This window comes from Pseudoponticoccus marisrubri, from assembly GCF_001482405.1.
GTDB lineage: Bacteria > Pseudomonadota > Alphaproteobacteria > Rhodobacterales > Rhodobacteraceae > Pseudoponticoccus > Pseudoponticoccus marisrubri.
Window position 1 is genome coordinate 665,363 of sequence record NZ_LPXO01000001.1, and the last position, 84,616, is coordinate 749,978.

The 84,616-nt window shown below is 68.6% G+C and carries 91 protein-coding genes and 2 tRNA genes (1 of these 93 only partly in view); 50 read left to right on the plus strand and 43 right to left on the minus strand.

Annotated features, from left to right (window positions below; translation table 11 throughout):
* On the minus strand, nucleotides 1–576 hold the start of the coding sequence (locus AVJ23_RS03245) for an RsmB/NOP family class I SAM-dependent RNA methyltransferase (RefSeq protein WP_058860687.1). The gene continues 672 nt to the left of window position 1, outside the view; only the first 576 of its 1,248 coding nucleotides appear in the window; the start codon lies at nucleotides 574–576; its stop codon lies beyond the left edge, outside the window.
* Between the two features lie 101 nt (nucleotides 577–677).
* Between AVJ23_RS03245 and AVJ23_RS03250 the strand changes: the two genes are divergently transcribed.
* Complete coding sequence (locus AVJ23_RS03250; RefSeq protein ID WP_058860815.1) at nucleotides 678–872, plus strand: DUF1674 domain-containing protein; 195 nt, start codon at nucleotides 678–680, stop codon at nucleotides 870–872.
* 94 nt (nucleotides 873–966) lie between these two features.
* On the opposite strand, the gene dapB is transcribed toward AVJ23_RS03250, so the two are convergent.
* Nucleotides 967–1,782 (minus strand): 4-hydroxy-tetrahydrodipicolinate reductase, encoded by an 816-nt coding sequence (gene dapB / locus AVJ23_RS03255; protein ID WP_058860688.1) that lies wholly within the window; start codon nucleotides 1,780–1,782, stop codon nucleotides 967–969.
* 87 nt (nucleotides 1,783–1,869) lie between these two features.
* Between dapB and rbfA the strand changes: the two genes are divergently transcribed.
* The 7 genes from rbfA to lpxK all read left to right on the plus strand — a co-directional run bounded on the left by rbfA (nucleotide 1,870) and on the right by lpxK (nucleotide 7,754).
* Entirely contained in the window at nucleotides 1,870–2,265 is a 396-nt protein-coding gene (gene rbfA / locus AVJ23_RS03260) for a 30S ribosome-binding factor RbfA (protein ID WP_058860689.1), read from the plus strand.
* Nucleotides 2,266–2,274: 9 nt separating this feature from the next.
* Nucleotides 2,275–3,024: a phosphodiester glycosidase family protein gene (locus AVJ23_RS03265; protein ID WP_058860816.1), complete on the plus strand. Its 750-nt coding sequence runs from the start codon at nucleotides 2,275–2,277 to the stop codon at nucleotides 3,022–3,024.
* 71 nt (nucleotides 3,025–3,095) lie between these two features.
* The gene (locus AVJ23_RS03270; RefSeq protein ID WP_058860817.1) at nucleotides 3,096–4,442 is read left to right on the plus strand and encodes a TldD/PmbA family protein; all 1,347 of its coding nucleotides are present in this window, start codon (nucleotides 3,096–3,098) and stop codon (nucleotides 4,440–4,442) included.
* Nucleotides 4,429–5,202 carry an inositol monophosphatase family protein gene (locus tag AVJ23_RS03275; protein ID WP_058860690.1) on the plus strand — a complete coding sequence of 258 codons (774 nt, stop codon included), beginning with the start codon at nucleotides 4,429–4,431 and terminating at the stop codon, nucleotides 5,200–5,202. The genes AVJ23_RS03270 and AVJ23_RS03275 overlap by 14 nt, the downstream gene beginning before the upstream one ends.
* A 111-nt stretch (nucleotides 5,203–5,313) precedes the next feature.
* Nucleotides 5,314–5,553, plus strand: a complete 240-nt coding sequence (locus AVJ23_RS03280) for a DUF4170 domain-containing protein (protein WP_058860691.1) — start codon at nucleotides 5,314–5,316, stop codon at nucleotides 5,551–5,553.
* A gap of 3 nt (nucleotides 5,554–5,556) precedes the next feature.
* Complete coding sequence (locus tag AVJ23_RS03285) at nucleotides 5,557–6,756, plus strand: 3-deoxy-D-manno-octulosonic acid transferase (RefSeq protein WP_058860692.1); 1,200 nt, start codon at nucleotides 5,557–5,559, stop codon at nucleotides 6,754–6,756.
* The gene (gene lpxK / locus AVJ23_RS03290) at nucleotides 6,756–7,754 is read left to right on the plus strand and encodes a tetraacyldisaccharide 4'-kinase (RefSeq protein WP_058860693.1); all 999 of its coding nucleotides are present in this window, start codon (nucleotides 6,756–6,758) and stop codon (nucleotides 7,752–7,754) included. Before AVJ23_RS03285 ends, lpxK begins: the two co-directional genes overlap by 1 nt.
* A gap of 7 nt (nucleotides 7,755–7,761) precedes the next feature.
* Here the strand turns inward: lpxK and AVJ23_RS03295 are convergent, their stop codons facing one another.
* Entirely contained in the window at nucleotides 7,762–8,622 is an 861-nt protein-coding gene (locus AVJ23_RS03295; RefSeq protein ID WP_058860694.1) for an N-formylglutamate amidohydrolase, read from the minus strand.
* A gap of 149 nt (nucleotides 8,623–8,771) precedes the next feature.
* On the opposite strand from AVJ23_RS03295, the gene AVJ23_RS03300 reads away from it, so the two are divergent.
* From AVJ23_RS03300 to AVJ23_RS03310, 3 genes are all read left to right on the plus strand, one after another.
* A tRNA-Val gene (locus AVJ23_RS03300) sits at nucleotides 8,772–8,846 on the plus strand.
* Between the two features lie 100 nt (nucleotides 8,847–8,946).
* Nucleotides 8,947–9,072, plus strand: coding sequence for a type B 50S ribosomal protein L36 (ykgO, locus tag AVJ23_RS03305; protein ID WP_007792261.1), 126 nt, complete (start codon nucleotides 8,947–8,949; stop codon nucleotides 9,070–9,072).
* Between the two features lie 183 nt (nucleotides 9,073–9,255).
* Nucleotides 9,256–10,788 carry a PHA/PHB synthase family protein gene (locus tag AVJ23_RS03310; RefSeq protein ID WP_240484500.1) on the plus strand — a complete coding sequence of 511 codons (1,533 nt, stop codon included), beginning with the start codon at nucleotides 9,256–9,258 and terminating at the stop codon, nucleotides 10,786–10,788.
* 317 nt (nucleotides 10,789–11,105) lie between these two features.
* On the opposite strand, the gene AVJ23_RS03315 is transcribed toward AVJ23_RS03310, so the two are convergent.
* Both AVJ23_RS03315 and AVJ23_RS03320 read right to left on the minus strand, forming a co-directional pair.
* Nucleotides 11,106–12,806, minus strand: coding sequence for a peptidoglycan-binding domain-containing protein (locus tag AVJ23_RS03315; protein WP_058860695.1), 1,701 nt, complete (start codon nucleotides 12,804–12,806; stop codon nucleotides 11,106–11,108).
* A 57-nt stretch (nucleotides 12,807–12,863) separates the two neighbouring features.
* Nucleotides 12,864–14,057 carry a phenylacetate--CoA ligase family protein gene (locus tag AVJ23_RS03320; protein WP_058860696.1) on the minus strand — a complete coding sequence of 398 codons (1,194 nt, stop codon included), beginning with the start codon at nucleotides 14,055–14,057 and terminating at the stop codon, nucleotides 12,864–12,866.
* Between the two features lie 161 nt (nucleotides 14,058–14,218).
* Between AVJ23_RS03320 and AVJ23_RS03325 the strand changes: the two genes are divergently transcribed.
* Nucleotides 14,219–15,034 (plus strand): hypothetical protein, encoded by an 816-nt coding sequence (locus tag AVJ23_RS03325; RefSeq protein WP_058860697.1) that lies wholly within the window; start codon nucleotides 14,219–14,221, stop codon nucleotides 15,032–15,034.
* On the opposite strand, the gene AVJ23_RS03330 is transcribed toward AVJ23_RS03325, so the two are convergent.
* The 11 genes from AVJ23_RS03330 to AVJ23_RS03380 form a co-directional block, all read right to left on the minus strand.
* Nucleotides 15,031–15,369 (minus strand): hypothetical protein, encoded by a 339-nt coding sequence (locus AVJ23_RS03330; RefSeq protein ID WP_058860698.1) that lies wholly within the window; start codon nucleotides 15,367–15,369, stop codon nucleotides 15,031–15,033. The two genes, AVJ23_RS03325 and AVJ23_RS03330, sit on opposite strands and share 4 nt — an antisense overlap.
* Before the next feature lie 27 nt (nucleotides 15,370–15,396).
* Nucleotides 15,397–15,807, minus strand: coding sequence for a cupin domain-containing protein (locus tag AVJ23_RS03335; protein ID WP_084794255.1), 411 nt, complete (start codon nucleotides 15,805–15,807; stop codon nucleotides 15,397–15,399).
* A 29-nt stretch (nucleotides 15,808–15,836) separates the two neighbouring features.
* Nucleotides 15,837–16,691 (minus strand): ABC transporter ATP-binding protein, encoded by an 855-nt coding sequence (locus AVJ23_RS03340; protein WP_058860700.1) that lies wholly within the window; start codon nucleotides 16,689–16,691, stop codon nucleotides 15,837–15,839.
* Between the two features lie 127 nt (nucleotides 16,692–16,818).
* Nucleotides 16,819–18,117: an ABC transporter substrate-binding protein gene (locus AVJ23_RS03345; protein WP_058860701.1), complete on the minus strand. Its 1,299-nt coding sequence runs from the start codon at nucleotides 18,115–18,117 to the stop codon at nucleotides 16,819–16,821.
* 95 nt (nucleotides 18,118–18,212) lie between these two features.
* The gene (locus tag AVJ23_RS03350) at nucleotides 18,213–19,289 is read right to left on the minus strand and encodes a branched-chain amino acid ABC transporter permease (RefSeq protein WP_058860702.1); all 1,077 of its coding nucleotides are present in this window, start codon (nucleotides 19,287–19,289) and stop codon (nucleotides 18,213–18,215) included.
* Between the two features lie 25 nt (nucleotides 19,290–19,314).
* On the minus strand, nucleotides 19,315–19,797 hold the full coding sequence (locus AVJ23_RS03355) for a hypothetical protein (protein ID WP_058860703.1): 483 nt from the start codon (nucleotides 19,795–19,797) through the stop codon (nucleotides 19,315–19,317).
* Nucleotides 19,798–19,800: 3 nt separating this feature from the next.
* A complete protein-coding gene (locus AVJ23_RS03360; protein WP_058860704.1) occupies nucleotides 19,801–20,067 on the minus strand; it encodes a hypothetical protein in 267 nt (88 codons plus the stop codon).
* A 1-nt stretch (nucleotide 20,068) separates the two neighbouring features.
* Nucleotides 20,069–20,317 carry a hypothetical protein gene (locus AVJ23_RS03365; RefSeq protein ID WP_058860705.1) on the minus strand — a complete coding sequence of 83 codons (249 nt, stop codon included), beginning with the start codon at nucleotides 20,315–20,317 and terminating at the stop codon, nucleotides 20,069–20,071.
* A gap of 99 nt (nucleotides 20,318–20,416) precedes the next feature.
* The gene (locus tag AVJ23_RS03370; protein WP_058860706.1) at nucleotides 20,417–21,370 is read right to left on the minus strand and encodes a branched-chain amino acid ABC transporter permease; all 954 of its coding nucleotides are present in this window, start codon (nucleotides 21,368–21,370) and stop codon (nucleotides 20,417–20,419) included.
* A gap of 109 nt (nucleotides 21,371–21,479) precedes the next feature.
* Nucleotides 21,480–22,235, minus strand: coding sequence for an ABC transporter ATP-binding protein (locus AVJ23_RS03375; RefSeq protein ID WP_240484506.1), 756 nt, complete (start codon nucleotides 22,233–22,235; stop codon nucleotides 21,480–21,482).
* A gap of 211 nt (nucleotides 22,236–22,446) precedes the next feature.
* Nucleotides 22,447–24,420: an AMP-binding protein gene (locus tag AVJ23_RS03380; protein ID WP_058860708.1), complete on the minus strand. Its 1,974-nt coding sequence runs from the start codon at nucleotides 24,418–24,420 to the stop codon at nucleotides 22,447–22,449.
* Nucleotides 24,421–24,763: 343 nt separating this feature from the next.
* Here AVJ23_RS03380 and AVJ23_RS03385 point away from each other — a divergent pair, with 343 nt between their 5' ends.
* A complete protein-coding gene (locus AVJ23_RS03385; protein ID WP_058860709.1) occupies nucleotides 24,764–26,677 on the plus strand; it encodes a hybrid sensor histidine kinase/response regulator in 1,914 nt (637 codons plus the stop codon).
* Between the two features lie 10 nt (nucleotides 26,678–26,687).
* Nucleotides 26,688–27,383 carry a response regulator transcription factor gene (locus tag AVJ23_RS03390; protein ID WP_058860710.1) on the plus strand — a complete coding sequence of 232 codons (696 nt, stop codon included), beginning with the start codon at nucleotides 26,688–26,690 and terminating at the stop codon, nucleotides 27,381–27,383.
* 2 nt (nucleotides 27,384–27,385) lie between these two features.
* Here the strand turns inward: AVJ23_RS03390 and AVJ23_RS03395 are convergent, their stop codons facing one another.
* Nucleotides 27,386–27,574, minus strand: a complete 189-nt coding sequence (locus AVJ23_RS03395) for a hypothetical protein (RefSeq protein WP_058860711.1) — start codon at nucleotides 27,572–27,574, stop codon at nucleotides 27,386–27,388.
* 168 nt (nucleotides 27,575–27,742) lie between these two features.
* Nucleotides 27,743–28,945: a hydantoinase/carbamoylase family amidase gene (locus AVJ23_RS03400; RefSeq protein ID WP_058860712.1), complete on the minus strand. Its 1,203-nt coding sequence runs from the start codon at nucleotides 28,943–28,945 to the stop codon at nucleotides 27,743–27,745.
* Between the two features lie 162 nt (nucleotides 28,946–29,107).
* Here AVJ23_RS03400 and AVJ23_RS03405 point away from each other — a divergent pair, with 162 nt between their 5' ends.
* From AVJ23_RS03405 to AVJ23_RS03480, 16 genes are all read left to right on the plus strand, one after another.
* Nucleotides 29,108–29,587: a VOC family protein gene (locus AVJ23_RS03405; protein WP_058860713.1), complete on the plus strand. Its 480-nt coding sequence runs from the start codon at nucleotides 29,108–29,110 to the stop codon at nucleotides 29,585–29,587.
* 71 nt (nucleotides 29,588–29,658) lie between these two features.
* Nucleotides 29,659–30,519 (plus strand): branched-chain amino acid aminotransferase, encoded by an 861-nt coding sequence (locus AVJ23_RS03410; protein WP_058860714.1) that lies wholly within the window; start codon nucleotides 29,659–29,661, stop codon nucleotides 30,517–30,519.
* Nucleotides 30,516–31,124: a hypothetical protein gene (locus tag AVJ23_RS03415; protein ID WP_058860715.1), complete on the plus strand. Its 609-nt coding sequence runs from the start codon at nucleotides 30,516–30,518 to the stop codon at nucleotides 31,122–31,124. The genes AVJ23_RS03410 and AVJ23_RS03415 overlap by 4 nt, the downstream gene beginning before the upstream one ends.
* 56 nt (nucleotides 31,125–31,180) lie before the next feature.
* Nucleotides 31,181–31,636: a universal stress protein gene (locus tag AVJ23_RS03420; protein WP_058860818.1), complete on the plus strand. Its 456-nt coding sequence runs from the start codon at nucleotides 31,181–31,183 to the stop codon at nucleotides 31,634–31,636.
* A 140-nt stretch (nucleotides 31,637–31,776) separates the two neighbouring features.
* Entirely contained in the window at nucleotides 31,777–32,280 is a 504-nt protein-coding gene (locus tag AVJ23_RS03425; RefSeq protein WP_058860716.1) for a ClbS/DfsB family four-helix bundle protein, read from the plus strand.
* An 86-nt stretch (nucleotides 32,281–32,366) separates the two neighbouring features.
* A complete protein-coding gene (locus tag AVJ23_RS03430; RefSeq protein WP_058860717.1) occupies nucleotides 32,367–32,930 on the plus strand; it encodes a NifU family protein in 564 nt (187 codons plus the stop codon).
* A gap of 7 nt (nucleotides 32,931–32,937) precedes the next feature.
* Nucleotides 32,938–33,231 carry a DUF6958 family protein gene (locus AVJ23_RS03435; RefSeq protein WP_058860718.1) on the plus strand — a complete coding sequence of 98 codons (294 nt, stop codon included), beginning with the start codon at nucleotides 32,938–32,940 and terminating at the stop codon, nucleotides 33,229–33,231.
* A complete protein-coding gene (gene tsaB / locus AVJ23_RS03440; RefSeq protein ID WP_058860719.1) occupies nucleotides 33,228–33,881 on the plus strand; it encodes a tRNA (adenosine(37)-N6)-threonylcarbamoyltransferase complex dimerization subunit type 1 TsaB in 654 nt (217 codons plus the stop codon). The genes AVJ23_RS03435 and tsaB overlap by 4 nt, the downstream gene beginning before the upstream one ends.
* Nucleotides 33,871–34,287, plus strand: coding sequence for a GNAT family N-acetyltransferase (locus AVJ23_RS03445; RefSeq protein WP_058860720.1), 417 nt, complete (start codon nucleotides 33,871–33,873; stop codon nucleotides 34,285–34,287). Before tsaB ends, AVJ23_RS03445 begins: the two co-directional genes overlap by 11 nt.
* Before the next feature lie 127 nt (nucleotides 34,288–34,414).
* Nucleotides 34,415–35,419, plus strand: a complete 1,005-nt coding sequence (locus tag AVJ23_RS03450) for a BMP family lipoprotein (protein ID WP_058860721.1) — start codon at nucleotides 34,415–34,417, stop codon at nucleotides 35,417–35,419.
* A 117-nt stretch (nucleotides 35,420–35,536) separates the two neighbouring features.
* Nucleotides 35,537–37,138 (plus strand): ABC transporter ATP-binding protein, encoded by a 1,602-nt coding sequence (locus AVJ23_RS03455; protein WP_058860722.1) that lies wholly within the window; start codon nucleotides 35,537–35,539, stop codon nucleotides 37,136–37,138.
* 92 nt (nucleotides 37,139–37,230) lie between these two features.
* On the plus strand, nucleotides 37,231–38,328 hold the full coding sequence (locus tag AVJ23_RS03460) for an ABC transporter permease (RefSeq protein ID WP_058860723.1): 1,098 nt from the start codon (nucleotides 37,231–37,233) through the stop codon (nucleotides 38,326–38,328).
* Nucleotides 38,329–38,367: 39 nt separating this feature from the next.
* Nucleotides 38,368–39,393, plus strand: coding sequence for an ABC transporter permease (locus tag AVJ23_RS03465; RefSeq protein WP_058860724.1), 1,026 nt, complete (start codon nucleotides 38,368–38,370; stop codon nucleotides 39,391–39,393).
* A gap of 84 nt (nucleotides 39,394–39,477) precedes the next feature.
* Nucleotides 39,478–40,389: a sulfite exporter TauE/SafE family protein gene (locus tag AVJ23_RS03470; protein WP_058860819.1), complete on the plus strand. Its 912-nt coding sequence runs from the start codon at nucleotides 39,478–39,480 to the stop codon at nucleotides 40,387–40,389.
* Nucleotides 40,389–41,150, plus strand: a complete 762-nt coding sequence (locus tag AVJ23_RS03475) for a TIGR02186 family protein (protein ID WP_084794257.1) — start codon at nucleotides 40,389–40,391, stop codon at nucleotides 41,148–41,150. The genes AVJ23_RS03470 and AVJ23_RS03475 overlap by 1 nt, the downstream gene beginning before the upstream one ends.
* Nucleotides 41,150–41,581, plus strand: coding sequence for an acyl-CoA thioesterase (locus AVJ23_RS03480; protein ID WP_084794259.1), 432 nt, complete (start codon nucleotides 41,150–41,152; stop codon nucleotides 41,579–41,581). The genes AVJ23_RS03475 and AVJ23_RS03480 overlap by 1 nt, the downstream gene beginning before the upstream one ends.
* Before the next feature lie 180 nt (nucleotides 41,582–41,761).
* Here AVJ23_RS03480 and uvrC read toward each other — a convergent pair whose 3' ends face one another.
* From uvrC to AVJ23_RS03510, 6 genes are all read right to left on the minus strand, one after another.
* The gene (gene uvrC / locus AVJ23_RS03485; RefSeq protein ID WP_058860726.1) at nucleotides 41,762–43,603 is read right to left on the minus strand and encodes an excinuclease ABC subunit UvrC; all 1,842 of its coding nucleotides are present in this window, start codon (nucleotides 43,601–43,603) and stop codon (nucleotides 41,762–41,764) included.
* 322 nt (nucleotides 43,604–43,925) lie between these two features.
* The gene (locus AVJ23_RS03490) at nucleotides 43,926–44,726 is read right to left on the minus strand and encodes an SDR family oxidoreductase (protein ID WP_058860727.1); all 801 of its coding nucleotides are present in this window, start codon (nucleotides 44,724–44,726) and stop codon (nucleotides 43,926–43,928) included.
* A 13-nt stretch (nucleotides 44,727–44,739) separates the two neighbouring features.
* Nucleotides 44,740–45,687 (minus strand): calcium/sodium antiporter, encoded by a 948-nt coding sequence (locus tag AVJ23_RS03495; protein ID WP_058860728.1) that lies wholly within the window; start codon nucleotides 45,685–45,687, stop codon nucleotides 44,740–44,742.
* 2 nt (nucleotides 45,688–45,689) lie between these two features.
* A complete protein-coding gene (locus AVJ23_RS03500; protein ID WP_205626826.1) occupies nucleotides 45,690–45,866 on the minus strand; it encodes a hypothetical protein in 177 nt (58 codons plus the stop codon).
* Nucleotide 45,867: 1 nt separating this feature from the next.
* Nucleotides 45,868–46,662: a S49 family peptidase gene (locus AVJ23_RS03505; protein ID WP_058860730.1), complete on the minus strand. Its 795-nt coding sequence runs from the start codon at nucleotides 46,660–46,662 to the stop codon at nucleotides 45,868–45,870.
* A 91-nt stretch (nucleotides 46,663–46,753) separates the two neighbouring features.
* On the minus strand, nucleotides 46,754–48,943 hold the full coding sequence (locus tag AVJ23_RS03510) for a primosomal protein N' (protein ID WP_058860731.1): 2,190 nt from the start codon (nucleotides 48,941–48,943) through the stop codon (nucleotides 46,754–46,756).
* 107 nt (nucleotides 48,944–49,050) lie between these two features.
* Between AVJ23_RS03510 and fsa the strand changes: the two genes are divergently transcribed.
* Nucleotides 49,051–49,704 carry a fructose-6-phosphate aldolase gene (fsa, locus tag AVJ23_RS03515; protein ID WP_058860732.1) on the plus strand — a complete coding sequence of 218 codons (654 nt, stop codon included), beginning with the start codon at nucleotides 49,051–49,053 and terminating at the stop codon, nucleotides 49,702–49,704.
* A 23-nt stretch (nucleotides 49,705–49,727) separates the two neighbouring features.
* Here fsa and AVJ23_RS03520 read toward each other — a convergent pair whose 3' ends face one another.
* On the minus strand, nucleotides 49,728–50,570 hold the full coding sequence (locus tag AVJ23_RS03520; RefSeq protein ID WP_058860733.1) for a DUF6206 family protein: 843 nt from the start codon (nucleotides 50,568–50,570) through the stop codon (nucleotides 49,728–49,730).
* Nucleotides 50,571–50,625: 55 nt separating this feature from the next.
* Nucleotides 50,626–51,267: a ParA family partition ATPase gene (parA, locus tag AVJ23_RS03525; RefSeq protein ID WP_058860734.1), complete on the minus strand. Its 642-nt coding sequence runs from the start codon at nucleotides 51,265–51,267 to the stop codon at nucleotides 50,626–50,628.
* Between the two features lie 116 nt (nucleotides 51,268–51,383).
* Here parA and AVJ23_RS03530 point away from each other — a divergent pair, with 116 nt between their 5' ends.
* On the plus strand, nucleotides 51,384–52,055 hold the full coding sequence (locus tag AVJ23_RS03530; protein WP_058860735.1) for a hypothetical protein: 672 nt from the start codon (nucleotides 51,384–51,386) through the stop codon (nucleotides 52,053–52,055).
* Between the two features lie 36 nt (nucleotides 52,056–52,091).
* Here AVJ23_RS03530 and AVJ23_RS03535 read toward each other — a convergent pair whose 3' ends face one another.
* The 3 genes from AVJ23_RS03535 to AVJ23_RS03545 form a co-directional block, all read right to left on the minus strand.
* The gene (locus AVJ23_RS03535; RefSeq protein WP_058860736.1) at nucleotides 52,092–54,383 is read right to left on the minus strand and encodes a glycosyl hydrolase family 28-related protein; all 2,292 of its coding nucleotides are present in this window, start codon (nucleotides 54,381–54,383) and stop codon (nucleotides 52,092–52,094) included.
* 123 nt (nucleotides 54,384–54,506) lie between these two features.
* Complete coding sequence (locus AVJ23_RS03540; protein WP_058860737.1) at nucleotides 54,507–54,923, minus strand: DUF4864 domain-containing protein; 417 nt, start codon at nucleotides 54,921–54,923, stop codon at nucleotides 54,507–54,509.
* A 75-nt stretch (nucleotides 54,924–54,998) separates the two neighbouring features.
* Nucleotides 54,999–56,576, minus strand: a complete 1,578-nt coding sequence (locus AVJ23_RS03545) for a lysine--tRNA ligase (RefSeq protein ID WP_058860738.1) — start codon at nucleotides 56,574–56,576, stop codon at nucleotides 54,999–55,001.
* Nucleotides 56,577–56,734: 158 nt separating this feature from the next.
* On the opposite strand from AVJ23_RS03545, the gene AVJ23_RS03550 reads away from it, so the two are divergent.
* Nucleotides 56,735–57,157 carry a tellurite resistance TerB family protein gene (locus AVJ23_RS03550; RefSeq protein WP_058860739.1) on the plus strand — a complete coding sequence of 141 codons (423 nt, stop codon included), beginning with the start codon at nucleotides 56,735–56,737 and terminating at the stop codon, nucleotides 57,155–57,157.
* 171 nt (nucleotides 57,158–57,328) lie between these two features.
* Nucleotides 57,329–57,757 (plus strand): L,D-transpeptidase, encoded by a 429-nt coding sequence (locus tag AVJ23_RS03555; RefSeq protein ID WP_058860740.1) that lies wholly within the window; start codon nucleotides 57,329–57,331, stop codon nucleotides 57,755–57,757.
* A 38-nt stretch (nucleotides 57,758–57,795) separates the two neighbouring features.
* On the opposite strand, the gene dacB is transcribed toward AVJ23_RS03555, so the two are convergent.
* Complete coding sequence (gene dacB, locus AVJ23_RS03560; protein WP_058860741.1) at nucleotides 57,796–59,301, minus strand: D-alanyl-D-alanine carboxypeptidase/D-alanyl-D-alanine endopeptidase; 1,506 nt, start codon at nucleotides 59,299–59,301, stop codon at nucleotides 57,796–57,798.
* A 109-nt stretch (nucleotides 59,302–59,410) separates the two neighbouring features.
* Nucleotides 59,411–59,995, minus strand: coding sequence for a nicotinate-nucleotide adenylyltransferase (locus tag AVJ23_RS03565; protein ID WP_058860742.1), 585 nt, complete (start codon nucleotides 59,993–59,995; stop codon nucleotides 59,411–59,413).
* Nucleotides 59,996–60,171: 176 nt separating this feature from the next.
* Here AVJ23_RS03565 and ettA point away from each other — a divergent pair, with 176 nt between their 5' ends.
* On the plus strand, nucleotides 60,172–61,827 hold the full coding sequence (gene ettA, locus AVJ23_RS03570; protein WP_058860743.1) for an energy-dependent translational throttle protein EttA: 1,656 nt from the start codon (nucleotides 60,172–60,174) through the stop codon (nucleotides 61,825–61,827).
* Nucleotides 61,828–61,961: 134 nt separating this feature from the next.
* Here ettA and AVJ23_RS03575 read toward each other — a convergent pair whose 3' ends face one another.
* Entirely contained in the window at nucleotides 61,962–62,369 is a 408-nt protein-coding gene (locus tag AVJ23_RS03575; protein ID WP_058860821.1) for a DUF4168 domain-containing protein, read from the minus strand.
* A gap of 317 nt (nucleotides 62,370–62,686) precedes the next feature.
* Here AVJ23_RS03575 and AVJ23_RS03580 point away from each other — a divergent pair, with 317 nt between their 5' ends.
* Nucleotides 62,687–62,893 (plus strand): cold-shock protein, encoded by a 207-nt coding sequence (locus tag AVJ23_RS03580; protein ID WP_058860744.1) that lies wholly within the window; start codon nucleotides 62,687–62,689, stop codon nucleotides 62,891–62,893.
* Nucleotides 62,894–62,959: 66 nt separating this feature from the next.
* On the opposite strand, the gene AVJ23_RS03585 is transcribed toward AVJ23_RS03580, so the two are convergent.
* On the minus strand, nucleotides 62,960–63,430 hold the full coding sequence (locus AVJ23_RS03585) for a DUF2938 domain-containing protein (RefSeq protein ID WP_058860745.1): 471 nt from the start codon (nucleotides 63,428–63,430) through the stop codon (nucleotides 62,960–62,962).
* A 130-nt stretch (nucleotides 63,431–63,560) separates the two neighbouring features.
* Here AVJ23_RS03585 and AVJ23_RS03590 point away from each other — a divergent pair, with 130 nt between their 5' ends.
* Nucleotides 63,561–63,995, plus strand: coding sequence for an RbsD/FucU family protein (locus tag AVJ23_RS03590; protein ID WP_058860822.1), 435 nt, complete (start codon nucleotides 63,561–63,563; stop codon nucleotides 63,993–63,995).
* 208 nt (nucleotides 63,996–64,203) lie between these two features.
* Here the strand turns inward: AVJ23_RS03590 and AVJ23_RS03595 are convergent, their stop codons facing one another.
* The 7 genes from AVJ23_RS03595 to AVJ23_RS03625 form a co-directional block, all read right to left on the minus strand.
* A complete protein-coding gene (locus tag AVJ23_RS03595; protein ID WP_099045454.1) occupies nucleotides 64,204–65,268 on the minus strand; it encodes a DUF1513 domain-containing protein in 1,065 nt (354 codons plus the stop codon).
* Nucleotides 65,265–66,245 carry an imelysin family protein gene (locus tag AVJ23_RS03600; RefSeq protein WP_058860747.1) on the minus strand — a complete coding sequence of 327 codons (981 nt, stop codon included), beginning with the start codon at nucleotides 66,243–66,245 and terminating at the stop codon, nucleotides 65,265–65,267. The genes AVJ23_RS03595 and AVJ23_RS03600 overlap by 4 nt, the downstream gene beginning before the upstream one ends.
* Nucleotides 66,245–67,780, minus strand: coding sequence for a di-heme oxidoreductase family protein (locus AVJ23_RS03605; protein WP_058860748.1), 1,536 nt, complete (start codon nucleotides 67,778–67,780; stop codon nucleotides 66,245–66,247). The genes AVJ23_RS03600 and AVJ23_RS03605 overlap by 1 nt, the downstream gene beginning before the upstream one ends.
* 57 nt (nucleotides 67,781–67,837) lie before the next feature.
* On the minus strand, nucleotides 67,838–68,323 hold the full coding sequence (gene bfr, locus AVJ23_RS03610; RefSeq protein ID WP_058860749.1) for a bacterioferritin: 486 nt from the start codon (nucleotides 68,321–68,323) through the stop codon (nucleotides 67,838–67,840).
* Nucleotides 68,324–68,393: 70 nt separating this feature from the next.
* A complete protein-coding gene (locus AVJ23_RS03615) occupies nucleotides 68,394–68,639 on the minus strand; it encodes a (2Fe-2S)-binding protein (protein WP_058860750.1) in 246 nt (81 codons plus the stop codon).
* A gap of 76 nt (nucleotides 68,640–68,715) precedes the next feature.
* The gene (locus AVJ23_RS03620) at nucleotides 68,716–69,969 is read right to left on the minus strand and encodes an imelysin family protein (RefSeq protein ID WP_058860751.1); all 1,254 of its coding nucleotides are present in this window, start codon (nucleotides 69,967–69,969) and stop codon (nucleotides 68,716–68,718) included.
* A 10-nt stretch (nucleotides 69,970–69,979) separates the two neighbouring features.
* A complete protein-coding gene (locus AVJ23_RS03625; RefSeq protein ID WP_058860752.1) occupies nucleotides 69,980–70,432 on the minus strand; it encodes a hypothetical protein in 453 nt (150 codons plus the stop codon).
* A 263-nt stretch (nucleotides 70,433–70,695) separates the two neighbouring features.
* Between AVJ23_RS03625 and AVJ23_RS03630 the strand changes: the two genes are divergently transcribed.
* Nucleotides 70,696–71,532, plus strand: a complete 837-nt coding sequence (locus tag AVJ23_RS03630) for a tryptophan 2,3-dioxygenase (RefSeq protein WP_058860753.1) — start codon at nucleotides 70,696–70,698, stop codon at nucleotides 71,530–71,532.
* Between the two features lies 1 nt (nucleotide 71,533).
* Nucleotides 71,534–72,727: a kynureninase gene (gene kynU / locus AVJ23_RS03635; RefSeq protein WP_058860754.1), complete on the plus strand. Its 1,194-nt coding sequence runs from the start codon at nucleotides 71,534–71,536 to the stop codon at nucleotides 72,725–72,727.
* Between the two features lie 6 nt (nucleotides 72,728–72,733).
* Here the strand turns inward: kynU and gph are convergent, their stop codons facing one another.
* Entirely contained in the window at nucleotides 72,734–73,390 is a 657-nt protein-coding gene (gene gph, locus AVJ23_RS03640; RefSeq protein ID WP_058860755.1) for a phosphoglycolate phosphatase, read from the minus strand.
* On the minus strand, nucleotides 73,390–74,085 hold the full coding sequence (gene rpe, locus AVJ23_RS03645; protein WP_058860756.1) for a ribulose-phosphate 3-epimerase: 696 nt from the start codon (nucleotides 74,083–74,085) through the stop codon (nucleotides 73,390–73,392). Before rpe ends, gph begins: the two co-directional genes overlap by 1 nt.
* 284 nt (nucleotides 74,086–74,369) lie before the next feature.
* On the opposite strand from rpe, the gene AVJ23_RS03650 reads away from it, so the two are divergent.
* The 10 genes from AVJ23_RS03650 to selD all read left to right on the plus strand — a co-directional run bounded on the left by AVJ23_RS03650 (nucleotide 74,370) and on the right by selD (nucleotide 83,154).
* Nucleotides 74,370–74,654 carry an STAS domain-containing protein gene (locus tag AVJ23_RS03650; protein WP_058860757.1) on the plus strand — a complete coding sequence of 95 codons (285 nt, stop codon included), beginning with the start codon at nucleotides 74,370–74,372 and terminating at the stop codon, nucleotides 74,652–74,654.
* Nucleotides 74,651–75,025: a response regulator gene (locus AVJ23_RS03655; protein WP_058860758.1), complete on the plus strand. Its 375-nt coding sequence runs from the start codon at nucleotides 74,651–74,653 to the stop codon at nucleotides 75,023–75,025. Before AVJ23_RS03650 ends, AVJ23_RS03655 begins: the two co-directional genes overlap by 4 nt.
* A gap of 4 nt (nucleotides 75,026–75,029) precedes the next feature.
* Nucleotides 75,030–77,162, plus strand: coding sequence for a chemotaxis protein CheA (locus tag AVJ23_RS03660; protein ID WP_058860759.1), 2,133 nt, complete (start codon nucleotides 75,030–75,032; stop codon nucleotides 77,160–77,162).
* The gene (locus AVJ23_RS03665; RefSeq protein WP_058860760.1) at nucleotides 77,155–77,622 is read left to right on the plus strand and encodes a chemotaxis protein CheW; all 468 of its coding nucleotides are present in this window, start codon (nucleotides 77,155–77,157) and stop codon (nucleotides 77,620–77,622) included. The genes AVJ23_RS03660 and AVJ23_RS03665 overlap by 8 nt, the downstream gene beginning before the upstream one ends.
* Nucleotides 77,619–78,485: a CheR family methyltransferase gene (locus AVJ23_RS03670; protein ID WP_058860761.1), complete on the plus strand. Its 867-nt coding sequence runs from the start codon at nucleotides 77,619–77,621 to the stop codon at nucleotides 78,483–78,485. Before AVJ23_RS03665 ends, AVJ23_RS03670 begins: the two co-directional genes overlap by 4 nt.
* Nucleotides 78,486–78,872 (plus strand): response regulator, encoded by a 387-nt coding sequence (locus AVJ23_RS03675; protein ID WP_058860762.1) that lies wholly within the window; start codon nucleotides 78,486–78,488, stop codon nucleotides 78,870–78,872.
* Between the two features lie 5 nt (nucleotides 78,873–78,877).
* Complete coding sequence (locus tag AVJ23_RS03680) at nucleotides 78,878–79,228, plus strand: DUF8776 family protein (RefSeq protein ID WP_058860763.1); 351 nt, start codon at nucleotides 78,878–78,880, stop codon at nucleotides 79,226–79,228.
* A 40-nt stretch (nucleotides 79,229–79,268) separates the two neighbouring features.
* Nucleotides 79,269–80,345, plus strand: a complete 1,077-nt coding sequence (locus tag AVJ23_RS03685) for a CheB methylesterase domain-containing protein (RefSeq protein ID WP_058860764.1) — start codon at nucleotides 79,269–79,271, stop codon at nucleotides 80,343–80,345.
* A gap of 1 nt (nucleotide 80,346) precedes the next feature.
* On the plus strand, nucleotides 80,347–80,883 hold the full coding sequence (locus tag AVJ23_RS03690) for a chemotaxis protein CheD (RefSeq protein WP_058860765.1): 537 nt from the start codon (nucleotides 80,347–80,349) through the stop codon (nucleotides 80,881–80,883).
* 114 nt (nucleotides 80,884–80,997) lie between these two features.
* Nucleotides 80,998–83,154 carry a selenide, water dikinase SelD gene (gene selD / locus AVJ23_RS03695; RefSeq protein WP_058860766.1) on the plus strand — a complete coding sequence of 719 codons (2,157 nt, stop codon included), beginning with the start codon at nucleotides 80,998–81,000 and terminating at the stop codon, nucleotides 83,152–83,154.
* Here the strand turns inward: selD and mnmH are convergent.
* Nucleotides 83,136–84,194 (minus strand): tRNA 2-selenouridine(34) synthase MnmH, encoded by a 1,059-nt coding sequence (mnmH, locus tag AVJ23_RS03700; RefSeq protein WP_058860767.1) that lies wholly within the window; start codon nucleotides 84,192–84,194, stop codon nucleotides 83,136–83,138. The two genes, selD and mnmH, sit on opposite strands and share 19 nt — an antisense overlap.
* Nucleotides 84,195–84,333: 139 nt before the next feature.
* Here mnmH and AVJ23_RS03705 point away from each other — a divergent pair.
* Nucleotides 84,334–84,408: transfer RNA gene (locus tag AVJ23_RS03705), tRNA-Phe, on the plus strand.
* Nucleotides 84,409–84,616: the final 208 nt, after the last annotated feature.

The following is an 84,616-nucleotide window of genomic DNA, read 5'->3' on the forward strand; positions in this document are numbered from 1 at the left end:
CCGGACCGAGCCGGTGGGCAGCAGCGTGCCGCCCAGCGCCTCGGCCAGTGCCGCGGCATCGCCCTTTGCCGTCAGGTCCAACGGCGGGGCGCGAAACTGCACGGCCTCCATCGCCGCCACGCCCGGTGCCCCCCAGGCAGCGACCAGCGGGTCGCGCAGCCAGCGCGGCAGGCGCGGCACGCGCAGCTTCGCCCAGGCGGCGGGCCCGTCGGCCGCGATCTTGCGCAGCACCGCGTTGATCATGCCCTTGGCGCCGGCGCTGCGCTTTCCCGCGGCGGCGATCTCGACGCAATCGCTGACCACGCCATGCGCGGCCCCGCCCGAACAGAGCTCGACCGTGCCCAGCCGCAGGATGTTCATCACCCGCAGCGCCGGGCGCTTGCGCAGATGCGGCTTGAGCAACCGGTCGGCGCGTTCCAGCCCGCGCAGCGTCTCGGTGGCCAGCCGCAGCGCCGCGGCGCGATCGGCCGGGGCCAGCGCGCGGCCGGCCATGTCCGACAGCGGCCGCCCCTCGCCCAGCACCTGGGTCAGAAGGTCGACGGCGGCCTGCCGGGCGGGGCTGGGAGAGACGGGCATGGGCACTCCGGGATGCTGGGCCGGTGGCTTGTTCCGGCGGACGGGCGGCGTATATCAAGAGGGGACAGACGAGGAAAGCGACCATGCCCGACGACAGACCCATGCCCGACGACAGACCCGAGACACGCGACGACCTGCCCCCCGCCGCGCGCCGCGCTCTCGCCGAAGCGGCCGAGCGGCGCGCCAGGGCCGAAGCCGAGGCAAGGCCCCTGCCGACCGAGCTGGGCGGGCGCGACGGCCCCGAACCCGTGCGCTACGGCGATTGGGAGAAGAAGGGCATCGCCATCGATTTCTGAAGGACGGCCGCCCGGTCCTGCCCGCGCGCCCGCGCTCCGGTCGGAGCAAGCGGGTGGGCGGGTGGGCGCCGCTCCGAGCGGGGCGCGGGCGCGCTCAATCGCCTAGGCCCAGCACGTCCAGCATGTCATATTCGCCCGGCGCCTTGTCCTGCCCCCAGAGCGCCGCGCGCAACGCGCCGCGCGCGAACAGCGCCCGGTCCGAGGCCACGTGTTTCAGCGTGATGCGCTCGCCGGCCGCGGCGAAGATCACCTCGTGCTCGCCCACGATGTCCCCGCCGCGAATCGCGTGGAAACCGATCTGGCCGCGCTCCCGCGCCCCGGTCAGGCCGTCGCGCCCGCGATCCGACACCTTCTCCAGCGCCACGCCGCGCCCGGCCGCCGCGGCCTCGCCCAGCATCAGCGCGGTGCCAGAGGGCGCGTCGACCTTGCGGTTGTGATGCGCCTCGACGATCTCGATGTCCCAATCGGCATCCAGAGCCGCCGCCACGCGCCGCGTCACCTGCGTCAGCAGGTTCACACCGAGGCTCATGTTGCCGGCGCGCACCACCACGGCATGGCGGGCAGCCACGTGGATGCGGTGCAGATCCGCATCGGACAGGCCGGTCGTGCCGATCACGTGCACCGCGCGGGCCTGCGCGGCGAGATCGGCAAAGCCCACCGTGGCCGCGGGCGTAGTGAAATCCACCACCGCCTGCGCCCGGGCAAAGGCATCCAGCGGGTCGTCCTGCACCACCACGCCCAGCGCCGCGCCGCCCATCGCCTCGCCCAGGTCGCGGCCCAGCCAGTCATGGCCCTCCCGCTCCAGCGCGCCGGCCAGCCGCAGCCGGTCACTGTCGAGGATCTCGCGCACCAGCATCCGGCCCATCCGGCCTGACACCCCCGTCACCACCACGCCCGGCTTTTCCGTCATCACCCTGTCTCCTGCTGTCTCGCGCCGCCCCCCATAACCCGCCCCGGGCCGCTTGGCAAAGCGCCGGCGACCGCTTAAGTCTGCCCCATGGCACGCAACAGATTCCACGAGACTTCCGGTCCCAGCCAGCGCCAGCTGCGCGTCGGCGAGCTCATCCGCCGGACCCTGTCCGACGTCCTGAACCGGGGCGACATCCACGACCCCGACCTGAACCGGCTGTCCATCACGGTGGGCGAGGTGCGCGTGTCGCCCGACCTCAAGGTCGCCACCGCCTATGTCGTGCCGCTGGGCGGCAAGCACGAGGACGACATGTTCGCCCTGCTGGAGCGCAACCGCAGCGAGCTGCGCCGCGCCGTCTCCAAGGGGCTGACGCTGAAATTCGCGCCCGAGCTGCGCTTCCGCCTCGACGAGACCTTCGACCGGCTCGACGACACCCGCCGCCTCTTCTCGGACGAGACGGTGCGCAAGGACGTGGACAGCTAGGCCGGCATGATGCGACGCAGGCTCCTCGGCACTCTGGTACTGCTGGCCGGGCTGGCCGGCGCGGGCACGGCCGGCGCGGTGGAATGCCGGCAGGCCAGCCATGACGGCAACCGCTATACTCTGTGCGAGGCCGATGCCACGCGCGAGACGCTGCGCCTGTTCCGCACCGATGCCGAGGGCACGCCCTATGGTCACTTCGCCCCGCTGGAGGCCGCGCTGGCGGCGCAGGGCGAGCGGCTGCTCTTTGCCATGAATGGCGGCATGTACCACGAGGATCGCGCGCCCGTGGGCCATTACATCGAGGACGGGCAGGAAGAGATGCGCGTGATCCCCGGCCCCGGGCCGGGCAATTTCGGCCTGCTGCCCAACGGCATCTTCTGCATCGAGGCGAACCGCGCCCGGGTGATCGAGACGCGCGACTACCTTGCCGACCGTCCCGACTGCCGGCATGCCACGCAATCGGGGCCGATGCTGGTGATCGGCGGGGAGCTGCATCCGCGCTTCCTGCCCGACAGCAGCTCGCGCTACATCCGCAACGGGGTCGGCACCTCGGCGGACGGGCAGCGCGTGGTCTTCGCGATCTCCGAGAACCCGGTCACCTTCCACGAGTTCGGGCGGCTGTTCCGCGACGGGCTGGGCCTGCCCGACGCGCTGTTTCTCGACGGCAATGTCTCGCGCCTGTTCGACCGGGCCGGCGGGCGCGCCGATCTTGGCCGCCGCATGGGCCCGATCCTTGCAGTGACCGCGCCGGCCGAGTAGCGCCGCACCGGGCGGGCTTGCACCCGGGCGCGGGCCGGCCTACCTCCTTGGCCAACCAACCCGAGGTGCCCATGACCGAGACCCCACAGGACCTGACGCTTGCCCTGACCGAGGCCGCGAAAGCGGCCGGCGCCGATGCCGCCGACGCCATCGCCATCCGCGGCACCTCGATCTCGATCGACGTGCGGCAGGGCGCGCTGGAACAGGCCGAGCGGGCCGAGGCCACCGATATCGGCCTGCGGGTCTTCCTTGGCCGGCGCAGCGCGGTGGTCTCGGCCTCGGACACCCGGCCCGAGACCATGCGCGAGATGGCCTCGCGTGCCGTCGCCATGGCACGCGAGGCGCCGGAAGACCCCTATGTGGGCCTTGCCGAGCCTTCGCAGATCGGCAGCGGCCATGACGAAGCGGGGCTGGAACTGGCCGACCCCGCGGCGGAACCCGCCCCCGCCGCGCTCGAGGAGGATGCCCGCCGCGCCGAGGCTGCCGCGCAGGCGCATGACGGGATCACGCAGGTGCAATCCGCCAGTGCCGGCTACAGCGCGCAGGACGTGGCGCTGGCCGCCACCAACGGCTTTTCGGGCGGCTATCGCCGCACCGCGCGCAGCCTGTCCTGCGTGGCGATTGCCGGCACGGGGCTGGAGATGGAGCGCGATTATGACGGCGACAGCCGCGTCTTCCAGTCCGACCTGCGCGACGCGACCGAGATCGGCGACCGGGCCGCGACCCGCGCGTTGGAGCGGATGAACCCGCGCCGGCCCAAGACCGGCGCCTACCCGGTGCTCTTCGACGAACGCATCGCCGCCTCGCTGGTGGGGCACCTGATGATGGCGATCAACGGCGCGCAGGTGGCGCGCGGCGCCTCCTTCCTGCGCGACGCGCTTGGCACGCAGGTGCTGCCCGAGGGGCTGAGCCTGATCGAGGATCCGCACCGCCCCCGCACCACCGCCTCGCGCCCCTTCGATGCCGAGGGCCTGCCCACCGCGCGGCGCGCCGTGATCGACAAGGGTGTGCTGACCGGCTGGACGCTGGACCTCGCCAATGCGCGCAAGCTGGGCATGGGCTCGACGGCCAACGCGTCGCGCAGCGTGACGGGCGGCGTCTCGCCCACGGCCTGGAACCTGGAACTGACGCAGGGCACGGCCAGCCGCGACGATCTGATCGCGCAGATGGGCACCGGGCTGGTCGTGACCTCGATGATCGGCTCGACCATCAACCCCAACACGGGCGACTATTCGCGCGGCGCCGCCGGGCTCTGGGTCGATAACGGCACGGTCGCCTACCCCGTCTCGGGCGTGACCATCGCGGGCAACCTCAAGCAGATGCTGCGCAGCCTCGTGCCGGCCAATGATGCGCGGCCCTGGCTGTCGCGCGTGGTGCCCTCGCTGCTGGTCGAGGGCCTGACCCTTGCCGGCGAATGACCTCGCGCTTCTGATCGACGCGGCACGGAAGGCGGCCGAGACCGCGCTTGCCTATGTGGGCGGGCCGCTGGACGTGCGCAACAAGCCCGCCGACGACACGCCCGTCACGGCGGCCGACCTCGCGGTGAACGCCGTGCTGCATGACATGCTGCGCGACGCCCGGCCCGATTACGGCTGGCTGAGCGAGGAGAGCGAGGCCGATCCCGGGCGCCACACCGCGCGGCGCACCTTCGTCGTGGACCCGATCGACGGCACCCGCGCCTTCATCGAGGGGCAGCGCGCCTGGGCCCATGCGCTGGCCGTGGTCGAGGACGGCGCGGTGATCGCCGCCGTGGTCCACCTGCCGGTGATGGACAAGCTCTATGCCGCGGCGCGCGGCGGCGGGGCGCGGCTGAACGGAAAGCCCATTTCGGTGGGCCGCGTGGACGCACCCGCCCGGGCCGACGTGCTGGCGACCCGGCCCAGCATGGAGGCGCATCACTGGCCGGGCGGCGTGCCGCCGGTCACGCGCAGCTATCGCCCCTCGCTGGCCTACCGGCTGAGCCTTGTGGCCGAGGGGCGCTTCGATGCCATGTTCACCTTCCGCCCGACCTGGGAATGGGACATCGCCGCCGGCAGCCTGCTGCTCTCCGAGGCCGGCGCCCGTGTCACCGACCGACGCGGCGGGCGGCTGTCCTTCAACGCGGCCCATCCGCAGGCCGATGGCGTGCTGGCGGCCAATCCCGACCTGCATGCCGCGCTGCTCGACCGCCTGATCTGAGGGCAGCCCGCCCTGGCCGGGCCCTGCGGGCACGGGCTCTGCCTTGACCCCGTGCCGGCAATCAATAGGGTGCGCGGCAACGTCCCTGCCCAGGCTGAAAAGGACCCTGCGATGAAACGGCTTCACCTCGTTTTCGGCGGCGAACTGGTCGATCCCGGCAGCACCGAGTTCCGCAACCCAGACGACCTGCACGTGGTCGGCTTCTTTCCCGACTACCAGTCGGCCTATGACGCGTGGAAGGCCGAGGCGCAGCGCACCGTGGACAATGCCCACATGCGCTATTTCATCGCCCATATCCACCGCCTGCTGGACGAGGGGCAGGAAGGCTCCTCGACCGAACAGCTGGGCTGAGGCTTGCCGCGCCGCGCGCTCAGCCTGCAGGCCTACCTGGCCTATGCGCGCGCCGGCACCCCGGCCCCCGCCCCGCCCGTCACGCGCCCCGAGGGGCCCGTGGTGCTGGCCCATGGCGAGACCCCGGAACAGGCGCGTGCGCTGGCCAACATGGGCGCGCGGCTGGCCGTGATGCGCCCCGAGGTGACGCTGGCCCTGTCGGGCGACGCGCCGCTGCAGCCCGGCCAGATCGCCGTCACCCTGCCCGAGGACGGCGCCGCCGAGGCCGAGGCATTCGCCCGCGCGCTGCGCCCCGAGCTGCTGCTCTGGGCCGGCCAGCACCTGCGCCCGGCGCTGGTCGACGCGCTTTATCGCCACGGCACGCGCGCCATCGCCATGGACCTGTCGGATGCGCCGCTGACCGCGCCCGGGCCGCGCTGGCTGCCCGACCCGGTGCCCGCGGTGCTGCCCGCCTTCGAGATGCTCTATGCCAATGACGATGCCGCCGCGCGGCGCCTGCGCCGGCTGGGCTCGGCCCCGCAGCGCATCCAGATCGCCGGGCCGCTTCTGGACACCGCCATGCCGCTCAGCTGTCCCGATGCGCTGCACGAGGAGATCGCCGGGCTGATCGCGGGCCGGCCGGTCTGGCTGGCCGCGCGGGTGCCCGCCTCCGAGGCGCATGACGTCCTCAGCGCCCATCGCCGCGCGGTGCGGCTGGCCCACCGGCTCCTGCTGGTGCTGGTCCCGGCGGATGCCGCCGACAGCGCCTTGATGGCCGAGACGGCGGCGGCAATGCAGATGCGCGTCTGCGACTGGGAGAATGGCGAGATGCCCGACGAGAACACGCAGGTCATCCTGACCCGCGACGATGACGAGCTGGGCCTGTGGTACCGGCTGGCGCCGCTGGTCTTCCTGGCCGGTTCGCTGCGCACCGGCGCCTCCGGGCAGGACCCGTTCGAGGCCGCATCGCTGGGCTCGGCCATCCTCTACGGCCCGCATGTGCGCCGCCACCTGCCCGCCTATGGCGCGCTGGTCGAGGCCGGGGCCGCGCGCATCGTGCGCGACGCCGATTCGCTGGGGGCCGCGGTGTCGAACCTCGTGGCGCCCGACCAGATCGCCGCCATGGCCCATGCCGGCTGGGACGTGGTGTCCTCGGGCGCCAAGCTGGTCGACCGGGTGATCGCCGATTGCTGCGAGATGCTCGACGCGCCGGAGCGGGCCTGATGCGCCCGCCGCGTTTCTGGAATACCGAGCCCGACCGCCCGGCCCTTGCCGCGCGCCTGCTGGCGCCGCTGGGTCACCTGACCGCGCGCGCCACGGCGCGCCGGGTGGCGCGCCCGCCCGATCATGCCCCAGACGTGCCGGTGATCTGCGTCGGCAACATCAATGCCGGCGGCACCGGCAAGACCCCCACCGTGATCGCGCTCTGCCAGCGCCTGCTGGAGGCCGGGCGCAGGCCGCATGTCATCACGCGCGGCTATGGCGGCACGCTGACCGGCCCGGTCGAGGTCGACCCCCGGCGCCATGGCGCGGCAGAGACCGGAGACGAACCGCTGCTGCTGGCCGCCTTTACCCGCACCTGGGTCGCGCGGGACCGCGCCGCCGGCGCCCGCGCGGCCGAGGCCGCCGGGGCCGATTGCCTGGTGCTGGATGACGGGCACCAGAACCCCGCCCTGCGCAAGGACCTGTCGCTGGTCGTGGTCGATGCCGTGGCCGGGTTCGGCAATGGGCGCTGCCTGCCCGCAGGCCCGCTGCGCGAGCCGGTGCCCGCCGGGCTGGCCCGCGCCGACATGGTGCTGTCGATCGGGGCCGAGCCGGCGCAGGCGCGATTCGCCCGGCTCTGGGCCCCGGCGCTGGACGTGCCGCACCTGACCGGCCATCTTGCGCCGCTGCAGACCGGCATGGACTGGCAGGACCTGCCCGTACTGGCCTTTGCGGGGATCGGCCATCCGGAGAAGTTCTTTGCCACGCTGCGCGCGCTGGGGGCCGACCTGCGCCGGGCCGAGCCGCTGGACGACCACCAACCGCTGTCCGATTCGCTGATGGGGCGGTTGCAGGCCGAATCGCGCGCGCTGGGGGCGCAGCTTGTCACCACCGAGAAGGACGCCGTCCGCCTGCCGTCCAGCTTCCGCGGCCAGGTGCTGGCCCTGCCCGTGCGGCTGACCCTCGACGACCCGACCCCGCTGGACGCGGCGCTGTCCCGGCTGTTCGAGGCGGGCTGAGGCCGCGTTATTCCGCGGCGAGCTGCTGGTCGCGGCTGCCCAGCGCGGCGATATCGGCCACCACGCCGCGCAGCAGCTTGCGGAAGGCGTGGAAATTGGCGTTCGGACGCACGCGGGCCTCATCCATGTAGACCGACCGGTCGATCTCGATCTGGATGGCATGCTGGTTGCGCGAGGGGCGGCCGTATTGCTGCGTCGTGTAGGCGCCGGCAAAGGGCGTGTTGCGCGCCACGACCAGCCCGGCCATGGCGAAGGCGGCCTCAATCCGCTCGACGATCTCGACCGAGGCCGAGGCGCCGAACCGGTCACCGATCACGATCTCGGGCCGACGCGCGCCGTTGCGCACCACCGATTCGGCGGCCTCGTGCGGCATGGAATGGCAATCGATCAGGATCGCCTCGCCAAACAGCCCGTGCGCCCGGCCCAGAAGCTCGGCCAGCTGCGAGTGATAGGGGTGCCAGATTCGCTTGAGCCGCTGGTCGGCCTCGACCCGCGACAGTTTGCCGCGATAGATGGCGCGCCCGTTGGCCACCACCCGCGGCACCACGCCCAGCCCGCTGGCCACCCGCGGATTATGCCCGCCACGGCGCACCCCGTCGATCAGGGCGGGATCCAGCTCGTCGCAGGCGCGGTTGAGATCGACATAGGCGCGCGGCGCCCCGGCGCGCAGCAGCGGCGCCCCGAATTGCGGCGCACAGTCGAACAGGCGGTCCACATAGGCATCCTCGGACGAGCGAATCGCATGTTCGTCGAGAATCGTGTCCTTGAGGAAGGACCACGGGTAGTCCCGCCCGGAATGGGGAGACGCGAACACCACGCAGGACGACGGCACGTCCGGCAGATGCAGGTGATAGGCGGTACTGGGCATCCTGTCTCCTTCTCGCACAGGAGAATAGACCGAAATTCTCGGATGCCAAAAGGCCTTGATCCCGGTTTCGATCCCTTTTATAGACCCTTCACCGGCGCGGAGATCCCGCGCCCCTTTTATTGGGGCACGGAACGACGGGTCGGCCATACGGGCGGTTAGCTCAGCGGTAGAGCACTTCGTTGACATCGAAGGGGTCACTGGTTCGATCCCAGTATCGCCCACCATGGATTTCATCACCCGGCGTTGCGCGGTCCCCGGGATCGCGCTTTCGTCGGGTATTGGCTGCAACGGGCGCTCGCGCGCCGCGACGAAAGGGAGAAGACCATGAAGGTCGCAAACTCGCTCCGCTCGCTCAAGAAGCGCCACCGCGACTGCCGCGTTGTGCGCCGCAAGGGCCGCGTCTACGTGATCAACAAGACGCAGCGTCGGTTCAAGGCCCGCCAGGGCTGACCACGCCTTCCCGCAAGGGACCGGATCAGGACCGCAGGCCACGTGCCTGCGGTCTTTTTCGTTTGGGGCCACGGGGGCGGAGCCCGATCACGGCCGGCGCATGTGATCTGCATCAACGTGCTGCACCGCAGCACCCCCTAGCCTGCGCGCGAACACCCCGATCGACCCGCGCCGGAGGACCCGATGACCGCAGATCCCGCACGCCCCGACCCGCACCCGCATCGCAACCTGGATCGCGCCCTGCGCGCCGGCATGGCGCAGGTCACGGGCGGCGTCTCGCCCTATGCCACGGCCAGCGCGCTGACCGATTGGGCGATGCACCTGGCCATGGCGCCGGGTCGGCAGCTGGAACTGACCGAGCGCGCCGCCGCCAATATGGGCCGGCTCTGGGCCTATGGCACGCAGAGCGCGCTTGGCGGGGCGCCCGAGCCGCCCTTCGCGCCCCGCCCCTATGATCACCGCTTCACCCATCCCGGATGGGCGCGGCCGCCCTTCAACATGTGGGCGCAGGGCTTTCTGGCCGTCCAGGACTGGTGGGATGCTGCCACCAGCGATCTGCCGGGCATGCATCGCGAACATGGCGACAGGGCGCGTTTCATGGCGCGGCAGGCGCTGGACACGGTCTCGCCCTCGAACTTCCCGCCGACCAATCCCGAGATCGTGGCGCGCAGCCGCGACCGGCTTGGCCGCAATTACGTGGACGGCGCGCGCCACGTGCTGGCCGACATCGCCGAGCTGGCGACCAAGGCCCCTGCCCCGCAGCCCGAAGGTTATGCCGTCGGGCAGACCCTTGCCGCCACGCCGGGCGAGGTGGTGCTGCGCACGCCGCTCTTCGAGTTGATCCAGTACCACCCGCAGACCGAGACCGTGCATCCCGAGCCCGTACTGATCGTGCCGGCCTGGATCATGAAATACTACATCCTCGATCTCTCGCCCCACAATTCGCTGATCAACTGGCTGGTGGGACAGGGGCACACGGTCTTCGTGATCTCCTGGATCAATCCCGGGCCGAACGAGGCCGATCTCGGGCTCGACGCCTATCGCCGCGACGGGGTGATGGCGGCGCTGGACCGTGTGTCGGACATCCTGCCCGACACGCGCATCCATGCCACGGGCTACTGCCTTGGCGGCACCATCCTGTCCATTGCCGCGGCCACCATGGCGCGGGATGGCGATGACCGCCTCGCCTCGATCACGCTTCTGGCGGCGCAGACCGATTTCACCGAGGCGGGCGAGCTGCTGCTCTTCCTCGACGAATCGCAGATCGCCTTTCTCGAGGACATGATGTGGGATCGCGGCTATCTCGACACCGGGCAGATGGTCGGCGCCTTCCGCGCCATCCGGGCCGAGGATCTGGTCTGGACCCGCGCGGTGCGCCGCTACCTGATGGGGATCGAGGAGATGCCCACCGATATGGGCGCGTGGAATGCCGATGCCACGCGCATGCCGGCGCGGATGCATTCGGAATACCTGCGCGGCCTGTTCCTGGAAAACCGGCTGGTCTCCGGGCGGTTCGCCGTGGACGGGCGGGTGATCGCGCTGAAGGACATCCGCGCCCCGATGTTCGTCGTGGGCACCGAAAAGGACCACATCGCGCCGTGGCGGTCGGTCTACAAGACCAAGCTGTTCACCGAGTGCGACCTGCGCTTCGTGCTGGTCAAGGGCGGGCATAATGGCGGGATCGTCTCCGAGCCCGGGCACCCGCGGCGGCATTAACGCATCGGCCACAGGGCCGAGAGTGCGCTCTACATGGATCCCGACAGCTGGCTGGCCGGACATGCGCCGCAGGAGGGCTCGTGGTGGCCGGAATGGGCGGCATGGCTGGCCGCGCACTCCGCACCGAAGGTGTCGCCGCCCGCGATAGGGGACTCGTTGGGCCGTGCGCCCGGTGACTATGTCATGATGCGCTGAGGCCGGGCGCGGGCAAGGCTTTTCGAAAAGCCTTGCAGGAACGCGTTTGCAAACGCGTTCGGAAGCGGTTTTAAAACCGCTTCCTTCAAGCCGCTTCGAAGCGGCTTGCCCGCCTTGGCCCGTCAGTCGCCGAGGATTCCGTCCGCGAGGATGCGCACCACGGTCTGCTCGTCGAGAAAGCCCGAGACACGCAGGCCGCGGGTTTCCTGGTAGCGACGGATCGCCGCGCGGGTCTGCTCGTCGAAGGTGCCGTCCACGTTGCCCGGGCGCAGACCCAGCTGGGCGAGGCGCGCCTCGGCCAGCCGCTTGGCCACGGGGTTGAGGTTCAGCCCCTGTTCCTCGGCCCGGGCGCGCCCGGCATTCTGCGCCTGTTCGGCCTGCCGCTCCAGCTGGCGGATCCGCGCCTGCGCCTCGGCGGCGAAGGCCCCGTTGGGCCGCGCTTCGAGATATTCGCGGTAGCCCTCGATCGTGTTGACCTCTTCGACCCGCGCCCATTGGCGGCGGTCCTGCGTCGCGGCCTGCTGGGCGCGGCGCTGTTCGATCCCGCGCAACAGCTCGCGCGCCCGGTCGGCGAAGAGCCCTTCGGGATAGCGCTCGAGGTAGGCCCGGACAGAAGCTTCATCGCCGCTCGATTCGACCTCACGCCAGAAGGCCCGGTCGGCGCGCTCCTGTTCTTCCTGCCGCTGGCGCGCCTCTTCCTCCAGTTCGGCCGCGCGGCGGGCCGCCTGCGCGTCCAGCCGGGCGATCTGCGCGCTGTCGAGATAGGAGGACGGCTCTTCGTTCGCGGTCTCCTGCCATTGCCGGATCGCGCCGCGCGTGCCCGGGCCAAAGATCCCGTCGATGCCGCGCGTGTCATAGCCCAGGATCGACAGGTCGCGCTGGATCTCGCGGCGCGCGTCGCGGCTCAGCTCCATCGCCTCCTCGGCGCGGCGCTCGGCGTAATAGGGCTCTTCCTCGATGGCCTTCAGCCGCTGGCGCGCGGCGGCGGCATGCAGCCCCTCGGGAAAGCCGTCGAGATAGGTGCGGTAGCCCTCGGCCGAATCGGCCTGCTGCGCCAGCCGCCAGGCGGTTTCGTCGGCGGCCGTGTCGATTTCGGGTTCGGGCTCCGGCTCCGGTTGCGGATCGGGCGCGGGCGCCGCTGTGTCGCTGTCGGGCTCGGCCTCGGCCTCGGGCGCGGCGACCACCACGAGGTCGCGCGGCGTGAACCCGGCCACCGACAGCTCGTATTGCTCGGCCGCCTCCAGCAGGCTCTGGCCTTCCTGCACCAGCTCGCGCGAGGCGAAGCGGGCCACATCCGTGGCCGGTCCGCGCAGCACGGTGACGCCTTGCGGGATCTGCAGATCACCCACGCCGGGCGACAGGAAGCGGCCGACCTCGGGGTCGACCGCCGTCTCGCCCAGCACCAGAAAGGCCTGCCCGGGATAGCGCGCCAGAACCGCCAGAACCGCGTCCATCGGCAGCGCGTCCAGCATCGCCACTGCATCGTCGGGCTCGCCATCGCCGGCCACGGGCAGCATGTAGGTGGCGCCGGGCGCGTGCACGAAGGCACCGGCCAGCACCACGACCACCGGCCCGTCGCCCTCCTGCAATTGCAGCACGAAATCGAGATAGGCCGTGGCCATCGTATCGGCATCGGCATCCTGGATCTCGGTCACGTCGAAGCCGAGATCCGAGAAGGCCTTGGCCGATTCCGCCACCCGCGCGCTGCCGAAAAAGGTCTGGATCGCGTCGTACTGGCTGTTGCCGATCACCAGGGCGTCGCCCGCGGCATGGACGGCCGTACCCGCGACAAGCCCCAGCAGGGAAAGACGAAATGCGCTCATGTTCAATCCTCCTTGACGCGAGCCTATCCGCCAATCCCCCTCAGGCAAGGCGAAAGCTCAATCGTAGCGGCGCGCGTCCTCGATCACGAGCCCGTCGCGCGGCAATCCGCCGATCGGCACCAGCTCGATCTCCCCTTTCAACTTCAGCACCTCGCGCACGGTTCCCTCGTAGCGCGCCGGGTCCTCGGCCGCCGTCTCCAGCCGCACGGTCATCACGTCGGCCTCGCCCTGCCGCGTGGCCACCACGCGAGCACGCGCCACCTCGTCATGGCGCGAGACCAGCTGCGCCACCTGTTCGGGGCGCACGAACATGCCCTTGATCTTGGTGGTCTGGTCGGCCCGGCCCATCCAGCCCTTGATCCGGGCATTGGTCCGCCCGCAGGGGCTCTCGCCCGGCAGCAGCGCCGACAGATCGCCCGTGGCAAAGCGGATCAGCGGGTAGTCGGGGTTGAGCGTGGTCACCACGATCTCGCCCACCTCGCCCGGCGCGACCGGGTCGCCGGTGCCCGGCGTCACGATCTCGACGATGACATGCTCGTCGAGGATCATCCCCTCGGGCAGTGCCTCGGGGAAGCCCGGCGGCGGGGCTTCATAGGCGATGTTGCCGAGGTCCGCGGTGGCATAGCATTGCAGGCAGGCGATGCCGCGGTCGGCGTAATACTGGCGCAGGCTGGGGAACAGTGCCCCGCCGCCCACCGCGGCGCGGGTGATCGCCAGCGTCAGCCCCATCTCGTCGGCCTTCTCGAGGATCACCTTCAGGTAATCCGGCGTGCCGGCATAGGCGGTCACACTCACGTCATGCGCGGCGCGGGCCTGCAGCTCGGTCTGGCCGGTGCCGGCGGGCAGCACCGCCGCCCCCACCGCCCGCGCGCCGTTCTCGAAGATCATCCCCGCGGGCGTCAGGTGATAGCCGAAGCAGTTCTGCACGATGTCGCCCTGCCCGATCCCGCAGGCATTCAGGAAGCGGCCCATGCGCCACCAGTCATGGCCGGTGCCGCCGGGCTCGTAGATCGGGCCGGGGCTCTGGAACACGTGGGCGAGGTTCTGCACCGGCAGCCCGCCAAAGGGCGGCTGCGCGGCCTGGCGCTCGGACAGCTCGGCCTTGCGCAGCACCGGCAGCGCGGCCAGCCCGGACAGATCGTCCAGCGGCGCTTGGCCATGCCGCTCCATCTGCGCGTTCAGCGCCTCCAACTGCGCGGCCTCGCGCGCGTCCCGCGACCGTGTCTCGAGCGCATCGAAATAGGTGCTCATGCCACCCTCCGTTCTTCGTGTTCCATGGGCCGTGGCTGTCCGGACGGCGCCGATGCAGGGCGCCGGGATGCCGCAACGTCAATCCCGTTTGATCTGCCGCAAGGCGCGGGTCCCGGCGCGCGCCTACCCTGCCCCCGAGACTGGAGGAGAGAGGGACTGCCGTGACCAGTGAATTCGAGCCGAGGATCCGTTTCGACCGCGACCGCCAGATCATGGAGGCAGATTTCTCCGGCTTCCATTTCGACAGCAGCGCCACGGTCAACCGGTTCTACGACCATATCGAGGAGCGCATCGCCGCGACGGGAGAGGAGCTGTGGTTCTTCCTCGTCAATCTCAACGACATGCGCATCGACCCGGCGGCCTGGGTGGCCTATGCCACGCGCGGCAAGGCGCTGAACCTGGCCCATTCCATGGGCTCGGTACGCTTCGACGCCTCGCCCGAGACCGCCGCCCAGATCGAGCGGGCGGCCCGGACCGAGGCCTTCGATCCCAACCTCTTCACAAACCGCGCCGATGCGCTGGCACGCCTGGCCGAGATGCCCTCGACCCGCCGCACCCGGGTGCAGCACGATCCCTGCTACGCCACGGGCGATTTCGTCCGCCGCATCGCCTTCGATTTCGAGCGCGGCATCATGGAGGTCGATTTCTCGCATTTCACCTTCAACCACTCGCGCGACGTGAACGATTTCTACGACCACATCGAGGAGCGCATCGCCGATACCGGCCGCGACCGGTGGTTCTTCCTGATCGACTATGACGGCTGCCGCATCCTGCCCGCGGCCTGGGTGCAATATGCCCATCGCGGCAAGCTGCTGAACCTCGCCCACAGCCTCGGCTCGGTGCGCTACGCACCCGGCTCCGAGACCGAGGCCGAGATCCGCCTGCGCGCCGAGAGCCAGGATTTCCGGCCCAACATCCGCAACACGCGCGCTGAGGCGCTGGCCCGGATCGAGGAGATGCGCCTCGAACATGCCTAGCCCCGGCCCTTGCCCGGCGCCACCGGCACAAGGCCCAGCGCATCGCGGATATACGGATGGGTGGCCGCCGCGGGCGCCTGTCCGGCTTCGCGGTCGGCCCAGGCGCGCAGCCGGGCCAGATCGGCCTCGCTCTCCTGCCCCGCCCCGCGGCGCGCCGCCTCCAGCTTGACCAACAGCGCGTCGCGGATCAGCCCGCGCGCCGGTGCGTCCAGACCCGGCGCACCTTCGGCATCCAGCAGCAGGGAGGCCGGCAGCGCGGCGATGCGCAGATCGGCATCCACCTCGCCCTGCCACCGCTCCAGCGCCTGCCGCAGGGGTCCGAACCTGTCGCCCATCCGCTTGCCCTCCGCCGTCCCGGCCCGCTACTCGGCCAGTGTCTGGAAGGGGCGGCCCTCCTCCAGCACATGGGTGGTCAGGATCTCGATCGGCGTCTCGCCGGCATTGGTCACGCCCCCATGCACCATGCCCGCGGGAAAGAACATCACCGTGTCATCGGCAAAGTCCATCGTGGAGCCGTCGGGCATGGTCGCCGTGCCGCCGGTCACGATCACCGCGTGCTCGTCACCGGGATGGGTGTGCAGCGGGATGCGCCCGCCCGGCGCCAGCACCAGTTTCGAGACGATCACCACCATCTCGTCATGGCCGGTCAGCAGCTTTTCCTGCAGCACCTCGCGGTTGACCAGATCGGCCGAGCCCGCCGCCGCGTGGCTGTCGGCCATGGCCGCGAAAGGCATCAGCGCCAAGGCGGCGGCGGCCAGGAACATGCGTGTCATCTCGAAATCTCCCCCCGGGTTGAAAAGGCTCAGGCCAGCCAGCGCTTGCGCCGCCGGTAGGAGCGCACGTCGCGGAACGACCGCCGCCCCTCGTCGGAAACGCCAAGGTAGAATTCCTTGACATCGTCATTCTCGCGCAGCGCCTGCGCGGCGCCCTCCATCACGACGCGCCCGTTCTCGAGGATGTAGCCCCGATGCGCGTATTTGAGCGCGACATTGGTGTTCTGCTCGGCCAGCAGGAACGAGACGCCCTCGTTCTCGTTGACCGATTTCACGATCTCGAAGATCTGCTCGACCAGCTGCGGCGCCAGCCCCATGCTGGGCTCGTCCAGCAGGATCGTCTCGGGCCGGCTCATCAGCGCGCGCCCGATCGCCGTCATCTGCTGCTCACCGCCCGAGGTATAACCCGCCTGGCTGCGCCGCCGCTCCTTCAGCCGCGGGAAATAGCCATAGACCATCTCCAGGTCCGCCTCGACCGCGCCCTTGCCGTCGCTGCGCGTATAGGCCCCGGTCAGCAGGTTCTCCTCGACCGTCAGGTGCTCGAAGCAGTGCCGCCCCTCCATCACCTGGATCACGCCGCGCTTCACCAGCGCCGCGGGGTCGAGATCCTGCACCCGCTCGCCCTTGTAGACGATCGAGCCCTTGGTGACCTCGCCGCGCTCGGAATGCAGCAGGTTTGAGATCGCCTTCAGCGTCGTGGTCTTGCCGGCGCCGTTGCCGCCAAGCAGCGCGGTGATCCCGCCCTTGGCCACGTTCAGCGACACGCCCTTCAGCACGAGGATCACGTGGTTGTAGATCACCTCGACATTGTTGACCTCCAGCAGCGCCTGCCCGGCCTTGCCCGTCTCCGGCGCCTCTGCGGCCCCCTTCGCGGCGTCCAGCATTCCCGTCTCCTCCGTCCCGGCCGCGGTGGCGGCCCGCGCGGGACCCCGGATCGGGGCCCCTGCTTTCATCTTTCCGAAAATACTCATGTGCCCCCGGCGACGCCCGCGCGCCGCCGGGGACGCGTGCTCAGTTCGTCACGTTGCACTCTTCGTTCATCGCCCAGGGCGCATTGGCCTCGGCATATTCGGCGGCCTTCTCGTCGATCAGGTCCTGGTAGCCCGCCACGTTCGGCGTCAGCAGGTCCGAGACCTTGACGAATTTCTCGCCATCCCATTCCAGCATCCAGCCGCCGGAATGTCCGGTATGGTTGGCACAGCTGGTCTGGAAGGGCGGCACCATGCCGTCGAGCCCCAGCTCGCTGATCCGCTCCTCGGTCATGTTGATGTTCTCCAGGCCCCAGCGCAGCTGGCTCGCATCGATCTCGGCGGTGCCGTATTCCTCCTGCGCGACGCGGATGCCCTCGGCCAGGATGGCCGAGATGATCAGGCCGCGGCTGTAGAACACGCCCGACATCTCCTCGGCATTGGACTTGGTCAGGCCCTTGTCGACCACATGGGTCTGGATGTCGGCCATCACGGGCGCGTCGGGGTTCGGGAAGGACCAGCTGATCGACTTGTAGCCCTTGCCGTCCTCGCCCACGATCTTGAGGTCGGCATCATGGCCGGCCCACCAGACGCCCAGGAAATTCTCCATCGGGAACTTGGTCTTGACCGCCTCGGTGATGGCGCCCGCGTTCATCGCGCCCCAGCCCCACATGACCACGTAATCGGGACGCAGGCGGCGGATCTGCAGCCATTGTGCCGACTGGTTCTGCATTTCCTTCAGCCCGACCGGGATCGGCTCCAGCTCGAAGCCCTTCTCGCCGGCAAGCTTCTCGAGCACCGGGATCGGCTCCTTGCCATAGGGGTGGTCGAGATGCAGGAAGGCGATGGTCTTGCCGTCGAGGCTGCCCTGACCCTCGAGATACTGCACGATCATGTCGGCCGCGTCCCAGTAGCCCGACGGCGTGTTGAAGGCCCACTGGAAGGTCGTGCCGTCGGCCATGGGCGAAAAGCCGTAGCCCGGCGCAAGAATCGGGATCTCGTCCACATTGGTCTTGGGCAGCACCTGCAGGGTGATGCCGGTCGACCAGGGCTGGGTCACGATCGCCTTGGACTTGGTCTTCTCGTAGCATTCCACGCCCTTCTCGGTGGAATAGCCGGTCTCGCATTCCTCGCCGTTGATGCGGATGCCGCCGATGCCGCCATCACGCTCGTTGAGCATGGTCAGGTAGTCGGCCTGCCCGTTCATCAGCGGGATGCCGGTCGCGGCGAAGGGGCCGGTCCGGTAGGCGAGGTTGGGCGCGTAGAGCTCCTGCGCCATGGCGCTGCCGGCGGTGACACCGGCCACGACCGCGGCGACGGCCCATTTGGTAAAGTGTTTCATTGGATCTCCTCCCTGAGATTTGCGCGTCTTTGCTTGTTTGGACCGGCCCGTCCGGCCCGGCTCGGGGGCGGGGCGGACCCCGCCGGTGGCCCCGGTCAGTAGGGGAAGGGCCAGATGATCAGCTTCTCCCGGATCAGCCGCCACAGCTGCGCCAGCCCATGCGGCTCCACGATCAGGAAGAACACGATCAGCCCGCCCACGATCATGATGTTGAGATGCTCGACCATGGCGCTGTCGATCGGGATGCCGAAGGCCGCGGGCAGCAGGTTCAGCACCACCGGCAGCCCCACGATCAGCGCGGCGCCAAGGTAGTTGCCCAGGATCGAGCCCAGCCCCCCGATGATGGCGATGAACAGCACCTGGAAGCTCAGCGGGATGTCGAAGACATTGGGCTCGGCCGCGCCCTTCCACGAGAAGACGTAGAGCGCGCCGGCCACGCCCACGATGTAGGACGAGATCGCGAAGGCGGTCAGCTTGGAGCGCATCAGGTTGATGCCGATCAGCTCGGCCGCGATGTCCATGTCGCGCGTCGCCTTCCACGTCCGGCCCAGGTTGCCGCGGGTCAGGTTGATGCAGAGCATCGTCAGCAGCGTCACCACGAAAAGCACCACGTAGTATTCCGTCACGCTGGCCGCCTGCGGCCCGGTCACGTACACCCCGAAGATGTCGAGATTGGGCACCTGGATCGCGCCCGAGGCGTTGTAGTTGTAAAGCCAGGACCATTTCTCGAAGAGCCAGACCAGGAAGAACTGCGCCGCCAGCGTGGCGATGGCCAGGTAGAACCCCTTGATCCGCAGGCTGGGAATGCCGAAGAGCACGCCCACCCCGGCGCTGAAGAAGCCCGACAGCAGGATCGCCACCACCGGGTTCATCCAGGGCATCAGCGTGACCATCTTGTAGCAGGCATAGGCGCCCACCCCCATGAAGGCCCCGGTGCCCAGGCTCAGCTGGCCGGCATAGCCGGTCAGGATGTTCAGCCCCAGCGAGGCCAGCGAGAAGACCAGCACCGGGATCAGGATCGCCTGGAAGGTGAACTCGCTCGCCGTCAGCGGAAAGATCACCCAGGCCAGGACCAGGATGATCCCCAGCAGGACCGCGTCCTGCCGGACCGGGAACAATGCCTGGTCCGCCTCGTATGTCGTCTTGAACTGTCCCACCGTGCGATAGAGCATCGGCTTCCTCCCTCTTCGCCGCGTCTCAGCGCGCGGTCTCGTCCCAACCGCCCCCGGGCGGCACCGGCCGGCCCCGCAGGCAGAAATTTCCCAGCGCCACCAGCGCCGGCACCGGCAGCAGCAGCACCGCCCCCGCCAGCGCGGCGCCGGCCGGATCCAGCCCGCGCGGGCCCGGCCCGGCCGGCCCGCCAGAGGCGATCCAGAGCGCGGCCCAGCCTTGCGCCAGCCAGACCGCGAGGCCCGGCAGCAGCACGCCCCAGCCCTGCCACGCGGCCGGCGCCGGCAGGCCCGGCAGGGTCTCGGCCTCGCGCACCGCGCTCAGCACCCGCAGGACCAGCCACGGCACCGGCACGACCGCGCCCAGCACGAGCAGCAGCAGCCAGAATTCCGGCCCGCCGCCCGACAGCGCGACCAGCAGCAGCCCGCCCAGCAGGGCGGCCAGCGCGCTCAGCGCGGCCGAGACCAGCCCGGCGGTCAGCATCCCGTCGCGCCGCGCCGCGCCCGCCATGGCTCAGTCCTCCTCCCGGTCGCCGCGGCCGCGCGGCAGGCTCGCGCCCCACATCTGCGACATCGCGCGGAAGGTGGCGGCCGTCATCTCGGCCGAGGCGGCCATCATGGTCGACATGGCCTGCATCTGCGCCGCCATCAGCCCCTGCGCGATCTCCTGCGGGTCGGAAGGTTCGTCCAGCCCGTTGGCCCCGCGGGCCAGGTCGGCCACCTCGGGGCGGTGGTCGTCGAAATCCTCGGCCAACTCGTCGGGCTTGCGGGTCCGGCTCATCTCAGGTCTCCAGCCCGGCATCCGCCTCGAAGCGCGGCCGGCTGCGCGTCGCCCGCGGATGGCCCGCCGCCACCGTGTGGCGGACGATCCAGAGATAGGCCCAGATCCCCAGCGCGGCGCCGGTCGCCGCCAGCAGCAGCGCCACCACCATGCGGGATCCCTCTTCCGGCGGGGTAGTCGCCGCCAGGTAGCCGAAGGCCCAGAAACCGGCCCAGGCCACAACGTTCAGGATCGCGATCAGTTTCGACATCTTGTCCCTCTCACAAAGGCCCACGGACGTGGCCCTGTCCTTTTCCTTTCCCACACAAGGCCAAGCGGCCCCGGGTTTGGCGGCGCGCTCCGCGCCGCCCTAGACCCTTTCGATGATGCGCTCCCCGAACAGGCCCTGCGGGCGGAAGAGCAGCACCACCAGCGCCAGCACGAAGGCGAACCAGGTCTCGGTATTGCCCCCCAGAAGCGGCTGGCCCCAGTAGATCTCGAACAGCTTTTCCAGGATGCCGATCATCAGACCGCCGATGATCGCCCCGGTGATCGATTCAAGCCCGCCCAGCATCAGCACCGGCAGCGCCTTGTAGGCGATCACCTCCAGCGCAAAGCTGACGCCTGCCCGCGCACCCCAGGCAATGCCCGTGACCAGCGCGATGATGCCCGCGATGAACCAGACCAGCACCCAGACCGTCTGCAGCGAAATGCCGACCGACAGCGCCGCCTGGTGATCATCGCCCAGCGCCCGGATCGCCCGGCCCATCTGGGTGTAGTTCAGGAAGGCCAGCAGCGCGGCCACCAGCAGTGTCGCCACCACCACCACGGTGATGTCCAGATGTTGCAGGATCAGCAGCCCGCCCCAGGGCTCCAGCACTGTGTCGCCGGTGGGAATGCCCAGCTCGCCGGTGATCATCTGCTTGTTCTCGCCGCCGAAGATGATCTCGCCGAAGCCGATCAGGAACAGCGTGATGCCGATCGTGGCCATGAAGAGGATGATGTCGGGCTGGCCCACCAGCGGGCGCAGCACCACCCGCTCGATGCTGACCGCCAGCACGAACATCACCCCCAGCGTCAACGCCACCGCGATCCAGGCCGGGATGCCATAGGCATGCAGCCCCACCAGCGTCAACGCGGCGAAGACAACCATGATGCCCTGGGCAAAGTTGAAGATCCGGCTGGATCGGAAGATCAGCACGAAGCCCAGCGCGATCAGCGCATAGAGCACGCCCGAAACCAGCCCCTCCCACAGCACCTGCAACAGGAAGTCGGGCGCCTCGACCATGTCCACGAAGGGCGCGATGAAGATGTCGTTCAGCATGTCGTCTCCGCTCCGGGCGCGCCGCCCGTCTCATCTTTGGTCCAGAAATATCCCGGGGGAGTCGCGCGCAGCGCGACGGGGGCAGCGCCCCCTCCCGGCCGATCAGCCCTCAATGCGGCACCCCCAGATAGGCGTCGATCACGTCCTGGTTGGTCCGCACCTCGTCGGGCGTGCCGTCGCCGATCTTGCGCCCGTAATCCATCACCACGACCCGGTCGGACAGGTCCATGACCACGCCCATGTCATGCTCGATCAGCGCGATCGTGGTGCCGAACTCGTCGTTCACGTCGAGGATGAAGCGGCTCATGTCCTCCTTCTCCTCCACGTTCATGCCGGCCATGGGCTCGTCCAGCAGCAGGATCGACGGCTCGGCCGCCAGCGCGCGGGCCAGCTCCACCCGCTTCTTCAGACCGTAAGGCAGCCGGCCCACCGGGGTCTTGCGGATCGCCTGGATCTCGAGGAAGTCGATCACCTTCTCGACGAGCTCGCGATTGGCCATCTCCTCGTCGCGAGCGAAACCGCGCCAGAGCGCCTGCTGCAACACGTTGGCGTTCATGTGGGTCAGCCGCCCGGTCATGACATTGTCCAGCACCGTCATCCCCTCGAACAGCGCGATGTTCTGGAAGGTGCGCGCCACGCCCATCCGCGCCACCTCGTAGGGCTTCATCGGCGGGCGCTTCTCGCCCTTGTACCAGACCTCGCCGATGGTCGGCGTGTAGAAGCCCGAGATCACGTTCAGCATCGAGGACTTGCCCGCCCCGTTGGGGCCGATGATGGCGCGGATCTCGCCCTCGCGCACATCGAACGAGATGTCGTTGATCGCCGTCACCCCGCCGAATTTCAGCGTGATGTTGCGCATCTCCATCAGCACCCCGCCGATCTGGCGGCCATCGGCGGTGACGTATCCTTCGGTATCCTTCACGCGTGGCCTCCCGGCAGTGTCGTGTAACGGGGTCTCCTTGCACCGGCCCGCCAGGGCGCGCCGCCCGGGTGATGCGCGGCCAAGGGACGGTGGGCGGGGCGAATGCGCAGCAGAGCGTCCTGCCGCAGGCAGGCCCGGCCAGCGGATGCCATACTCATTCCGCCGCCATCGCCTTGGGCGCGACGGGCATCACCCTGGCGTCGCGGATCTCCAGCGTGGCGCGGATCTTGCCCTTGCGGCCGTCCTCGTAGGTGACTTCCGTCTCGGTATAGATCTCCTCCGATCCGTCATAGAGCGCGGTGACAAGGTCTCCGAACTTCTCGCCGATGATCTTGCGGCGCACCTTGCGGGTGCGGGTCAGCTCGCCGTCATCGGCATCCAGCTCCTTGTGCAGGATCAGGAAGCGGTGCACCTGGCAGCCCGACAGCATGTCGTCCTGCGCGACGCTGGCATTCACCTCCTCCACGTGGCTCTGCACCATGTCCAGCACCTGGGGATGGCCGGCCAGCTCCTGGTAGGAGGCATAGGCGATGTTGTTGCGCTCGGCCCAGTTGCCCACCGCCGTCAGGTCGATGTTGATGAAGGCCACGCAGCGCTCCTTGCCGGCGCCGAACACCACCGCCTCGAGGATGTTGGGATAGAATTTCAGCTTGTTCTCGACGTATTTCGGCGCGAACAGCGCCCCGTCCGCCATCTTGCCCACGTCCTTGGCGCGGTCGATGATGCGCAGGTGCCCGGTGCCCTCCTCGATGAAGCCCGCATCGCCGGTGGCGACCCAGCCCTCGGCATCCTTGGTGTCGGCCGTGCTCTCGGGGTTCTTGTAATATTCCACGAAGGTCCCGGGCGAGCGGTAGAAGACCTCGCCATTCTCGCCGATGCGGATCTCCACCCCCGGTGCGGGCACCCCCACGGTGTCCGAGCGCACCTCGCCATCGGGCTGCACGGTGATGAAGACGCTCGCCTCGGTCTGGCCATAGAGCTGTTTCAGGTTGATCCCCAGCGAGCGCCAGAAATCGAAGATCTCGGGCCCGATCGCCTCGCCCGCGGTATAGGCCACGCGCACCCGGCTCATACCGGCGCGGTTGCGCACGGGACTGTAGATCAGCGCCTCGCCGAGGGCGTATTTCAGCCGGTCCATCAGGCCCACCGGCTTGCCGTCCAGAAGCTTCGGGCCGACCTCGCGGGCATGGGCCATGAAGTGGTCGAAGAGCCGCTTCTTGAGCGGACCCGCATCCTCCATCCGGATCAGCAGCGCGGTGATGCGCTCTTCGAAATAGCGCGGCGGGGCGAAGAAATAGGTCGGCCCGATCTCGTGCAGGTTCTCGTACATGGTCGCCGTGGCCTCGGGGCAGTTCACGCAGAACCCCGTCCAGTAGGCCTGCCCGATCGAGAAGATGAAATCGCCAACCCAGGCCATGGGCAGGTAGGCCAGCACGCTGTCGCTCTGGCGCAGGTCGTCGAATTCCGACGAAGCGCGCGCGCTCTCGATGATGTTGCGATTGGACAGCACCACGCCCTTGGGCTTGCCCGTGGTGCCCGAGGTGTACAGCATCACGCAGGTGTCGTCATAGCCCAGCGCCTCGCGCCGGCGGGTCAGCTCGCCGATCAGCTCGTCATGCGCGGCGCGGCCCTGCGCCTGGACATGGGAATACTCGTGCAGCCGCGTGTGGTCGTATTTGCGCAGGCCCCGCGGATCGACATAGACCATGTGCTCGAACTGGTGCAGGTCCTCCTGGATCTCGATGACCTTGTCGACCTGCTCCTGGTCGGCGGCGATGACGAAGCGCGCGCCGCAATGGCCCAGCACGTAGCGCATCTCCTCGGCCACCGCGTCCTGGTAGAGCGGCACGGGGATCGCGCCGACCATCTGCGCGGCCACCATCGACCAGTAGAGCGTCGGGCGGTTGCGGCCGATGATGGCCACGTAATCGCCTTTCGCCACGCCCATGTTGAGCAGGCCAAGCGCGAAGGCCTCGATCTCCTGCTCGGTCTCGGCCCAGCTCCAGCTCTGCCAGATCCCGTATTCCTTCTCGCGATAGGCCGGTGCGTCGCCGAACCGCTCCGCGTTGCGGCGCAACAGCGCCGGAATCGACCGCAAGCCTTCAGTGCCCTCAGCGTGCTGCGCCAAGTCAACTCCTCCCCTTGACCGGTGCCTCCGGCCCTCCCCTGCCGCCCGTGCGGCGGCCTGATCGCCTGTGTCGCGATTCTCGTCTCATTAGGCTGACGCTTACCGTGGCGGTCAACTTTTTCCGGATGTTTTCCCAATTCTTACGAATTGTAACGACCCGCCCGGGCGCCGCCGGACCCCGGTGACAGGCCCCGCGCGCCGCGCTAGGCTCGGGCTCCCGGACAGGAGTGCCCATGCCCCGCCACGCAGCCCCCCGCCTCCCCGGCGCCATGCCGGAGCCACTCGCGCCACGGGACGGCGGGCGGGGCGAGGTGCGCAGCACGAGCGCCGGACCGGCGGCCCGATGAGGGATCCCGCGCTCATCCAGGCCGGGCTCAACCTGATCCAGCAGGCGCTCAGCATCTATGACAGCGGGTTGCGGCTGGCGGTCTGCAATGCCCGCTTCGCCGAGATGTTCGACCTGCCCGCACCGCTGACCACGCCCGGTGCCCGGTTCGAGGACACGGTCCGCCACCTGCTGGCCAGCGGCGAATACGGTACCGTGGACGACCCCGAGGCCTTCGTGCGCGACCGGGTCGAGACCGCGCTGGCCTTCCAGCCGCATTACATGGAGCGCACCCGCGCCAATGGCCGGACCATCTCGGTCGAGGGCGCGCCGCTGCCGCATGGTGGCTGGGTCACGGTCTATACCGACATCACCGAGGTGAAGGCCCAGGAGGCGCTGCTGCGCGCCCGCTCCGAGGTACTCTCCGAAGAGGTGCTGCGCCGCTCCGAGGAGCTGGCCGCCAGCAACCGCCAGCTGGCCGCCGCAAATGCCGCTCTGGAAGAGGCGCGCCGCGAGTTGCTCGAGATGGAGGCGCGCACCCGCACCACGGCCGAGATGATGCCCGCCCATATCGCCCGCGTGGATGCCGAGGGGCGCTACACCTTCTCCAACCGCCGCCTGCCCGCGGTGATGCCCGGCCGCGCCGCCGAGATCCACGGCCGTCACATCCGCAACGTGCTGGGCGAGGCCGCCTTCGACCGCGTGCGCCCGCATCTCGAGGCCGCGCTGGCGGGCCGGCAATCGGCCTTCGAGTTCACCGACGCGGTCTCGTCCCGGCGCATCAGGGCGGTCTTCACCCCCGACCCGCTGGAGCCCGGCGTCTACATCCTGTCGCAGGACGTCACCGAGGAAACCCAGACCCGCGCCGCCCTGCAGCAGACCCGGCGGCGCGAGATGGCCGCACAGCTGACCTCGGGGCTGGCGCATGATTTTTCCAACCTGCTGACCATCATCCTCGGCATGCAGTCGAAACTGGCCCGCACCGTCACCGACCCGCGGGCCGAGCCGCTGATCGCCGCCACCCTGCAGGCGGCACGACGCGGCGGGCGGCTGCTGAACCGGATCGGCGACATCACCTCGCAGCGCCACTGGCAGGCCGAACCATTGTCGCCGGCGCGCCTGCTGGCAGATCTCGAGACGCTGGCCACGCCCAGCCTGCCCGAGGGGCTGCACCTGATGATCCGCGATGCCACCACCGGCCCGGTGCTGGCCGATCCCGGCCTGCTGCAGGACGCGCTGCTGAACCTCGTGCTGAACGCCGCCGATGCCTGCGGCGGCGCCGGCGAGATCCGCGTGGCGGCCGAGGAGGTGCAGGACACCTGGCTGCAGATCACCGTCACCGATACCGGCCCCGGCTTTTCCGAGACGGCGCTGGAGCACGGGCTGGACCCGTTCTTCACCACCAAGGGCGGCGAGGGCTCGGGGCTGGGGCTGGCCATGGTCTATGACACGACCAAGCTGGCCGGCGGCGCGGTCCGGCTGTCCAACACGGGCACGGGCGCGCGGGTGACGCTGCGCCTGCCGCTGCGCCGGGCCCAGCCCCTGCAAGGCGGCGGGCTCGTGCTGCTGGTCGATGACAGCGCCGACCTGCGCGAGACGATCCGCGGCGAATTGACCGCGCTGGGTCATTCCGTGGTCGAGGCGAGCTCGGTCGACGAGGCCTGCGCGCTGGTGGACGGGCTGCCCGAGATCGCGCTGGTCCTGTCCGATATCGCGCTCGAGGGCGAAGACACCGGGCTCGACCTGCTGGAGCGGGTGCAGGGCGTGCCGGTGCGGCTGATGACCTCGCTGCCGCCCGATCACCCGCTGCATGTCCGCGCCGCCGCCCATGGCCCGGTGCTGCGCAAGCCTTTCACGCAAGACGCCCTGCGCGAGGTGCTGACGGCACATCCGCGCGACGGCGCGGTTCCCCGGCCCGGGCAGATGCCGTAACAGGTCGGGCATGAGCGCGCTTGTCACCATCCTCGACGACGAACCCGAGATCCGGGCCATGCTGTCCGACGCCCTGACCGAGGCGGGGTTCCGCACCATGGCCTTTGCCCGCGCGGCCGAGTTCGAGGCGGCGCTGCGCCGCACCACGCCCGATGTCTGCCTGGTGGACCTGGGCCTGCCCGACCGCGACGGGCTCAGCCTCGTGCACCGGCTGGCGCTGGAACAGGGCGCCAAGATCATCATCATCTCGGGCCGCGCGCAGGTGCAGGACCGCGTCACCGGGCTCGAACTGGGCGCCGACGACTACATCATCAAGCCCTTCGATCCGGCCGAGGTGGTGGCCCGCATCCGCGCCCGGCTGCGCGGCCCCCGCCCCTCCAGCCGCGGTCAGACCGCGCGGTTCAACGGCTGGACCGCGCATTTCGACCGCTACGCGCTGGAGGATTCCGAGGGGCAGGAGACGCCATTCAGCCATGCCGAGGGCGAGGTGCTGCGCCTGTTCCTCGAAAGCCCGCGGCGGCTGATCACCCGCGCCCACATGCAGGAGAGCCTGGGCGGCGGCGCGGGCGAGAGCTTCGACCGGGCGATGGATGTGCGCATCTCGCGGCTGCGCACCAAGCTGCGCGAGGATCCCCGCAACCCGCGGCTGATCAAGACGATCTACGGCGCGGGCTACATCTTCCTCGGCGAGGTCGCCTGGGACTGACGCTAGGGCTGGATCGTCGTGTAGATCTCGGCCAGGCCCAGCAGCTGCTTGATCTGCGGCAGGATCGCCACCGCGACAACCCCGACCAGCGCGCCGATGCCCAGCCGGATAGGAGCGCGCCCCAGCCGCGGACCGGCCAGCCCCAGCAGGCCGCAGACAAGGGCGTAATAGCCCAGCGATATCGGGTCCATGCGCCCCTCCGTTCCCCGTGACACGCCCAGTCTAGCCTGTCGATGCCGCCGGGGGAACGCGCGCGTAAGGCCCTTCGAAGGGCCTTACGTCAACGCGTTTGCAAACGCGTTCAGAAAGCGGTTTCGAAACCGCTTGTCCAAGCCGCTTCGAAGCGGCTTGTCCGCCCATCACGACGCGATGCGCGCCACGGCATCGGCCATCACCTGCAACCCGGTCACCAGGTCGGCCTCGTCCGTATCCTCGGCGAAATCATGGCTGATCCCGCCGATCGAGGGCACGAAGAGCATCGCCGCCGGCATCAGCCGCGCGGCGTTCGAGGCATCGTGGAGTGCGCCCGACGGCATGGGCCGCCAGAGGCCGGGCACCTGCGCCTCGGCCGCCTCGGCCAGCGCGGCGCGCAGCCCCGCATCCATCGCCACCGGCGGCACGCCCAGCATCGGGCCGAAGGAACAGGCCAGCCCATGCGTCTCGGCCACCTCCTGCGCGGTGTCGCGCACGATCGCCTCCATCCGGTCGAGCCGCCCGGCGTCGCCATCGCGCCACTGCACCGAGAAGGCCGCGCGCCCCGGCACGATGGAATGCGCGTTGGGATGCAGCGCGACGTGGCCGATGGTCCAGACCGTGTCCGGCGTCACAACCTCGGCCAGCCGGGTGTTGAGCAGCCCCGCGAAGGCCACCAGCCCCTGGAAGGCGTCCTGCCGCAGCGCCATCGGCGTGGTGCCGGCGTGGTTCTGCTGACCCTCGAACTGCACCACCATGTCGCGGATGCCGACGATGGCCTCGACCACGCCGATCTTGCCGGCGGTGCGGTCCAGCACCGGCCCCTGTTCGATATGCATCTCGACGAAACCGGTGAACTGCGCCGGGTCCAGCCAGTCGCCCAGCCGGGCGCCCATGGCGGCCCGCGCCTCGGCCAGCGTCACGCCATCGGAATCGACCAGCGTCTGCGCCCGTTCGCGGTCCAGCGCGCCGGCCCAGGCCGCGCTGCCCGTGGTGACGCCAAACCGCCCCTCCTCGTCCTGGAAGGAGACGGCCGAGATCGCCGGCCCGCCGGCCTCGCGCGCGGCCCGGGCGATCTCCAGCGCCGCGATCACGCCCAGCGCGCCGTCCAGCCAGCCGCCCTCGGGCTGGCTGTCGGAATGCGAGCCCAGCAGAAGCGAGCGCTCTCCGGCGATCCCGAAGAGCGAGCCCATCGGGTCGAAGCGCGGTGCCAGACCGGCGGCCTCCATCCGCCCGGCCAGCCAGTCGCGCGCCTCGATATCGGGGGGGCTGTAGGCCGGGCGCTGCACGCCCTTGCCCACCCCCGAGGCACCGAAGCGGCGCAGCGCATGCAGGTCTTCGAGGAATCGGTCGGGCTGGATCGGGATCATGGCACAGTTCCTTTCGCGCCAAGGGTCGGGCAAAGATGCCGCGCTGTCAATTTATCACGATAAATCTCCGGAAGCGTGCGCTGGCGCACCGATGCCATCCGGCCACAGGGAATTCCGCCGCATTCGCACAATACCTAGATGACGATGCAAAGGAGACATGCCATGACCGCCCATCCCGACACCCGCATCGGACACGTGCACCTGAAGGTCGCCGATCTCGACCGCGCCATCACCTTCTACCGCGACGTGCTGGGGCTTGCGGTGATGCAGCGCTTCGGCACGCAGGCGGCCTTTCTCTCGGCCGGCGGCTATCATCATCATATCGGCCTGAACACCTGGCACAGCAAGGACGGGCCGCGCCCCGACAAGCGGGCCACCGGGCTCTACCACACGGCCTTGCTCTATCCCGACCGCCGCACGCTGGCGCAGGCGCTGAAGACCGTGCTAGACGCCGGGGTCACGCTGGACGGGGCGGCCGATCACGGCGTCTCGGAGGCGGTCTATTTCACCGATCCCGACGGCAACGGGATCGAGCTCTACCGCGATCGCGCGCCCGAAGACTGGCCCCGCGATACCGAGGGCAACCTGGCCATGGTCAATGCCCGTCTCGACCTCGACGCGCTGCTGGCCGAGGCGGATTGAGCCCCGCGCGCTCTGGACCTTGCCGCCCGGCTTGCCTAGCCTGACGCCGCGCGCAAGGGGAAGGGAACCACATGGCTACGGGACGCAACATCCGCACCTATTTCAACGGCAGCTGGCAGGACGGCGACGCCATGATCCTGCGCGCGGCCGATCACGGCGCGTGGCTGGGCTCGGGCGTGTTCGACGGGGCGCGCTGCGTGAACGGCATGGTGCCCGACCTGCGGGCGCATTGCGACCGGGTGAACCGCTCGGCCGAGGCGCTGGGGCTGGTGCCCAATGTCACCACCGACGAGATGGTGACGCTGACCATGGAGGGGCTCTCGGCCTATCCGGCCGATGCGGCGGTCTATATCCGGCCCATGTACTGGGGCATCGACGGCGACGTCACCGCCATCGTGCCCGACCCCGAGAAGGTCGGCTTTGCCATCTGCCTCGAGGAAATCCCCATGGCGCCCGAGACCGCCAGCGCCACGCTGGGCTACACGAGCTTCCGCCGGCCGGTGCTGGAAAGCGCCGTGGTCAATGCCAAGGCCGGCTGTCTCTATCCCAACAATGCCCGCATGCTGCGCGAGGTGCGCGGGCGCGGCTTTTCCAACGCGCTGGTCGCCGATGCCATGGGCAACGTGGCCGAAAGCGCCACGGCCAATGTCTTCATGGTGCGCGACGGCGTGGTCTTCACGCCGATCCCGAACGGCACCTTCCTGGCCGGGATCACCCGCGCCCGGCACATCGCCAACATGCGCGCCGACGGGATCGAGGTGATCGAGACGGTGCTGGGCTTCGACGCGTTCGACACCGCGGACGAGGTCTTTCTCTCGGGCAACATGCAGAAGATCACGCCGGTCACCGGCATCGAGGAGGCCAGCTACCAGGTCGGCCCCGTCACCCGCCGCGTGCGCGAACTCTACTGGGACTGGGCGCATTCAGCATGAGCCTGCGCGGGCTCTTCCGGCACCGCGCCCGCGCGCCGGAGGGCCCGTCGCTGGAGGAGCAGGTCGCCCTGCTGGCCCGGGCCGGGCTGCCGCTGGCCCCGGGCGTGACCCGCGCCGACCTGCTCGATTTCGGACCGGAAGAGAGCTATCGCGCCGAGCCGTGGCGGCTCCTGCTGATGACCTACGCCGTGCGCAGCGAGCCCGAGGCCGCGCCGCGCCCCTTCTGCGACCGGGCCGTGCTGGTCGACCTGTCCCATGCGCCGGGCCAGGGCGATCACGCCACGCTGGCCGCACAGCTGGCGGGGATCGCCGGGCTGGGTCCGCGGCTGCGCGGCGCGGTCGAGGCCGAGACGCCGGGCGGGCGCGTGCTCTCCTACCGGCTGGACGGTGTCCCCCGGCAGCACCGGGCCGAGGGGCGCGGGCCGTGGCTCGATGACGCGCTGATCGACGCCATCGCCGCGGACCTTGCGCCGCTGATGGTCCCGCGCGCGCTCCACGCGCTGGACAACGACCTGCAGCGCATGTTCTACGCCCTGACGCCGGCCGGCGCCGCGCTGATCGAGGCCGAGGCCCCCGGCCTGTTGACCCCACTGCCCGATCGCTGACACCGCTTGCCACCGCCGGCGCGCTCGGCCATGATCGGCGCCTGAAGGAGCGGATGATGCGCAAGTTTCTGGTCGTCCTCGATGACAGCCGCGAATGTCTGAACGCGATGCGGTTCGCCGCCATGCGCGCCGCCAATACCGGCGGTGGGGTGGCGATCCTGTCGGTGATCCCGCCGGACGAGTTCAATCACTGGATCGGCGTGGGCGACATCATGCGCGAGGAATCGCGCGAGCGCATCCAGGCGCATTTCGAGGTTTTCGCCAAGTGGATGCGCGACAAGCAGAAGGTCGACCCCGAACTGGTCATCCGCGAGGGCGATCCGCTGACCGAGATCCTGGCCCAGGTCAAGGAAGACGGCGAGATCGGCGTGCTGGTCCTCGGCGCCGCGGCCGACAAGAAGGGCCCCGGCCCGCTCGTGTCGCAGCTGACCCGCTCGGCCGGCACGCTGCCCGTGCCGATCACCATCGTGCCGGGCGATCTGTCCAAGGAACGGCTGGAAGCGATCACCTGACGCGCAGCGCCGCAGCAGCGGCGACGGGCGCGAAGGCCGCCACGCCGGACCGCTGTCTGCCATGATGTCGATCAATCCGCGGCCTGCCGATCCGGTGCATCCTGTATGGCGAACGCTCCCTTGCGAGGAGGATCGGCCCCATGCCCGCCGCAAAGGACCGCGCCGCCCTGCGCGCGGTCACCGAAAAGGAGTTCGCCAAGCTCGAGGCGCTGCTCGACCGCGTGCCGGAGGCGGCTCGGCTCGTGCCGGATGCCGGGGCGGACGGTGCGTCTCTGAAGGACATCGTCGGGCACCGGGCACATTGGATCGGGTTGTTTCTCGACTGGTACGCGCAAGGACAGGCCGGTGAGGCCGTCGAGATCCCGGCACCCGGCTACAAGTGGAATGCGCTCAAGCGCTTCAACGCCGATCTGCGTGCCGCGCAGGCCGATCTGGGCTGGCAGGCGGCGCGCGACCTGCTGCGGCGCAACCATGCGCGGCTGATGGAGTTCATCGACCGGCATGACGATGCCAGCCTCTATGGCGGGCCGATGGCGGGCGGCGGCAATGCCTGGACAACGGGACGCTGGGCCGAGGCGGCGGGCGCCTCGCATTACCGCTCGGCGGCAAAATACATCCGGACACGGCTGCGCGCCCTGTCCTGACGGCACTACTTTAGAACGGTTCCAATCCTTGACGTCGCGCCGGGCGAGGCGCATATAGGAAGCGACCCGAAAAAGGTGCGACACATATGTTCATTCAGACCGAATCCACCCCGAATCCCGCGACGCTGAAATTCCTGCCGGGCCAGACGGTGCTGGACAGCGGCACGGCCGATTTCCCCGCTGCCGAAGCGGCCAGCACCTCGCCCCTCGCGCAGCGGCTCTTTGCCGTGGACGGCGTGACCGGCGTGTTCTTCGGCACCGACTTCATCACCGTCACCAAGGGCGAGGCCAGCGACTGGGACCATCTCAAGCCGGCCATCCTTGGCGGCATCATGGAGCATTTCCAGTCCGGCCAACCGGTCATGACCGACGGCGTCAGCCAGGGCGACGGCCATGCCGCGCATGACGGCGAGGATGGCGAGATCGTCGGCCAGATCAAGGAGTTGCTGGACAGCCGCGTGCGTCCGGCGGTGGCGCAGGATGGTGGCGACATTACCTTCCACGGCTTCGACCGCGGCGTGGTCTACCTGCACATGCAGGGCGCCTGCGCGGGCTGCCCCTCGTCCACGCTGACGCTCAAGATGGGGATCGAGAACCTGCTGCGCCACTACATCCCCGAGGTGACCGAGGTCCGCCCGGTCGCCGTCTGAGCCGGCCATGGGCGACAGGGTCGAGGTCGAGAACGTCAACCACCCGGGCCGCACGGAACGGGTGGATGCAGCGAAGTATGCCGCGATCCGCGACCTGATGCTGGCCGCCCTGCCACAAGGCGCCCCCGGCCTGACCGGCGCCCAGATCAAGGACGCGTTGCGCCCCGATCTGCCGCAGGATCTGTTTCCCGGCGGGGCGACGCTGGGATGGTGGGCCAAAAGCGTGCAGTTGGACCTCGAAGCCAAGGGCCTCGTCCAACGCGCCCCGACCCGGCCCCTGACCTTCTTCCGCCCGACATGAGCCTGATCCTCGGTTTCGACACCTCGGCCGCCCATGTCAGCGCGGCCCTGTTCGACGGGTCGCGCCTGCTGGCCCATGCGCATGAGGACATGGCGCGCGGGCAGGCCGAACGGCTGGTCCCCCTGCTGGACGCTGTACTGGCCGAGGCGGGCGTGACCTGGGCCCGGCTCGACGCGCTGGGGGTCGGCACCGGGCCCGGCAATTTCACCGGCATCCGGCTCTCCGTGGCATGCGCGCGCGGGCTGGCGCTGGGCCTGAACATCCCGGCGGTCGGCGTCAGCCTGCTGGAGGCCGTGGCGCTGGACATGCCCGGCCCGGTGCTCTCCTGCCTGCCCGCCCCGCGCGACCGCACCTACGTGATGTCGCGGGACATGGCGCGCGACGTGCCGGCGCAGCTGATCGCCATCGACGAGATTCCCGCCGACTGGGCCGAACCCGGGCTGACCTGTGTCGGCCCGGCAGCCGCGCCGGTCGCCACCCGGCTGGGCGCCGCGCAGGCCCCCGCCCGGCACGCCCCCGGCAGCGCCGTGGCGCGGATCGCCGCAGAGCGCTGGCAGCACGCGCCCGAGCGCCCGGCCCCGGTCTATCTCAAGCCCGCCGATGCCGCGCCCGCGCGCGACGCGCCGCCGCGGATCCTCGATGACGCCTGAGGCGATGGCCGCGCTGGCCGCGCGCGCCTACCGGCACGGCACAGCGTGGAGCGCCACCGCCTTCGCCGACACGCTGGCCCGCCCCGAAGCCCTTCTGGGCCTGTCCGGCGACGCGGCTTTCGCGCTGGGGCTGGTCATCGCCGACGAGGCCGAGATCCTCGCCGTCGCCTGCGACCCGACGCAGCAGCGCCAGGGCCATGCCGCGCGCGCGCTGGCGCAGCTCCACGCCGCCGCAACCGGGCGCGGGGCCGGGACCGTCTTCCTCGAGGTGGCGGCCGGCAACGCATCGGCCATCGCCTTCTACGCGCGGCACGGCTATGTCGTGACCGGCCGGCGGCGCGGCTATTACCGCACGCCCGATGGCGGGCGCGAGGATGCGCTGCTCATGGTGCGGGCCCTGCCCTGACGGCGCGTCGCCGCGGGTGCCCGGTGCGGAAAAACCGGTTGACCCTCCCTGCCCCCTGCGGCCTTAATCGGGCCACCAATAACGCAAGGCCGGCGCGGGCGCGCCGCCCTGCAACAGGGAGCACGACATGACCTTCATGACCAAGACCCTCGGCACCGTGGCCGCGCTGGCCCTTTCGGCCGGGGCTGCGCTGGCCGATCCGGCCCTGATCTACGACCTCGGCGGCAAGTTCGACAAATCCTTCAACGAGGCGGCCTATAACGGCGCCGAACGCTGGGCGCAGGAAACCGGCGGCTCCTACCGCGACATCGAGATCCAGTCCGAGGCCCAGCGCGAACAGGCGCTGCGCCGCTTCGCCGAGGCCGGGTTCAACCCGATCGTGACCACCGGCTTCGCCATCGCCGACATCCTGGGCCAGGTCGCGCTGGATTATCCCGACACCAAGTTCGTCAATGTCGACGGCTTCCTGCCCGAGGTGCCCGACAACGTCCTGCTGATCAACTTCCAGGAACACCAGGGCTCGTATCTCGTCGGCATGCTGGCGGCGATGGCCTCCGAGACCGACACGGTCGGCTTCATCGGCGGCATGGACATCCCGCTGATCCGGCATTTCGGCTGCGGCTATGCCCAAGGTGCCAAGGCGGCCAACCCCGATATCGAGATCATCGCCAACATGACGGGCACCACCCCCACCGCGTGGAACGACCCGGTCAAGGGGTCGGAGCTGGCCAAGGCGCAGATCAGCCAAGGCGCCGACGTGATCTATGCCGCCGCCGGCGGCACCGGGATCGGCGTGCTGCAGACCGCCGCGGACGAGGACATCCTGTCGATCGGCGTGGACAGCAACCAGAACTACCTGCACCCGGGCCAGGTCCTGACCTCGATGCTCAAGCGCGTCGACGTGGCCGTGCATGACGCGATGGCCGCCGGCACCGATCTCGAGACCGGAAAGTACATGACGCTGGGCCTCGCCGAGGAAGGCGTGGGCTACGCGCTGGACGAGCATAACGAGGCGCTCATCACCGACGAGATGAAGGCCGCCGTGGACGAGGCCCGCCAGCAGATCATCGATGGCGAGCTGAACGTGGTCAGCTACTACGAGAATGACAGCTGCCCGGCACTGAACTTCTGATCCCGACGCGGGCCGGCCCCGGCCGGCCCGACGCGAACGACCCGCCCGGCCGCCGCGCCGCTGCCCGACCCGGGCCGTGGGCGCCGCGGCCGGGTGCTTCCTGAACAAGGGCGCAGCATGACCGATACCCCCGCCATCGAGCTCAAGGGCATCTCCAAGGCCTTCGGCCCCGTGCAGGCGAACAAGGACATCTCGATCCGCGTGATGCCGGGCACGATCCACGGCATCATCGGCGAGAACGGCGCGGGCAAGTCGACGCTGATGTCGATCCTCTACGGCTTCTACAAGGCCGATGCGGGCGAGGTCTGGATCAACGGCGACCGCAAGGACATCACCGACAGCCAAGCCGCCATCGCCGCCGGGATCGGCATGGTCTTCCAGCATTTCAAGCTGGTGCACAATTTCACCGTGCTGGAAAACGTGATCCTCGGCGCCGAGGACGGCGCCATGCTGACCCCCTCGCTGGCCAAGGCCCGCGGCGTGCTGAAGACGCTGGCCGAGGAATACGAGCTGAATGTCGACCCCGAGGCGCTGATCGAGAACCTCTCGGTGGGCCACCAGCAGCGGGTCGAGATCCTCAAGGCGCTCTACCGCGAGGCCGACATCCTGATCCTCGACGAGCCGACCGGCGTGCTGACGCCCGCCGAGGCCGACCACCTGTTCCGCATCCTCGAAGGGCTCCGGCGCGAGGGCAAGACGATCATCCTGATCACCCACAAGCTGCGCGAGATCATGGAGATCACCGACACGGTCAGCGTCATGCGCCGCGGCGAGATGACCGCCACCGTCAAGACCTCCGAGACCTCGCCCGAAGAGCTGGCCGAGCTGATGGTGGGCCGCAAGGTGCTGCTGCGCGTCGACAAGCAGCCCGCCCGCCCCGGCGCCCGGGTGCTCGAGATCGAGAACCTCCGCCTGACAGACCGCGACGGGGTGGAACGGCTCAAGGGCATCTCGCTTGACGTGCGCGCCGGCGAGATCCTCGGCATTGCCGGCGTCTCGGGCAATGGCCAGTCCGAGCTGCTGCGCGTGCTGGGCGGCTATGCCGAGGCCACCGGCACGATCCGCGTGAACGGGCAAAAGATCGACCTCACGGGTCGGCATTCCGACGGCCGCTCGCGCCGCGCCCGCGGCATCGCCCATGTCCCCGAGGACCGCCACCACGAAGGGCTGATCCTGCCCTATACCGCGTGGGAGAACTCGGTCTTCGGCTACCATGACGACCCGGCGATCCAGTCCGGCCCGCTGATGAACAATGCCGCGATCAAGGCCGAGGCCGCCGCCAAGATGGAGCGGTTCGACGTGCGCCCGCCCAATCCCGCCCTCGCGGCGCGCAACTTCTCGGGTGGCAACCAGCAGAAGATCGTGCTCGCCCGCGAGATCGAGCGCAATCCCGACCTGCTGCTGGTCGGCCAGCCCACCCGCGGCGTCGATATCGGCGCGATCGAGTTCATCCACCAGCAGATCCTGCGGCTGCGCGACGAGGGCAAGGCCATCCTGCTCGTCTCGGTCGAGCTCGACGAGATCCTGTCCCTCTCCGACCGCATCGCGGTGATGTTCGACGGCCAGGTCATGGGCGAACGCCTGCCCGACCAGACCGACCAGACCGAGCTCGGCCTGCTCATGGCCGGCGTCACCGAAACGGGCGGCCGCAGCCCCATCGAGGCGGTCGACGCCAAGCTGCAGGCGAAGGACGCGCGCGAGGCCGGTCAGAATGGCTGACCCGCGCCCTTTCATCTTTCCGCAAATACTCCCGCCGGAGGCGTCCATCCGCGCCACGGGCGGGCCGTCCGGCCCCAGGAAGGAGTCGCGCCATGGATAGAATGCCCGCATGGGCCGACGCGGTGCTCGTGCCCCTGTTCTCGATCGTGCTGGCCGCGATCCTCTCGGCGGGGGTGATCCTCGCCATCGGCGAGAACCCGGTCGAGGCCTTCCGCCTGATGGTGGACGGGGCGCTGATGCGCTCCTCGGGCTGGGGCTACACGCTCTACTACACCACCAATTTCATCTTTACCGGGCTCTGCGTCGCGGTCGCCTTCCATGCCCGGATGTTCAATATCGGCGGCGAGGGGCAGGCGATGATCGGCGGGCTGGGCGTGGCGCTGGTCTGCCTGTTCATCCCGTGGCCGCACTGGAGCATCGCGCTGGTCTTCGCGACACTGGCGGCGGGGGCCTTCGGCGCGGCTTGGGCCTGGATCCCGGCCTACCTGCAGGCCAAGCGCGGCAGCCATATCGTGATCACCACGATCATGTTCAACTTCATCGCCGCGGCGGTTCTGAACTACGTGCTGGTCAACGTGCTGCGCCCGGCCGGCGCACAGGATCCGGCCACGGCGCGCTTCCCCGAGGCGGTGCACCTGCCCACCTTCCAGGACATGTTCTCGACCGCCGAGACCGCGATGTTCCGCGGCTCGCCGGCCAACGTGACCTTCTTCATCGCCATCCTCGCCTGTGTCGCGGTCTGGCTGCTGATCTGGCGCACGCGGCTGGGCTACGAGATCCGCGCCTTCGGCCATTCCGAGACGGCGGTGCGCTATGCCGGCATCTCGCCCGTGCGCATCACCGTTCTGGCCATGCTGATCTCGGGCGGGCTGGCCGGGCTGATGGCGATCAACACCACCATGGGCGAGGCCGAGCGGCTGGTGATGAACGCCACCGAGGGCGCGGGCTTCATCGGCATCGCCGTGGCGCTGATGGGGCGCAGCCACCCGGTGGGCGTGTTCCTCGCCGCGCTGCTCTTCGGCTTTCTCTACCAGGGCGGGGCCGAGCTGGCGCTCTGGACCAATATCCCGCGCGAGCTGATCACCGTGATCCAGGCGCTGGTGATCCTGTTCACCGGGGCGCTGGACAACATGGTGCGCATGCCGCTGGAGCGGGTCTTCCTCGCCTTCCGCAAGGAGGGCGCGCGATGAGCCGCCCCTGCCCCGCCGCCCCGGCCAAAGGAGCGTGACATGGACCTGAACACCATCCTCCAGGTGCTGGACAGCACCGTGCGCCTGGCCACCCCGCTGCTGCTGGCCTGCCTGGCCGGGCTCTTCTCGGAACGCTCGGGCATCATCGATATCGGGCTCGAGGGCAAGATGCTGATCGCGGCCTTCTTCTCGGCCGCGATCGCCGCGATGGTCAGCACGGCCGAGACATGGCAGCTCTTCGGCATGGAGCTGACCTGGCTCAAGGACCTGATGCCGGCGGTGATCTGGGGCATGTTCGCGGGCATCCTCGCCGCGCTCTTCCTGTCCGGGCTGCACGGGCTGGCCTCGATCACCTTCCGGGGCAATCAGCTGATCTCGGGCGTGGCGCTGAACTTCCTCGCCTCGGGCATCACCGTGCTGATCGCGCAGGTCTGGTTCCGGCAGGGCGGGCGCACGCCCTCGCTGATCTCGGGCGGCCGGTTCGAGGAGATCACCCTGCCGCTGGCCGAGACGCTGCGCCCGGTGCCGCTGCTGGGCCCGATCTATGCCGACCTGATCTCGGGGCACTCGATCCTCGTCTATGTCGGGCTGCTGATGGTGCCGCTGACCTGGTGGGTGCTGTTCCGCACACGCTACGGTCTGCGCCTGCGCGCCGTGGGCGAGGCGCCCGAGGCGGTGGACACGGCCGGGGTCTCGGTCACCGGGCTGCGCTATTCCTCGCTGGTCATCACCGGGGTGCTCTGCGGCCTGGCCGGCGCCTACCTGGCCACCGGGCTGCAGGCCGGGTTCGTGCGCGAGATGACCGCCGGGCGCGGCTACATCGCGCTGGCGGCGCTGATCTTCGCCAAGTGGCGGCCCTGGTACGCGCTGGGGGCCTGCCTGCTCTTCGGCTTCCTGCAGGCCGTGGCGCTGCGCTACCAGAATATCGACCTCGGCGCCTTCACCGTGCCGGTTCAGTTCATGGACGCCCTGCCCTATGTCCTGACCGTGGTGATCCTGGCCGGTTTCGTCGGCAAGGCCATCCCGCCGCGCGCCGGCGGCGAGCCCTACGTCAAGGAACGCTGACGCCGTCGGGGCAATTCCCGTCGCGCCCCGGCGCGGCGGGGCTTTTCCGTTGCGCCCCGAATGCTGCAGGCGCATAACTGGACCATGCAGGTCTATCTTCCCATTGCCGAGGTGTCGGTCAACGCGTTCTTGCTTCTGGGGCTGGGCGGCATGGTGGGGCTTCTGTCCGGCATGTTCGGCGTGGGAGGCGGCTTCCTCCTGACGCCGCTTCTGTTCTTCATCGGCATCCCGCCCGCCGTGGCCGTGGCGACCGGCGCCAACCAGATCGTCGCCTCCTCGGTCTCGGGGCTGATGGCGCATCTCAAGCGACGAACGGTCGACATGCGGATGGGGGTGGTGCTGCTCATCGGCGGTCTGGTGGGCGCCAGCCTGGGCGTGGCGCTGTTCAACTACCTCAAGAGCCTCGGCCAGGTCGACCTGCTGGTGCGGCTGTTCTACGTGACCTTCCTGGGCGTGATCGGCGCGCTGATGTTCGTCGAAAGCCTCAAGGCCCTGCGCCGCTCGCGCAGCGGGGCACGGCCCGTTCGACGCAAGCACAACTGGGTGCACGGGCTGCCGCTCAAGATGCGGTTCCGCAGCTCGGGCCTCTACATCTCGGTCATCCCGCCGCTGCTGGTGGGCCTGTCGGTGGGCGTGCTGGCGGCGATCATGGGCGTGGGCGGCGGGTTCATCATGGTGCCCGCGATGATCTACCTGCTGGGCATGCCGACCAAGGTCGTGGTGGGCACCTCGCTCTTCCAGATCATCTTTGTCGCCGCCTTCACCACCACGCTGCACGCGGCCACCAACTACACGGTGGACGTGGTGCTGGCGGTGCTGCTGCTGGTGGGCGGCGTGGTCGGCGCACAGCTGGGCACGGTGCTGGGCATGCGGCTGCGGGCCGAGCAGCTGCGCATCCTGCTGGCGATCCTCGTGCTGCTGGTCTGCGCCAAGATCGGGCTGGAGCTGCTGCTGCGCCCGTCCGAGCTCTACTCGATCACCACCGGGGTGCTGTGATGCGCTGGCTGCTGCTCGCCCTGGCCACCCTCTGGGCCGCGCTGCCCGCGCGGGCCGAGGAGGTCGTCCTCGGCCTCAGCCAGGACAGCGTGTCGATCTCAACTTCCTTCGACGGCTCCGAGATCCTGATCTTCGGCGCGATCAAGCGCGAGGCGCCGATCACGCAGGACCCGCCGCTACAGGTCATCGTCACCGTCTCCGGCCCGCTGCAGCCCCTGACCGTCTGGCGCAAGGCGCGCGTCGCCGGGATCTGGGTCAACAGCGCCGCGGTGGTGGTCGATGCCGCGCCCTCCTTCTATGCCATCGCGAGCTCCGCCCCGTTCTACGAGGCGATCAGCCATGTCGAGGACCTGCGCCACCACGTCTCGATCCCGCGGGCGATCCGCTCGGTCGGGGCGCCGAGCGCGGTCGAGGATTCGCAAAGCTTCACCGACGCGGTGATCCGCATCCGCAGCGACCAGGGCGTCTACCAGCTGATGGAGAACGCCGTCTCGGTGCGCGAGCACACGCTGTTCGAGACCTCGATCGACCTTCCCGCCAACCTGACCGAGGGCGCCTATCCCACGCGCATCCTGCTGACGCGCGGCCGCGAGGTGATCTCGATCTACGAGACCGAGATCGACGTGCGCAAGGTCGGGCTGGAGCGCTGGCTCTTCACCCTGTCGCGGGCGCAGCCGCTGGTCTACGGGCTGATGTCGCTGGCCATCGCGGTGATCGCCGGCTGGGGCGCTTCCACCGCCTTCCGGCTGCTGAGGTCCTGATGAGCCGCCCGCCCCCCGGCACCCGCGGCGCGTACCGCGCCTTCCACGCCCTGCCGACGCGCTGGAAGGACAATGACGAATACGGGCACATGAACAATGCCGAGTACCTGTCGCTCTTCGACACGGCGGTCAGCCTCTGGCAGATGGAGAACGGCATCACCCTCCGCGGCCCGGACGCGCTGCGCCTGCTGGTGGTCGAGACCGGCTGCCGCTACCACGAAGAGGCAGGCTTTCCCGACCTGATCCATGCCGGGCTGCGCGTGGGCCACCTGGGCCGCTCATCGCTGCGCTTCGAGATCGGGCTCTTCCGCAACGACGCCGACCGCGCCTGCACCGAGGGGTTCTTCACCCAGGTGCTGACCGGCCCGGACGGGCGGCCCACGCCCCTGCCGGACGATCTGCGCGCGCTGTTTCAGACGTTGGTCTTGTGAACGCGCGCCGATTGGGGGCCAGCCCCCAAACCCCCGAAGTATTTTCGGAAAGATGAAAGACAAGGGCGCGCGGGGGCCACGGGCGCCCGGGGGATCCAAGGGGGCCTGCCCCCTTGGGGCCTGCGTGGCCTGAACGCGAACCGACCTGTGCGCGGCACGCGCGCCGGGGGATCAGGGCGGTCAGGGCTTGTCGTGGAAGAAGGCATAGATCCGTTCGGCCAGCGCTTCGCTGACCCCGTCCACCGCCTTGAGATCGGCGAGGTTCGCCCGGCTGACCGCCTTGGCCGAGCCGAAATGCGCCAGCAGCGCGCGTTTGCGGGCGGCGCCCACGCCCTGCACCTCGTCCAGCGGGTTGGCGCTGACCGCCTTGGACCGCTTGGCGCGGTGTGAGCCGATGGCGAAACGGTGCGCCTCGTCGCGCAGGCGCTGCACGAAATAGAGCACCGGATCGTTGTGGCGCAGCGCGAAGGGGCGCTGGCCGGGGCGGTGGAACTCTTCCTTGCCGGCATCGCGGTCGATCCCCTTGGCGACGCCGACGAATGGCACGTCCTCGACCCCGTGCTCTTCCATGATCGCCGCCACGGCCGAGACCTGCCCGGCGCCGCCGTCGATCAGCATCAGGTCCGGCCAGAGCCCCTTTTCACGGTCGGGATCCTCTTTCAGCAGACGGGAGAGGCGGCGCTTCAGCACCTCCTTCATCATGCCGAAATCATCGCCCGGGGTCAGCTCGTCGCCGCGGATGTTGAACTTGCGGTACTGGTTCTTGAGAAAGCCCTCGGGGCCGGAGACGATCATGGCGCCCACGGCATGGGCGCCCTGGATGTGGCTGTTGTCATAGACCTCGATCCGGGCCGGCGGGGCGTCAAGCTCGAAGGCCTCGGCCAGCCCGCGCAGCAGCTTGGCCTGGGTCGCGGTCTCGGCCATGCGGCGGGCGAGGCTCTCGCGCGCATTGCGCGCCGCGCCCTCGACCAGCTCGGCCTTCTCGCCGCGCTGGGGCACGGCGATCTCGACCTTGCGGCCCAGCTTGTCGGCCAGCAGCTCGCCCATCAGGTCGGCATTCTCGATCCCGTGGCTGAGCAGCAGCAGGCGGGCCGGTTCCTTCTGGTCGTAAAACTGGCCGATGAAGGCCTCCATCACCTCGGCCTCGGAGACATCGTCGCCGACCCGCGGGTAAAAGTCGCGATTGCCCCAGTTCTGGTTCGCGCGGATGAAGAAGACCTGCACGCAGGCCTGTCCGCCCTCCATGTGCAGCGCGATCACGTCGGCCTCGGCCACGCCCTTGGGGTTGATGCCCTGCGCGGTCTGCACGCTGGTCAGGGCGCGGATCCGGTCCCGCAGAGCGGCGGCGCGTTCGAACTCCATCGCCTCGGAGGCGGCCGCCATCTGCTCGGCCAGCATGGCCTGCACCTGGGTCGACTTGCCGGTCAGGAAGCGCTGCGCGTCGCGCACGCTGGCGGCATAATCCGCCTCGGAGATGCGGCCGACACAGGGCGCGCTGCAGCGCTTGATCTGGTGCAGCAGGCAGGGGCGCGTGCGGCTTTCGAACATCGAGTCCGAGCAATTGCGCAGCAGGAAGGCCTTCTGCAGCTGGTTCAGCGTCCGGTTGACCGCGCCGGCGCTGGCGAAGGGGCCATAATACTGACCGCCCTCGGTCTTGGCGCCGCGATGCTTGCGGATCTGCGGATAGGCGTGACCGGTGACGAGGATGTTGGGAAAGCTCTTGTCGTCGCGCAGAAGCACGTTGAACTTGGGCTTGAGCTGCTTGATCAGGTTCTGTTCCAGCAGCAGCGCCTCGGTCTCGGTGCGCGTGGTCAGGAACATCATCGACGCGGTTTCCGAGATCATCCGCGCAATGCGCCGCGAATGCCCCGAGGGGCGTGCATAGTTCGACACCCGCGCCTTGAGGTTGCGTGCCTTGCCGACATAGAGCACGCGGCTTTGCGCATCGAGCATGCGATAGACGCCCGGCGAGCTGTCGAGCGTCTTCAGATAGGACTGGATGACATCATGTCCGCCGGTCATGCAGCTGTCCCGATCCCCCGTTCCGGATGCAGGCGGGATACATACGATTCCCCGTCCCCGCCTGCAATGCAAAGCGCTTTGGTTCAAGGGCGAATGGATCCACCGAAACTGTGGATAAACCTGTAGGCAAAAACCGGCGAAGCGGGATTTCTTCTTGAGTCTTGGCCACTTCCGTCATCTGCCCAATTTTTCAGCACCTAAATAACCCACTGAAAAGGCTGAATAAAAAATCGGATGTTTGCAATGCATTGGAATTCTTAATGTTTTTGTAACGCTTACGTTACGTCCGCGTGACCGGTGCAAAACCTGACTCGAACCAGCATCATTCCAGCCCGATCACGTCCGGTGTCTGCCAGTTCAGGTGCTGCCCGCCGTCGATGCACAGAAGTTGCCCGGTGACGCCCGGGGACGACAGGAAATATCCCAGCGCACCGGTGATGTCATCGGGATTGGCTCCCCGCTCCAGCAATGTGGCGGCGCGCTGGCGGGCGAAATGGTCCTCGGACTGGCGGCCGCCCTTGAGCGTCGGGCCGGGCCCGATCGCGTTGACGCGCACCTTTGGTGCCAGCGCCTGCGCCGCGGTGCGGGTGAAGGCCCAGAGCCCCATCTTGGCCAGCGTGTAGGTCATGAATTCCGGCGTCAGCTTGCGCACGCGCTGGTCGATCATGTTGACCACCAGCCCCTGCGCCGCGGGCTCGTCGCGGGAATCCCGCAGCGGGTCGGGCACCTGTCGGGCCAGCTCCTGCGTCAGCACGAAGGGCGCGCGCAGGTTGCTCTGCATGTGGCGGTCCCAGCTGTCGCGGGTGGCGGTCTCGATATTGTCGTATTCGAAGATCGAGGCATTGTTGACCAGCACCGTCAGCGGTCCACCCAGCGCCTCGGCGGCGCGCCCGATGAGCGGCGCGATCTGCGCCTCGTCCACCAGGTCCGCCTGCAGCATGGCGGCCTGCCGCCCCATGCCGCGGATCTCTTCCACGGTGTCGCGCGCCGCGTCCTCGGAGCCCGCGTAATGCACCACCACGTCGTGGCCGCGCGCCGCCAATTCCAACGCCATGGCGCGGCCCAGCCGCTTGGCGCCGCCTGTCACCAGCGCGCGGGGCGCCGCTCCTGTCGTCTCAGCCATCTGTCCTCCGGGGTCATGTCAACACGAGCAGGACATAGCCCACATACAGCGCCGACAAGACCACGCCCCAGATCCGCGTCAGGTCGCGGCGCAGGAAGACGAAGGGCACCAGCAGGATCGAGGCGCCCAGCATCACCCACAGGTCGAAGCGCAGCAGGTTCGGATCCACCGGCATGGGCGCGATGAGCGAGGCCACACCGATGATGGCCAGCAGGTTGAACATGTTCGAGCCGATCACGTTGCCGATCGCCACGTCGGCCTGCCGCCGGATCGCCGCCATGACGGTGGTGGCCAGTTCCGGCAGCGACGTGCCCAGCGCGACCAGCGTCAGCCCGATCACCGTGTCGGGCACGCCAAACATCAGCGCGATCTCGGACGCGCTGTCGACCAGCAGGTCGGCGCCCAGCGGCAGGCCCACAAGGCCCAGCGCCAGGAAGAGCAGGATCTTCCACCACGGCATGTCGGGGTCGGCGCCCTCGGGCTCTTCGACCTCGGGGTCGGGCTTGCCGGCGCGGCGATGGGCCAGCGCCTCGCGCACGGAATCGCCCAGCGCCAGCGCCAGCACCGCCAGCAGTATCAGCCCCGCGATCCAGTCGAACACGCCGCGGAAGGCCAGCCCGATGAACAGCACCGAGCCCGCCAGCATCACGAGGTAGCTTTTGCGCGTCTCGCACTGGCTGGTATGCATCACGGTGATCAGCGCGGGCACACCCAGCACCAGCAGCACGTTTGCGGTGTTGGATCCCACGACATTGCCCAGCGCGATCCCGGGCACGCCCTCCAGCGCCGCCTGGACCGAGATCAGCAGTTCCGGCGCCGAGGTGCCGAAGGCGACGATGGTCAGGCTGACGATCAGGGCGGGGATGCCGACACGCAGCGCGAGGTTCACCGCCCCCTTGACCAGCGCGTCGCCCGCAAGCAACAGGATCAGGAGGCCCAGAACCGCATAGACGAAGACCATGCTCAGCGTTTCTCCTTGGCGCAGGGACAGGGACCGCTTCCGATACGGAACCGCCCGCAGCGCTTGCAACGTTTCGAGCTCAACCGGTCGAGATGGCGCTTGCCGGGCACGCGCAGGCGCCCGAACATGGCCAGCACGGCCATCACTGCCAGGAAGAGAAAGACAATCTTGACGACCACGTCACAGCCCGAACCGGGCAAAGGCGGCACGGTCCTCGATCTCGGCCAAGGCGCCGTCCACCGCCTGCATGCCCAGCCGCGGCAGAAGCGGCTTTTTCGCCTCGTAGCGGCGGAAGCGGACCTTGTCGCCGAAGCGCTCCTTCATCTGCGGCACCAAGTGCCCCACCCCGTCGGCCAGCCCGACATCGACGGCGGCCTGCCCGATCCAGACCTCTCCGGTGAACAGGTCGGGATTGTCGGCCAGCTTGTCGCCGCGCCGGTCCTGCACCTGCGCGATGAAGGTCTGGTGCAGCTGTCCCAGCAGCCGGTTGAGCCGGGCCACGTCTTCTTCCTTCTCGGGGCGGAACGGGTCCATCATGCTCTTGGACTTGCCGGCGGTGTAGACGCGGCGTTCGATCCCCTGCCGCTGCAGGAAGACATGCGCCCCGAAGGAGGCCGAGATCACGCCGATCGAGCCCAGGATCGAGCTGGGATCGGCCCAGATCTCGTCCGCGGCCGAGGCGATCCAGTACCCGCCCGATGCGGCCACGTCTTCGCAGAAGGCGTAGACCGGTACCTCGTTCTCCTCCGACAGGCGGCGGATGCGCGACCCGATCAGCGAGGATTGCACGGGCGAGCCGCCGGGCGAGTTGATCTCGAGCGCGACGGCATCGGGCTTGCCCTTGAACGCCTTCTCCAGCATCTGCGCCAGCGAGCGGTCGCTCATCGAGGAGCGGCCGGGCGCGCCGATGGCACCCTGCAGCCGCACGACCGACACGCGCGGCGCCTTGTTCATGAACGGGATCCAACGTCTCATGGGCAGCGATGTAGACGCGCGGTGTCGGACAAACAAGGCGCAGCCCGAAAAGACGCGTGCCTTGTGGCGGATGCGCCGCGCGGGCGGGTGGCTAGAAGAAGCTTTGCGGGTCGATATCGACGGCCAGCCGCAGATCGCCCTTCAGCCGCACCGGCGCCAGCCACGCGCCGATGGCCCCTTGCAGGGCCACGCCCTTGGGGGCCTTGACCAGCAGTCGCACGCGGTGGCGCCCGCGCACCCGGGCGATCGGCGCCGGTGCCGGGCCCAGCACCTGCGCGCCCACCTGCCGCAGCGGCGCATCGTTGCGCGCCAGCCAGTTGCCCAGGTCGAAGACCTGCGGCATGTCCTCGCCCGACAGGATGACCCCGGCCAGCCGCCCGTAAGGCGGCATGCCGGCAGCGCGGCGTTCCTCGGCCTCGGCGGCCCAGAACGCCTCTTCGTCGCCACCGAGGATCGCGCGGATCACCGGGTGCTCGGGCTGGTAGGTCTGCAGCAGCGCCTGTCCCGGCTTCTCGGCCCGGCCCGCGCGCCCCGCCACCTGCCGCATCAGTTGGAAGGTGCGCTCGGCCGCGCGCAAATCCGAGCCCTGCAGCCCCAGATCGGCGTCTATCACGCCGACCAGCGTCAGGTTGGGGAAGTTGTGCCCCTTGGCCACCAGCTGGGTGCCGATGATGATGTCGGCGCCGCCCGCGGCGATGGCCTCGATCTGGGCCTTCAACTCGCGCGCGGTGCCGTAGAGATCCGAGGACAGCACCGCCACCCGCGCCTCGGGGAAGAGCGCGGTGGCCTCCTCGGCCAGCCGTTCGACCCCCGGGCCCACCGGGGCCAGCTTGTCCTCGGCCTCGCAATGCGGGCAGACCGTGGGGATCGGCCGGCTCTCGCCGCATTGGTGGCAGACCAGCCGCTTGAGGAAACGGTGTTCGACCATGCGCGCATCGCAATGGTCGCAGCCGATCTGCTGGCCGCAGGCCCGGCAGAGCGTCACCGGCGCATAGCCGCGGCGGTTCAGGAACAACAGCGCCTGTTCGCCGCGCTCCAGCCGCGCCACGACCGCCTTGCGCAGGCTGGGCGAGATCCAGCGCGCCGCCGGCAGGTCCTCGCGCCGCATGTCGATGGCGCGCATCTCGGGCAGCACGGCCGGCCCGAAGCGCGAGACCAGCTCCAGCCGCTGGTACTTGCCCGCCTCGGCATTGGCCCAGCTTTCCAGCGAGGGCGTGGCCGAGGCCAGCACCACCTGCGCGCCCAGGATCGAGGCGCGCAGCACCGCCATGTCGCGCGCATTGTAGAGCACCCCGTCCTCCTGCTTGTAGGAGGTGTCGTGTTCCTCGTCGACGACGATCAGCCCCAGCGACCGGAAGGGCAGGAACAGCGCCGAACGCGCGCCCACCACGACCTGGGCCTGCCCCTCGGCCACCATCTTCCAGACCCGGCGACGTTCGGTCATGGTCACGCCGGAATGCCATTCCGCCGGGCGCCCGCCGAAGCGCGCGGCAAGCCGGGTCAGGAACTCGGCCGAGAGCGCGATCTCGGGCAGCAGCACCAGCGCCTGCCGGCCCTGCCGCAGCGCCTCGGCCACGGCCTCGAGATAGACCTCGGTCTTGCCAGAGCCGGTCACGCCCTTGAGCAGCACCGTGCCGTAGCGGCCCGCGCGCTGGCCTTCGCGCAGCACCTCGACCGCCGCGGCCTGGTCCTCGGTCAGGTCCTTGCCGCCCAGCTCGGGGTCGAGCCGCGGGAATGGCGTGTCGCGGGGGCTTTCCTCCTCGACGATGGCGCCGCCGGGCAGCAGCCCCTTGACCACCGAGGATGTCACGCCGGCGGCCTCGGCCAGTTCCTTCAGGGTCAGCGCCAGCCCGCCCATCTCTTCGGCAGCGTCCAGCACCCGGCGCCGCGCATCGGTCATGCGCGCGGGCTCCCCTTCGCCGCGGCGATAGACCTTGCGCATCGACGGCGGATCGCCCAACCCCGGCGCCCGCGTCGCCAGCCGCAGCATGGCGGGCAGCGGCGTCAGCGTGTAGGCGCCGGCCTTCTCTAGGAAGAGCCGCATCTCCTCGCGCATGGGCGCGGCATCCAGCACGCGGATCACCGGGCGGATCTTGGCAGCGTCGAAACCGCCCTGCCCGGGCCCCCAGACGACGCCCAGCACCTTGCGCGGCCCCAGCGGCACCTCGACGAAGGCGCCGACAAAACAGCCACCCTCGGGCGCGCGGTAATCCAGCACCCGGTCGAGCGGCTGCGTGGTCAGCACGCCGACCCGCTCGCCCTCTGCAAAGAATGCGTCCATCACCCCAGTCCCGTTAGCGATAACCACTCCGGGCTTTCGACCCGTCCGTCCTTGGGGTATGACACGGGTCAAGGAATGCCAAGCACAGCCGGGAGGGCCAACGCGCAATGAAATTCTTTGTCGACACCGCCGATATCGACGCGATCCGCGACCTGCACGCCCTGGGCATGGTCGACGGGGTTACCACCAACCCCTCGCTCATCAACAAGTCGGGCCGCGACATCCTGGAAGTCACCAAGGAGATCTGCGACCTGGTCGAGGGCCCCGTCTCGGCCGAGGTGATCGCCACCGAATCCGACGCGATGATCGCCGAGGGCCGCAAGCTGGCCGAAATCGCCGAGAACATCGCCGTGAAGGTGCCGCTGACCTGGGACGGGCTGAAGGCCTGCAAGGTGCTCAGCGACGAGGGCCGCATGGTCAATGTCACCCTGTGCTTCACCGCCAACCAGGCGCTGCTGGCCGCCAAGGCGGGCGCTACCTTCATCTCGCCCTTCATCGGCCGGCTGGACGACCTGAACATGGACGGGCTGGAGCTGATCGCCGATATCCGCGAGATCTATGACAATTACGGCTACGAGACGCAGATCCTCGCCGCCTCGATCCGCACCGCGAACCACATGTCGGAATGCGCCAAGATCGGCGCCGACGTGGCCACCGCACCGCCGGGCGTGATCCATGCCATGGCCAACCACGTGCTGACCGACAAGGGCCTGGCCGCCTTCCTCAAGGATGCCGAGGCCGCGGGCATCAAGATCGTCTGACCGTCTCGGGGCGGGCCGCGTCCTCAGACGTTCGGCTCGCCTTGCAGGCCCATCAGCTTGCGCATGCCCGTCCAGATCGCCGGCAGTTTCGGCGGGGCGGACATGCCGGCCACGGCCTCCTCGGCCCAGGGCGCCATTTCGCGCGCGGCAAAGGCGCGGCCCCACTCAAGATAGGCGTCGGCATGCTCCGGGCGCAGCCGGCAGGCCGAGCCCACCAGCCCGACCAGCGTCTCGGCGGGCGAGTACCATTCATCCTGAATCGCTGTCACGCGGCGCTGCATCAGCGGGCCGACAAGGCGCATGATGCGTTTCTCCGAGAAGGCCAGCAGCAGGCGGCCCATCTCGTCCCGCGAATAGTGGATCAGCGGCGGGAAGGTGTCGAAGAACACCGCCTGCCCGTCGACGATCGCGAAGTTGCGAATCGAGGGGTGGAAGCCGATCCGCCCCTGCTGCCCCTCGGCCCAGTGCCAGAACCGCGCGATCACCGTGCCGGCCTGCTGCATCATCTCCAGCGTCTCCTCCACCGGCGCGGTCTGCATGCGCGGGCGCATCAGGCTGTCGGTCGGCAGCGCCTCCTGCACGATCACGGGGATGGTCACGCCATCCATCTCGAGCAGGTGGAACACGGTCTGCGGCAGCGGCACGCCGGCGGCGACCAGCGCATCGGCGTAATCGTCATGGCAGACCTTCAGCCGCTCCAGCGCGCGCGGATCGGGCAGGCCGCGATAGACCTTGATCACCCGGTCGCCAAAGGGCCCGCCTTCGGGGCGGAACGGGGCGCAGAAATAGCCGAGTTTCGAGATCGTCTGGCCGCGCGCCGCGCTGTCCTGCCGGATCAGGGCGCGGAGGGCATCGAGGTCGGTCATGGGGCTCTCCTTTGGCGCCCGCTCCTAAAGCAGATCGGCGGCAAGGGACAGAGGGTCAGGCAAGACCCAGCCGGGCGGCCACCTCGGCGGTCAGCGCGGACACCTCGTCGCGGGCCGGGCCACGCGCCACCTCCTGCGCGCCGCGTCCCAGCCCCATCGCCTCAGCATAGCCTACGCGGTTGGCCAGCCCGTGCCGAGCCAGCGGCGCGTCGATCTTCTGCACCGCCTGCGCCACGTCCAGCCCCAGCCGCGTGCCGCTGCGCGTGCGGTTCATCACCAGCAGCGTCTCGCGCCGCTCGCGCGCGGCAAGGTCCAGCACGCCCTCGGTGGCCCAGAGATCCACGTGGCTGACCGAGACCGGCACCACCACAAGGTCGGCCACGCGCAGCGCCGGGCGCAGGTCGCTGTCGGCCTTGGGCGGCGTGTCGATCACCACCACGTCATGCGCGGCGGTCAGCTTGCGGCATTCCAGCGAGATCCCCCAGGCCGAAGAGGTCGAGAATTCCAGCCGGTCGCAATCGGCCGGGTCAGCCTCGATCCGGGTCATGTACCAGCGCCCGAGCGAGCCCTGCGGATCGAGATCCACCAGCGCCACCTTCAGGCCCATCTCGCGGAACCCCAGCCCCAGATGCGCGGCCATGGTGGTCTTGCCGCTGCCGCCCTTCTGCTGTGCCACCGTGATGACCCGGCCTGCCATGTCGCGCTCCCCCTGCTGTGCCGGGCCACCCTGCCCCGGCTGATCGGCGGAATCCAGCCACCCGCGCGATTTAACCCGGCCTTAACCAAGGTGAAGGCAGGCTTGCGGCACCTGCCATGCCGATCTGCCGCCTCATATCCCTGCTGCTGGCCCTCAGCCTGATCGCCGGTGACGCCGCCGCCGGCGCCTGGCCGCGCGAGGCCGGGCGCAGCTTCGTGGCCGGCGCGCTGCGCTTCGGCTGGCCGCAGGATCCCGACGGGCGCAGCCTGCGCGACCCGACGCAAGGCTATCACACGCTCTACATGGAATACGGGCTGACGCCGGACTGGACGATCGGGCTGGACCTGGGCCAGTCCATGACCGGCGAGCGCAAGATGCTGGTCTGGGCGCAATACCCACTGCGCAACCTGCAAAGCTATCCCAAGGTCACGGCGCAGCTGGCCTATGGCACCATCGCCGAAGAGGCGATCCTGCGGCCCGGCCTGTCGCTGGGCTGGGGGAGCGAGGGCGGCTGGTTCACGATCGACAGCATGGCCGAGATCGAGATCGACGGCGGCGCGACCGATTACAAGATGGACATCACGCTGGGCCGCAACCTGTCGCGCGGGCGCAAGCTGATCCTGCAGATGCAGACCGGCGCGCCGGACGGGGGCGACCCGTTCGCGCGCTTCGTGCCCTCGCTGGTCTTTCCGGTCACCGACATGCTGAAGATCGAGGCCGGCATGTCCTACGGGCTGCAGGGGGACGAGGCGATGGGGATCAAGCTGGGTTTCTGGGCCGAGTTCTGACGGGCGGCGCGACCGTTGCGCGCCGCCCGTCCCGGGTCACTTGTCCATTCGGATGTTCATCGTGACGTCGCCGACCATGTTCTCGGGCCAGATCACGTGCACCTGGTCCCTCTGGCCGCCCTTGCGCCCCTCGACATAAGGGAAGTGGTTGCGCGTCACGTTCGAGCTGTTGCGCGGGCGCGAGCGGGACACGATGCTCTCGATCTCCAGCGCCTCGCCCTCGAAGGGCAGGCGGTTGTCGGTGGGCACCGTCCAGACCGAGGCATGCGAGTTCTGCGAATGTGTCACTCGCAGCGGGTTCGCCGCCCCCGATTCGACGTTGTGATAGGTATTGCCGACAAAGGTCACGCTGCGCGCCCGCGACATGTCGAGCGGCGCAAAGGTCGTGTCCACCCGCTCGCCGCGATAGGTCAGCCCGCCGATGGTGCGGAACGTGTTGCCCGAGACGGTCAGCCCGTTGATGAAATGGCCCGAACCGTAGGGCTTGATCACGATGCTGCTGAACCACGGCGCCACGCTGGAGGCCAGCATCACGTTGCCGGTGATCGACAGGCCGGCAAAGCCGAACCCGCCGGTGAAATCCGGCTCGGGCTCGCGCTCGTTGGTCCACTCGATGAAGCAGTTGTCGACATAGTTGTTGCTGATCTGCGTGTTGCAGGCGCGCAGGCACAGCACGATCCCCGCGGTGCGCGACCCCGCCGAGGCCGGATCGCCCTGGAAGAAGTGGTTCGCCGTGATGATCGCATGCGCCCCGCTGATCACCGCGAAATGGCGGAACTGCGAGGCCCGGCAGTTGCGGATCTTGACGTCATTGGCGTTGGTGTTGATCGCCACGGTCTGCCGGTCCTGCGACAGGGTGCCCCCCTCGTAGGAGATGAACTGGCAATGGTCGATCAGCATGCCCTGGCAGCCATCCCCGTGCGAGGTGATGCCGCGATGGCCCGGCCGGTTGAAGACGCAGTTGCGGATCACGTTGACCGTGCCCAGCCGCGGCAGGATCACGCCCGAGGCGGTCTCGTTGCACTGGAACTCGATGCCTTCCAGCTCGAACACGTTGATCCGGTCGAAGCCGGTGAAATCCATCATGTACTTGTAGCGGGTGAAGGTATAGCTCTGCCGGCCCACCGCATCCGACAGCGGCTGCGACAGCTCAAGCTCGCCCGCCGCCACGTTGACGCGCCTCACATAGATCTCGCGGCCCACCCCGGCGCCCTGCACAAGGCTGCCCTCGCGGATATTGGCGATGTTGCTGACATCGGTCAGCCGCCACTGGTTGCTGGCCGAGTAGGTGGCCGCGCTGGTCACCGTGATCGGGGTCCAGTTGCCGCTGGACTCGGCGCGGAACTGGCCGTTCCGGATCACCCGGCGCTGCGCGTAGGAGGTCCGGTTGGGCACCGCCGCCTGCATGTCGATGGGCCCGGTGATCGAGATGCGCCGTCCGCCAAGATCCAGGCTCTCGTGATCGGCATTGTTCATCAGCGATTGCAGCGCCTTCTTGAAGGCCAGCTCCTCGTTGCCGCCGAAGGCGTCGATATAGACCGGCAGGCTGAAATCCTTGGTCAGCGACAGGATCGCGCTGTCGGGCATGGTGACCGAGCCCTCGAACTGCACGCGGCTTTCCAGCGTGACCGAGGAATTCAGCCGGTAGGTGCCCTCCGAGACCAGCACGCGCCGGCCATCCGCGGCGGCGTCCGCGGCCTCGAAGGCCGCGCTGTCATCCGCGCTGCCATTGCCCACGGCGCCGAAATCGCGCACGTCGACCCAATTCATCATGTCGCGGTGAAAAACATCCGTGACATCCTCGATCACGATGTCGTCGACCCGCACCACGCCGCCATTCGGCCCGGTCAGGTCGATGCCGAAATGGCCGTAGACCGGCTCGGTCCCCCAGACCAGGTCGACGCCGCTGCGATTGCCGGATCCGACGATGGCCGAGACTTCAACCACCTCGCCATAGCTGGTCAGCGTGGTCGACGGGCCGGTCTTGTCGATGCCGTTCACGGCCGAGTTGTTGGCCCGACCCGCCCAGGCTGCCACCCGAACCGAGGGCAGCGAACCCGCGATCGCCTTGATGCGGGCCGTGATGCGAAGGTAGCAGCCCAGCGGGATCGGCGTCTCGCCCATGTAGCGCAGCTTCTGCGTGCTGGCGGTCTTCTGGATCTCGAGGCATCCGCCGAAATCCTGGTCCGCCGGGACGAAGGCCGCCGTGGCCAGGCTGGCATAGGTGTTCGATCCCGGCACCCCGTCGCCGCGCGACCATTGCCCCAGATTGCCGGCCGAGAAGGCCGGCGGCATGAAGACCAAACCCTCGGTGATCGCCTTGTTCATCCTGATCCCTTTCCTCGCAAGGGGCGCGGAGCGGCCCCGATCGGGAAAGGGAAATATCAACGGGATCTTAAGGCTCTCGGACCCCAGCGCACGGGCCAAGCCCGCACGCCGCAACCGGGTGGCTCAGGCCGCCACGTCCGGTGCCGGCAGGATCTGCACGCCCGAGATGCGCCACGCGCCGTCGATCTGCTGCATGCGGTAATCCAGCACGAAGGTGCGCCCCGCGCCATCGGTCACGATGACCTTCTGCCACAGCGCACCACCGATCTCGCGCAAATCACCGAAGCGCACGTCGCCCGGCCGCCAGACCATGGGATAGCCGTTGCGCACCATCGCCCCGAAATTCTCGGGCGTGCGGAACATGCCCTGGATCGAGGGGCTCGCGAATTCGAAGGCAGTGCCCACGTCATCGGCCAGGAAGGCATCCATCTGCTGCCGGATCACGCCCTCGATCCCCTTGTCGGGGGGCAGCGCATCCTGTGCCATGACCGATCCCGACAGGATCACCGACAGTACCATTCCAAGAATTCCGCCGCGCATCGCACTCCTCCTTGCCGTGAAGGAAAGCTAGCGCGGCGGTCGCCTGCGTCAAAAATGCACGTGGCGGGGGCGCTGTCAGGCCAGCTCGCCGGCCAGCCCCTTCTCGATCAGCGCGATGGTCTCGGCCACGCCGTAGAGCGCGATGAACCCGCCGAAGCGCGGCCCCTGGCTCTGGCCCAGCAGCACCTCGTAGAGCGCCTTGAACCAGTCGCGCAGCGGCTCGAACCCGTGCGCCTTGCCGACGGCGAAGACCAGCGATTGCAGTTCCTCGTCATCATGCGAGCCGTCATGCGTGCGCAGCCGCTCGGCCAGGTCCAACATGGCCGCGTGCTCCTGCTCGGTGGGCGCCCGGAAGACCTTGGAGGGTTTGACGAAATCCTGGAAGTAGCGCACCGCGTGACCCGCCGCCTGGTCCATCCCGGGATGCGTCTCGGGCGTGGCGTCGGGGGCGTATTTCCGGATGAAGCCCCACAGCGTCTCCTTGTCCTCGGCGCTGGACGCGCTGGCAAGGTTCAGCAGCATCGAGAAGGTCACCACCATGTCCGAGGCCGGGACCTTGCCGGCATGGATGTGATGCACCGGGTTGTTCAGCTGCTGCGCCGGCTCCTGCGTCGCATAGGCGCGCAGCTGCTGGTGATACTCGTCAACCGCCTTGGGGATCACGTCGAAATACAGCCGCTTGGCGGTCTTCGGCTTCTGGAACATGAAATAGGACAGCGACTCGGTCGAGGCATAGCTCAGCCACTCGTCGATCGAGATGCCGTTGCCCGAGCTCTTCGAGATCTTCTGCCCCTTGTCGTCGAGGAAAAGCTCGTAGGTGAAATGCTCGGGCGGGCGGTTGCCCAGCACCCGGCAGATCCCGTCATAGATCGGCGTGTTGGTCGAGTGGTCCTTGCCATACATCTCGAAATCCACGTCCAGCGCGGCCCAGCGGGCGCCGAAATCGGGCTTCCACTGCAGCTTGACCTGCCCACCGGTGACCGGCAGCGTCCATTCGCGCCCGTCCTCGTCGTCGAAGGTGATCTCGCCCTTGGCGGCATCCACGTGCTTCATCGGCACATAGAGCACGCGCCCCGTCTCGGGATGGATCGGCAGGAAGATCGAGTAGGTCTGCCGGCGCTCCTCGCGCAGGCTCTTCAGCATGATCTTCATCAGGTCGTCATAGCGCTCGGCCGCGCGCAGCAGGATCTCGTCGAACTTGCCGGACTTGTAGAACTCGGTGGCCGAGTAGAACTCGTACTCGAACCCGAACGTGTCCAGGAACCGCCGCAGCATGGCGTTGTTGTGATGGCCAAAGCTTTCATGCGTGCCAAACGGGTCCGGCACGGCGGTCAGCGGCTTCTGCAGGTGTTCGTGCAGCATCTCGGCATTGGGCACGTTGCCCGGCACCTTGCGCATGCCGTCCATGTCGTCCGAGAAGCAGATCAGCCGCGTCGGGATGTCCGACAGCGTCTCGAAGGCACGGCGGATCATCGTGGTGCGCAGCACCTCGCCGAACGTACCGATATGCGGCAGACCCGAGGGGCCATAGCCCGTCTCGAACAGCACGTGGCCCTTTTCCGGCGGCGCCTTCTCATAGCGTTTCAGGATGCGGCGCGCCTCTTCGAACGGCCACGCCTTCGCGCTCATCGCCAGGTCACGCAATTCGGACATCTGAAACTCTCCTGATTTCCAAGGCGCGGCACCGCTGCGACGCGGGCCCATTGCCCTTGCCACCCTGCCGCGCACCGCGCGCTTCCTATTGCGGGCAGGGTCGGGCGTCAATAAATAGCACCAAGACCCGTACAGGATCAGGACAAGGCCGCCCTTCGATGAATGACACCGCCCAGCCGCTCACCCCGCAGGACAGCCTCGTGGCGCTGATGATCGCCGTCTCGGCCTCGGACGAGAACGTGCGCACCGTGGAACTCGTCAAGATCGACGGCGCGGTGAACTCGCTGCCCGTCTTCTCGGGCTACGACACCGAGCGCGTGCGCGCCGTCTCCTCCATGGTCTTCGACCTGTTCGAGCAGGAGGACGGGCTGGACGCGCTGTTCGGCCTGCTGCGCGACACCCTGCCCGAACGGCTCTACGAGACCGCCTATGCGCTGGCCTGCGACGTGGCTGCGGCCGACGGCACCCTGCAAGAGACCGAGCTGCGCCTGCTCGAAGAGATCCGCTACGAGCTCAACATCGACCGGCTGCACGCCGCGGCGATCGAGCGCGGCGCACGGGCCCGCCACATCACGCTCTGAGCCGGGCCGCAGCGGGCGGAACCCCCGCGCGCATCGCGGATAAATTACAGTCCTGTCACAATTTGTGTCGGTTCGGGTCCGGATTCCCGGACTGACCGGTGGATATCCGCAGAGTATAAACCCTTTCAGGTATTTATCGCCGAACAAGACCGATTCACCTGGAGGGACAAAATGAACCGTATTCTTGCGGCGGTCCTCGCGACCGCGATGCTCTTCCTGACCCCTGTCGCCAGCGCCGCTGCCCCGCTGGTCGCCAAGGTCGACATCTCTTCGCAGACGATGACCGTGATCCACAATGGTCGCGTGGCCTATCGCTGGCCGGTTTCGACCGCACGCTCGGGCAAATGGACCCCGCGCGGCTCGTGGGGCGCCAAGTGGCTGTCGCGCTATCATAAGTCCAGCCTCTACAACAACGCGCCCATGCCCTACTCGATCTTCTTCAACGGCAATTACGCGATCCACGGCACCAACCAGATCAGCCGTCTCGGTCGCCCGGCCTCGGCCGGCTGCGTCCGGCTGCACCCCGATCACGCCGCCGTGCTGTTCCGCCTGACCAAGCAGGTGGGCAAGCGCAACATGCGCGTGGTGATCCAGAACTGATGGACCTGTTCGGGCGGACCGTCCCGGCCTGCCCCGTTTCACGCAGAGTAAAGCACGCCCCAGCGTTCGATCAGCGCCTGCTGCAGCGCCTTGGCCCGCCGGTTCCATTCACGCCCGCCCGGCGGGCGTTCGCGCTGCGCCCGGCTCAGCTCGGCGCGGCGGTCCATGTCGGAGGTGAAGATTGCAAAGACCAGCTCCGTCCCGTCCGGCAGATCGACAAAGCCCGCCAGGCCGCTGACGAAGTTCAGCGTGCCGGTCTTGGCATGCACCTTCAGCGGATGGTCCGAGATGATCCGGCGCTGCGAATCGCGCATCGGAAAGGCCTTGAGCAGCGGCTTCAGCCCCTTGCGCCGCCGGATGTTGTAGAGCGCGGTCATCATGTCGCGCGCGCTGATCCGGCTGTCCTCGCCCAGCCCCGAATGATCGACGAAGGCCATCGAGTCGAGCCCGAAGCTTTCCCGCCCCCAGGCGCTCATCTCGGCGGCCGAGGCGGTCAGGCTTGCGGGCGCGGCACCGGTGCGGACACGCGTCGCCATCATGCCCACCGCCTCTGCGGTGAGGTTCGTGGACCATTTCAGCATGTCGCGCAGGATGATGCGCAGCGGCGCGCTTTCATGCCGGGCCACGGTCTCGCCCGCAGGCAGCGCGTCGATCACCGTCGGGGCACCCAGCTGGATGCCCTGCGCCCGCACGAAGGTCTGGAAGACCTCGCCGGCATAAAGCTCGGGCTTGCGCACGGGCAGCCAGCGCGCCCCGCCATCGCCCAGCGCGCCGCGCGCCACGGTCCACTCGTCGCGGCCATTGCTGTCGGAATAGGTGTAGACCGGCATGTCGCGCGCCACGACGCCCATGCGCGCCATGGTCACGTCGGGCCGGTGCGTGCCCGAGCGCGCATCCATCGAGACGGTATAGCCGCTGCCCGCCCGACGCCATTCGAAATGCACCCGGTTGTAGTTCAGGTTCAGCCCCGACACGGCCGGGCTGTAGCCCACGTGGTCCGGCTGCAGCGGGTCGATCACCCGCACGAAGGGCAATTCTCCGCCCCAGACCTTCAGGCCGCCCGTCACGCCGGTGATCCCCGCGGCCTTCACCCCGGCCGCCAGCGCCGCCAGCGCGTCGGTGTCCAGCGTCGGATCGCCGCCACCGGCCAGCACCAGATCGCCCTGCACCACCCCGTCGGTGATGCCGCCCGTCGCGATCACGCGCGTCTCGAAGTGATAGGCCGGGCCCAGCACCTCCAGCGCATAGGCGGCGGTCAGCGCTTTGGCGACGCTTGCGGGCGGCAGGCCGAGGTTCGGCGCGTGATCCTCCAGCATCTTGCCATCGGCCATGTCGGCCACGGCGAAACCGACCCGCCCGTCCAGCCGGGCCCGGGCGATCAGCTCTTCGGGCGGGGTCTGCAGGCGGCGCAGCAGATCGTCGCTGCGCGCGACAGGCCGCAGCGAACGCGCGGGCGCGTTCGCCACCGCCGGGCCGGCGGCCGCGCTCAGGCCGGCAGCCGCCGCAAGGGACAGGAAAGCACGTCGAGGCAATGTTTTCGTCATGGGCGGGATCTAAGCGAAGGATCGGGCGCGCGGCAACCGGTCATCTTTGCGCACGCGATCAACTTTTTGCCGAACCGCGCCGGATCGCGGAAACACAGCGTTTCCCCGCTCAGGACCACCCGCCGCGGGCACGCAACTCGGTCGAGCTGAGATCGATCATCGGGATGTTGACGAAACACCAGGCCGGCGGCGCGCACAGCGCCAGCCGTCCCGATTGCGCGGCGGGCAAACGCGCACCGGCATAGACCCGCGACGCGACCGAGGCGCGCGCCGCGATGCGCAGGCCCGGCCGGGCCATCACGCCCATGGGCACGCGGTGCATGATCTCGTGCCAGCGATCCCAGCGATGCAGCTGTGCAAGGTTGTCCGCCCCCATCAGCCAGACGAAGCGCACGCCGCGGTGCCGCGCCTGCAGGGCGGCCAGCGTCTCGGCGGTGAAGCGTGTACCGGCCTGCGCCTCGAAATCGCTGATCAGGATGCGCGGATGCGACACCAGCGCCCGGGCCGCGTCCATGCGGCGCGCCAGCGCGGCCGGCGGGTTGGGTTTGAGCGGGTTGCCCGGGCTGACCAGCCAGACCACCCGGTCGAGGTCGAAACGCTTCAGCGCCTCGCGCGACAGGTGCAGATGGCCCGCATGGGGCGGATCGAAGGAGCCGCCCAGCAGCCCGACCCGCTGGCCGGCGCGCAGAAACATCCCGTCGTCAAGCTCTGCCACGGCTGTCCCCGCCCGTCCCGTCCCAAGGCGCGGGGCCCGGGCCCCGTGCCGGGCCTTGTCTAGGCGCTCGCCCCCGGCGCATCAAGCCGCCCGATTGCACCGGGCCGCGCAACGCGCTACTCCCCTCGTCACGCGCACGCAGCAGGAGCTTTCGCATGGCCTCTTACCAGTATGTCTACCACATGGACGGGGTGTCCAAGACCTATCCGGGCGGCAAGAAATGCTTCGAGAACATCCGGCTGAGCTTCCTGCCCGGGGTCAAGATCGGTGTCGTCGGCGTCAACGGCGCGGGCAAGTCGACCCTGATGCGGATCATGGCCGGGATCGACAAGGATTTCACCGGCGAGGCCTGGGCCGCCGAGGGCGCGCGGGTCGGCTATCTCCCGCAGGAGCCGCAGCTCGACGAGAGCCTGAATGTCCGCGAGAACGTGATGCTGGGCGTGGCCGAGAAGAAGGCCAAGCTCGACCGGTTCAACGAGCTGGCAATGAACTACAGCGACGAGACCGCCGACGAGATGGCGCAGCTGCAGGACGAGATCGACAGCCAGAACCTGTGGGATCTCGACAGCCAGATCGACGTCGCCATGGAGGCGCTGCGCTGCCCGCCGGACGAGGCGGATGTGGGCACGCTCTCGGGCGGCGAACGGCGCCGCGTGGCGCTGTGCAAGCTGCTGCTCGAGGCGCCCGACATGCTGCTGCTGGACGAACCGACCAACCATCTCGACGCCGAGACCATCGCCTGGCTGCAGAACCACCTGATCGCCTACAAGGGCACGATCCTGATCGTCACCCACGACCGTTACTTCCTCGATTCGATCACCGGCTGGATCCTCGAACTGGATCGCGGCCGCGGCATCCCCTACGAGGGCAATTACTCCAGCTGGCTGGAGCAGAAGGCCAAGCGGCTGGAGCAGGAAGCCCGCGAGGACAAGGCCAAGCAGAAGACGCTGGAGCGCGAGCTGGAATGGATGCGCCAGGGCGCCAAGGCCCGGCAGGCCAAGTCCAAGGCCCGGATCAGCGCCTATAACGAGCTGGCCAACCAGTCCGAGCGCGAAAAGCTGTCCCGCGCCCAGATCATCATTCCCAACGGCCCGCGGCTTGGCTCCAAGGTGATCGAGGTCGACGGGCTGAAGAAGGCGATGGGCGACAAGCTGTTGATCGAGGACCTGTCCTTCTCGCTGCCGCCGGGCGGCATCGTCGGCGTGATCGGCCCCAACGGCGCGGGCAAGTCGACGCTGTTCAAGATGCTGACCGGACACGAGACGCCGGATGCGGGCACGCTGGAATACGGCGACACGGTGCAGCTGGCCTATGTCGACCAGTCGCGCGACGATCTGAAATCCGACGAGACCGTGTGGGAGGCGATCTCGGGCGGCGCCGAGCAGATCAAGCTGGGCGATGCCGAGATGAACAGCCGCGCCTATTGCTCGGCCTTCAACTTCAAGGGCGGCGACCAGCAGAAGAAGGTCGGCCTGCTCTCGGGCGGCGAACGCAACCGGGTCCACATGGCACGGCTGCTCAAGGAAGGCGGCAACGTCATCCTGCTCGACGAGCCGACCAACGACCTCGACGTCGAAACCCTGCGCGCGCTGGAAGATGCGCTGGTCGATTTCGCCGGCTGCGCGGTGGTGATCAGCCACGACCGCTTCTTCCTCGACCGGATCTGCACGCATATCCTCGCCTTCGAGGGCGAGGCCCATGTCGAATGGTTCGAGGGCAATTTCGAGGATTACGAGGAAGACAAGAAGCGCCGCCTCGGCGCCGACGCGCTGGAGCCCACACGGGTGAAGTTCAAGAAATTCGCGCGCTGACGCGGGCTTGGCCCCTGCAGGGCGGGTCTGGCCCTCCCTGCGATCCGCGCGACCTGCGCTGAATTACGAGAGCTGCCACAAAAAGCCCCGCGCGAGTGGATCGCGCGGGGCTTTTCAATTCAGCGTCGGAGCGCTCAGCCGTCGCCTTGCGGCTGGGCGTCTTCCGGGACCCGCTCCTGGATCAGGGCGACGACGCGCTGGTTCAGCTCTTCATCGGCCTGCGCGGCTTCGCCGATCTGGGCATAGGTCTCGACGGTCATGCCGTCGGTTTCCTCGATCGCGCTGCGCATGTCGGATTGCGCCTGCGCGACCAGCGCCTGGCGGTCTTCCTGGGTCTCGGCCGCCTGCAGGCGGACCTCGTAGGTCTGGCGCAGGGCCATGACCTTCATCGCGGCATCGACGAAGTCCGACAGCATCGCGTCGGTGACCTGAATCGCCTCGGCCTGCGGTGCCTCGGCTTCCTGCGCGAAGGCGGTGCTCATCGGGGCCGCGGCCAGCGCGGCGATGACGGCGGTGCCGAGGAGGGTGGTTCGAGCGCTCATGGTGATCTCCAATCTCGTGTGAATTTGCGGTTCTCCCGCGCTCATCCCCGACCAAATCATCCGCGCCGCCGGTTTCAACCACCCCGGCGCCGATCCGCCAACAGGGCGGCCTCAGACCATAGGGCTCACGCATCTGCGAACTTGTCGCGCATGAAGTCCCTTGTCCCGACTCGGCAAACCTGTCATGCAGGCGTCGCTACGTTACCACTATCGCCTACCTGTCTCCCTTACCCGGCGACAGAGCAACCGATACTGCTCTGACAGATGCCGGGCCGCAGCACTTCCGCGTGCGGCGACACATGACAGGAGATCTCACGATGGCCACTGGCACCGTGAAATGGTTCAACACCACCAAAGGCTTCGGCTTCATCCAGCCCGACGCGGGCGGCAAGGACGTGTTCGTCCACATCTCGGCTGTCGAGCGTTCGGGCCTGACCGGCCTCGCCGACAACCAGAAGATCCAGTACGAGCTGCAGTCCGGCCGTGACGGCCGCGAGAGCGCTGCGAATCTCGAGCTGCTCTGAAACGGGACATCCCGTTCGGAAAGATCGAAGGGCGGGGATTTCCCCGCCCTTTTGCGATTCCGGCCCTCAGACGATCAGCGCCGTGACCCACATGCCCAGGCCAAAGACCGTGTGTGCGACCAGCCCCATGGCTCGGCCCTTCATCGGCGTCTCGGTCCGCGACAGGGCCCAGCCCAGCCCCATGCCGGGCTGCAGCAGGAACCAGCCCGCCGCGATCGTCACCAGCGCGAAGATCCAGGCCGGCAGGAACGTCGGCGCGGCCGCCCAGCCCGGCCCCACCAGCAGCATGAAGATTACCCCGTAGAAGATGCCCACCGCGTAGTGGAAGGCCCAGCCGATTGCGGTCTCGCCCGGCAGCGGCGTGGCGGCGCCGATATCGTCGTGAAAGACCCGGCCCGGCAAGTGCCCCACCCAACGGCCCACATTGCCCCAGTTGGGCAGGCCCTGTCCCAGGGTCCGGTTGAGCAGCAGGGCCCAGAGGTCCATGGCGATCGTGCCGCCCAGCCCGATCAGGATACCGGTGAAGAGGATGTCCATGCGCGTCTCCCTTGTCGGCGCCACAGTGCCGCGCCCGGCCCCGGGATACAATGGGCCGCTGACCGACCGGAAAGCCCTTGTGATGGGGCGGCGCGCGCGGTTCACTGCGCCCGGAAACGAGGAGGCCCACATGCTGCACAACATCCCCCCCATCCTTTCGCCCGACCTGCTGCACTGCCTGCGCGCCATGGGCCATGGCGACGAGATCGTCATCGGCGATGCGAACTTTCCCGCCAGCAGCCTCGGGCCCAAGGTCATGCGGCTGGACGGCATTCCCGCCACCGCCACGCTGGAGGCGGTCTTGCGGCTGATGCCGCTGGACCGTTTCATGCCCGACCGGGCGCTGACCATGCAGGTGGTGGATGACGCCGCGGCGGTGCCCGAGATCGTGGCCGAGTTCCAGCAGATCCTCGACGCGACCGCCGATCACCCCGCACCGATCGTCTCGCTGGAGCGGTTCGCCTTCTATGACAGAGCGCGTACGGCCTTTGCCATCGTTCAGACCGGCGAGACGCGGCTCTACGGCAACATCATCCTCAAGAAGGGCGTGATCGGCAGCGCCTGACGGGTCGGGGATTCCCGACCGTCCGGAATGCCGGACTGTCGGGAGGCGGCGGGACAGAGCATCCTGTATGACAGGAGGACCGATCTCATGACCAAGCACGACATCCCCACCCGCGACACCCAGAAAAGCCCGATCCCCGGCACCCGCAGGAAGCCGCAGACCTACCGCTTCACCGACTGGGCCGCGCTCTGAGCGCGCCCGGCCCGGCTCAGCCGCCCAGCCGGACCAGGTGATTGTCCCAGGCCCGCGCGGCGCGCGCCAGCGGCGCAAGGTCCGGGTCCAGCGCGGCGATCCCGCCCTGCCCGTCCGTGACCACCAGCCCGCACGCCCCCGTGGCAATGCCGCAGACATCCGCGCGCAGCACGGCACGCACAAAGCGCCCCTGCCGGTCAAAGACATGGACCCGACCGCCCCTCGGCGAGGTGATGGCCACGTGGCGTGCATCCATGGCGACGCTGCCGGCATAGCCGTCCATCGACATCTGCTCGCCCATCTCGGCGCTGCACAGCACCGGCGCCGCCCCCCGCCGGTGCAGGCCCAGAAGCGGCGCGGGGTCCGGCAGATCGCCCTGCCACTGCATGGCAAAGGCCACCTGCCCGCCCTCTGCCGCCAGATGCCGGATCGAGGCGTGATGCAGGTCGGGCTCCAGCTCCACCACCTCCTCAATGCCGCCTGACAGCGACACATAGGCCAGGTTCGGGCGCATGGAGGCGAGGTTGAGCTTGTCGCGACCGCGCTCGGGATGGGTGCGGATGCCACCATTGGCCACGGCCAGCACTTCGCCCGGCAAGGCCAGAATCTCGTGCGGTCCGACCCCGCCGGACGGGATTTCGCCAATCCGCCGATAGCCCTCGGAGCGCGCCCAGAGGCCCAGCACCCCGGCGCCGGTCTCGATGCCATTTTCCGACGTCACGAGGATTTCGCCCCCGTCCAGATAGGCGCCATGCCCGTAGAAATGCCGCCCCGCCGGCGCGTCCAGCCTTGCGCGCAACTGCCCCGAGGCGCAGTCGATCACCAGCGCGAAAGCCCCCGGGCGGCGGGCAAAGGCCACGGCCTCGGGCGCGACGGGATGGGCGGCAGCGGCATGGCCGCGGGCGGGCAGCGGGATGCGGAACAGGTCCTGCCCGGTCGCCGACAGCCCGAACAGCGCGAATGCCCCCGACGGCTCGCGCGCGGCGGCAAGGAAGGCCGGGCTGCCGGCATCGGCCCAGCTGGCCCCGGGCATCGTGGCCGAGGCCAGCATCGCCGACAGGAAGGCGCGCCGCCGCATCAATCGCCATCCGTGGCGTTGAACCCGGTCGACAGGCCTAGCGCGGCGCCGATCTCGGCCGCGACGGCGGTCTTCACGAGCTCCACGCGCTGCTGCAGGATCTCGACCTTGAGCCGCCCGGCCGGGTCGGCCAGCACCGGGTCGTCCAGCCCCTCCGCGACGGAGAGCGCATCGGCAAAGGCGGCCTCGGTCTGCGGGATCGGCACATCGGACAGGCTGCGCGCCAACCCGCGCAACGCCTCGAGCGACAGGCCCACGTTGCGCAGCGAGCGGCCCGAGCGGCGCGCCTCGGCCCGGGTCGGGCGGGGCCGGTCGAACGTGCCGAGCGGACGGCCAAGCCGTTGATCCCCGGTGAATTCCAGCCCGGTGATGAGCGCGGTATAGAGCGCCTGTTCAGCTTCGCGCGGCGACAGGTAGACGGTGTTTCCATCCTCTCCTGCCGAGCGCATCAGAGCCGCGTGGTCACTCCAGTCCGCCTGCAGCGCCTGCCCGGTGCGGGCAAGATCGGTCGCCACGGCCCGGATATAGGCGCAGGCATAGCTGTCATCCGCAAGGACCTCGTCGCCCTCGAAGAGCAGGCGTTCGAGCGCGAACAGCCCGCGCCCGGCGACCGAGACCTCGGCAAAGCCCTCGGGGTCGGAGACGACAGGGTCGGCATCCTGCAGCAACCCGTTCACGCTGCGCGCGACAAAGCCGCGCGTGTCGGGCCAGAATCCGATCGCCAGTGCCCGCCCGCCTGTCTCGAGCGGGCCGAACCGCAGATGCGAGATCCCCATCCAGGCGTCGAACGCCGCATGATAGGCCGGGCGCAGTGCCTCGGCCCCGCACCCGGCCGCGGCGGTCCGTGACAGATCGGCGGTCTCCTCGGCAAAGGTCTCCATGGCCGGCAGGACATGCCGGTCCAGGGCGTCGTCGGTTCCGGCGGTGGCGGGGCCGGCCAGCAGGGCGGCAAGACAGGCGACAAGAGAAAGGTGGCGCATCACAGGCTCTCCAGGAAACGGATCAGGGCGGCGCGATCCTCGGGCTCCATCTCGACCACGCGGGTCTTGGCGGCCTCGGCCTCGCCGCCATGCCAGAGCACCGCCTCCAGCAGCGAGCGCGCGCGCCCGTCATGCAGGAAATAGGTGTGGCCATTGACCTGCTCGGTCAGGCCGATCCCCCAGAGCGGCGGGGTCTTCCACTCGGACCCGGTCGCCAGCCCCTCGGGGCGGTTGTCGGCCAGCCCGGGGCCCATGTCATGCAGCAGGAAATCGGAATAGGGCCAGATCAGCTGGAAACTCTGCGCATCGCGATCGGCCAGCCGATGGGTGACATATTTCGGCCGGTGGCAGGCGATGCAGCCGCTGTCATGGAAGACCTGCTTGCCGCGCAGCACCTGCGGGTCGTCCACGTCGCGCCGCGCCGGCACGGCAAGGTTGCGGCTGTAGAAGGCGACGAAGTCCAAGCCCTCCTGCCCGATCTCGAAGACGCGGTCGTCGCCATCGCCATGCGGCCCGTCCATGCAGGCGGCCTGGGCGGCAGTGCAGTCGCCCGAGGGCAGCGGGTGCAGCGGGGTCGAGATGCCGATATCGCCAGCAAAGGCGCTGGCGCTCTGGTCCAGCACGGTGGGGTTGCCGGCCTTCCAGCCGAACCGGCCCAGCATGGGCGCGTCATGGGCCAGCGACCACGTCACCTGCGCCCGCCCGGAAATCCCGTCGCCATCGGCATCCTCGGGATCAACTGCGGAGAGGAGGTCGGCGGTAGGGATCGCCTCGATCAGGCCCAGCCCGATCATCGGCGAGGCGACCCGGGGGCTGAGCATCGTGTCGGGGTGCAGCGGGCCGTAGGCCGGATCCGACACGCTGTAGGTGGGCTTGCGCAGCGACGCCGTCTCGCCGCCCGAGAGCGCGACCTCGATCTCCTCGTAGGTGATCTCCATCCGCCCCTCGGCGGCATGGCCCAGCACTGCGACATCCTGCAACTGGCTGCCATAGGTGGGCTCGGGCCGGGTCGTGGCGCCGCCCAGCCCGGCCAGGTAGGTCTCGATCTCGCTCATGCCGGACTGGTCCGAGGGCACCGAGAGACGCAGGAACATCGACACGCGATTGTCCTGCGGCCCCTCGGGCGGGTGGCCGCGCCCGTCCTTCAGGTGGCAGCGCTGGCAGGAGCGCGCGTTGTAAAGCGGGCCCAGCCCGTCCGAGGCCAGCGTCGAGGCGGGCGAGGACACCCAGAGCTTGCGGAACAGCCCGTTGCCGACGCGGAAGTCCAGCTCTGCCTCGAAATCGAGATTGGCCGAGGGCAGCGAGAAGGCATCGGCATCGCTGCGCGCACGCACCGTGGCCGCCCCGCCGGGATTGGACTCGAACCGCTCGGCGGCGTCGAAGGTCCGGGTCGGCGCGGTCACGGCGGCGACGCGCGCGGCCTCCTCGGCGCTGCGCGGGACGATGTTCAGGTGCGGGTCGGACAGGTCGGGGGGCCCGGCAATCGCCGGGCTGCCCGCGCCGGACAGCGCGGCGCAGATGAGCAATGCTCGCATGATGCCTCTGGGGTTGCGGCCGGGGCACAGCACGGCGCGCCCGGCCGGGAGGGGCCCTTACTCGGCCTCGTCGGCGGGCTTGGCCTGCAGCAGGCCGTAACGCTCTTCGCCGATCTTCTCGTAAAGGTCGATCTGGGTTTCGAGATAGTCGATATGGCCCTCTTCGTCGGCGATCAGCTCTTCGAACAGGTTCTTGGAGACATAGTCACCCACCTTGTCGCAGTGATCGCGCGCCTCGATGTAGAGCGTGCGCGCGTCATGCTCGGCCGCCAGATCGGCATCGAGCGTCTCGCGCAGCGTCTGGCCGATGCGCAGCGCGTCGAGCTTCTGCAGGTTCGGGTGTCCTTCGAGGAAGATGATCCGCGAGACGAGCTTGTCGGCGTGGTGCATCTCCTCGATGCTTTCCTCGCGCGACTTGTTGGCGATGCGGCCAAAGCCCCAATCCTCCTGCAGGCGGTAATGCAGCCAGTACTGGTTGATGGCCGTCAATTCGCTGCGCAACGCGGCGTTGAGGTATTCGATGACCTTGGGGTCGCCCTTCATGTCGTGCTCCTTTCGCTGGTGATCTTCCAAGAGTTACGCCGCGAAGGCGGTCTCGCAAGGGCAAATCTGGCTAGGGGATGTGGCGGAATTTCCCGGGGTTGCGCAGCGCGCGCAGCTCGGCCGGGACCTCGAGATTCTCGTTTCTTGCCATGGTGGACACGAAGAGCGGCAGGCACCCGCCGCAATCGGCCTTCTTGCCAAGCGCGCGGTAGACCTTTCCGGGCGTGATCAGCGTGTCGGCATCCGAGGCCCGCATCCAGTCGATGGCGGCGTCGATATCCTTGTCCGTGATGTTCATGCAATGGCAGACGATCATGGCACAGTGTCCGGTGTTGGAAGAAGGGATCGGCCGGGGCAGAGGAAGGGAGATACCGCCCCGGCCTGGGGCGGTCCTACTGGAAGACCGCATTCGGGGCGTCGAGGCTGTCGGAGCCTTCGAACGCAATCTGGTCGAGCCCCAGCGCCGTCACCGCACGCTCGATCCCGCGGGTCTGGGTGACCAGCGCGTCGACCGCGGACAGGATCAGCGCCTCGCCGGCGTCGTTGCCGCGCTCCAGCATCTGGTCATAGGCAAAGCCCGCCTCGGCCGCGGCCTTGATCTGGCCCAGCTCGATCATGGTGGCGTTGAGATCGGCGCGCAGGGCGTTGTCGACCGCCGGGTCGGCCGCGGCCACCAGCGAGGACAGGCTTTCACCCGACACGGTCGAGCCGTCGATGCGGACATATTCGCCAAAATAGACGTTCCGGATGCCCAGCCCGTCATAGTAATGGCTGTTATGGGTGTTGTCCGAGAAGCAGTCATGCTCTTCCTCGGGATCGTTCAGCATCACGCCCAGCTTCATGCGCTCGCCCGCCTGCTCGCCGTAGGAGAGGCTGCCCATGCCGGTCAGCATCGCCACGATGCCTGCATCCTCGTCCGCCATCAGCGTGTCGCGCGCCGCGCCGCCCTCGGCCCACTGGGCGGTCATCCATTCCAGATCCGAAACCAGCAGCTCGGTCGCCGCCTTCAGGTAATCGCCGCGGCGGTCGCAATTTCCGTTGGTGCAGGCCTGACCCTCGGCATAGTCGCTCCACGGGCGCTCTCCGGCGCCCGGCGCGGTGCCGTTCAGGTCCTGCCCCCAGAGCAGGAACTCGATCGCGTGATAGCCGGTGGCCACGTTGGCCTCGACCGCATCGGCCTCGTGCAGGGTCTCTTCCAGCAGCGCCGGGGTGATCTGCGCGGCATCGACCGTCTCGCCCGACAGGGTGAAGCTGGAGGAGGCCACGACGTTCAGGTCGGCATAGGCGTTCTCGTCCGTGGCCCCGCCATAGGCGGCGTCGACATAGTCGATCAGCCCCTCGTCCAGCGGCCAGGCGTTCACCTTGCCCTCCCAGTCGTCGACGATGGCGTTGCCGAAACGGTAGACCTCGGTCTGCTGGTAGGGCACGCGCGCCTCCAGCCATGCGCTGCGCGCGGCGGCCAGCGTCTCGGCCGAAGGATCGGCCAGCAGGGCGTCCACGGCGTCGTTCAGCGCCCGCGCCTTCATCAGGCTGTCCTCGTACCCCGCCTGCGCGATATCGGCATAGGTCGTCAGGACCTCGGCCTTCCCGGCCAGCAGCGGGCTTGCGGTCAGCACAAGCGTCAGGGCTGTCATCGTCGTCTTCATGGGAGCTCCCCTAGTGTAGTCTTTGCGTGTTCGGCCGGTCCTGGCCGCCGTGACCCGCCGGCGGCGTCATGCGACGCAGCAGCAGGCCGAACTCTTCGGCCAGCGCGATCAGCGCCGGCGCCATGTCGGGGCGCACGATCAGCGTGGCCATCAGCATGGCATCCTCGCGTGCGCCTTCGCTGGCCGCACCCACCAGCTGGGCGAAACAGGCCTCGTCCGCGCCAAGGCAGACACACCCCACCGAGTGGCGCATCAGGGGGCGGCGCCCGAAGCGCACCATCAGCTGGGCGATCTGCGCGAACAGATCCAGCGCGCGCGCCTCGGACGGATCCTTGCGGGCGCGGTCATGCGCTTCGGCCTCGCTCCATAGCCGCAGGCACAGCACCGCCGCGGCCTCGACCCCGTCCAGGTCGGCCATGTGGCCGACCGCGGCACCGCCGCGCGGCTTGACATGCAGGGTCATCGCAGTGCCACCCCGCCGGCCGGGGCCGTGGCGCGGGCCCCTCGGGTGCCGGCGCAGGATCCGCCCTGCTGTCGCTGTGCCTGTGTCATGCCCGCCCTCCGGTCGACGTCGTGTTGCGCAAGTATCTGACTGAATCACTCTGATTAGTCAATGGTGATCGTTTTACTCGGAAAAGCCGTCGCGCCGGCTGCCGCTTTCCGCAGCAGATCGGTGGCCCTGCCCGGGGATTTGTGCAGAATGCCGCGAAACAGGCGCGAGACGACATGAGCCACACCCCCTACGACCCCGAATCCGACGGCGCGCGGATGCGCTTTGCCGATGCCATGTCCTATGGCGACTACCTGCGGCTGGACGGCATCCTCGACCAGCAGCGCCCGCTGAGCGACGCGCATGACGAGTTGCTCTTCATCATCCAGCACCAGACCAGCGAGCTGTGGATGAAACTGGCCATCCACGAGCTGGCCGCCGCGCGCGAGGCGCTGATCGCGAATGACATGTCCCACATGTTCAAGATGCTGGCCCGCGTGACCCGCATCTTCGAGCAGCTGAACGGCGCCTGGGACGTGCTGCGCACCATGACCCCGGCGGATTACACCCGCTTCCGCGAGGCGTTGGGGCCATCATCGGGGTTCCAGTCCTGGCAGTACCGGATGATCGAGTTCATCCTCGGCAACCGGAACCCCAACATGCTGCGCCCGCATGAGCACGTGCCGGAGGTGCATGCCGCGCTGCAGGCCGAGCTGGCCCGGCCCAGCTTCTACGACGTTGTGGTCGACCGGCTCTGCCGCGAAATCCCGCTGGACCGGCCCGCCCCGGCGCCGCAGCTGGACAGCCCGCATGCCGGCGATGCCGGGGTGCAGGCGCGCTGGCAGATCGTCTACGAGGATGTGGATGCGCACTGGACGCTTTACGAGCTGGGCGAGAAGCTGGTCGATCTCGAGGATTACTTCCGCCGCTGGCGCTTCAACCACGTGACCACCGTGGAACGGGTGATCGGCTTCAAGCGCGGCACCGGCGGCACGGCCGGTGTCAGCTATCTGCGCCGCATGCTGGACGTGGTGCTGTTTCCCGAATTGTGGTCGGTCAGAGGAGAGCTTTGAGATGACATCGACCCTGCCCCGCAAGGATCGTTTCCACCTGCCCGAGGGGCTGATCTATCTGGACGGCAACTCGCTGGGCCCGCTGCCCCTCGGCGTGACCGAGCGGGTCGAGGCCGTGATGCGCCGCGAATGGGGCGGCGAGCTGATCCGCGCGTGGAACAGCGCCGAGTGGATGGCGCTGCCGCAGAAGGTGGGCGATCGGATCGGCCGCCTGATCGGCGCGCCCGCGGGCTCCGTCGCGACCGGCGACACGCTGTCGATCAAGGTCTACCAGGCGCTGGCCGCGGCCTTGCGGCTGCGCCCCGACCGCCGCGTGATCCTGTCGGACAGCGGCAACTTCCCCACCGATCTCTACATGGCGCAGGGGCTGGTGGATCTGCTGGGCCAGGGCTACGAGATCCGCACCCCCGCCCCCGAGGAGGTGGCCGGTGCGATCACCGACGAGGTGGCCGCGGTGATGCTGACACAGGTCGACTACCGCTCGGGCCGGATGCATGACATGGGCGCACTGACGCGCGCGGCACATGACGCGGGCGCGGTGATGATCTGGGACCTTGCGCATAGTGCCGGGGCCGTGCCGGTGGACATGGCGGGCTGCGGCGCCGAGTTCGCGGTGGGCTGCACCTACAAGTATCTCAATGGCGGGCCGGGCGCACCGGCCTTCATCTATGTCCGCCCCGACATGGTCGAGGACGTCGCCCCGGTGCTGGCCGGCTGGCTGGGCCATGCCGCGCCCTTCGCCTTCGAGCCGGACTATCGCCCCGCCATGTCGGTCGAACGGCTGCGCGTGGGCACGCCGCCCATCCTGCAGCTTGCGGCGCTGGACGCGGCGCTGGATGTCTGGGATGGCGTCACCATGGAAGAGATCCGCGCCGCCTCGATCACGCTGTCGGAGCTGTTCATCGCCGAGGTCGAGGCGCGCTGCCCGCAGCTGACCCTCGCCTCGCCCCGCGCGGCAGAGCAGCGCGGCAGCCAGGTCTCCTTCGCCTTCGAGCACGGCTATGCCGCGATGCAGGCGCTGATCGCGCATGGCGTGATCGGCGATTTCCGCGCGCCCGACATCATGCGTTTCGGCTTCACGCCACTCTATCTCGATGAGACGGACGTGCGCGCGGCGGTGGACGTCATGGCCAAGGTGCTGGATGACGAACTTTACCGCGACCCCGCCTACCAGACCCGCTCGCGCGTGACCTGAGCCCTGTCAGGTGGCGGCGTCCAGCAGCGCGGCCACCTGCCCCGGCAGATCGGCAAAGCTGTCGAATGCCACGTCATGCGGGATCTGTGCGACCGCTGTCTTGCGATAGCCTTGCGTGAACAGAAGGAAGGGCACGCCTGCGCGCTGCGCCGTCTCGGCATCGACCTCGCTGTCGCCCACATAGAGCCGCGGGCCATCGCCCAGCGCGTCGAAGGCCGCGTGTAGCGGCGCCGGGTCGGGCTTACGCGCGGGCAGGCTGTCGCCTCCCCAGACCGTGGCAAAGCGCGCCTCCAGCCCGAGATGCCGCAACACCGCCTTGCAGGGCGTCAGCGGCTTGTTGGTGCAAATACCCAGCGCATGGCCCTGCCCGGCCAGCCGGTCCAGCGCCTCCACGACATGCGCATAGGGTTCGGTCAGGGTCACCGCATCGCGGTAGCCCTCGACAAAGGCCTCCTGCAGGCGCGTCTGCGCAGTCTCGGGCAGGCCCGCGGCCGCCCGCATCCGCGCCACGAAGACACCCGCCCCGTTGCCGATGAAGACGCGGGTCTGCGCCATGGAGATCGGCGCGCAGCCCTCGCCCTGCAGGATCCGGTTGGCCAGCGCATGGATGTCCGGCGCGCTGTCGATCAGCGTGCCGTCCAGGTCGAAGACGATGCGCGCCATCAGGCCGCCGCGCGGGCCGCCTCGGCCGCATCGCGGATGGTGCGAATATTGCTGCCGTAGACCTCGGGCGCCTCGACCGAACCGCCACGGAACACGGCCGAGCCCGCCACCAGCACATCGGCGCCGGCCTCGGCGACCAGCGGCGCGGTCGTCGGGTCGACCCCGCCATCGATCTCGACATGGACCGGGCGGTCGCCGATCATCTCGCGCAGGCGGCGGACCTTGCCGGTCAGGTCGATGAATTTCTGCCCGCCGAAGCCCGGGTTGACCGTCATCACGCAGACCAAATCGGCCAGGTCCAGCAGATGCGCCACTGCCTCGGCCGGGGTGCCGGGGTTCAGCGCCACGCCCGCCTTCATGCCCGCGCCGCGGATCGCCTGCAAGGTGCGGTGGATATGCGGGCCCGCCTCGACATGCGCGGTCAGCACATCGGCCCCCGCCTCGGCATAGGCGTCGATATAGGGGTCCACCGGCGCAATCATCAGGTGCACATCCATGACGGTGCGGACATGCGGCCGGAACGCCTTTACCGCCTGCGGCCCGAAGGTCAGGTTCGGCACGAAATGGCCATCCATCACGTCCACGTGCACCCAATCCGCGCCCTGCGCCTCGATGGCGCGGATCTCCTGCCCGAAATTGGCGAAATCGGCCGAGAGGATGGACGGGGCGATCTTGATCGTTCTGTCGAGCGGCACGGCGACGGCCTCCTTGCATGTGATTGCGCGACAGCGATAGCCGCCCCGGCGCGCGCGTCAAGCGCCCTGTCGTTCCGATGGCCCCCGGCTGGGCGGGGGCGCGTTCCGGGGCCGGCGGCGGCGGATCGATAAAAACCACGGCATTCCCTCGATTTGCCAGCCTGCTTGCGGCCCTCGCGGAGAGGCGACTCCGAACGCTTTCTTAAGACTGCGTGCGTATCCCTACCGCCCACAGACCCGCCGCACCGGGACACGTGTCACGCCAAGAGGGATACGATACCGCCATGCCAGACATCCATTTCCATGCGCTCGGTCCCGGCCGGGCCCGCTCGGGCGAGGACCCGCTGATTCCCTTCCTGATCGGCGCGCGTCATGCCCCGGTGACGATCTCGGCGCGCGACGTGCCCCGGCTCGACGCGCATCGTCTGCAGGTGCTGCTGGTGGCGCAGCGCCAATGGGCCGCGGATGGCGCCGAATTCCGGCTGACCGATCTCTCGCCCGGCTTCCGCGACGGGCTGGAACGGCTGGGGCTGGATGGCGACCATTTCGACGGCGAGGTGCAGGCATGACGACCAAGGTCCTGGCGATCGACGATTCGCGCACCATCCGGAACCTGTTGCGCGTCTCGCTGGAGAACGCGGGGTTCGAGGTGCATTCCGCCTGCGACGGGCAGGAAGGCGTCGACATCTTCCCCGAGGTCGATCCCGACGTGGTGATCACCGATATCAACATGCCCAATCTGGACGGGTTCGGCGTGATCGACACGCTGCGCAGCGGGCCGAACCGCACCAATGTGCCGATCCTCGTGCTGACCACCGAAAGCTCGGACAAGCTGAAGTCGCGCGCCCGCGCCTCGGGAGCCACGGGCTGGATCGTGAAGCCCTTCGACGATGCCTCGCTCGTCTCGGTGCTTCGCCGTCTGACCGGCCATGTGAGCTGATCCGATGTCGGGAAACGCGATCCGGGATACCTTCTTCGAGGAATGCGAGGAGCTGCTCGAGGCGCTGGTCGAGGGGCTTGCCCAGATGGAAGAGGCGCCCGACGACCTGCAGGTCGTCAACGCCGTCTTCCGGGCGGTCCATTCGATCAAGGGCGGTGCCGGCGCCTTCGCGCTCGACCGCCTCGTCACCTTCGCCCATACGTTCGAAACGGTGATGGACAAGGTGCGCGACCGCGACCTTTCGGTCGACGACCGGTTGATGGCTTTGTTCCACCGCTCCGGCGACATGCTGTCCGACCTCGTCGCCGCGGCACGCGACGAGACCCCGCTCGATCCGGCCGCCGAGGGCGAGCTGATCGAGGCGCTTGAATCCTATCTCGGCCCGGCCTCCGAGGAGGAGGAGTTCAGCTTCGACGCCGTCAGCCTCGACCTCGGCGGCGACACGCCTGCAAGCCTGCCCGAGATCCCGCTGGCCAAAATAGCCGACAGCGCGCCGGATGGGGCGGCGACAGGCCCCGCCTCGGAAAAGACCTACCGCATCCGCTTCACCCCGACCCGCGCGCTCTACGAGAATGGCCACGAACCTCTCCTGCTCTTCGATGCACTCGCCGAGCTGGGGACACTATGTGTCTTGCTGGACCTCTCCGGCCTGCCCTCTTTCGATGCGTTCGATCCGCAGGACTCCTGTCTCGACTGGACCCTGCTGCTGACAACCGCTGAGCCGGAAACCGCGCTCGACGAGGTCTTCGAATTCGTCGAGGGTCTGTGCACGCTCGAGATCACGACCGCGCCCCCGCCGGCCCCAACTGAGGCAGAGTTGCCGACCCCTGACCTGCCGCAGCCGGCCGCCCGACCTGCCCCCCCTGCTGCTGAGAGCGCCGCAGCCCCGCCGCCGCCCAAGCCCGAGGCGCGTGGCCCGAAACCTACGCTGCGCGTGGATCTCGACCGGGTCGACCGGCTGATCAACACGGTGGGTGAGCTGATCATCAACCAGGCGATGATCTCGCAGCGCATCGAGGAGCTAGACCTGCCCACTGTCGCCCATCTCACCAATGAGCTCGAGGCCTACAAGCTGCTCGCCCGCGACATTCAGGAAGGCGTGATGGCGATCCGCGCGCAGCCGGTCAAACCGCTCTTCCAGCGCATGTCGCGCATCGTGCGCGAAGCCTCGGACGCGACCGGCAAGAAGGCGCGGCTGGTCACCGTCGGCGACTCGACCGAGGTCGACAAGACCGTGATCGAACGCCTTGCCGATCCGTTGACACACATGATCCGCAACGCCGTGGACCACGGGCTTGAACACCCCGAGCGGCGCCTTGAACGGGGCAAGGAGGCGCAGGGCACGATCCGCCTTTCGGCCTCGCACCGCTCTGGCAGTGTCTTCATCGAGATCGCGGATGACGGTGCCGGGCTCGACCGCGCGGCCATCCTGCGCAAGGCACGGGAAAAGGGCCTCGTCGCACCAGAGGTTGAGCTCACCAATCCCGAAATCGACAACCTGCTGTTCCTGCCGGGCTTTTCCACGGCGAACCAGGTATCGAACCTCTCCGGCCGCGGGGTCGGGATGGACGTGGTCAAGAACGCGGTACAAGCCCTGGGCGGCCGGATCTCCATCACCTCGATACCCGAAAAGGGCACGACCTTCACCATCGTCCTGCCCCTGACATTGGCCGTCATGGACGGGTTCGTGATCTCGGTCGCGAAAGAGACGATGGTCGTGCCAATCGCCTCTATCCTCGAGACGATCCGCCCCAATGCGCGCGACACGCATGTGATCGGCACGTCCAGCGAGGTGGTCAAGATCCGCGGATCCTACGTGCCGATCGTCGACGTGGCTGCCAATCTCGGCCTCGACGCGGGCGATGCGGATCGCGGCGGAAGCATCCTTCTGCTGGTCTCGACCGAAACCCAGGGCCTGACCGCGCTGCGCGTGACGGGGATTCACGACCAGCGCCAGGTCGTGATCAAGAGCCTGGAGAGCAACTACGCCGCCATCCCCGGTGTCTCGGCCGCCACGATCCTCGGCGACGGCAAGATTGCCCTGATCCTTGATCCCGACGAGCTGATCAAACTCTCGCGCCTGTCCGAGCCCGAGGGGACGGAGACCAAACTGATGCCGGAGCCTGGACATGTCTGAAACAGCAGAACAGAAAACCGACGACCTCTTCGAATTCATCACGTTTTCCGCCGGGCAGCAGAGCTATTGCCTCGAGATCACGCAGATCCGCGAGATCCGCCGATGGACGCCGGTCACCGCCTTGCCTCACACGCCCTCCGACGTGCTGGGCGTCATGAACCTGCGGGGCGCGGTGATCCCGATCTTCGACCTGGCGGCCCGCTTCGGACTGGGGCCCACGCCCGCCAACGAACGCAATGTCGTCATCGTGGCCACCGTGTCCGGCATGACGGTCGGGCTGCTAGTGGAATCCGTCTCCGAAATCCTGTCGGTCGAGACCTCCGCGATCCAGGAAACCCCGGACATCAAGTCCGAGGCGACCCGCAACAGCATTCTCGGCGTCATCTCGGTCAACCAGTCCATGGTGCGCGTCGTCAATCTCGACGCCGTGCTCGACACGCAAGGACCAGTCCAGACATGAGCACCGGGATCGAAACCGGAGACATGATCTTCTCGGACAGCGACTACCGCGCGCTCGCCGCGCTCGCTCGACGCAATTACGGTTTGAACCTTGCCGACAGCAAGAAACCACTCGTCCATTCACGCCTGTCGCGCCGCCTCAAGGCTCGTCGGGTGGCGGGTTTCAAGGAGTACCTCACCCTGCTGCAGGATCGCGCGGAAGAGGCGGAACGTCTTGAACTCATCTCCGCGCTCACGACAAATGTCACCAGCTTCTTCCGCGAAAAGCACCATTTCGACATTTTGACCGCGCATTTGCGCGACCACGTCGCGGCGCGCGGGCGTATTCGGATCTGGTCTGCCGGCTGCTCGTCCGGACAGGAACCCTGTTCCATCGTGATGACGGCGCTGGCCGGCGGGCTCGATCCGGGTCAGACTGATTTCAAGGTATTGGCGACTGATATCGACCCCAAGATCGTCGAGAAGGCCCGCACAGGAACATTCACAGAGGACGAGTTGTCCGGCCTGTCGCCGGATGACCGGAAACGCTGGCTCGACCGATCGGGCATTGACCCCAAGGCCTGGCAGATGTCGCCTTCCATTCTGTCACATATTGCCTTCGCGGAGTTGAACCTGATTTCGCAATGGCCGTTCAGCGGGCCGTTCAGCGCCATCTTCTGCCGCAACGTCGCGATCTATTTCGACCAGCCCACGCAGCAGACCCTCTGGGCGCGGCTCTGCGACATTCTGGAACCGGGCGGGCTGCTCTTCATCGGTCACTCGGAACGGGTCACCGGGCTGGCGACGCGGCAACTCAAACCCGTCGGGATCACGACCTACCAGAAAATCGACGCCGCCAGCGCCCTTTCGCCAACGGAGGAATAGATGAGCATCAAGCAAAGCCTGCGCGTCATGGTCGTGGATGACATGGCCACCAGCCGCGGACTGATCACCCAGGCGCTCGACGATATCGGGATCAAGAATTACGTGACCGAGAATGATGGGCGCAAGGCGCTGGACACCTTGGCGAAATCTCCCGTGCATCTTGTCCTTTCGGATTACAACATGCCCGGTCTTGACGGGCTCGGTCTGCTGAAAGCGGTACGTACGCACCCGGCGACACAGAAGACCGGGTTCATCCTCGTCACCGGCCGCCCCACGCCCGAAATCGTGGCCGAGGCAAAACGCCTCGGCCTCAACAACATGATCAAGAAGCCCTTCACCTCGGATTCGATGAAGAAATGCATCGAAAGCGTGGTGGGGCGCCTGTGACCGGCATGGACCGGGACAGAGTGCCACTCGCCGATGTCACAATGCGCGTCGTATCGGAACTGCATATCCTGACCGACCGGTTGCGCAATCTCGAGGACGGTGTCGAAACGCTTCTGCTCGCGCCGGGCCCTTCTGTAAGCGGCGATGGCATCAGGATGCTTCAGGAAATCGACGTCACGCGCCAATCCATCGATGCACTGGCGGATTTCCTGCACGACCTCTGCCTGACGGCAAATTGCGAGGGGCGCGTGTCTCTCTCCGACCCGCTCGATCGTATCCAGCTGAAAGACCTGTCCGCGCGGTTGCGTGGTGAACGGCCCATCGCGAACCCGACAGGATCGATGGAGCTGTTCTGATCATGACCGCAGGGCAGACAAACAAAGGTGCCGCATCCGGATGAAGACCGTCATCATATCCGCTCCGAACCCGGCACAAGGCGCCAAGCTCGCACGGGCCGTCGATGCAATGACCGGGTTCCGGGTTGTCGCCCGTGCCAGCGACCTGATGGGCACCTTTGCCGAGGTCGAGGACCGTCTGCCCGACGCCGTACTCATCGCGGAAGCCCTGGCACGACTGCCGGAATTCGAGGTCATGCGCGCGCTGTTTTCTGCGCATGACGTGCGCTGGCTGGTGATCACGGCCGCGCAGTTCCCGCAGACGCCCGCCTTCTGGCGACAGATGGCCGGCCGACGGCGAACCGACCTGATGGCCATTTGCGGCACGGCCCCGGTCGGAGACCTGAAGAGCCGGCTGCTGTCCCTGACCCGTGCCGGTTCGCAGCCGCACGTCATCCCGGCTCGACGGTCCGACGATCCGACATCCGATGCAATCACGCCGCTTGCGCAGGAACCGTCGGCGACGGACACCCACGCGCCAGAAAAAAACGAGCGCGTGATCCTGATCGGCGCCAGCACCGGCGGGGTGGACGCCCTGATCACCGTCTTGTCGGATTTCGATCGGAACTGCCCGCCCACCCTGATCGTGCAGCATACCGGAACCGGCTTCGGCGCGAGCCTCGCCGACCTGCTCGATCGACAATCCGCCGCGACAGTCAGGCTGGCCGGATCCCCAGCCCCGTTGCGCCGGGGCGAGGTCACGATCGGGGCTGGCCTGGGTGAACACCTTTGTATCTCGCCCGATCCGCCTTTGCGCCTGTGCCTGCAGCCCGGCCCGCCAGTTTCGGGGCACAGGCCCTCGGTCGACATGCTGTTTCACTCCGCGGTGCGTCTTGGCACCCGTATCAGCGCCGCCTTGCTGACCGGCATGGGCCGCGACGGCGCCGAGGGGTTGAAGGCATTGCGCGACGCCGGCGCCCTGACGGTGGCCCAGAACGAGGCAAGCTCGGTCGTCTACGGCATGCCCCGCGCCGCGGTCGAACTGGGGGCTGCTCAGATCACCCTGCCCCTCGACAGGATCGGCAAGGCCCTACTGTCGGGCCACATGCGCGCCCAACCGCAGAATGCGAGGCCCTGACATGCCCCGACCGCACGGACAGAAGACAACCAACGTGGTCCAGGGCGAATACGCCATTTCCGAGGATCCCGACGAAATGCTGACAACGGTGCTCGGCTCCTGCGTGGCGGTCTGCATGTTCGACACCGGGCGAGGCATTGGCGGCATGAACCATTTCCTGTTGCCCAGCCGCCCGGGAGAGGCCGGCGCGAATGTGCGCTACGGCGCCTACGCGATGGAACTGCTGATCAACGGCCTTCTCAAGCGCGGCGCGGCGCGCGACCGCCTGCAGGCCAAGATGTTCGGCGGGGCCAGCATGATCGGGAATGTCCGGGATATCGGCGCCCAGAATGCCGCCTTCGCGCGCCGCTTCCTCGCGGATGAACGGATTCCCTGTCGCGCCGAAAGCCTTGGCGGCGTCTGCGCCCGCAGGATCCGGTTCTGGCCGGTCAGCGGTCTTGCCCGCCAGATGCTTGTCGAGGGACCGGTCGACCGGGTCGCCCCGCCGCGGCCCGCTGCGAAACCGGCGCCGGCCTTCCCGGCCATCGAGCTGTTCTGATCATGGGCCACCCAAGACACGCGACGGCACGGCGCCTTGCAAACCCACCACGAAACCGGGCAACTGTGCGCGTCGGGGCCAAGGCGCCCCTGCCACGACCGGACCGGGGATGTCATGCAGGCGCAGAATCTACCACTCACACGCGATCTGGTCTTGATCGGCGGCGGGCATACCCATGCTCTGGTCCTGCGAAAATGGCTGATGTCGCCCCTGCCCGGCGCGCGTGTCACCGTGATCAATCCCGACCCCGTGGCGGCCTATTCCGGCATGCTGCCGGGCTATCTTGCCGGGCATTACAGCCGCGAGATGCTGGACATCGATCTCGTCCGCCTCTGCCAGGCGGCCGGTGCGATCTGCGTCATCGGTGCGGCGGAGGCGCTGGATCTAACACGGCGCGAGATCCACGTGCCAGGGCGACCACCGATCCGCTTCGACGTGGCCTCGATCGATATCGGCATCACCAGCGCCATGCCGGACCTGCCCGGCTTTGCCAGTTTCGGCGTGCCGGCCAAACCGCTCGGCCCCTTTGCGGAAGCCTGGTCCGCCTTTCTTGCCCGTGGCGAAGACGCGAATGTCGTCATCCTCGGTGGCGGTGTCGCCGGGGCCGAGATCAGCATGGCCCTGGCCCACGCCATGCGGCGCAACGGCCTGCGCGGGCAGGTGCACCTCATCGACCGCAGCAAGATCCTGTCCGACATGGCAAGCCCTGCACGACACCGCGTGCGAGAGGCGCTGGACGACCTGGCCATCCAAATCCACGAGGATGCGACGGTCACCTCAGTGGAGGAAGACGGCGTGACGCTGGATGGCGGTGCCAGGATCACCGCCGGCTTTGTCTGCGGTGCCGCCGGGGCGCGCCCGCATGGCTGGCTGGCCGAGACGGGTCTGGACCTGACCGAGGGCTTCGTGACCGTCGGCCCCACACTGCAGACCTCCGATCCGGCGGTGTTCTCGGTCGGCGACTGCGCCCATATGCGTCACGCCCCACGCCCCAAGGCCGGGGTCTACGCCGTGCGACAGGCCGAGACGCTGTATCACAACCTGCGGCAGGCGCTTTCCGGGCGCGGCACGTCCAAAAACTACAGGCCGCAAGCGGACTACCTAAAGCTGGTCTCGCTCGGCGAAAAGGCCGCCTTGGGCACACGGTTCGGGCTGGCCTTTTCCGGCCAATGGGTCTGGCGGTGGAAGGACCGGATCGACCAGGCTTTCATGGACAAGTTTCGCGACCTGCCGCAGATGGCCCTGCCCGATCTGCCGGCCGAACATGCCGCAGGCGTCAAGGAGGCGCTCGGGCCCAAACCGATGTGTGGCGGATGCGGGGCCAAGCTGGGTCAATCAGCGCTTGGACCGGCGCTGGCCGGCCTGCCGTCGGAGCGCGCGGACATCCCCGGACGGCCGGGCGACGATGCTGCGCTGTTGCTGACCGGTGGCGCCCGGCAGGTGATCAGCACGGACCACCTGCGCGCCTTCCTGCCCGATCCTGTGCTCATGGCGCGGATCACGGCGGTGCACGCGCTCGGCGATATCCACGCCATGGCCGCGACGCCTCAGGCCGCGCTGGCCCATGTCATCCTGCCGCGCATGTCCCGCGACCTGACCGAGCGCACGCTGAACGATATCATGCAGGCCGCGCGGGCCGTGTTCGATGCGGCAGGCGCCCCGATCGTGGGCGGCCACTCCTCCTTCGGGGCCGAGATGACGCTGGGCTTCACCGTCACCGGGTTGAGTGCCGCCGATCCCATCGGCCTGACCGGCGCCCGCCCCGGCGACGCGCTGATCCTGACCAAGCCGCTGGGCTCCGGCGTGATCATGGCGGGTCTCATGTCCGGGGCCGCCAAGGGCCAATGGGTGACCGAGGCGCTGGAGCACATGCAGCGCGACCAAAGTGATGCCGCGCGGATCCTCGCTGATGCCCACGCCATGACAGATGTGACAGGCTTCGGCCTTGCCGGGCACCTGATGAATATCTGCGCCGCCTCCGGCACGGGCGCACGGCTGGCACTGGACGCAATCCCGCTGATGGAGGGCGCGCTCGACTTGTCCGCGCGCGGCACCCGTTCCACGCTCTACCCCGAGAACCGGCGCATCCTGCCCGACCTTCCGCAGGACCCGCGCAGCGATCTGCTCTTCGACCCGCAAACGGCGGGCGGGCTGTTGGCGGCCGTGCCCGGCGATCCCGCCCCGCGCCTCGCCGCGTTACAAGCCGCGGGCCACGTCGCGGCCCATATCGGCCAGATCACCGGGGAGCCGGGTCAGATCGTCACGGAGTGAACCGTCTCGGCAATCCGGTCGGCGAGGTCATCGAGCTGCGGCGCCTGCAACCCCTCGGCCGACAGGCGCGCGAGTATGCGAGGGGCAGTGGCACTCTTGGCCTTGTCATAGGCCGGATCGTAATGCGTCTCGGCCAGCGAACGGCACAATTCTACCCGAGCATCACGCGCGATCAGGTCGTTCCAGGCGTCAACCAGCGCATGCCCGCGATGGTAGCGCAGCGGATCCAACCGCGCCCGCAGGGTCGGCGCATCCGCGAGGATATCCGCGTAGGCCTCCGCAAGGTAACGCGCCCGCGCGTCGAGCGGCGCCTCTACCTCGATCCAGGGGGCAACCTTCATGCCCGCCCAGAGCGATTGCGGCACAAGGCGCGCCCCGATCTTGCTGCTCTCGGCCTCGACCACCACCGGTCTTGCCGGATCCAGCGCCGAGAGTTGCTGCGCCAGCCGTGTCTCGAACGCCTTCTGGCTTGGCTGCCCGCCGGGCAGATCACCCAGGAGCGAGCCGCGATGCTGCGCGAGACCCTCCAGGTCGAGCGTCTGGATCCCGCGCGCCGCAAGTCGCGGGAGAAGCGCGGTCTTGGCCGTGCCAGTATACCCTCCCAGCTGCAGGAAGCGGTGGGGCAGCGCAGCGTCATACAGCGTCTCGACGACGAGCCGCCGGAAACTGCGATACCCCCCGTCGATCGTCTCGGCCCGCCAGCCGATCTCGCGCAGCATCCAGGCAAAGGCACCGGACCGTTGGCCCCCGCGCCAGCAGTAGACAAGGGGCCGCCACGCCCCGTCATGATGCGCAAGGCGCGTCTCGACATGCTGCGCCGCGTTGCGGAACACGAGCGCCGCACCGATCTTGCGCGCGTCAAACGGGCTGACCTGTTTGTACATGGTGCCCACCCGCGACCGCTCGGCATCGTCGAGCACCGGCAGGCTGAGCGCCCCGGGCACGTGATCCTCCGCGAATTCGGACGGGCTGCGCACATCGATCACGCTGTCATAGCCGTGGGAAAAGAGATCGTGCAGGGTCGTGAAAGTCTGGCTCATACTGTCAGGACCTAGCGCCAAGCGCGGTGCAATGGAAGCGCTCGCCAAATTGCGGTTTTCGCAAAAAACCCACTGGACACTCCCCGACACCTCGGCTACCAACCGCCCACCCGAAGCGCTGGACACAGCGCTTCCCCGTGCCCGGGTAGCTCAGGGGTAGAGCAGTGGATTGAAAATCCTCGTGTCGGTGGTTCGATTCCGCCCCCGGGCACCATTTCTGAATTTTGCTGCTTCCTTTCAGTGATTTAGGCCCTATTTTTGTTCCACCATCTCCAACCGCCGCTGAAAGTGGGACACTTTTGTCTGGTGTTTGTTCACCCGGATATGGCCTGCCCCTATTGGGTGGTCCGGTTTCAGTCTTAGTGCATGACGGGTCTCGGCGCCAAGGTAGATGCCTGGGGCGGGGGCGATCCGCCATCTCG

Excerpts from the sequence above, each read along its gene's own strand:
- AVJ23_RS03250 (WP_058860815.1), top strand. The coding sequence starts at position 678 with ATGCCCGACGACAGACCCGAGACACGCGACGACCTGCCCCCCGCCGCG.
- dapB (WP_058860688.1), bottom strand. The coding sequence starts at position 1,782 with ATGACGGAAAAGCCGGGCGTGGTGGTGACGGGGGTGTCAGGCCGGATG.
- rbfA (WP_058860689.1), top strand. The coding sequence starts at position 1,870 with ATGGCACGCAACAGATTCCACGAGACTTCCGGTCCCAGCCAGCGCCAG.
- AVJ23_RS03265 (WP_058860816.1), top strand. The coding sequence starts at position 2,275 with ATGCGACGCAGGCTCCTCGGCACTCTGGTACTGCTGGCCGGGCTGGCC.
- AVJ23_RS03270 (WP_058860817.1), top strand. The coding sequence starts at position 3,096 with ATGACCGAGACCCCACAGGACCTGACGCTTGCCCTGACCGAGGCCGCG.
- AVJ23_RS03280 (WP_058860691.1), top strand. The coding sequence starts at position 5,314 with ATGAAACGGCTTCACCTCGTTTTCGGCGGCGAACTGGTCGATCCCGGC.
- lpxK (WP_058860693.1), top strand. The coding sequence starts at position 6,756 with ATGCGCCCGCCGCGTTTCTGGAATACCGAGCCCGACCGCCCGGCCCTT.
- AVJ23_RS03295 (WP_058860694.1), bottom strand. The coding sequence starts at position 8,622 with ATGCCCAGTACCGCCTATCACCTGCATCTGCCGGACGTGCCGTCGTCC.
- ykgO (WP_007792261.1), top strand. The coding sequence starts at position 8,947 with ATGAAGGTCGCAAACTCGCTCCGCTCGCTCAAGAAGCGCCACCGCGAC.
- AVJ23_RS03310 (WP_240484500.1), top strand. The coding sequence starts at position 9,256 with ATGACCGCAGATCCCGCACGCCCCGACCCGCACCCGCATCGCAACCTG.
- AVJ23_RS03315 (WP_058860695.1), bottom strand. The coding sequence starts at position 12,806 with ATGAGCGCATTTCGTCTTTCCCTGCTGGGGCTTGTCGCGGGTACGGCC.
- AVJ23_RS03320 (WP_058860696.1), bottom strand. The coding sequence starts at position 14,057 with ATGAGCACCTATTTCGATGCGCTCGAGACACGGTCGCGGGACGCGCGC.
- AVJ23_RS03330 (WP_058860698.1), bottom strand. The coding sequence starts at position 15,369 with ATGGGCGACAGGTTCGGACCCCTGCGGCAGGCGCTGGAGCGGTGGCAG.
- AVJ23_RS03335 (WP_084794255.1), bottom strand. The coding sequence starts at position 15,807 with ATGACACGCATGTTCCTGGCCGCCGCCGCCTTGGCGCTGATGCCTTTC.
- AVJ23_RS03340 (WP_058860700.1), bottom strand. The coding sequence starts at position 16,691 with ATGCTGGACGCCGCGAAGGGGGCCGCAGAGGCGCCGGAGACGGGCAAG.
- AVJ23_RS03345 (WP_058860701.1), bottom strand. The coding sequence starts at position 18,117 with ATGAAACACTTTACCAAATGGGCCGTCGCCGCGGTCGTGGCCGGTGTC.
- AVJ23_RS03350 (WP_058860702.1), bottom strand. The coding sequence starts at position 19,289 with ATGCTCTATCGCACGGTGGGACAGTTCAAGACGACATACGAGGCGGAC.
- AVJ23_RS03355 (WP_058860703.1), bottom strand. The coding sequence starts at position 19,797 with ATGGCGGGCGCGGCGCGGCGCGACGGGATGCTGACCGCCGGGCTGGTC.
- AVJ23_RS03360 (WP_058860704.1), bottom strand. The coding sequence starts at position 20,067 with ATGAGCCGGACCCGCAAGCCCGACGAGTTGGCCGAGGATTTCGACGAC.
- AVJ23_RS03365 (WP_058860705.1), bottom strand. The coding sequence starts at position 20,317 with ATGTCGAAACTGATCGCGATCCTGAACGTTGTGGCCTGGGCCGGTTTC.
- AVJ23_RS03370 (WP_058860706.1), bottom strand. The coding sequence starts at position 21,370 with ATGCTGAACGACATCTTCATCGCGCCCTTCGTGGACATGGTCGAGGCG.
- AVJ23_RS03375 (WP_240484506.1), bottom strand. The coding sequence starts at position 22,235 with ATGGAGATGCGCAACATCACGCTGAAATTCGGCGGGGTGACGGCGATC.
- AVJ23_RS03385 (WP_058860709.1), top strand. The coding sequence starts at position 24,764 with ATGAGGGATCCCGCGCTCATCCAGGCCGGGCTCAACCTGATCCAGCAG.
- AVJ23_RS03390 (WP_058860710.1), top strand. The coding sequence starts at position 26,688 with ATGAGCGCGCTTGTCACCATCCTCGACGACGAACCCGAGATCCGGGCC.
- AVJ23_RS03395 (WP_058860711.1), bottom strand. The coding sequence starts at position 27,574 with ATGGACCCGATATCGCTGGGCTATTACGCCCTTGTCTGCGGCCTGCTG.
- AVJ23_RS03400 (WP_058860712.1), bottom strand. The coding sequence starts at position 28,945 with ATGATCCCGATCCAGCCCGACCGATTCCTCGAAGACCTGCATGCGCTG.
- AVJ23_RS03405 (WP_058860713.1), top strand. The coding sequence starts at position 29,108 with ATGACCGCCCATCCCGACACCCGCATCGGACACGTGCACCTGAAGGTC.
- AVJ23_RS03410 (WP_058860714.1), top strand. The coding sequence starts at position 29,659 with ATGGCTACGGGACGCAACATCCGCACCTATTTCAACGGCAGCTGGCAG.
- AVJ23_RS03415 (WP_058860715.1), top strand. The coding sequence starts at position 30,516 with ATGAGCCTGCGCGGGCTCTTCCGGCACCGCGCCCGCGCGCCGGAGGGC.
- AVJ23_RS03420 (WP_058860818.1), top strand. The coding sequence starts at position 31,181 with ATGCGCAAGTTTCTGGTCGTCCTCGATGACAGCCGCGAATGTCTGAAC.
- AVJ23_RS03425 (WP_058860716.1), top strand. The coding sequence starts at position 31,777 with ATGCCCGCCGCAAAGGACCGCGCCGCCCTGCGCGCGGTCACCGAAAAG.
- AVJ23_RS03430 (WP_058860717.1), top strand. The coding sequence starts at position 32,367 with ATGTTCATTCAGACCGAATCCACCCCGAATCCCGCGACGCTGAAATTC.
- AVJ23_RS03435 (WP_058860718.1), top strand. The coding sequence starts at position 32,938 with ATGGGCGACAGGGTCGAGGTCGAGAACGTCAACCACCCGGGCCGCACG.
- tsaB (WP_058860719.1), top strand. The coding sequence starts at position 33,228 with ATGAGCCTGATCCTCGGTTTCGACACCTCGGCCGCCCATGTCAGCGCG.
- AVJ23_RS03445 (WP_058860720.1), top strand. The coding sequence starts at position 33,871 with ATGACGCCTGAGGCGATGGCCGCGCTGGCCGCGCGCGCCTACCGGCAC.
- AVJ23_RS03450 (WP_058860721.1), top strand. The coding sequence starts at position 34,415 with ATGACCTTCATGACCAAGACCCTCGGCACCGTGGCCGCGCTGGCCCTT.
- AVJ23_RS03455 (WP_058860722.1), top strand. The coding sequence starts at position 35,537 with ATGACCGATACCCCCGCCATCGAGCTCAAGGGCATCTCCAAGGCCTTC.
- AVJ23_RS03460 (WP_058860723.1), top strand. The coding sequence starts at position 37,231 with ATGGATAGAATGCCCGCATGGGCCGACGCGGTGCTCGTGCCCCTGTTC.
- AVJ23_RS03465 (WP_058860724.1), top strand. The coding sequence starts at position 38,368 with ATGGACCTGAACACCATCCTCCAGGTGCTGGACAGCACCGTGCGCCTG.
- AVJ23_RS03470 (WP_058860819.1), top strand. The coding sequence starts at position 39,478 with ATGCAGGTCTATCTTCCCATTGCCGAGGTGTCGGTCAACGCGTTCTTG.
- AVJ23_RS03475 (WP_084794257.1), top strand. The coding sequence starts at position 40,389 with ATGCGCTGGCTGCTGCTCGCCCTGGCCACCCTCTGGGCCGCGCTGCCC.
- AVJ23_RS03480 (WP_084794259.1), top strand. The coding sequence starts at position 41,150 with ATGAGCCGCCCGCCCCCCGGCACCCGCGGCGCGTACCGCGCCTTCCAC.
- uvrC (WP_058860726.1), bottom strand. The coding sequence starts at position 43,603 with ATGACCGGCGGACATGATGTCATCCAGTCCTATCTGAAGACGCTCGAC.
- AVJ23_RS03490 (WP_058860727.1), bottom strand. The coding sequence starts at position 44,726 with ATGGCTGAGACGACAGGAGCGGCGCCCCGCGCGCTGGTGACAGGCGGC.
- AVJ23_RS03495 (WP_058860728.1), bottom strand. The coding sequence starts at position 45,687 with ATGGTCTTCGTCTATGCGGTTCTGGGCCTCCTGATCCTGTTGCTTGCG.
- AVJ23_RS03505 (WP_058860730.1), bottom strand. The coding sequence starts at position 46,662 with ATGAGACGTTGGATCCCGTTCATGAACAAGGCGCCGCGCGTGTCGGTC.
- AVJ23_RS03510 (WP_058860731.1), bottom strand. The coding sequence starts at position 48,943 with ATGGACGCATTCTTTGCAGAGGGCGAGCGGGTCGGCGTGCTGACCACG.
- fsa (WP_058860732.1), top strand. The coding sequence starts at position 49,051 with ATGAAATTCTTTGTCGACACCGCCGATATCGACGCGATCCGCGACCTG.
- AVJ23_RS03520 (WP_058860733.1), bottom strand. The coding sequence starts at position 50,570 with ATGACCGACCTCGATGCCCTCCGCGCCCTGATCCGGCAGGACAGCGCG.
- parA (WP_058860734.1), bottom strand. The coding sequence starts at position 51,267 with ATGGCAGGCCGGGTCATCACGGTGGCACAGCAGAAGGGCGGCAGCGGC.
- AVJ23_RS03530 (WP_058860735.1), top strand. The coding sequence starts at position 51,384 with ATGCCGATCTGCCGCCTCATATCCCTGCTGCTGGCCCTCAGCCTGATC.
- AVJ23_RS03535 (WP_058860736.1), bottom strand. The coding sequence starts at position 54,383 with ATGAACAAGGCGATCACCGAGGGTTTGGTCTTCATGCCGCCGGCCTTC.
- AVJ23_RS03540 (WP_058860737.1), bottom strand. The coding sequence starts at position 54,923 with ATGCGCGGCGGAATTCTTGGAATGGTACTGTCGGTGATCCTGTCGGGA.
- AVJ23_RS03545 (WP_058860738.1), bottom strand. The coding sequence starts at position 56,576 with ATGTCCGAATTGCGTGACCTGGCGATGAGCGCGAAGGCGTGGCCGTTC.
- AVJ23_RS03550 (WP_058860739.1), top strand. The coding sequence starts at position 56,735 with ATGAATGACACCGCCCAGCCGCTCACCCCGCAGGACAGCCTCGTGGCG.
- AVJ23_RS03555 (WP_058860740.1), top strand. The coding sequence starts at position 57,329 with ATGAACCGTATTCTTGCGGCGGTCCTCGCGACCGCGATGCTCTTCCTG.
- dacB (WP_058860741.1), bottom strand. The coding sequence starts at position 59,301 with ATGACGAAAACATTGCCTCGACGTGCTTTCCTGTCCCTTGCGGCGGCT.
- AVJ23_RS03565 (WP_058860742.1), bottom strand. The coding sequence starts at position 59,995 with ATGTTTCTGCGCGCCGGCCAGCGGGTCGGGCTGCTGGGCGGCTCCTTC.
- ettA (WP_058860743.1), top strand. The coding sequence starts at position 60,172 with ATGGCCTCTTACCAGTATGTCTACCACATGGACGGGGTGTCCAAGACC.
- AVJ23_RS03575 (WP_058860821.1), bottom strand. The coding sequence starts at position 62,369 with ATGAGCGCTCGAACCACCCTCCTCGGCACCGCCGTCATCGCCGCGCTG.
- AVJ23_RS03580 (WP_058860744.1), top strand. The coding sequence starts at position 62,687 with ATGGCCACTGGCACCGTGAAATGGTTCAACACCACCAAAGGCTTCGGC.
- AVJ23_RS03585 (WP_058860745.1), bottom strand. The coding sequence starts at position 63,430 with ATGGACATCCTCTTCACCGGTATCCTGATCGGGCTGGGCGGCACGATC.
- AVJ23_RS03590 (WP_058860822.1), top strand. The coding sequence starts at position 63,561 with ATGCTGCACAACATCCCCCCCATCCTTTCGCCCGACCTGCTGCACTGC.
- AVJ23_RS03600 (WP_058860747.1), bottom strand. The coding sequence starts at position 66,245 with ATGCGCCACCTTTCTCTTGTCGCCTGTCTTGCCGCCCTGCTGGCCGGC.
- AVJ23_RS03605 (WP_058860748.1), bottom strand. The coding sequence starts at position 67,780 with ATGCGAGCATTGCTCATCTGCGCCGCGCTGTCCGGCGCGGGCAGCCCG.
- bfr (WP_058860749.1), bottom strand. The coding sequence starts at position 68,323 with ATGAAGGGCGACCCCAAGGTCATCGAATACCTCAACGCCGCGTTGCGC.
- AVJ23_RS03615 (WP_058860750.1), bottom strand. The coding sequence starts at position 68,639 with ATGATCGTCTGCCATTGCATGAACATCACGGACAAGGATATCGACGCC.
- AVJ23_RS03620 (WP_058860751.1), bottom strand. The coding sequence starts at position 69,969 with ATGAAGACGACGATGACAGCCCTGACGCTTGTGCTGACCGCAAGCCCG.
- AVJ23_RS03625 (WP_058860752.1), bottom strand. The coding sequence starts at position 70,432 with ATGACCCTGCATGTCAAGCCGCGCGGCGGTGCCGCGGTCGGCCACATG.
- AVJ23_RS03630 (WP_058860753.1), top strand. The coding sequence starts at position 70,696 with ATGAGCCACACCCCCTACGACCCCGAATCCGACGGCGCGCGGATGCGC.
- kynU (WP_058860754.1), top strand. The coding sequence starts at position 71,534 with ATGACATCGACCCTGCCCCGCAAGGATCGTTTCCACCTGCCCGAGGGG.
- gph (WP_058860755.1), bottom strand. The coding sequence starts at position 73,390 with ATGGCGCGCATCGTCTTCGACCTGGACGGCACGCTGATCGACAGCGCG.
- AVJ23_RS03650 (WP_058860757.1), top strand. The coding sequence starts at position 74,370 with ATGCCAGACATCCATTTCCATGCGCTCGGTCCCGGCCGGGCCCGCTCG.
- AVJ23_RS03655 (WP_058860758.1), top strand. The coding sequence starts at position 74,651 with ATGACGACCAAGGTCCTGGCGATCGACGATTCGCGCACCATCCGGAAC.
- AVJ23_RS03660 (WP_058860759.1), top strand. The coding sequence starts at position 75,030 with ATGTCGGGAAACGCGATCCGGGATACCTTCTTCGAGGAATGCGAGGAG.
- AVJ23_RS03665 (WP_058860760.1), top strand. The coding sequence starts at position 77,155 with ATGTCTGAAACAGCAGAACAGAAAACCGACGACCTCTTCGAATTCATC.
- AVJ23_RS03670 (WP_058860761.1), top strand. The coding sequence starts at position 77,619 with ATGAGCACCGGGATCGAAACCGGAGACATGATCTTCTCGGACAGCGAC.
- AVJ23_RS03675 (WP_058860762.1), top strand. The coding sequence starts at position 78,486 with ATGAGCATCAAGCAAAGCCTGCGCGTCATGGTCGTGGATGACATGGCC.
- AVJ23_RS03680 (WP_058860763.1), top strand. The coding sequence starts at position 78,878 with ATGGACCGGGACAGAGTGCCACTCGCCGATGTCACAATGCGCGTCGTA.
- AVJ23_RS03685 (WP_058860764.1), top strand. The coding sequence starts at position 79,269 with ATGAAGACCGTCATCATATCCGCTCCGAACCCGGCACAAGGCGCCAAG.
- AVJ23_RS03690 (WP_058860765.1), top strand. The coding sequence starts at position 80,347 with ATGCCCCGACCGCACGGACAGAAGACAACCAACGTGGTCCAGGGCGAA.
- selD (WP_058860766.1), top strand. The coding sequence starts at position 80,998 with ATGCAGGCGCAGAATCTACCACTCACACGCGATCTGGTCTTGATCGGC.
- mnmH (WP_058860767.1), bottom strand. The coding sequence starts at position 84,194 with ATGAGCCAGACTTTCACGACCCTGCACGATCTCTTTTCCCACGGCTAT.